Below are 113,483 nucleotides of genomic sequence, written 5' to 3' on the forward strand. Positions count from 1 at the left end.
CCGTCCAGTGGGTGCACACCTCGGAGATGGCGGACCCGTATCCGTACCTCCTGGGCGGCGAGCTGCTGTTGACGGCGGGCGTGCACATCAGCGACCCGGTGGGCGCGGGCGTGTACCTGGACGACTACGTGGCGCGGATCGTCGAGGCGGGCGGCGCGGCCCTCGGCTTCGGCGTCGCGCCCGTGCACGACACCGTGCCGCGCGCCCTGGTGACGGCCTGCGACCACTACGGCCTGCCGCTCCTCGAAGTGCCTCCGCGCACGACGTTCAGCGGGGTCGCCCGCGCGGTGTGGCAGCTGGTGGCGGAGGCCAGGCACGCCGAGCTGCGCCGCGTGACCGAGGCACAGCAGGGCCTCGCCACGGCCGCCGCGCGCCCTGATCCGGTGCCCGCGGTCCTCCGTCAGCTGGCGGCCCGTCTGAGCGGCTGGGCGGCGCTCTACGCCCCGGACGGCACGGTGCTCCACACGGCGGGAACGGCGCCGGGAGCAGGGGCGCGGCAGGCGGTGCGCGCGCTCTCCGAAGTCGTACGTCCCTCGGGGCGGCCCGGCCCCGCCCCCGCCTCCGCCACCGACTCCGTGGGCGGCGCCCACCTGGCCGCGTACGCGTTGGGCGGCGGGCAGGGGTTCGCGCTCGGGGTCGCCGCCGAGCAGCGCGAGCCGGGGGACCACACCATCACCGGGGTGGCCGTCGTGCTGCTCTCCCTCCTGACCGGGAAGCACCAGGGCGCCGCCGATTCCGTACGGTCGGCGGCTCTCGTACGGCTGCTGCTCGGCTCGGCGGTGGGCGATGTCGCGCCTCTCCTGGGGGCCGACGAGTGGACCGTGGTGCACGCGCGCGGGGAAGCCGGCGACGACCCGGTGGCGCACTCCGTGGCCGCCTCCGCGCTGGCCGCCGCGCTGGGCAGCGGCCTGGTGGACGCGGACGCGGGCCAGGGCCTCGTACGGCTGCTGCTCCCCGCCGACCGCGAGCTCACCGGGGAGCCGGGCTGGACCCTGGGTGCCTCCGCCCCCGCCGCCCCCGGGAACCTGCCCGCCGCCGACGCCCAGGCGTGCCGCGCACTGCGCCGCGCCGAGGCCAACCGCGCACCGCTCGTCCGGCACCGGGAAGCGGGCATCGCGGCGCTGGTGTCGCCCGCCGAGGCCGCGGCCCACGCGCGCGTGCTGCTCGCTCCGCTCGACGCCGGCGGGGCGCTCACCGAAACCTTGCGCACCTGGCTCTCCCTGCACGGCAGTTGGGACCGCACGGCCACGGCACTGGGGGTCCACCGCAACACGGTCCGCCAGCGCATCACGCGGTGCGGGGCGCTCCTGGAGGTAGATTTGGACGACCCCGATGTCCGCATGGAGCTGTGGTTCGCGCTGGGCAGAGGGCGCTAGGAGGCGCCCCGAAGGGGGCACGGGGAACTGCGCGACAAGCCACAGCGGGCCCGCAGGCAGCGAACGATCGCCCCCGCCAAAGAAAAGCGCTTAGCGTACATCACAGGTCCAGGCTTCGGGACAGCCCGCCACCGCGCGGTCACCGACGGCACAATGGGACCCATGCCCATACCCAGCCGTGCCGCGCTCGTCGATCACCTCGTACGCTCCCGCATCGCGGGCGATGTCGCCACGCCGCGCGAGAACAACCTCAGCCACTACAGGAAGCTCGCGAACGGCGACCGTCACTACTGGCTCGGTCTGGAGCTCGGTGACCGCTGGACCGACGAGCAGGACGTCCTCGCGGTGATGGCCGAGCGGTGCGGTGTGATCGACGACGCCGAGTACCGGCACGGGCAGGACACCATCGACCCCGAGCTGACGGTCGACGCCCTGGAGCGGATGGCGGCGCGCCTGCGCAAGGCGGCGGCCGGCAAGGAGAGGGTCCTTTTCGCCACCGGCCACCCCGGGGGCCTGCTCGACGTGCACCGCGCGACAGCGGCGGCCCTGCGCGCGGCCGGCTGCGAGGTCGTCGTCATCCCGGAGGGCCTCACCGCCGACGAGGGCATGGTCTTCCAGTTCGCGGACGTCGCGATGCTGGAGCGCGGCGCGACCCTCTGGCACACGCACTCCCCCGAGCCGATGAACGCGATCCTGGACGGCCTGGAGCGCGAGGGACGTCCGCTGCCCGACCTGGTCGTCGCCGACCACGGGTGGGCCGGACGTGCGGGCCAGCGCGGCGTCGACTCCGTCGGGTACGCGGACTGCAACGACCCGGCGCTGTTCATCGGCGAGGCCGAGGGCACCGTCCAGGTGACGGTCCCGCTGGACGACCACGTCACCAGCCCGCGTTTCTACGACCCCATGACGGCCTACCTGCTGGACGCCGCGGGTCTCACGCCGGCTCCTTGAGTCACGGCCACGGGTTGAGCCCTTCCGTGCGCCGCTGGGCGAACCCCGGCGTGGGGTCCAGGTAGACGCGTCGTACGCCAGGGAAGCGCTCCCGCAGCCGCCGTTCGGCCTGTTCGCAGGCCCATTCGATCTGTGCCGCCGTGGAGGCGTCCCGGAAGTCGACCTTGGCGGCGACCAGCGCCTCGCGCGGCCCCTGGAGCAGCGTCGTCAGCTCCAGGACGGCCTCGATGTGCTCGGAGGCGAGCAGCACCTCGCGGATCTCCTCGCGCATCGGCTTCGGCAGCGGCCGTCCGATGAGGAGCTGCGCGTTGCTGCGTCCGAGCACCCAGGCGACGTACAGGAGCAGCGCGCCGATGCACAGCGAGGCCACGCCGTCCCACACGCCGGAGCCGGTGAGCTGCCCGCCGAGCAGTCCACCCGCGGCGAGCACGAGCCCGGCCAGGGCGGCGGAGTCCTCCAGGACGACGGCCTTCACGGCGGTGTCGGGCGTGTGCCGCAGATAGCGCCCGAAGGACGCCCCGAAGCGCGCCGCCTCACCGCGGGCCTGCTTGACGCCGGTGCGCAGCGAGTAGCCCTCAAGGAGGAAGGCGATGGCGAGCACGATGTACGAGATGAGCGGGTCGCCGAGTTCCTCGCCCGCCACCAGGGTGTGGAGCCCGTCGTAGATCGAGAAGACGGCGCCGCCGACGAAGGTGGCGACGGCCGCGAGCATCGCCCAGATGTACCGCTCGGGGCCGTACCCCAGGGGGTGGTCCTCGTCGGCGGGCTTCTCGCTCCGCTTCAGGGCGGTGAGGAGCAGCACCTCGGTGACGGTGTCGGCCAGCGAGTGCGCTGCCTCGGAGAGCATCGCGCTCGACCCGCTGATGACACCGGCCACGGCCTTGGCGACGGCGATCCCGAGGTTGGCGACGGCGGCGACGATGACGGTGAAGGTGCTCTCGCCGTTCTCGCCGCCGTTCTCGCCCCCGCCCTCTGACGGTTGCTCACTCATGTATCGGACGGTATGTCCGATCAGCGAGGAACGCGAACGACGCCTTCCTGGATGACCGTCACCGCGAGCTGCCCGTCCTGGGTCCAGATCCGCGCCTGGCCGAGTCCGCGCCCGCCGGACGCCGAGGGCGACTCCTGGTCGTACAGGAGCCATTCGTCGGCCCTGAAGGGGCGGTGGAACCACATCGCGTGGTCGAGCGAGGCGCCGACGACGTCACCGACCGCCCAGCCGCCCCGGCCGTGCGCGAGCAGCACCGAGTCGAGGAGCGTCATGTCGGAGACGTAGGTGGCGAGGCAGACGTGCAGCAGGGACTGGTCGATGCCGTCGTCGAGCTTGCCGTTCGTGCGGAACCACACCTGGGAACGCGGTTCGCGCGGCTGCCCGACCGTGGCCCAGGGCGGCGCGTCCACGTAGCGCAGGTCGACGGCCGCGCGGGCCTCGATCAGGCGCTCGGCGACGTGTGAGGGGAGATGACGCGGCAACATCTCGGCGGCGGTCGGTAGCGTCTCCGGGTCGGGGGCCGACGGCATCCCCGTCTGGTGCTCCAGGCCCTCCTCGTACGTCTGGAACGACGCGGAGAGGTGGAATATGGGCTGCCCGTGCTGGACGGCGACGACCCGGCGCGTGGTGAAGGAGCGGCCGTCACGGATCCGGTCGACGGTGTAGACGATGGGCGCGCCCGGGTCCCCGGCGCGCAGGAAGTACGCGTGCAGGGAGTGGGCGGGCCGGTCGGCGGGGACGGTGCGTCCGGCCGCCACCAGCGCCTGGGCGGCCACCTGGCCGCCGAAGACGCGCGGGACGAGCGCCGAACGGCTCACGCCCCGGAATATGTCCTCCTCGATCTGCTCCAGGTCGAGCAGATCGAGGAGTGACTCAAGTGCCTTGTTCATGAATCCAGTTCTACAGGGCGGTCTTTACAGGCCCATGTTCTTGGCGATGATCATCTTCATGACCTCGCTGGTGCCGCCGTAGATGCGGTTGACGCGGTTGTCCGCGTACAGGCGGGCGATGGGGTACTCGTTCATGAAGCCGTAGCCGCCGTGCAGCTGGAGGCACTTGTCGATGACGCGGTGCGCGACCTCGGTGTTGAAGAGCTTCGCGGACGCGGCCTCGGCGGCGGTCAGCTCACCCGCGTCCAGGGCCTCCAGAGCGCGGTCGGCGACGGCCTCGGCGGCGTCCACCTCGGCCTGGCAGGCGGCCAGTTCGAACTTGGTGTTCTGGAAGGAGGCGACCGTCTTGCCGAAGACCGTGCGGTCCTTGACGTACTCCTTGGCGAACCGGACGGCGGCCTTGGCCTGCGCGTACGCGCCGTAGGCGATGCCCCAGCGCTCGGAGGGGAGGTTGCTGCCGAGGTAGTAGAAGCCCTTGTTCTCCTCGCCGAGGAGGTCCTCGACGGGGACCTTGACGTCGACGAACGCGAGCTCGGCGGTGTCAGAGGTCTTCAGGCCGAGCTTGTCGAGCTTGCGGCCGATGGAGTACCCCTCGGACTTGGTGTCCACGGCGAAGAGGGAGATGCCGTAACGGCGGTCCTCGGCGGTGGGCGCCGACGTACGGGCGCAGACGATCACGCGGTCGGCGTGCACGCCGCCGGTGATGAAGGTCTTGGAGCCGTTCAGGACGTAGTGCGTGCCGTCCTCGGAGAGCTTGGCCGTGCTCTTCATGCCGGCGAGGTCGGAGCCGGTGCCCGGCTCGGTCATCGCCAGGGCCCACATCTCCTCGGCGGAGACGAACTTCTCCAGGTAGCGCTTCTTCTGCTCGTCGGTGGCGAGCGCCTTGATGTACGGCAGGGCGAGCAGCACGTGGACGCCGGAGCCGCCGAAGGTGACGCCCGCGCGGGCGGTCTCCTCGTACTGGATGGCCTCGAACTTGTGGGTGTCCAGGCCCGCGCCGCCGAACTCCTCGGGGACGTTGATGCCGAACAGACCGAGCTCGGCCAGCTTGTAGTAGAACTCGCGCGGCACCTGACCCGCGGCGAACCACTCCTCGTGGACCGGGACGACCTCGGCCTCGATGAAGGCGCGCAGGGTCTCCCGGAACGCCTCGTGGTCCTCATTGAAAACGGTACGGCGCACGGAAAACTCCCTCTGCTACGACGGCCCCAGCGGCTCACTGTGGTCCAAGCACGGACTAAGCGCTTGCTCAGGGCAACGTTACCCGCCGGTCACCGGACCGTCCAGAGAGAAGCCCTGTCGCTCCCGTCACGCCACGGCCGACGCGAAGGCGCCGCGCGCGAGGCCGTGCAGCAGCTGGGCCATGGCGCCGCGGCTGGGCAGTGCGTCGCGGCGGCTCAGGTGCGGCGTGGAGTTGAGCAGCCCGAAGACCGCGTGCACGCAGACGCGGGCGGCGTTCTCCGCGAGGTCCGGATAGACCTTGCGCACGACGTCGACCCAGATCTCCACGTACTGCCGCTGGAGCTGGCGGACCAGCTTGCGGTCGGTGTCCCGCAGGCGATCGAGCTCGCGGTCGTGCAGGGTGATCAAGGAACGGTCGTCCAGGGCGAAGTCGATGTGCCCCTCGATGAGCGCGTCGAGCACCCGCTCCGGCGGTCCGTCCGTGTCGGCCACACACCGCTTGCCGCCGGTCAGGAGCTGCCCGCTGATGCCGACGAGCAGTTCGGCGAGCATCGCGTCCTTGCCCGCGAAGTGGCGGTAGAGACCGGGCCCGCTGATGCCGACGGCAGCCCCTATCTCGTCCACTCCGACTCCGTGGAAGCCGCGCTCGGCGAAGAGCCTGGCGGCTTCTCTGAGGATCTGCTCGCGACGGGTGGGGGCGTCGGTTCTGGTGGCCATGGAATCAATTCTAGACAGGGCGGTTAGCGCTCGTTAACCTGATGGAAACGCGTTAACGCTCATTAACCGAGCAAGGGGGCTCGACTGATGCTGCAGGCACCGGTGCTGACGAGCGCGGCTGATCCCGCGTCCGAGGCATGGCGGACGAACGAGGCGGGGCACACCGCTCTCGTCGACGACCTGCGGGCCAAGCTCGCGGCGGCACGGCTCGGCGGTGGCGAGCGGGCCCGCGCCCGCCATGTCGCGCGCGGCAAGCTGCTGCCCCGCGACCGCGTGGACGCCCTGCTCGACCCCGGCTCGCCCTTCCTGGAGCTGGCACCGCTCGCGGCCGACGGTCTGTACGGCGGGGACGCGCCGGCCGCCGGAGTCATCGCCGGCATCGGCCGGGTCTCCGGGCGCACCTGCGTGATCGTCGCCAACGACGCCACCGTCAAGGGCGGCACGTATTACCCCATGACGGTGAAGAAGCACCTGCGCGCCCAGGAGGTCGCGCTGGAGAACCGCCTCCCCTGCCTGTATCTGGTGGACTCCGGCGGCGCCTTCCTGCCGATGCAGGACGACGTCTTCCCGGACCGCGAGCACTTCGGGCGGATCTTCTACAACCAGGCGCGGATGTCCGGTGCGGGCGTCCCGCAGATCGCCGCCGTGCTCGGCTCGTGCACGGCCGGCGGGGCGTACGTCCCCGCGATGAGCGACGAGGCGGTGATCGTCCGCAATCAGGGGACGATCTTCCTGGGCGGGCCGCCCCTGGTGAAGGCCGCGACCGGCGAGGTCGTGACGGCCGAGGAGTTGGGCGGCGGCGAGGTCCACTCCCGGGTCTCCGGCGTGACGGACCACCTCGCGGAGGACGACGCGCACGCGCTGCGGATCGTGCGCACGATCGTCTCGACGCTCCCCGAGCGCGGCGAACTCCCCTGGTCGGTCCGGACGGTCGAAGAGCCCAAGGTCGACCCCCTCGGGCTGTACGGGGCGGTGCCGACGGACTCCCGCACCCCCTATGACGTCCGCGAGGTCATCGCGCGCGTGGTCGACGGCTCGCGCTTCGCCGAGTTCAAGGCGGAGTACGGCCAGACGCTCGTGACCGGCTTCGCCCACCTGCACGGCCACCCGGTCGGCATCATCGCGAACAACGGCATCCTGTTCTCCGAGTCCGCCCAGAAGGGCGCCCACTTCATCGAGCTGTGCGACCAGCGCGGCATCCCCCTCGTCTTCCTGCAGAACATCTCCGGCTTCATGGTCGGCCGGGACTATGAGGCGGGCGGCATCGCCAAGCACGGCGCCAAGATGGTGACGGCGGTGGCCTGCACGCGCGTGCCGAAGCTGACCGTCGTGATCGGCGGTTCGTACGGCGCGGGGAACTACTCGATGTGCGGCCGGGCGTACTCCCCCCGCTTCCTGTGGATGTGGCCGAACGCCAAGATCTCGGTGATGGGCGGCGAACAGGCCGCCTCCGTCCTCGCGACCGTCAAGCGCGACCAGTTGGAGGCGCGGGGCGAGGAGTGGTCGGCGCAGGACGAGGAGGCCTTCAAGGACCCGGTCCGCGCCCAGTACGAGGAGCAGGGCAACGCCTACTACGCCACGGCACGGCTGTGGGACGACGGCGTGATCGACCCGATGGAGACCCGGCAGGTCCTCGGTCTCGCCCTGACCGCCTGCGCCGAGGCCCCGCTGGGTGAACCCGGCTTCGGCGTCTTCCGGATGTGAGGGGCGGACGATGAGCGACTTCCGGCTGAGCGACTTCCAGCAAGGGACCACCCCGGGGAGAGGGACGATGTTCGACACGGTTCTGGTCGCGAACAGGGGCGAGATCGCGGTCCGCGTGATCCGTACACTGCGGGCGCTCGGCGTCCGCTCGGTCGCCGTGTTCAGCGACGCGGACGCCGACGCCCGGCATGTGCGGGAGGCGGACACGGCCGTGCGGCTCGGCCCGGCTTCGGCCGCCGAGAGCTATCTCTCGGCCGAGCGGCTCCTGGAGGCGGCGGCCCGCAGCGGCGCCCAGGCGGTCCACCCGGGGTATGGCTTCCTCGCCGAGAACGCGGAGTTCGCACGGGCCTGCACGGAGGCGGGCCTCGTCTTCATCGGGCCGCCCGCCTCGGCGATCGACCTGATGGGCGACAAGATCCGCGCCAAGGAGATGGTGAAGGCGGCCGGGGTCCCGGTGGTCCCCGGCTCATCGGGCAGCGGCCTGACCGACGCCCAACTGGCCGACGCCGCACGGGAGATCGGCATGCCGGTGTTGCTCAAGCCGTCGGCGGGCGGCGGCGGCAAGGGCATGCGGCTCGTGCGGGACGCCACGCTGCTCGCGGACGAGATCGCCGCCGCGCGGCGCGAGGCGCGGTCCTCCTTCGGTGACGACACGCTGCTCGTGGAGCGGTGGATCGACCGCCCCCGGCACATCGAGATCCAGGTGCTCGCGGACGGCCACGGGAACGTGATCCACCTCGGCGAGCGCGAGTGCTCGCTCCAGCGCCGCCACCAGAAGATCATCGAGGAGGCCCCAAGCGTCCTGCTCGACGAGGCCACGCGTGCGTCGATGGGCGAGGCGGCGGTCCAGGCGGCACGCTCCTGCGGCTACGCGGGCGCGGGCACGGTGGAGTTCATCGTCCCGGGCAAGGACCCGGCGTCGTACTACTTCATGGAGATGAACACCCGCCTCCAGGTGGAGCACCCGGTGACGGAGCTGATCACCGGCCTCGACCTGGTGGAGTGGCAGCTGCGGGTCGCTGCCGGCGAGGAACTCCCGTACGGGCAGGACGACATCACGCTGACGGGCCACGCGATCGAGGCCCGCGTCTGCGCCGAAGACCCTTCCCGCGGCTTCCTGCCGTCCGGCGGCACGGTCCTCGCGCTGCACGAGCCGCAGGGCGACGGCGTACGCACCGACTCCGGGCTGAGCGAGGGCACGGAGGTCGGGAGTCTGTACGACCCGATGCTGTCGAAGGTCATCGCGTACGGCCCCGACCGTCCGACCGCCCTGCGCAAGCTGCGGGCCGCGCTCGCGGAGACGGTCACCCTGGGCGTACCGACCAACGCCGGGTTCCTGCGCCGCCTCCTCGCCCACCCGGCGGTGGTGTCCGGGGAGCTGGACACCGGCCTCGTGGAGCGGGAGGCGGACGGCCTCGTCCCCGAAGGAGTGCCCGTCGAGGTGTACGAAGCGGCGGCAGCCGTCCGCACCGCCGCCCTCGAACCGACCGGCGACGGCTGGCGTGACCCCTTCTCGGCCCCGAGCAGCTGGCGCCTCGGCGGCACTCCCGCCCCGCTGACGCACAACCTGCGCGTGCCGGGACACGAGCCCGTCGCGCACATCGCGGGCACGGGCCCGCGCACCGTGCAGCCCGGCCGCGTCACGGTCCATGTGGACGGCGTCGCCCACACCTTCCACCGCGCCGCCGACTGGCTCGGCAGGGACGGCGACGCCTGGCACGTCCAGGACTTCGACCCCGTGGCGGCGAGCCTGACCGGCGCCGCCCACAGCGGGGCCGACGCCCTCACGGCCCCCATGCCCGGCACGGTCACGGTCGTCAAGGTGTCCACCGGCGACCACGTGACCCAGGGGCAGAGCCTCCTGGTGGTGGAGGCGATGAAGATGGAGCACGTCATCTCCGCCCCGCACGCGGGCACCGTCAGCGAACTCGACGTCACGCCGGGCTCGACCGTCGCCATGGACCAGATCCTGGCCGTGGTGATCCCCGACGAGACCGAGGGAGACACAAAATGACCACCGACGCACGGACGGGCGGCCTCCCCATGACCGTCCCCGCCCAGGCCCTCCCCTCCCGCGTCCGTATCTACGAGGTGGGCGCGCGGGACGGCCTGCAGAACGAGAAGGCGGTCGTTCCCACCGAGATCAAGGCGGAGTTCATCCGCCGCCTCGCCGCAGCGGGCCTCACGACTGTCGAGGCGACCAGCTTCGTGCACCCCAAGTGGGTGCCCCAACTGGCCGACTCTGAGCAGCTGTTCCCTCTGGTGGGCGACCTCGAACGGGACGGGGTGGCCAAGCTCCCCGTCCTGGTGCCGAACGACCGGGGCCTCGACCGCGCCCTGGCGCTCGGCGTCCGCGGCGTCGCCGTCTTCGTCAGCGCCACGGAGTCCTTCGCCAAGGCCAATCTGAACCGAACGATGGCCGAGGCGCTCGCCATGTCGGAGCCGGTCGTGGCCCGTGCCCGGGAGCAGGAGGTGCGGGTGCGGGGCTATCTCTCCATGTGCTTCGGCGACCCGTGGGAGGGCCCGGTGCCCATCGCCCAGGTCGTCCGCACCGCGAAGGCCCTCCTCGACATGGGCTGCGACGAGCTGAGCCTCGGCGACACCATCGGCGTGGCCACCCCCGGCCATGTGCTGGCCCTCCTCGCGCAGTTGAACGAAGCGGGTGTGCCGACGGACCGCATCGGCGTGCACTTCCACGACACGTACGGCCAGGCGCTCTCCAACACCCTCGCCGCCCTGCAGCACGGCGTGCGCACGGTCGACTCCTCGGCGGGCGGCCTCGGCGGCTGTCCGTACGCGAAGAGCGCCACGGGCAATCTCGCCACCGAAGACCTCGTGTGGATGCTCGACGGCCTCGGCATCGAGACCGGCGTCGATCTCGGCAAGCTCACCGCCACCAGCGCGTGGATGGCCGAACAACTGGGCCGACCCAGCCCGTCCCGCACCGTCCGTGCCCTGTCGGGCACCTCCCACCAGGAGCAGTGAAGAACGATGGACCACCGTCTGTCCCCCGAGCACGAGGAACTCCGCCGCACCGTCGAGGAGTTCGCGCACGAGGTGGTCGCCCCGAAGATCGGCGACCTGTACGAGCGGCACGAGTTTCCGTACGAGATCGTCCGCGAGATGGGCCGCATGGGCCTGTTCGGCCTGCCCTTCCCCGAGGAGTACGGCGGCATGGGCGGCGACTATCTCGCCCTCGGCATCGCGCTGGAAGAGCTGGCGCGGGTCGACTCCTCGGTGGCGATCACCCTGGAGGCGGGCGTCTCGCTCGGCGCCATGCCGATCCACCTCTTCGGCACGGAGGAGCAGAAGCGCGAGTGGCTGCCCCGGCTCTGTTCCGGTGAACTCCTGGGCGCCTTCGGCCTGACCGAGCCGGACGGCGGCTCGGACGCGGGCGGCACCCGCACGACCGCGGTGCTCGACGGCGACCAGTGGGTGATCAACGGCTCCAAGTGCTTCATCACCAACTCCGGCACGGACATCACGGGCCTGGTCACGGTCACCGCCGTCACCGGCCGCAAGCCGGACGGCCGTCCGCTCATCTCCTCGATCATCGTGCCGTCCGGGACGCCCGGGTTCACGGTCGCGGCTCCGTACTCGAAGGTCGGCTGGAACGCCTCGGACACCCGCGAGCTGTCCTTCGCTGACGTCCGGGTCCCCGCGGCGAACCTCCTCGGTGAACAGGGCCGCGGCTACGCCCAGTTCCTGCGGATCCTCGACGAGGGCCGGGTCGCGATCTCCGCGCTCGCGACGGGCCTCGCGCAGGGATGTGTCGACGAGTCCGTGAAGTACGCCAAGGAGCGGCACGCCTTCGGCAAGCCGATCGGGGCGAATCAGGCGATCCAGTTCAAGATCGCCGACATGGAGATGCGGGCGCACATGGCCCGGGTCGGCTGGCGGGACGCGGCGTCGCGACTCGTCGGCGGCGAGTCCTTCAAGAAGGAGGCGGCGATCGCGAAGCTCTACTCCTCCACGGTCGCCGTCGACAACGCACGCGAGGCCACGCAGATCCACGGCGGGTACGGCTTCATGAACGAGTATCCGGTGGCCCGCATGTGGCGGGACTCCAAGATCCTGGAGATCGGCGAGGGCACCAGCGAGGTGCAGCGGATGCTGATCGCCAGGGAGCTGGGATTCGCGGGATAACCACCCCCGCGTCGGGGAAGGCGCCCGCGGGGGCCACTGGACAGCACCTTAGGTTAGGTTAACCTAAGCGCTAGTTCCGGCCAGTGGCCCCACCGTGCCGCCGTCCTCACGAAAGCAGAGACCCTCATGCCCCACTCCCGCCTCCCCCAGCCCTCCCGCCGCGGCATTCTCGCCGCAGGCGGAGCCCTCGGCCTGACGGCCCTGCTGGCAGCCTGCGGAGACGAGAAGAAGGACAACTCGGGCGCTGCGGACTCCGGCGACTCGGGCCCCTGGAGCTTCAAGGACGACCGCGGCAAGACCGCCCAGGCCAAGGGCACCCCGAAGAACATCGTCGCCTTCACCGGCGTCGCCGCCGCCCTCTTCGACTACGGCATCGAGGTCAAGGGCGTCTTCGGCCCGACGAAGACCAAGGACGGCAAGGCCGACGTCCAGGCCGGCGACATGGACGTCAGCAAGGTGACGATCCTCGGCAACGAGTGGGGCAAGTTCAACATCGAGAAGTACGCGGGCCTCGCCCCCGACCTCCTCGTCTCCACGATGTTCGACACCGCGGGCACCCTCTGGTCCGTGCCCGAGGACAGCAAGGACAAGATCCTCAAGCTCGCCCCGAGCGTCGGCGTCAGTGTCTACGACCGCAAGATGACCGAGCCCCTCCAGCGCCTGCTCGCGCTCGCCGAGTCGCTCGGCGCGGACGTGAAGGCCGAGAAGGTCGTCAAGGCGAAGAAGCGCTTCGAGGCCGCGGCCGAGCGGCTGCGCAAGGTCGCCAAGGCGAACAAGGACATCAAGGTCCTCGTCGGCTCGGCGAGCCAGGACATCTTCTACGTCTCCGGGACGAACCTCTCCGCGGACCTGGAGTACTTCAAGTCCCTCGGCGTGAACTTCGTCGAGCCGTCCGAGGCCGCCAAGAAGGCGAGCGGCGGCTGGTTCGAGAACCTGAGCTGGGAGAACGTCAACAAGCACGACGCGGACATCATCATGATGGACAACCGCACCGCCACCATCCAGCCCGCCGACATCGAGAAGCCGACCTGGGCGAAGCTGCCCGCGGTCAAGGCCGGGCAGGTCATCCCCCGCGTCACCGAGCCCATTTACTCGTACGACAAGTGCGCCCCGATCCTCGAGGACCTCGCCGACGCGATCGAGAAGGCGAAGAAGGTCAGCTGACCCTTCCCGGGGCCGACTGACCGCTTCTCCGAACGCCACGCACCACAGCCCTTGCCGCACAGCCCTCTCCGCATTCCGGAGAGGGCTGTTCCGTTTTCCTGCCTCTTGGTGACCACAGGGACCCCCTGGGTTTATCCACAGGGTTAGTTAGGTTAGGCTTACCTCACTTCCCCCAAGTCCCCTCACCCAGAGGAAGTTCATGCGCTCGCACCTGCTCAACGACACCACCGCGGAGCGTTACCGCAGCTCCGTGACCGAGGGAGTCGAGCGGGTGGCGGCCAGAATCGCCACCACCTCACGCCCCTTCACCGGCGTCTCCGTCGACGACCTCGCGCCCCGCATCGAGGCCGTAGACCTGGATGAGCCCCTGCACGACACCATCGCCGCCCTGGACGAGCTCGACGAGCTCTACCTGCGCGACGCCGTGTACTTCCACCATCCCCGCTACCTCGCCCACCTCAACTGCCCGGTCGTCATCCCGGCCGTGCTCGGCGAGGCGGTGCTGTCCGCCGTCAACTCTTCCCTCGACACCTGGGATCAATCCGCGGGCGGCACACTGATCGAGCGCCGTCTCATCGACTGGACCGCCGAACGCATCGGGCTCGGCCCGGCCGCCGACGGCGTGTTCACCAGCGGCGGCTCGCAGTCCAACCTCCAGGCCATGCTGCTCGCCCGCGAGGAAGCCGCCAAGGCCGGAAAGCCCGCCGGCGAGCTGCGCATCTTCGCCTCCGAGGTCGGCCACTTCAGCATCCAGAAAGCCGCGACGCTGCTCGGTCTCGGCGAGGACGCCGTGATCGTCATCCCCACCGATCACAACAAGCGCATGCAGACCGTCGCGCTCGCCCGCGAGCTGGAGCGCTGCCGCGACAACGACCTCACCCCCATGGCGGTCGTCGCCACCGCCGGCACCACCGACTTCGGCTCCATCGACCCGCTCCCCGAGATCGCCGAGCTCTGCGAGCAGTACGGCACCTGGATGCACGTCGACGCCGCGTACGGCTGCGGCCTGCTCGCCTCGCGCAAGAACCGTCACCTCATCGACGGCATCGACCGCGCCGACTCGGTGACCGTCGACTACCACAAGTCCTTCTTCCAGCCGGTGAGTTCCTCCGCCGTCCTGGTGCGGGACCGGTCGACGCTGAGCCACGCGACGTACCACGCGGAGTACCTCAATCCGCGCCGCATGGTGCAGGAGCGCATCCCCAACCAGGTCGACAAGTCCCTGCAGACCACACGCCGCTTCGACGCCCTCAAGCTGTGGATGACCCTGCGCGTGATGGGCGCCGACGCCATCGGGGAGCTCTTCGACTCCGTCTGCGACATGGCGGACGAGGGCTGGCAGCTGCTCGCCGCCGACCCCCGCTACGACGTCGTCGTGGAGCCCCAGCTCTCCACGCTCGTCTTCCGCTACATCCCCGAGTCGATCTGCGACCCGTCCGCCATCGACCGCGCCAACCTGTACGCCCGCAAGGCGCTGTTCGCCTCCGGTGACGCCGTCGTCGCGGGCACCAAGGTCGGCGAACGCCAGTACCTCAAGTTCACCCTGCTCAATCCCGAGACCACGGTCGCCGACATCACGGCCGTCCTCGATCTGATCGCCGGCCACGCCGAGCAGTACCTGGGAGAGACCCTTGACCGCGCTTCCTGATCACCGACAGCCACGGGACCCGATGGAACCGCTGGACTTCATCGGCATCGGTCTTGGCCCCTTCAACCTCGGCCTCGCCTGCCTGACCGAACCCATCGACGAGCTGAACGGCCTCTTCCTGGAGTCCAAGCCGGACTTCGAGTGGCACTCGGGCATGTTCCTGGAGGGCGCTCACCTCCAGACCCCGTTCATGTCGGACCTCGTCACCCTCGCGGACCCGACGTCCCCCTACTCCTTCCTCAACTACCTGAAGGAATCGGGGCGGTTGTACTCCTTCTACATCCGCGAGAACTTCTATCCGCTGCGCACCGAGTACAACGACTACTGCCGCTGGGCCGCCGCGAAGCTCTCCTCCGTCCGCTTCAGCACGACGGTGACCGAGGTGACGTACGCGGACGATCTGTACGTCGTCCACACCAGCACCGGCGACACCCTGCGCGCCCGCCACCTCGTCCTCGGGACCGGCACCCCGCCGCACATCCCCGAGTCGTGCGCGGGCCTCGGCGGCGACTTCATCCACAACTCCCGCTACCTGCAGTCCAAGCAGGAGCTCCAGAAGAAGGAGTCGATCACGCTCGTCGGCAGCGGTCAGTCCGCCGCCGAGATCTACCACGACCTCCTGAGCGAGATCGACGTCCACGGCTACAAGCTCAACTGGGTCACGCGCTCCCCGCGCTTCTTCCCCCTGGAGTACACCAAGCTGACCCTGGAGATGACCTCTCCGGAGTACGTCGACTACTTCCACGCACTGCCGGAAGCGACCCGCTACCGCCTCCAGGAACAGCAGAAGACGCTCTTCAAGGGCATCGACGGCGACCTGATCAACGAGATATTCGACCTGCTCTACCAGAAGAACCTCGGCGGCCCGGTGCCGACGCGGCTGCTCACCAACTCCTCGCTGCAGAGCGCCCGGCACGAGAACGGCACCTACACGCTCGGCCTGCACCAGGACGAGCAGGGCAAGGACTTCGAGCTGGAGTCCGAGGGCCTGATCCTGGCCACCGGCTACCAGTACGTCACACCCGACTTCCTTGAGCCCGTGCGCGACAGGATCCGCTGGGACGGCCGCGGCCGCTTCCAGGTCGCCCGCAACTACTCCATCGACACCACGGGCCGCGGCATCTTCCTGCAGAACGGCGCCGTGCACACCCACTCGCTGACCAGCCCCGACCTGGGCATGGGCCCGTACCGCAACGCGTACATCATCGGTGAGCTGCTCGGCGCCGAGTACTACCCCGTCGAGAAGTCCATCGCGTTCCAGGAGTTCGCCGTATGACCAACACCGCAGACCTGACCCTGCGCCCCCTCGACCCCCTGGCCGACGCGGAACTCCTGCACGGCTGGGTCACCCACCCCAAGGCCTCGTTCTGGATGATGCAGGACGCGACGCTGCCGGACGTCGAGCGCGAGTACATGGCGATCGCCGCCCACGAGCACCACGACGCGTTCATCGGCCTGCACAAAGGCGTCCCCGCCTTCCTGATGGAGCGCTACGACCCGCGATACGTCGAGCTCGTCGGCCTCTACGAGCCGCAGCCCGGCGACGTGGGCATGCACTTCCTGACCGCGCCCTCCGACGTGCGCATCCCCGGCTTCACCCGGGACGTGATCACCAAGGTCATGGCGACGCTCTTCGAGGACCCGGCGACCGCGCGCGTCGTGGTCGAGCCGGACGTCGACAACAAGGCCGTGCACGCCCTCAACGAAGCCGTCGGGTTCCGGCCGGCCGAAGTCATCCAGAAGCCGGAGAAGAAAGCTCTCCTGAGCTTCTGCACCCGCGAGCAGTTCTTCGAAAGTCAGAGCGAACAAGCAGTACGCGAAAGGGAAACGGCGATATGACCCCGTCCGACGCAACGGCGCACCTCTCCCCCGAGCGCTGGGAGCAGGCCAACCGCCTCCTCATCCGCAAAGCCATCGCCGAGTTCTCCCATGAGCGACTCTTCACCCCGGAGCCGCTGGGCGAGGACAAATACGTCATCCGCAGCGACGACGCCCTGACCCGCTACCGCTTCACCGCCAAGCGGCTGCGGCTCGACCACTGGCAGGTCGACGCCGACTCGATCTCCCGGCACCGCGACGGCACCGAACTCCCCCTGAACGCCCTCGACTTCTTCATCGAGCTGCGTACGGCCCTCGGCCTGAGCGACGAGATCCTGCCGGTCTACCTGGAGGAGATCTCCTCCACCCTCTCCGGCACCTGCTACAAGCTCACCAAGCCCGCGATCCCGGCCGCCGAGCTCTCCCGCTCCGGCTTCCAGGAGATCGAGACGGGCATGACCGAGGGCCACCCCTGCTTCGTCGCCAACAACGGCCGGCTCGGCTTCGGCGTCCACGAGTACCTCTCGTACGCCCCCGAGACCGCGAGCCCCGTACGGCTCGTGTGGCTGGCCGCGCGCAAGGAGCGGGCCGCGTTCACGGCGGGCGCCGGCATCGACTACGAGTCGTTCCTGCGGGCCGAACTTGGCCAGGAGACCCTGGACCGCTTCGACCACAAACTGCGTGAGCAGGGCCTGGACCCGGACGACTACCTCCTCATCCCGGCGCACCCGTGGCAGTGGTGGAACAAGTTGTCGGTGACCTTCGCCGCCGAGGTCGCCCAGCGGCACCTGGTGTGCCTGGGCGAGGGTGACGACGAGTACCTCGCCCAGCAGTCGATCCGTACCTTCTTCAACAAGAGCGACCCGGCCAAGCACTACGTCAAAACGGCCCTCTCGGTCATCAACATGGGCTTCATGCGCGGGCTCTCGGCCGCGTACATGGAGGCGACCCCGGCGATCAACGACTGGCTCGCGCACCTCATCGACACCGACGAGACCCTGAAGTCGACCGGCCTGACGATCATCCGCGAGCGCGCGGCCGTCGGCTACCGGCACCTGGAGTACGAGGCCGCCACCGACCGTTACTCCCCGTACCGCAAAATGCTCGCGGCGCTGTGGCGCGAGAGCCCCGTCCCTTCGCTGGCGGAGGGCGAACAACTGGCCACCATGGCCTCGCTCCTGCACACCGACCTGGAGGGCGCGTCCTTCGCGGGCGCCCTCATCGAGCGCTCAGGCCTCACCCCTGCCGAGTGGCTGCGCGGCTACCTGCACGCCTACCTGACGCCGCTCCTGCACAGCTTCTACATGTACGACCTCGTCTACATGCCGCACGGCGAGAACGTCATCCTGGTCCTCAAGGACGGCGTCGTCCAGCGGGCGATCTTCAAGGACATCGCCGAGGAGATCGCGGTCATGGACCCGGACGCGGTGCTCCCGCCCGCGGTCGAGCGGCTGCGGGTCGAGGTCCCCGACGACCAGAAGCTCCTGTCGATCTTCACGGACGTCTTCGACTGCTTCCTGCGCTTCCTGTCCGCGAACCTCGTCACCGAGGGCCTGGTGGACGAGGAGACGTTCTGGGGCGCCGTCGCCGAGTGCGTGACGACGTACCAGGAGGACACGCCTCAACTGGCCGACAAGTTCAAGCAGTACGACATGTTCGCCCCGGAGTTCGCGCGCTCCTGCCTGAACCGGCTCCAGCTGCGGAACAACGAACAGATGGTGGACCTCGCCGACCCGGCGGGCGCGCTCCAGCTGGTCGGGACGCTGAAGAACCCGATCGCGTAGGACACACCCTCATGAGCCGAGTGGGCTCCCGGGACGCTGCATTGAACAGCGGCTCCGCCGCGGGCCGGGAGCCCACTCTCATGTCACCTACGTGGTTACTTGCCGGGCCAGGGCACCTCGGCGGCCTTGTAGTAGTCCATGCCCATCGCGTCCCAGCGCGGCCCCTGCTGCGCGAGCCGCACCTTGTACGTGTCCCAGTCGTGCGTCGATGCGGGCGACCAGCCGAGCTCGGCGATGCCGGGCAAGCGCGGGAACGCCATGAACTCGATGTGCTGCGAGGTCGAGAGCGTCTCCGACCACAGCGGCGCCTCGACACCCAGGATCGAGTCCGCGGGCGCGCCCTTCAGGTACGTTGCCGGGTCCCAGTCGTAGCTGCGCTGCACCGAGACCAGGCCCGCCCAGGAGAGGCCGAGCGGGGTGTCCTTGTTGTACTTCATGTCGAGGTAGGAGCGGTCGGCCGGCGAGAGGAGCAGCTTGGTGCCGTTCTTCGCGGCGTTCACGACCTGCTCGCGCTCGGCTGCGCCGGTGGCGTCATAGCCCCAGTACTGCGCGACAGCGCCCTTGGCGGGCGTGGCGCCGGTCAGCTGATGCCAGCCCATCACGGTCTTGCCGTACTTGGCGACCACGGGCTGCACCTTGTTCATGAACTCCACGTAGTCCTCGTGACTCGTGGAGTGCGCCTCGTCGCCGCCGATGTGGATGTACTTGCCGGGAGTCAGCTCGGCGATCTCGCGGATGACGTCGTCCACGAAGTCGTACGTGACGGCCTTCTTGGCGCACAGCGAGCTGAAGCCGACCTCGGTGCCGGTGTAGAGCGGGGGCGCGACGCCGTCGCAGTTCAGCTCGGCGTACGAGGCGAGGGCCGCGTTCGTGTGGCCCGGCATGTCGATCTCGGGGACCACTTCGAGCTGCCGCGATGCCGCGTACCGGACGATGTCCTTGTACTGGGCCTTCGTGTAGTAGCCGCCCTTGCCGCCGCCGACCTGCGTGGAGCCGCCGTACGTCGCGAGCCTGGGCCAGGAGTCGATGGCGATGCGCCAGCCCTGGTCGTCGCTCAGGTGCAGGTGCAGCTTGTTGACCTTGTAGAGCGACATCTGGTCGATGTAGCGCTTGACCTTGTCGACCGAGAAGAAGTGCCGCGACACGTCGAGCATGGCGCTGCGGTACTCGTAGCGGGGCGAGTCCTTGATGGTGCCGCCCGCGACCAGCCAGGGGCCCTTCTGCTTCGTCTTCTTCTCGGCGGCCGCGGGCAGTTGCTGCCGCAGCGTCTGCACGCCGTAGAAGAGCCCGGCGGGCTTGCGGGCCGTGATGGTGAGCGAGCCACTCTTGGACTCGAGGCGGTAGCCCTCGTTACCCAGGGACTTGTCCTTGGAACTCAGCCGGAGCCGGATGCCGTCGCGGCCCTCGTCGTCGGTGACCTTCAGGGGGTAGCCGGTGGAGGGGCGCAGGACGCCCGCCAGATAGCTGCCGATCCGGTGCGCGTCACGCGAGTCGTCGTCGACCCGGATGCGGGTCTTGGAGTTGATCTCGTACGGGGATCCGCCCGGGTCGGCGGACGCGGGCGCCGGGATCACCTGCCCGAGCGGGGTCGGCGTGGTGGCCGCGGCCGCCTCCCGCGTCGCGCCATCACCGACGGGCGCGGCGGCCACGGAGGAGAAGCCGGCCGCGGCGACGAGCAGCAACGAGCCGAACAGGCGGGTCGATCTTTGGTGCTGTCTCACGAGCGGGTCCCTTCGACGGGCCATCACTGTGGTGCATCGCAATCGAACGGTCACCATGGGTACCTTGCGCCCCGGGGTGGGTCAAGGGTGTAGACCACTTCGGCCGCCTGCCAATGGAAGAATCCTCCCCATGGCGGAAATCATCCAGCGCGACGGGACCTGGACCTTCGACGGAGAGACGCTGCGCCTGGTGCCGGGACGCGACAAGAACGTGTCTCTGCTGCGCAAGGCGCTGGGAGAACTGACCGTGCCGCTCGGCGCGTTGGCGGGCATCGCCTTCGAACAGGGCAAGAAGTCGGGTCGTCTGAGGCTGCGGCTGCGGGACGGCGCCGACCCGTTGCTGCAGGCCGCGGGGGGCAAGCTCGGGGACGCCGCCGATCCGTACCAGCTCGCGGTGGACGCGGACCGATACGGGGTCGCGGAGTACGTCGTGGACGAGGTCCGCAACGCGCTGCTGCTCGAGCAGGTGCCGACCGTGCCCTGCGACAGCTATCTGCTGGCAGGTCCCTCGGTGCCGCTGTCGGTCTCGGCGGGGGACGGCACGGCGAGCTTCGACGGCGAGACCATCCGTCTGGAGTGGAACTGGAAGACGGAGGAGGCGAAGTCGGCGTCCGGTACGCGCACGCTGTCCCTCTCCGAGGTCGCGGCGGTGGAGTGGCAGCCGGCGGTGGGCCTGGAGAACGGCTACCTCCGCTTCACCGTCCGGCACGCGCCGACCAAGGCCCCGCCGAAGTACGACCCGAACTCGGTCGAGCTGTGGGGCTTCAAGAAGGACCCGCTGATGGCGCTGGTCGCCGCCGCCGTGCAGGTGCGGTTGCCGCATCCGGCGGGAACGGGTGTCTCGAAGTCACCGGCGGCTCCGGCCGCTCTGCCGGCGGCTGCCGTGCCTGCCCCTGCCCCTGCGGAGGACAGCCATGACGCGTTGCTGCGACGGCTTCGCGAGCTGGGGGAGCTGCATCAGGCCGGGGTCCTCACGGAGGCGGAGTTCACCACGGCCAAACAAGCGGTCCTGAAGCGGCTCTGAGCCAAAAGCCTTCCCTCCCACCCACCCGATTGCCCGCAGTACCCCGATCGGGGCTGAATCACGACGCGATCCTGCCCGGAATCGGGCAGGATTGTTGCACCCGGAGGGCTCTTCCTTCAGGATCAACGAATGCACGACGACCTGGTGGACCACCTGACCCGCAGCACCCCGCTCCAGCGGGGCGAAGCGCTGCGGGTCGTCCAGGACGTGCTCGCCTACTTCGACGAGACGACCGAAGAATTCGTCCGTCGCCGCCACCGCGAACTGCAAGGTCAGGGCCTGCTGAACGCGGCGATCTTCGAACAGATCTCGGCGGATCTCCCATACCGCGCGGTCGCGCCGCCCGAACTCACCCTCCGGCAGCTGCGTCGCATCATCTACGGCTAGGACACCCTCTATGTGCGGAATCGTCGGTTATATCGGCAAGCGTGACGTGGCCCCCCTCCTCCTGGAGGGCCTCCAGCGCCTGGAGTACCGCGGCTACGACTCCGCGGGCGTCGTCATCACCAGCCCCAAGGCCACCGGTCTGAAGATGGTCAAGGCGAAGGGCCGCGTCCGCGACCTCGAGGCGAAGGTGCCCGCCCGCTTCAAGGGCACCACCGGCATCGCCCACACCCGCTGGGCCACCCACGGCGCCCCGTCCGACGAGAACGCCCACCCGCACATGTCGGGTGACAACAAGGTCGCCGTCGTCCACAACGGCATCATCGACAACGCCTCCGAGCTGCGCGCCAAGCTCAGCGCCGACGGCGTCGAGTTCCTCTCCGAGACGGACACCGAGGTCCTCACCCACCTCATCGCCCGCGCCCAGGCGGACAAGCTGGAGGACAAGGTCCGCGAGGCCCTGCGCCACGTCGAGGGCACGTACGGCATCGCCGTCCTGCACGCCGACTTCAACGACCGCATCGTCGTCGCCCGCAACGGCTCCCCCGTGGTCCTCGGCATCGGCGAGAAGGAGATGTTCGTCGCCTCGGACGTCGCCGCGCTCGTCTCGCACACCCGCCAGGTCGTCACCCTCGACGACGGCGAGATGGCCACCATCAAGGCCGACGACTACCGCACGTACACGACCGAGGGCTCCCGCACGACCGCATCGCCGACCACCGTGGAGTGGGAGGCCGAGTCGTACGACATGGGCGGCCACGACACGTACATGCACAAGGAGATCTTCGAGCAGCCCGACGCGGTGGACCGCGTCCTGCGCGGCCGCATCGACGACCGCTTCTCCACCGTGCACCTCGGCGGCCTGAACCTGGACGCGCACGACGCCCGCAAGGTGCGCCGCGTCAAGATCCTGGGCTGCGGCACCTCGTACCACGCGGGCATGATCGGCGCCCAGATGATCGAGGAGCTGGCCCGCATCCCCGCCGACGCGGAGCCCGCGTCCGAGTTCCGCTACCGCAACGCGGTCGTGGACCCCGACACCCTCTACATCGCGGTCTCCCAGTCCGGCGAGACGTACGACGTCCTTGCCGCCGTCCAGGAGCTGAAGCGCAAGGGCGCCCGCGTCCTCGGCGTCGTGAACGTCGTCGGTTCCGCGATCGCCCGTGAGGCCGACGCGGGGGTGTACGTCCACGCGGGCCCGGAGGTCTGCGTCGTCTCGACCAAGTGCTTCACGAACACCACGGTCGCCTTCGGCCTGCTCGCCCTGCACCTGGGCCGCATCCGTGACCTGTCGGTCTCCGACGGCAAGCGGATCATCGAGGGCCTGCGCAAGCTGCCCGGCCAGATCTCGGAGATCCTCAAGCAGGAGGACGAGATCAAGAAGATCGCCAAGCAGTACGCGGACGCCCGCTCCATGCTGTTCATCGGGCGCGTACGCGGCTACCCCGTCGCCCGCGAGGCCTCCCTCAAGCTCAAGGAGGTCTCGTACATCCACGCCGAGGCCTACCCCGCCTCCGAGCTCAAGCACGGCCCCCTCGCGCTCATCGAGCCCGCGCTCCCCACGGTCGCGATCGTCCCGGACGACGACCTTCTGGAGAAGAACCGCGCCGCCCTGGAGGAGATCAAGGCCCGCAGCGGCAAGATCCTCGCGGTCGCGCACCAGGAGCAGGAGAAGGCCGACCAGACCATCCTCGTCCCGAAGAACGAGGACGAGCTGGACCCGATCCTGATGGGCATCCCGCTCCAACTCCTCGCCTACCACACGGCGTTGGCCCTGGGCCGCGACATCGACAAGCCGCGCAACCTGGCCAAGTCCGTCACCGTCGAGTAGTCCTGCCGCGGAGACATCGCACACCCGCACATGAACGACCCCTCGCGCGTGCCACCAAGCGTGCGAGGGGTCGTTCTTCAGGGGCCAGGGGCGCCCATTCCCCCGACCCGCGCCTGCCTGAGCCGGTAGCCGTCACTCCCCGGTCGGCAGGTGGTCGTGCCCCTGTACGTACCCTTCACAAGGGCGCAAAGCACCTCTACGCGCGAGTAGATTTATCTACATACAAAGGAAGTTGACGCCTCGCCACCCTCATCCCACCTGGGACGCGAGGCCGTCAGGGAATGACCACGACGGGGCGTTGCGCGCGGCGCGCGAGCCGGCCCGCGACCGAGCCGAAGATGCGCCCCACGATCCCGTGCGTCGATCCGACGACGATGGCGTCCGCGGAGTACTCCCGGCCGACCTCTTCGAGTTCGTGGCAGATGTCGCCGCCGCGCTCGACCAGGATCCACGGCACCTCGGCCAGATAGTCCGCACAGGCCAGCTCCAGACCGAGCACTTCCGTGCGGTGATCCGGCACGTCGACGAAGACCGGCGGCTCACAGCCCGCCCACACCGTGGTGGGGAGCCGGTTGGCGACATGCACGATGATCAGGCCCGAGCCCGAGCGATGGGCCATCCCGATCGCGTACGAGAGAGCGCGTTCACTGGAGGTCGAGCCGTCGAATCCGACGACGACCCCGTGCCGGAAGGCCGGATCGCAGGAATGACGTGGTTGTTCCGCCGCCTGGGGGGTCGCCGTGGGATCGGCGACCTGCCGCTTGCGGTCCGCTGGTTCGGAGAATTCGTGACCGGCCATGGGTGTCTCGGCGAAGGAGTCCTCTGTGGGAGGGTCGGCTCTGTTCGGGTCGTACAACGCAGTGTGGAGCGGATCGGACAAGTGCGGACAAGATCGGGCAGGGTCGAGGAGGAGCGGCGACCACCGGAGCTGTGTCCGGGAATCATCTTCCCAACCCCATACCCCCAAGGGTACGGCGACACTCCTCTCCTGCCCAGAGCTCGCTGTCGGCCCTGCGGGAGCCTCACGGCGTTCACCGGAGCATGCATGAGCGGCGCCCGTATGGCAATGGTTGCTGCCTCGTACAGGCGGTTTGGGCACCCATGCGTGGGGCTGTCGTCGGCCACAAGGATCACGCCAGTGACCGGCCGCGCGACCACGCGTTGAACCTCGGTACGCCACCGCCACAGGGAGCCGCCGTGCCTGGACCGCCGCCAGTGTCCTCACGAGTCACGACGACCTCACGAGCCACGACGTCCTCACACGTCACGACGCAGGGCCACCGGCGCCCACCCGAGGGAGCGCGTGAGCGCCCGCGCGGGGGCGTTCCCGCCCCGCGCGCCGAGGAGGCACCCACTCCCCTGCAGGACTCCGCGAGCGATGTCGTGCGCTGGGCGGCATTCAGCTGCGTCCTGGTTCCCGTCGTCCTGGTGGGGTACGGGACCTCGCTGGCGGGAGCCGCCGGTTCGGCCCTCGGCCTTCTTGCCGTGACGGGGGTCTGCCGGCTGCTTCTGCGGCAGTCCGAGCGGGGGGCGGCGCGGCTGGTCGACGAGCGGCGCGACGAGCCGGCGGACGAGCGCCGCGGGCGGCACGGGCGGACGGCTCCGGGGGCACGCAGGGGCGGTCGGCATGCTGGTGGGTCAGCGCCCGTGGAGTGACCGATTCACGCGCACCTACCCATAACTTTTCAGCCAACTTCCTATGGCCATGCATTCCTTGGCCGAAGGGGTGCTCAACCCCGGTCCCACCAGGGCTGAAAGGCATGCGGAGGGCGCCTGAACCCTACGGGGACCGGCCACGGAGCTGAGGCGCACTTCCCAGCAACGCCCGTGAGTGCAACGCTTCGTGATCGACTGCTTCACGCCAAGTTGCCATGTCGACATAGTGCCGGGTCCTTAACTGGTCACCCCGGCAGCACGGGACGCAGTAGATTCGATCATGACTGTATTACGGCGGGGGACTGGTGGAGGACCGAGGGGAAACGTGCAGGAGCGACAGGTCCGACAGGAACGCCAAGAGCGCCGAGAACACAGGACACGCAGAGACAGAGCACGCCAAGAACAGGGAGCCGCGACGACCGAGGGGGGCTTAGCACCATGAGCCACGACTCCACTGCCGTGCAAGAAGCCGCGTCGCGGAAACTCGCCGGACGCCGCCGCAGGGAGATTGTCGCGGTGCTGCTGTTCAGCGGTGGCCCCATCTTCGAGAGTTCCATACCGCTCTCCGTGTTCGGGATCGACCGGCAGGACGCCGGGGTCCCCCGCTACCGGCTGCTGGTCTGCGCCGGTGAAGAGGGACCGCTGCGTACGACCGGGGGGCTCGAACTCACCGCGCCACATGGCCTGGAGGCGATAGGGCGGGCAGGCACCGTCGTGGTGCCGGCCTGGCGGTCGATCACCTCACCGCCGCCGCCGGAAGCGCTCGACGCGCTGCGTCGCGCGCACGAAGAGGGCGCCCGCATCGTGGGCCTGTGCACCGGGGCGTTCGTGCTCGCCGCGGCCGGTCTGCTCGACGGCCGTCCGGCGACCACGCACTGGATGTACGCGCCGACGCTGGCCAAGCGGTATCCGTCCGTCCACGTGGATCCGCGTGAGCTCTTCGTCGACGACGGGGACGTGCTCACCAGCGCGGGCACCGCGGCCGGAATTGATCTGTGCCTGCACATCGTGCGCACGGATCATGGCAACGAGGCGGCGGGCGCGCTCGCGCGCAGGCTCGTCGTGCCTCCGCGCCGGGCCGGCGGTCAGGAGCGCTATCTCGACCGGTCGCTGCCCGAGGAGATCGGCGCGGATCCGCTGGCCGAGGTCGTCGCCTGGGCGCTGGAGCATTTACACGAACAGTTCGACGTGGAGACGCTGGCCGCGCGCGCGTACATGAGCAGGCGCACCTTCGACCGCAGGTTCCGCTCGCTCACCGGGAGCGCTCCCCTGCAGTGGCTGATCACTCAGCGCGTGCTGCAGGCACAGCGGCTGCTCGAGACCTCCGACTACTCCGTCGACGAGGTCGCGGGCCGCTGCGGCTTCCGCTCGCCCGTGGCCCTGCGCGGCCACTTCCGGCGCCAGCTGGGTTCGTCGCCCGCCGCCTACCGGGCCGCTTACCGCGCCCGCAGGCCGCAGGGGGGTGAGCGGGCACTGCTGGAATCGGCGGCGCCCGTGCCCGCCACGGCGACGGTGAACGCGGAGGGCACGGGACCCGTGCCCTCGCAGACCCGGCGTACGGCGGCCGCGAGTGCCGTCGGCCCGTCGGCCTCGCTGACCGCGGAGCCGGGGAAGCCGAACTCGGATGTGTACGCGCCAGGACGTCCGCCACTGCCCGGCCAGAGGAGTGCGCCGTAGGGTAAGACGCATGAACGATCGCATGGTGTGGATCGACTGCGAGATGACCGGGCTCTCGCTGACGGATGACGCACTTATCGAGGTGGCCGCACTGGTCACCGACTCGGAACTGAACGTGCTCGGCGAAGGTGTGGACATCGTGATCCGCCCGCCGGACGCGGCGCTGGAGACCATGCCCGAGGTGGTGCGCAAAATGCACACCACCTCGGGGCTCCTCGACGAGCTGGCAGCGGGCACGACGCTGGCCGACGCCGAGGAGCAGGTCCTGGCGTACGTACGTGAGCACGTCAAGGAGCCACGGAAGGCGCCGCTCTGCGGCAACTCGGTCGGCACCGACCGCGGCTTCCTGCTGCGTGACATGCGGACCCTGGAGGAGTTCCTCCACTACCGCATCGTCGACGTGTCCTCCATCAAGGAACTGGCCCGGCGGTGGTACCCCCGGGCCTACTTCAACAGCCCGGACAAGAACGGCAACCACCGGGCACTGGCCGACATCCGCGAGTCCATCGCCGAGCTGCGTTATTACCGCGAGGCGGTCTTCGTGCCGCAGCCCGGACCGGATTCGGACACCGCGAAAGCGATCGCGGCGAAGTACGTTCTGCCTGCGGAGTAGCCTCGGCGGATCACCTCTGTACGGGGTCCGGGCTGCATCCTCCGGGGGGCGACCCCCGGGCCCCCAGCCCCGTAACCACCCCTCGTACGGGGTCCGGAAAAACGCGTGCGCGAGCACCCCTTCGGACCCTGTACACTTTTTCTCGGCCGGTCAGAAGAACGCAGGACGACCGGACATGGTGGGTGTAGCTCAGTTGGTAGAGCACCTGGTTGTGGTCCAGGTGGCCGCGGGTTCAAGTCCCGTCACTCACCCTGAATGATCAAGGCCCGGTCCGCGCAAGCGGACCGGGCCTTCTTCGTGTCTCACCCTCGGGCGCTCAGGACGACGCCCGCTGCACCAGTTCCGTGGGCAGGACCAGCTGGCGGTGTTCCAGGCGGCGGGCCGATGCCGGGCGGTCGTCGGCGATCTCGGCCAGCAGGAGGTCGATCATCGCGCGGCCCATCTCCTCGATCGGCTGGCGCACGCTCGTCAGGGGCGGGTCCATGTGGCGGGCGATCGCCGAGTCGTCGAAGCCGACCAGCGCCACGTCGTCGGGTATCCGGCGCCCGGCCTCGCGCAGGACCTGGCGGGCGCCGGCCGCCATCACGTCGGAGCCCGCGAAGACCGCGTCCACGTCCGGGAAGGCCGCGAGCAGCTCCGTCATCGCCCTGCGGCCGCCCTCCTCCGTGAAGTCGCCCGGCGCGATCAGCCGCTCGTCCACGGGCCGGCCCGCGTCCGACAGCGCCGCGCGGTAGCCGTCGAGGCGGCGCTGGGCGCCGTAGACGTCCAGGCGGCCCGTGATGGTGGCTATACGGGTGCGGCCACGTGACAGGAGGTGTTCGACCGCGGAGTGGGCCCCGGCGAAGTTGTCGGAGTCGACGGAGGGCAGCTGCTCGTCGGCCGAGCGGCGGCCGCTGATCACCGCGGGGATCTCCAGCTGGGCAAGGAGGTCCGGCAGCGGGTCGTCGGCGTGCACCGAGACGAGCAGGACGCCGTCCACGCGGTGGGCCGCGAGGTACTGGGCCAGGCGCTGCCGCCTGCGGTCGTTCCCGGCGAAGATCAACAGGAGCTGCATCTCCGTCTCGCTGAGCTCCGCGCCGACCCCGCGCAGGACGTCGGAGAAGTACGGCTCGGCGAAGAAGCGGGTCTCGGGCTCGGGCACGACCAGGGCGATGGCGTCGGTGCGGTTGGCGGCGAGGGCGCGGGCCGCTGTGTTCGGAACGTAACCGAGCTCGGCGACGGCGGCCTCGACGGCCGTCCGGGTGGCCTCGCTGACCCGCGGCGAGCCGTTGATCACCCGGGAGACCGTCCCGCGGCCCACTCCCGCCCTCGCGGCGACCTCCTCCAGGGTCGGTCGTCCGCCGCTGCGGCCGCGTGGTCCGTGAGCTGGCATTGTCCGCCTCCCGTCGCACTTCCCCCGGGCGAGGAATGTAGAGGAATGTAACAGCCCGATCTTCGCCGGTCGGATGGGCTGATCGCGTGGGCCTTCTCGTAACAGCCCGATAACTGAAGACATATCTCTATGTCCGGTCCCTTGACACCCCCGCTCCCAGCCACGACTCTTCAACTCATCACTTGTGGGAGCGCTCCCACAGTACCTGACACGTACACATCCCGCACGTTCCCCGCCCGAGCCGAAGAGTCAAGCAACGGGGCAAGAAGTGCAGTTGGCCGGGGGGTCGGCACGTCAGGCAACAGGAGGACGTAATGCGCACGAGTTCCCGCCGACCCGGTCGGCTGGTGGCCCTCGCGGCCGTGACCGCGCTGGCCGGCAGCCTGCTGGCCGGTTGTTCCAGCGATGACGACAGCAGCTCGGAGGGCGGCGACGGCAAGGTCACGCTCAATGTGGGCACGTTCGGTGTGCTTGGCCTCAAGCAGGCCGGTCTCTACGCCGAGTACGAGAAGTCGCACCCGAACATCAAGATCAAAGAGAACGTGATCGAGCGGAACGACGCCTACTACCCGAAGCTCCTCACCCAGCTCCAGTCCGGCGCGGGTGTCAATGACGTCGCCGCCATCGAAGTCAGCAACATCACCGAGGTCGTACAGACCCAGGGCGCCAAGTTCGAGGATTTGAGCAAGGCCGAGGGCGTGGACAAGTCCACGTACCTCGACTGGAAGTGGAAGCAGGCCACGACCGAGGACGGCAAGACGGTCGGCCTCGGCGTCGACATCGGCCCGACGGCGCTGTGTTACCGCAAGGACCTCTTCAAGAAGGCCGGTCTGCCCACCGACCGCGAGGAGCTCGCCAAGGAGTGGGCCGGCGACTGGGACAAGTACGTCGCGCTCGGCGACAAGTACATGAAGAAGGCCCCCGATGGCACCAAGTTCGTCGACTCCGCATCCAGCGTCTACAACGCTGTCTTCGCCGGTGCCACCGAGCGGTACTACGACAAGAGCGGCAAGGAGATCTACGAGAAGAGCCAGGGCCGCAAGGACGCCTGGGACGCGGCGATGAAGGTCGCGGACGGCGACATGTCGTCCAAGCTCAAGCAGTTCGACCCGACGTGGGACCAGGGCTTCGCCAACGCCAAGTTCGCCACCGTGGCCTGCCCCGCGTGGATGGCCGGCTACATCCAGGAGAAGACGGGCCCGGAGGGCAAGGGCCAGTGGGACATGGCCAAGGCGCCCACCGACGGCAACTGGGGCGGCACCTTCCTCGGTGTGCCGAGCGCGGGCAAGCACAAGAAGGAGGCGACCGAGCTCGCCGTCTGGCTGACGCAGCCCGAGCAGCTCGCCAAGGTCTTCGCCAAGCAGGCCAGCTTCCCGTCGACGCCGTCGGCGTACGACACGCTGAAGCCGTCCCCGGCGACCAAGGCGTACTTCAGTGACGCGCCCATCACCGAGATCTTCGCCGACATCGCGAAGAACACCCCCTCGGCCATCTACGGCCTGAAGGACGCCCAGATCGGCCAGTCCATCACGGACATCGGTGTGCTCCAGGTGGAGCAACAGGGCAAATCTCCGGCTGAGGGCTGGGAGGCCGCGCAGAAGGAGATCAAGGATGTTCTGGGACAGTGACGCGCATGTCCGAGACCGCTGAGTACGCCGAGACCGCGTCCCCCGAAGAGGGGGGCGCGGCCCCGGCCGCGTCCGGGAGGCGCACGTCCTCCCCCACGTCCTCGTGGCGCAGCCGCCTGTACCGCTGGGACATAAAGGCGTCGCCGTACGTCTTCGTCGCCCCCTTCTTCCTCTTCTTCGGTGCCTTCGGCCTCTTCCCGCTGCTCTACACCGGGTGGGCCTCGCTGCACCGCCTGTCGCTGACCGACCTCGACGGCAGCACCTGGATCGGCCTGGAGAACTACACCAACCTGCTGCAGAGCGACTACTTCTGGAACGCGCTCGGCAACACCTTCACCATCGGCGTCATCTCCACCGTCCCGCAGCTGGCCGTCGCGCTCGGCATCGCGCATCTGCTCAACTACAAGCTGCGCGGCTCCACCCTGTGGCGCGTGGCGATGCTCGCCCCGTACGCCACCTCGGTGGCGAGTGCCTCGCTGGTCTTCACGCTGCTCTTCGCGTGGGACGGCGGCATGGTCAACTGGCTGGCCGGGTCCATCGGCATCGACCCGATCAACTGGCGTGAATCCTCCTGGGGTTCGCAGTTCGCGGTGTCGTCGATCGTCATCTGGCGGTGGACCGGCTACAACGCGCTGATCTATCTGGCGGCGATGCAGGCCGTGCCGCACGACCTGTACGAGTCGGCGTCGCTCGACGGCGCCTCGCGCTGGCAGCAGTTCCGGCACGTGACGATCCCGATGCTGCGGCCGACGATCCTGTTCACGGTGGTCGTCTCGACGATCGGGGCGACCCAGCTCTTCGGTGAGCCGCTGCTGTTCGGCGGCACGGCGGGGTCCAAGGGCGGCGCGGACCACCAGTTCCAGACCCTTGGCCTCTATCTGTACGACCAGGGCTGGATCAACGGCCATCTGGGCCGGGCCTCGGCCGTCGCCTGGCTGATGCTCGTGATCCTGCTGCTCATCGCCGCGGTCAATCTGCTGATCGCCCGACGTCTGAGGAAGGCCCAATGAAGTCCCGCACCTCGGGCCCGACGACGGACCTCGCATCGGACCCGCCGACCGACGTGATCACGAGCCCGAAGGACGCTCCCGCGCCGCGCCCCAAGTCGGGGCGCCCGCTGGGGCTCAAGGCCGGGCGCACGATGCACGCGGGTCCCTGGACCTACATCGTGCTCACGCTGTTCACGGCCGTGTCGCTGGCCCCACTGATCTGGACGGCGATCGCGGCGTCCCGTACGAGCGGGCGGCTCGCCCAGACCCCGCCGCCCCTGTGGTTCGGCGGGAACCTCTTCAAGAACCTGGAGCGGGCCTGGGTGGAGGCGAGCCTGGGCGACGCGATGCTGAACACCACGATCGTGGCGGGCAGCATCACCATCGGCACCGTCCTGTTCTCCACGATCGCGGGATTCGCCTTCGCCAAGCTGAAGTTCAAGTTCAGCGGTCTGCTGCTCCTGCTTACGATCGGCACGATGATGGTGCCGCCGCAGCTGAGTGTCGTACCCCTCTATCTGTGGGTCGCCGACCTGCAGTGGACCAATCAGCTCCAGGCGGTGATCCTGCCGACGTTCGTGAGCGCCTTCGGGGTGTTCTTCATGCGGCAGTACCTGCTTCAGGCACTGCCGAGCGAGCTCATCGAGGCGGCGCGGATGGACGGGGCGAGCAGTCTGCGGATCATCTGGCACGTGGTGTTCCCCGCGGCTCGGCCCGCGATGGCGGTGCTCGGCCTGCTGACGTTCGTGATGGCCTGGAACGACTTCCTCTGGCCGATCATCGCGCTGAACCAGTCGAACCCCACCGTGCAGGTGGCGCTCAACTCCCTTGGTACGGGCTACATCCCGGACCGGGCGGTGATCATGGCGGGTGCCCTGCTCGGCACACTGCCGCTGCTCCTGGCGTTCATCCTCTTCGGCAAGCAGATCGTGAGCGGCATCATGCAGGGCGCCGTCAAGGGCTGAGGCCCGGCACCCCGTCGATTCCTCCCCGCCAGGGCCGAGCCGCCGCCATCTCGGCCCTGGCCGTCCGCCCCATCCGCCCAGCCCCTCTCCCCCCTTGTCCTTTTCCCCTTCCCATGGGAGCGCTTCCATGCCTGAATCCCTTGCCTTTCCGGCCGACTTCCTCTGGGGTGCCGCCACGTCCGCGTACCAGATCGAGGGCGCCGTACGTGAAGACGGCCGCACCCCTTCCATCTGGGACACCTTCAGCCACACGCCCGGCAGGACGGTCGGCGGCGACACCGGTGACGTGGCCGTCGAGCACTACCACCGTTACCGCGACGATGTGGCGCTCATGGCTGACCTCGGCCTGAACGCCTACCGGTTCTCCGTCTCCTGGTCGCGGGTGCAGCCCACCGGCCGCGGCCCCGCCGTCCAGCGCGGTCTCGACTTCTACCGGCGGCTCGTCGACGAGCTGCTCGCCAAGGGCATCAAGCCCGCCCTGACCCTCTACCACTGGGACCTGCCCCAGGAGTTGGAGGACGCGGGCGGCTGGCCCGTACGGGAGACCGCCCATCGCTTCGCCGAGTACGCGGGCTTCGTCGCCGAGGCGCTCGGTGACCGCGTCGAGTCGTGGATCACGCTCAACGAGCCGTGGTGCAGCGCCTTCCTCGGCTACGGCTCCGGAGTGCACGCGCCCGGCCGCACCGACCCGGCGGCCGCGCTGCAGGCCGCGCACCATCTCAACCTCGCGCACGGCCTGGGCACCCAGGCGTTGCGTGCCGCGCTGCCGGCCCGCGCCCGGGTCGCGGTGAGCCTCAACTCCTCGGTGGTCAGGGCGGTTTCGGACAGCCCGGAGGACCAGGATGCCCGCCGCCGCATCGACAACCTCGCCAACGGCGTCTTCCACGGCCCGATGCTGCACGGCGCCTACCCGGCGGACCTCCTCGCGGACACCGCCCGCATCACCGACTGGTCCTTCGTGCAGGACGGTGACCTGGCCGCCGCCCACCAGCCGCTGGACGCGCTCGGCCTGAACTACTACACGCCCGCGCTGGTCTCGGCGGCGCATAACGACCCGGCGAACGCACGCAACGACGGACACGGCGCCAGCGATCACTCGCCGTGGCCGGGATCCGACGACGTGGCCTTCCACCAGACGCCGGGCGACCGCACCGAGATGGGCTGGACCATCGACCCGACGGGCCTGCACGACCTGATCATGCGCTACACCCGGGAGGCGCCGGGCCTGCCGCTGTACGTCACCGAGAACGGCGCGGCCTACGACGACAAGCCCGATCCGGAGGGCCGCGTCCACGACCCCGAGCGCATCGCCTACCTGCACGGGCACTTGGCCGCCGTACGCCGGGCCATCACGGACGGCGCCGACGTCCGCGGCTACTACCTGTGGTCCCTGCTGGACAACTTCGAATGGTCCTACGGCTACAGCAAGCGCTTCGGCGCGGTGTACGTCGACTACGAGACGCAGGCCCGTACCCCCAAGTCCAGCGCGCACTGGTACGCGGGCGTCGCGTCCAGCGGTGAGCTGCCACGGGAGGTCGTCGCGGGCTGACCCGCGGGGTCGGCATCCCGAGGGGTCGAGTGGCACCGCGCCACTCGGCTCCTTAGGTTGCCGATATGCCATATATCGCAAGAGAACAGGCACGGTGAGCGCCGATGGGCGTACTCCGTGACCACCCCGAGCTGGCACTGTTCGTCTGCCTCGCCCTGGGCTACCTCGTGGGCAAGATACGCGTCGGCCCCATCACGCTCGGCGGCATCTGCGGCACCTTGATCGTCTCGCTCCTTCTCGGCGCCTGGGCCAAGGTCGTCGTCTCCGACGACGTCAAGACGATCTTCTTCGCGCTTTTCATCTTCGCCCTCGGCTATCTCGCGGGCCCCCAGTTCTTCTCCAACCTCAACCGCGAGAGCCTGCGCTTCTTCGCGCTCTGCGGGATCGAGCTCGTCTGCGTCCTGGGCATCGCGCTCGGCCTGGCCAAGGCCTTCGACCTGGATGTCGGCACCGCGTCGGGCATCCTGGCGGGCGCGGCCACCGAGTCGGCCGTCGTCGGCACGGCGACCGAGGCCATCGGCAAGCTCGACGGCCTCACCCCGGGCCAGATCACCCAGTACCAGGGGCACGTCGCCACCGCGTACACGGTCTGCTATCTCTTCGGCCTGATCACCATCGTGCTCTACACCAGCCAGATCATGCCGATGATGCTGCGCATCAACCTGCGGGACGCCTCGCGCGAGCTGTGGGAGAAGATGCGCGGCGCGGGCGGTGGTCTGGAGTCCGACGAGCGCCAGGCGCTGCCGGGCATGGTCGGCCGCACCTATCTGGTGACCACGGGCGACGGCAGGACCGTCGGCGACCTGGAGGCGGAGCTCGACGGTCGGGTCACCGTCGAGGCCGTCAAGCGCGGCAGCAAGGAGCTCACCCCCGCGCCCGGCCTGGCGCTCACCCTCTCCGACCTGGTCCTGGTGGTCGGCCGCCGCGCCAACGTCATCGAGTCCGGGCACCTCATCGGCCCCGAGACCCCCGGCATCCCGGGTGTCGACACCCCGCTGGCCACCGCCCAGGTCGCCGTCACCGAGAAGACGACGGACGGCATGAGCGTGGACGACCTCCAGCGCGCGCACCCCGAGTTCATCAAGGATGGCGTCTACGTCACCGACGTACTGCGCGGCGATCAGCATCTGCCCGCGGCCGGCGGCACCACCGTGCGCCGCGGTGACGTGCTCACCCTGGTGGGCGCGCGCTCGGGCCTGAACAAACTGGTCGGCCGGATCGGCGCGGTCGTCAAGAACGACGCCACCGACTTCATCTATCTGGGTCTGGGCATCGCGGCCGGTTCCCTGCTCGGGCAGGTCGTCGTGCACTTCGGCGACGTGCCCATGTCGCTCGGCACGGGCGGCGGCTGTCTGATCTCCGGGCTGCTCTTTGGCTGGTTCCGCTCCCGCAAGCAGACCTTCGGGGCCTTCCCGCCGCAGGCCGCGAACACCCTCAAGGACATGGGCCTGGCCATCTTCATCGCCTGTACGGGACTGGTCTCGGGGCCGCAGGCCTGGCCGCTGCTCAAGCAGTACGGAGTGTTGCTGCCGTTCGCCGGGATCGCGATGGTCCTGGTGCCCGCGACGATCTCGCTGATCGTGGGCCGCAAGCTCCTGAAGATCGAGAAACCGCTCCTGATCGGTGCCATCGCGGGCCAGCAGTGCTCGACCCCGGCGATCACCTCCGTCACCCAGGTGGCCCAGAGCTCGGTCCCGTTGCTCGGTTACACGATCACCTACGCCCTCTCGAACTTCCTGCTGCCTCTGACCGGGCCCATCCTCGTCGGCGTACTGGGGGCATAGACAATGATCGACTTCCTCAACCGGAACATCTTCCAGCCCCACCCCGAGCTGCTGGTCTTCATCACCGTGGCGCTCGGCTTCCTCTTCGGGAAGCTGCGCTACAAGGCCATCGGACTCGGCGCGGTCACCGGCTGTCTCATCGCGGGGCTGCTGCTCGGGGCGCAGTTCAAGGTCGAGATCGACGGGACGGTGAAGAACCTCTTCTTCACGATGTTCCTCTTCGCCCTCGGCTACAAGGTCGGCCCGCAGTTCTTCCGCGGCCTGAAGAAGGACGGCCTTCCGCAGGTCCTCAACGCGGTCGTCGTCTGCGTCACCGGCCTCCTCGTCTGCTGGGCCTTCGCCGCGATGCTCGGCTACGGCCCCGGCCTCTCGGCGGGGCTGCTCGGCGGGGCGCTCACGCAGTCCGCCGTCATCGGAGTCGCGGGCGACGCGATCTCCAACCTGCCGGGGCTCAGCTCCGCGCAGGCCAAGAGCGAGTCGAACCTGGTCGCCATCGGGTACGCCGTGACGTACCCCCTCGGCACGATCCTCTGCGCGATGCTTCTCGCCAACGTGCTGCCCAAGCTCTACCGGCGTGACCTCGCGGCCGAATCGGCGGCGCTGGCACGCGAGTTGGACGCGCCCGGCGACAACCCCGACCTGGCCGAGGGCTACTACGAGGTCGTCCTGCGCGCCTACACCATCCAGCGCCCCGACCTCGCGGGACGCACCATCGAGGACTTCGAGAACCAGCAGCGCGAGCTGGGCCGCCGGGTCTACATCACCCGCGTACGCAGGGAGGGGAACATCCTCGACCACGACCAGCGGACCAGCTTGCGCGCGGGTGACGTCGTCGCGCTGAGCGCGCTGCGCGGCTCCCTCGTCGAGTTCGACCCCCGTACGCACATCGGCGCCGAGACCGATGACGTCGAACTCCTCGGCTACCAGACCGAGTCACTGCACGTGGTGGCCTCCGAGAAGGGCCAACTGGGCAAGAGCATCGCGGACTTGCGACGCGAGCCGTTCATGGTCGGGGTCTACGTGGACAAGCTGTACCGCTCCGGCGCCGAGTTCCCCTACCGCCTCTCCACGAAGCTGGAGCGCGGCGACACCCTGATCCTCACCGGCCCCAAACGCCTCGTGGACCCGGCGGGCAAGGAGATCGGCAAGCCCGTGCCGACGTCCTTCGCCACCGACATGATCTGGGTGGGCCTCGGCATCTTCCTCGGCGGCTGCATCGGCATCCCGGCGCTCACCGCGGGCGGTGTGCCGATCTCGCTCTCCACCTCCGGCGGCGCGCTCATCATGGGCCTGGTCTTCGGGTGGATCCGCGGCAAGTACCCGACGTACGGGAACGTCCCGCCCGGTGCCCAGTGGTTCATGGACACCCTCGGGCTCTGCCTCTTCGTCGCCGTCGTCGGCATCAACGCCGGGCCCAGCTTCACCTCCGGCCTTTCGACGGCGGGCTGGGGGCTGCTCCTGTTCGGGGCCATCGCCACGGTGATTCCGCTGATCGTCGGCTTCCTCTTCGGTCACTACGTCCAGAAGATCCGCTTCCCGATCCTGATGGGCGTCCTCGCGGGCGGCCAGACGACCACCGCGGCGATCGGCGCGATCAACGAATCGTCGCGGTCCCAGATCCCCACGCTCGGCTACACCATCCCGTACGCCGTCGGAAACGTGCTCCTGACCATCTGGGGCGCCGTCATCGTCCTGCTCCACCACTGACCCCCCGCTCCCCCACGTGAGGAACGAGCCGTGCCCAAGACCACCTTCACCCGCGCGGAAATCCAGTCGTTCGCCCAGCTCAGCCCGTTCGAGCTGAAGGACAAGTTCATCCAGATCGCCCAGGCGGTGCAGGCCGACAAGCCGGGGCAGAAGGAGACCTCCAGCGTTCAGATGCTCAACGCCGGACGCGGCAACCCCAACTGGATCGCCACGGGCCCCCGCGAGGCCTTCTACGCGCTCGGCTATTTCGCCCTCTCCGAGTCCCGCCGCGTCTGGACCGCCGACGACCTCGGCGGCATGCCGGAGAAGGCGGGCTCCGGCGCCCGCTTCGACACCTTCGTGCACCGGCACCCGGACCTGCCCGGCATCGACCTGCTCCAGAAGTGCGTGGAGCACGCCGTCGAGCGGTTCGGTTTCGACAGGGACGAGTTCGTGCACGAGCTGACGGACAGCTCGGTCGGCGACAACTACCCCGTGCCGGACCGGATGCTGAAGCACGCGGAGCAGATCGTGCGCGGCTATCTGGCCGACGAGATGTTCGACAAGAAGCCGCCCGCCGACCATCTCTCGCTCTTCGCCACCGAGGGCGGCACGGCAGCGATGTGCTACATCTTCGACTCGCTCATGAAGAACGGCATCCTGCACAAGGGCGACAAGATCGCCCTGATGGTGCCGGTGTTCACGCCGTACGTCGAGATTCCCGAGCTCGACACGTACGAGTTCGAGGTGACGTACGTCCAGGCCAGCATGTTCGCCGAGGAGGGCGTGCGGGAGTGGCGCTATCCGGAGGAGGAGGTCGCGAAGCTCGCCGACCCCGACATCAAGATGGTCTGCCTGGTCAATCCCTCCAACCCGCCCTCGCTCGCGCTGAGTCAGCGGGTCGCGGACCAGATCAAGCAGATCGTCGCCACGTCGAACCCGAACCTGCTGATCGTGACGGACGACGTGTACGGGACGTTCGTCGAGGGCTTCCGCTCCATCGCCGCCGACCTGCCGCGCAACACGCTGCTCGTCTACTCGTACTCCAAGCACTACGGCGCCACCGGCTGGCGGCTCGGCGTCATCGGTCTGCACGACGACAACGTCATCGACGAGCTGATCGCGGCGCTGCCGCAGGCCGAGAAGGACCGGCTCGCCAAGCGGTACGGGACGCTGACGCTCGACCCGGAGAAGATCAGGTTCATCGACCGCCTGGTCGCGGACTCCCGGCAGGTGGCCCTGAACCACACCTCGGGGCTCTCGCTCCCGCAGCAGATGATGATGGTCCTGTTCTCCCTCTTCGACATGCTGGAGGAGGGACAGGCATACAAGCTGCGCATCCGCGCGATCGTCCAGCAGCGGCTCGAACTCCTCCTTGAGGGGGCCGAGATGAAGATCTCGGACGATCCGCACCGGGCCGGTTACTACATCGAACTCGATCTGCTCGCCGAGGCCGAACGCGTCCACGGCAAGGACTTCGCCGACTTCCTGGAGAAGAACTACGAGCCGGTCGACCCGCTGTTCCGGCTCGCCGAACAGACCCATGTGGTGCTGCTGAACGGGGGCGGCTTCGAGGGCCCCGAGTGGTCGGTGCGGGTGTCGCTCGCCAACCTGGACGACCTCGACTACCTGAAGATCGGCCACCACCTGCGGGCGATCTTCCACGACTACGCGGCGGAGTGGCAGGCGAGCAAGGCCTGAGCGTGAGGGGAGCATGAGGGGCGCCCCGACCGGGTGGGGGGATGCCGGTCGAGGCGCCTGGGGGGGTGGCGGCTACTGGGGTTTGTACTGGATTCCTGCGGGCCTACTTGTAGGCGCCGAACGCCTTCGTGAAGGCCAGCGGCTCCTGCTCGATCGACGAACAGGTCGGCTGGGCACCGTTGTTGGCGCCGCCCTCACAGGCCTTGTCGCGGGTCGATGACCACATGGCGAGCCAGCCGAGACCCTTCTCCTCGGCGAACTTCACCAGCTGCGTGGCGTCATCGACCTTGAAGATCTCGGTGGTGACGTCGTTCACGCCGATCATCGGGGTGACCGCGACGGTCTTCCACGCCGCCTCGTCGGACAGGTCGAGTGCGCCCTTGATCTGCTTCTGCGTGGCGGTCGCCGCGTCGATGGCGTACTGGCCCATGTCGCCGCTGTAGGACGGCCCGTAGTCCATCGCCATGATGTTGACGGCGGAGACCTGTACCCCGTTCTTCTTGGCGTCGGCGACGAGGTCGACGCCCGGCTGGGTCAGACCCTCGGGCATGACGGGCAGCGTGAACGATACGTCCAGGCCCTCGTGGTCCTTCTGCAGCTGCGCGATGGCCTGGGCGCGGTGGGTGTTGGCGGCGGTCTCCGGAAGGGCCGCGCCCTCGATGTCGAAGTCGACCTTCGTCAGCTTGTACTTGTCGATGACCTTGCCGTACGCCTTGGCGAGCTCGTCGGCACTGGAGCACTTGAGGCCCAGCTCGGAGCCCGCCGCGCCACCGAAGGACACGCGTACGTCGCCGCCCTTGGCCCGCAGGGCTTCGATCTGCGAGGCGACCTTGTCGTCGTCGAGCCCGGTGGTGCCGCCCCAGAGGGGTTCGCAGCTGCCGCCGGAGGTGATGAAGGCGAGGGTGAACTCCTTGACGCCGGTCTTCTCCGCGGTGTCGACGAGGTCGTACGCGGGAGCGAGCGACGTGTCCACGAAGGGGGCGAACTTGGCCTGGGCGGCCGCCTTGGCGGGGGCCTTCTCCGCGGGGGCCTTGGTCGCGAGGGCCGTCCCGGAGAAGAGGAAGGCGCCGCCGCCGACGAGGCCGGCGGCCACGAGCCCGCCTATGACCTTGGACCTGGTGCTCACCGTGCGCCGATGCGTGCTGCTCATCGCGTGCCTGCCTTAGCTGTGCGGGGGGTGGGGGTGCGTGCAGCAACTTAGCCCCGCGAGGGCGCGACATAGCGGGCAATCGGGGCTCTGCACTGGATCTTAGGGCGGGCTTAAGGAAGCGATCGGGGGCGTTTAATGGTGGGCTCCGGGGTGCTCCCGGGTGGGCTTCGGGGTGACCCCGGGTGCGAGCCGCGGATACCTTTCCGCGCTTCGCGCGGATCTTTTCCCGCCCACCCACCCGATTACCCCGCATCCGACCGTGAACGGAGCCAGGTAGTTTCCGTCCAGGGGCCGGCTCGGGGTATCGGGCCTAGCCGACGCTCGGGGTGCGCTTTCGGCGGCGTACGGCGGCACCCCGATGCCCCCGCCCCCCGGCGACCGGCCGCCGCCCGTCCAGCTGAATCCAGATCCGGACCTCGGTCCCACCGAGCACGGACCGCCCGATGCGGACATCACCACCGGTGGACTCCGCAAGCTGCCGCACGATGTCGAGCCCCAGGCCAGTGGACCCATCGGCCCCCGACCCCGCGCCCCGCGCCAACGCGGCCTCGGGGTCGGCGATCCCGGCCCCCGCGTCCGACACCAGGACGATCACCGCGTCCTCGCCGCTGTGCACGTCCACCGCGAACGCCGATCCCTCCCGCGTGTGCCGGAAGACGTTGCCGAGCAACGCGTCCAGGGAGGCGACCAGTTCGGGGCGCGCCACCGGGATCCACACCGGCCGCTCCACCCCCGCGACCCGCACCTCGCGCCCCTCGTCCTCCGCGAGCGCCGACCAGAAGGCCATGCGGTCCTGGATCACCTCGGAGGCGTCACAGCCCGCGCCGGGTCCGACCGCGGCGGTCTGCGGCTTGGCGTCGCGTGCGGTGCGGATGATCGTGTCGACCTCGCGCTCCAGCTTCTCCACCGCGATCCGGGTCTGCTCGGCCGCGGGGCCGTCGCCGAGGGAGGCAGCGTTGAGCCGCAGGACCGTCAGCGGGGTACGCAGGCGGTGCGACAGGTCCGCCGCCAGTTCCCGCTCGTTCGCCAGGAGTTGGACCACCTGGTCGGCCATCGAGTTGAACGCCACGGCGGCCAGGCGCAGTTCCTTCGGCCCCTCCTCCGGGACCCTCGCCCCCAGCTTCCCCTCGCCGAGGGACTGCGTGGCGCCCACGAGCCGCTTGGCGGGCTGCACCATGCGTACGCCGAGCCGGTCCGCCACCGCCACGGACCCGATGATCAGCGCGACGCCGACGCCCGCGAGCACCAGCCAGGCCGTGGTCACGCCGTTGCTGACCGCGCCCTCGGGCACGAAGATCTCGACGACGGCGATCTGGCCGGAGCTCAGCGCCGTCGGCTGGAGCAGCGCGAAACCGCCGTCGACTGTGGTCGTCCGCGCCCGGCCTTCCTTGCGCGTGGTCTCCACCGCGTCGGCGTCCGCACGCCCGTCGCCGATGTCGAGGGCGGGCGCCTTGTCGATGGCCGGCACGTACACGGCCATGCGGCCCTCGCCGCCCGCCTCGGACGTGGCGACGGCCCGCGTCAGCTGGTCGCGGTCGGTGGTGATGGAGAGCGTGGGGCCCATGCCGGCCGCGTGCCGCTCCGCGTTCGAGAAGGCCCTGTCCCGCGCCATCTCCTGGATGACGAGGCCGAGCGGCACCGCGAAGGCGACCACGACCATCGTCGTGACGGCCAGGCACACCTTGACGAGCGCCCACCTCACAGCGGTGGCTCCAGCTTGACGCCGACACCCCGCAGCGTGTGCAGATAACGCGGCCGCGCGGCCGTCTCGCCCAGCTTCCTGCGCAGCCACGACAGATGTACGTCGATGGTCTGGTCGTCTCCGTAGCTCTGCTGCCACACCTCGGCGAGCAGCTCCTTGCGCGGTACGACGACACCGGGCCGCCCCGCGAGGAAGGCGAGCAGATCGAACTCGCGCCGGGTCAGGTCCAGGCGCGCCCCGTCCAGCTCGGCCTGGCGGCGCAGCGGGTCGATGGCGAGCCCGCCGACCCGTATCTCCCGGCTCGGCGGGGCCTCCCCCGCCGTGACGCGCGAACGGCGCAGGACGGCGGCCATGCGGGCCGATAGGTGCTCGACGGAGAACGGCTTGGTCAGGTAGTCGTCGGCGCCGTCGTTCAGGAGCCGGACGATCTCGGTCTCGTCGTCACGCGCGGTGGCGATGATCACGGGGACGTCGGTGATCCCGCGCAGCATCTTCAATGCCTCGGAACCGTCCAGGTCGGGCAGACCGAGGTCCAGGATCACCACGTCGAACCGGAAATGGGCCACCTCGCGCAGCGCCTCAAGGGCGGTGCCGACGCTGCGCACGGTGTGCGTTGCCTCGGTCAGATGCCGGATGAGAGCGGAGCGTACGAACTGGTCATCCTCGACGACGAGCACACTTGCCATGGGCGGCACCGTACGCCATATGAGTGAGCCCGGTCCTCCTGGGACGCCGAGGGGCCCTGTGGTGCAGTATGGCTCGCGATGCGCAGAGGACTCATACACGCAATGGCTTGGTCGCTCGCCACGGGCGCGGCGGTCACGCTCTCCTGGTGGGGTGTCCACACGGTCATGGCGGGCACCGCCTACGACCCGCCGCGCGCCGTGCCGCTGGCCGCCGACGGCGACCGTGCCGAGCCGCTCTCCTCCTCCACGCACCGCCCGGACCCGGCGCCGACCCCATCGCCCTCGAAGTCGAAGAAGCCCCCGAAGTCGTCGAAGTCGTCGAAGCCCCCCGAGAGCGAGCCGTCTAAGACGAGGACGAGCAAGCCGGGCACCCCCTCCACCCCCGCCCCCGCGCCGGGCAACGTGAAGAGCTACTCCTCCGAGGGCGGCCGGGTCGTCTTCGACCTCGGCAAGGACTCCGCGACGCTGGTGTCGGCGACCCCGGCGGCGGGCTGGTCGGTTCAGGTGTGGAAGCAGGACACCTGGATCCGGGTGGAATTCACGTCGGGCGCCGACAAGGTCTCGGTGTTCTGCACGTGGCACGACCACGCCCCGGCCGTGGAGATCAACGAGTACTGACCGGTCGGTTCGGCGGAACGACCAGACTTCGGAAAATCCGGCGGAACGGCCTCAGCGGACCGTCCTCAGCGGGCCGTCCTCAGCGGAACACCGAGGGCGGCGGCGCCGGCGACGCCACCGCGCTCGCGTCCGTGACCGCCGCCGCTCCCCCGCTGAAGTCGATGAGCGCCCTGCCGTGCTCGACCCGGGCCGGATGCGAGTCCCCCGCGCTGCGCCGGGTCAGCTCGGCGATCGGCAGCGGCAGGTCGGAGGCGACGAGCACCGCGTTGCCGAAGCGCTTGCCGCGCAGCACCGCGGGGTCGGCGATGAGCGCGAGCTCCGGGAAGAGCGTGGCGGCGGTGGCGAGCTGGCCGCGCAGATGCGCGAGGGGCGGCCCGTCGGCGAGGTTCGCGGCGTAGCACCCGCCGGGCTTCAGGACCCTGCGTACGTCACCGAGGAACTCGGCGCTGGTGAGGTGGGCGGGGGTGCGGGCGCCGCTGAAGACGTCGGCGATGACGAGGTCCGCCCAGCCGTCCGCGATCTTGGCGAGCCCTTCGCGGGCGTCGGCGCCGCGCACCCTGACCCTGGCCTGAGGGTCCAACGGCAGTTCGCGGCGCACGAGTTGGATGAGCGCCGTGTCGCGCTCGATGACCTGCTGGGTGGAGCGGGGCCGGGTCGCGGCTATGTAGCGGGCGAGAGTGAAGGCGCCGCCGCCGAGGTGCAGGGCCTGTATGGGCTTGCCGGGCGGAGCGACCAGGTCGGCGACATGGCCGAGCCTGCGCTGGTACTCGAAGTCGAGATACGCCGGGTCGTCGAGGTCGACATGGGACTGCGGGGCACCGTCCACGAGCAGCGTCCACGCGCGCGGCCTGTCCCGGTCGGGCATCAGCTCGGCGAGCCCCCCGTGCACCTCCTCGACGACGGCTTGCGCCTCTTCCCGGGACCGCCTGTTCCTTGCCACCAGACCATTATCGGCGTACGCGGAGTGCGCGGCCCGATGACCTTGGAGAACCGCTTCTCCCGGGGCTCAGCGGCAGTTGTCGGCGGCTTCGATCGTGCGGGCCGCCTGGCCGAGCGCCGCGCGCAGGACGGTGGGGTCGGTGACCGGGTCGGTCTCGTCGGGGGGCAGCAGCCAGCCGGTGCCCGCGACCGGGGGCGGCGGGGGGACGGGCGCCGGCACGGCGTGCGCGCGGATGCCGCGGCCGAAGGTCTGCGTGCACGCGCTGCCGGGCAGGTCCCAGCACTCCGCCGTGCCGGGCGGCACCAGGAAGCCGAGGGTGTCGCAGCTCCCGTCGTGCAGGACGGGGCCGACCGCGTCGTCGCCCGCCGCGCGGCGCAGGATGTCGACCGCTTCGAGACCCTGGCGGGCCGGGACGGTGACGAGGTCGCAGAAGTCGGTGGGCTCGGCGGGCCGGACGCCCTGCTGTGGTGGTGCGCTGCGCTCCTGGGAGGGCAGATGCTGTGCCGTGGTCAGCGACGCCCGCGATTCGCCGTTCTGCACGCCGATCTCCAACAAGGGGACCCCTCCTCGCAAGGGCGGAAGCCGCGTCGCTCCCTCTCCGCATGGTTCAACGCGGGAGGGCGTCAACAGCTACGGCGCAATGCCGCCGCAAAGGATGGCACTTGATGGCGGATCGTGGGTGAGATATCCGGTTTGTAGCCAAACTCTGCGTGCCGGGCCCATGACAGCGGGTACGTTCGTGCTCCGCCGGAAACAGGGGCAGTATCGCCGAATCCGCAGGATCAGGCACAATCCGGCACGATCCGTACGAGAGGGTCAGGCCATGGCGTCGTCACCGATGGCATCGTCAACTCCGTCCCCACGACCGAATCTTCGCTTCAGGCAGCTGCGCGGACAGCGCTCTCCGGGCGAGTTCGCCGCCTCGATCCGGCGGGCCGCTCGCGAGATCGGTGAGCGAGTCAGCTGCGACGCCCGTTACATCGGACGCGTCGAGGCGGGCGAGATCCGCTGTCCCAACTACGCCTACGAGCGAGTGTTCCTGCACATGTTCCCCGGCCGGACACTGACGGATCTGGGGTTCGCGCCCCGCTCCACAGTGCGCGGGCGGGGGGCGCGCGCGAAGTCCGGGGCGCCCGCACCACACACCACGATCCAGCTGTATGAGTCTCCCCCGTCCGGGCCGTCGGGCCCCGAACTGCACGAGTGCGACCCGTACGAGATCCAGAGTCACGAGGAGATCGACGTGCGGCGTCGCGCATTCATGAGCGGTACGGCCACGGTGGCCGCCGCCTCTCTGGGCCCCTTCGGGCTCACGGAACCGAGTCCGGCCCTGGCCACCGCGCAGCGCGGCGGCCGGCCGGGCGAGGCCGAGGCGACCGCGGTCGAGGAGGCCGTGCGCAGGATCCGGCTGCTCGACGACCGGCACGGCGCCGACGGCCTCTACAGACGCGCGGCCGCCCCGCTGCGGACCGCGTACGCCCTCCTCGACGCGGGCACGACCCGCCAGGCGATGTCGGACCGGCTCTACACGGGCGCGGGTGAACTGTCCATCTCCGTAGGGTGGTTGGCGCACGACTCGGGCCGCTTCGACGACGCCCGCTCGCATTACGCGGAGGCGCTCGCGACGGCCCGCATGGCCGGCGACCCGGCCCTGGAGGCGCACGCCTTCTGCAACACGGCCTTCCTCGCGCGCGATGCCGGGCGGCCCCGGGAGGCGGTGCGGGCGGCCCAGGCGGCCACGCGGGCCGCCCGGCAGCTCGCGTCGCCGCGGCTGCTCTCGCTCCTCGCGCTGCGGGAGGGCGGCGGCTGGGCGGGGCTCGGGGACCGGGCCGGCTGCGAGCGGTCGCTGGTCCGCGCCCACGCCCTGTTCGACCGGGGCCCCTCGGACTCCGACCCGGAGTGGATGAGCTTCTACGGACCCGCCGAGCTGGAGGTCCTGGAGGCCCAGTGCTGGTCGGCGCTCGGCGACTGGGAGCGGGCGGCCCGGCACGCACGGCGCGCGGCGGGCATCGCGTCGGCGCAGACCCCGCAGTTCACCCGCAACATCGCCCTCTACACCGCCCAGCTCGCCGACGACCTGGCCCGCGCGGGCCGTCCGGACGAGGCGGCGACAGCGGGCATGCGGGTGCTCGGGCTGCTTGACGAAGTGCAGTCGTCGCGCATCCAGGCGATGCTCGCCACGACGGCCCGGGTGCTGCTCCCGCACCGGCGGGCCTCGGGGGTGTGCGGCTTCCTGGAGCGGCACGCTTCGCTGCCGCGGGCCGTGTAAAACGGCCCTATGCCAGGTGTCCGGTGTCGTTCCACGACTCGATGGCCGGTTCGCCGTAGGCCCAGCCCAGGGTGGAGATCGAGGTCGGGTTGAGGCGGATGCGGGCGGCGAAGTCGACGCCGAGGCCGAGCCAGCGCGCGCCGATGGAGCGCAGGATGTGCCCGTGCGCGAAGACCAGGACGTCACGGTCCGCGCCGCGCGCCCAGGCCACCACCTCGTCCGCGCGGGCGGTGATCTGCTCCAGGGTCTCGCCCCGGGGGACTCCGTCGCGCCAGATGAACCAGCCGGGGCGCACGGCCTGGATGTCGGCCGGGGTCATCCCCTCGTAGGAGCCGTAGTCCCACTCCATGAGCGTGTCCCAGGTGGTGGCGCGGTCCCCGAAGCCGGCGATCTCGCACGTCTCGCGCGCCCGCGCCAGGGGGCTGGTGCGCACCTCGACGTCCTTGAGGCCGTCGAAGGGGGCGCGGTGCAGGCGCTCGCCCAGGAGCTTCGCGCCGTTGCGGCCCTCTTCCAGGAGCGGGACGTCCGTCCTGCCGGTGTGCTTCCCGGAGAGGGACCACTCCGTCTGTCCGTGGCGGGCCAGCAGGATGCGCGGTGCCATGTCGAGCCTTTCCGAGCCGACAGCCATCGGTGGAGACCATCAGCTGTCATAGAGCGAATTCTGTGGACAGACAGCTGTCCGTACCCTCCATCATCACTCACCCGCCATGTCGCGATCACTCCTGCCCGCGAGGAGCAACCCGCTCGTCGATCTCTGCGTCTAAGACGACCGGGGACCACCGCAGCGTCCTGTCGCGTACGCCGTAAGGTGAGGCGCCGTTGAACACCGCAGGACCAAAGACAGATGGGGGACCTACCGGATGCCGCAGACTGACGCTCCGGGCACCGGGGGCATCAGCGGGCTTCGGCTCCGCTGGTGGACGGAGCTGCCACTGATCGTTCTGGTGTACGCCGCGTACTCGGCGGGACGCCTGCTGGCCCGCGGCGATGTGGCGGGCGCGGTCGACAACGGCCTGAGCATCCTGCGCGTCGAGCAGTTCCTGCATCTCAACGCCGAGCACCCGCTGAACCGTCTCTTCACCGACCATTCCTGGATAGGTGTCCCCGCCGACTTCTGGTACGCGTCCCTGCACTACCTGGTCACGCCCTTGGTCCTCGTCTGGCTCTTCCGCAGCCGCGCGGTCCACTACCGCGCGGCGCGCGCGTGGCTGATGACCTCCACCATGATCGGCCTGGTCGGTTTCACGCTCCTGCCGACCTGCCCGCCCCGCCTGCTGAGCGAGGGGTACGGCTTCGTCGACACCATGGCGCAGTACAGCGACTTCGGCTGGTGGGGCGGTGAGGCGAGTGCGCCGCGCGGGCTCGGCGGCATGACCAACCAGTACGCGGCGATGCCCAGCCTGCATGTGGGGTGGGCGCTGTGGTGCGGGGTCGTGCTGTGGCGGCAGGGCCGTTCGCCGCTGGTCAAGACCGCGGCGGTGGCCTACCCCCTGATCACCACGATCGTCGTGATGGGCACCGCCAACCACTACTTCCTCGACGCGGTCGCGGGCGCCGCGGTGATGGGTCTCGGACTGCTTCTCGCGCAGCCGGTGCTGCGGCTCGCGGATCGCGTGAAGGCCAGGGTCAAACTGCCGTTCGATGTCGCGCGGCCTTCTCCGGGGGTCGCGGGCGGGGCCGGTCCGGCGTCCCGCGCGGGCTCGTCGACCGTCTCGTCCGCCCCAGAGTCCTCAATTGTCAGTGGGGGGTGCCAGACTTCCGTGGGTGAGCGAATTCCCCGGCCGCGCAAGCGGCCTGCCGAGCCAGGCGCCGAGCCCCGTGCCCGCCCCGCCGAAGCGGGGGACAGCACTCCGACAGCGGCTCGCTGAGCTGCGCGGACCGGACGTCCCCGCCTCGCCGCTCGACGCCCGCGCGCTCGCGGCCCTCGCCGCGAATCCGGGCTGCCGACGGCGGGCGCTGCTCGACGGCGCGGGTGTGAACAAGGCCACGCTGGCGCAGTCCCTCGGCTCCCCCGCACCCTTCGGTCAGTCGCAGTTCGCGTTCATGCGGGGCAACGCCTTCGAGGCGAAGGTCAAGGCCGACGGCGGCGCGGAGTTGCTGCGTCTGGTGCACGGCAGGCTCGGGGGCGGCCCGGAGCCGGTGCCTGGTGAGTCGTCCGTCCCGGACCTCGCCGCGGTGGGCCCCGAGGGCCGCGCGGCCCGCACCTCTCTCGCGCTGCGCGAGGCCACGGCGACGGAGGGCTGGACCCTCCTGGACCACCCCATGCTGGCGCTCGACGTCGCGGGGACGCCCGCCTTCCTCGAACCGGACGCGGTGGTGGTCCATCCGGACGGCAGCTGGACGGTCGTCGAGATCAAGTCCTTCCCGATGATCGACGGCTCGGCGGACGCCGCGAAGGTGGGCGCGGCGGCCCGCCAGTCCGCGGTGTACGCGCTCGCTCTGGAACGGGTGGCGGCCCGCATGGACCCCGCGCCCCGCATCCGGCACCACGTGCTCCTGGTCTGCCCCAAGGACTTCTCGAACCTCCCCACGGCGTCGGCGATCGACGTGCGCAAGCAGATCTCCGTGACCAGGCGCCAGTTGGCGCGCCTGACCCGCGTCGAGGACATCGCGGACGCGCTCCCCGAAGGCACCACCTTCGACGTGAACCGTCCCGCGGCCGACCTGACGGCAGCGGTGGAGTCGGTCCCGGCGACGTACGCCCCCGAGTGCCTGGCCGCCTGCGAACTGGCCTTCCACTGCCGCGAGCGCTCCCGCGAGGAGGGCGCGGTGACGGCCCTGGGCCGCTCGCTGCGGGGGGAGCTGGGCGGGCTGACGACGATCGGCGACGTCCTGTCCGCGGCCGACGGAACCTCGGGCGACCCGGACGACCCGGCGGTGGCGGCGCTGCGGAGAGCGGCGACGCTTCGGGCGGAGGCGTTGTCCTCGAGCACTTCGGTGCGGGACCGGCGCCGGGTGAACGGGTGGGAGGGCGGGGAAGATCCGTCGCGAAGCGGCGGGACGACCGACGGCCCGCAGCTGCCGACGGACAGTCGACCGCCCAAGCCCCGCGCAGCGGACCCGCAGGGGAGGGCGGATCGGTGTCGCTGATCGATAACCTCGCCCGCCTGGAGGCGGTAGCAACAGGCACCGCCCAGCCGAGAGCAACGGCAAGGCACCGCCATCTCTCCCAGCGCCCCCTCGTCCTCGTCCCCCTCATCACCGCCGGTGAGGCCGGCGCCCCGCTCGGCGCGCTCGTCGGCACGGAGCGCACCTCGCCCCGCGTCCTCGTCGTACCCCAGCCCCGCGACCGCGACCTGCGCTTCACCTTCCTGGCCCAACTCGCGGACACCGTCCTGGAGTACGTCGACTCGTTCACGGACGACGTCGAGGCGGCGGAACGCAGCGAGACGGACCCCGAGACCGGCAAGCGCGTCAAGGTGGAGGTCGAACTCTGCTCGGACGCACCGCAGTTGATCGTCCCCAGCCGCGCGGGCATCGACTTCGTACGGCTCATCGGCCGCTCCACCCGCTTCCGCCGCACCGCCGAGCAGGACCCGGAGACCCCGTATCCCGCCCCGCCCCGCGTCCCCCTCCTGGGCCGCTGGCTGACCCACTTCGGGGAGCGCGCCCGCGTCCCGGGCTCCTCCCTCCTCGTCGCCATGACCGACCTGCTCTCCCGGCACTGGGCCACCGGCCAGTCCAGCCTGGAGGACCAGCATCTGGGTGCCCTGCTCGCCTGGATCGAGGCCCCGGAAGGCACCTCGGGCGCCGACGCCGCGCTCCGCGCCGAGCTGGCCCGGGACAAGGACGGCCAGTTGCTCTGCCCGCCCGCGGGCCCCGCCACGGACCCGGCGTTCGACAACCGTCTGCTCGCCCCGGCCATCGAGCGTTACGACCGCGCGCGCGGCGTCCTCGCCACCGCGGAAGACGGCATCCAGGCGGACACCCGCCTCGCCGAACTGACCGCGGCCGAGCGGGAGATCCGCTCCCTGATCGAGAGCAGGACCCGCCCCACCTGGGACGCGGTGTGGCGCGGCCTCGACGCGCTCTGCACGCTGCCCGAGGCCACGCACGCCGCCGACCGCTGGACCCGCGACCGCTGGTCGTTCACCGGTCACCGGGACCGCGTGACGGCGGGCGAACCCCCGCAGCCTCGCGTGGACGACGCGGTGACGGCGGCGAACAAGCTCGCCACGCGCGAACGCGAGCAGGCCAGGCTCGAAGCACAGGAAGCCCTGGACGACCCCCTGGTGATGGCGGGCCGCCGGCTCGCGGGCGAGGCGTTCGCAGGTGAAGTCACCGAGGTGGTCATGGCGTACAGCGAGGGCAAGAGTCCGCGGCCCCGCCCCCTGGTCACCGTCCGCACGGACGACCGCCCGCACCTGGCCGAGCGCGCCAAGGTGTACCGCTCGCTCCAAGGCAAGCCGCAGTCGGCCGAGTTCGTGACGTACGAGGCCGAGGGCGGCGCCGCTTCCGTCGTGCTGCGCATCACCGACAAGATGGGCCGCGGCAAGGAGCCCGAGCCCGGATCCTTGCCGGAGAAGGGCGACCGGATCTGCTGGACGCTCTTCGAGCACGAGCAGCGCGGCGGCCCCAAGCTGCCCGACCCCGAGGCCACTCCCTGGACCCACGGCGGCCCGCCGGGCGACGCCGCCGAGCGCCCTGACCCCGTGACGCCGGAGGACACCCTGTGAGTCCGACCGCCCCCTTCGACCGCGCCTCCTTCGACCCCGGCGCGGCGGCCGGCCGCGCCACGGACGCGATCCTGCACGACACGCTGCACGGCGCGCACCGCGGCGTGGTCGTCGACTCGCCGCCCGGCGCGGGCAAGTCGACCCTGGTCGTGCGCGCGGCCCGCGAACTGGCCGCGGCGGGACGCCCGCTGATGGTGATCGCGCAGACGAACGCGCAGGTCGACGACCTGGTCCTGCGCCTCGCCGAGAAGGACCCGGAGCTGCCGGTCGGCCGGCTGCACAGCAGCGACCCGGACGCGTACGACAAGGCGCTGGACGACCTGCCCTTCGTCCGTACGTCCACGAAGGCCGCCGACCTCGCGGGGCTCGACGTCGTGGTGTCGACCGCCGCGAAGTGGGCGCACGTCAAGGACGTGGAGCCCTGGCGGCACGCGATCGTGGACGAGGCGTACCAGATGCGGTCGGACGCGCTGCTCGCCGTGGCCGGGCTCTTCGAGCGGGCCCTGTTCGTGGGCGACCCGGGCCAGCTGGACCCGTTCTCCATCGTGGGCGCCGAGCAGTGGGCGGGCCTCGCGTACGACCCTTCGGCGAGCGCCGTGACGACGCTCCTCGCGCACAATCCCGAACTGCCCCAGCACCGCCTGCCGGTGTCCTGGCGGCTCCCGGCGTCGGCGGCCCCGCTGGTCTCCGCGGCGTTCTACCCCTACACGCCCTTCCGCAGCGGGACCGACCACGGCGACAGGGCGCTCACCTTCGGTGTGCCGTCGGACGGTTCGAGCCCGGACCGGGTGATCGACGAGGCCGCCGAGTCGGGCTGGGGCCTGCTCGAACTGCCCGCGCGCAACACACCGCGCACTGACCCCGAGGCCGTGCGTGCGGTGGCACAGGTCGTCCGGCGCCTCCTGGACCGCGGCGGCGCGGCCACGTCGGAGCGCGGCCCCGACCCCACTCCCCTGACAGCCGACCGGATCGCCGTCGGCACCGCCCACCGCGACCAGGCGGCGGCGGTGCGCGCGGCCCTCGCGGAGCTGGGCGTCGCGGACGTCACGGTGGACACAGCCAACCGGCTGCAGGGCCGTGAGTACGACGTGACGGTGGTCCTGCACCCGCTCTCCGGCCGCCCCGACGCCACCGCGTTCCACCTGGAGACGGGCCGCCTCTGCGTCCTCGCCTCCCGCCACCGCCACGCCTGCATCGTGATCTGCCGCGCGGGCGTCAGCGAACTGCTGGACGACCACCCATCCACGGAACCGGTCCAACTGGGCGTCACGGTGAAGTTCCCTGACGGCTGGGAGGCGAACCACGCGGTGCTGGCCCGCCTCGCAGAACACCGCGTGCCATGGCAGCCATGAAAACGCGCCAGGCAACACCACGTGCCATGGCGGCAGACGTAACCCCAGGCCCCTGGGCCCCCTTGCGCGGCAAGGGAGAATGGAAGATGGCCCCACGGCCGGAAACCGTACGAGGAGGAGAACCATGGCGGAGCCCGAGCGGCCCCGGACCGAGCAGCGTCTACGACCCGCGCCCCTGCTCTTCGAGCCCGCGGAAGCCACCGCCGACCCGGAGCACTTCTTCGACCTGGAGTCGATGGAGGACCCCCGGGAGCTGCTTGCCCGCGCCACCGAGCTGACGCACGCCTTCCGTGCCGCGACGGACCGCTCGGTCGAATTCCAGGCCATCGCCGCGGCCCAGCTCGCCGACCCCCGGCGCTTCGACCGGCTGACGCCCGCCGCGATCGCCGAGCGCGCCCAGTGGACCGAGGACTACGCGAAGAAGATGGTCGAGTTCGGCCGGGATCTGCTGCGCGCGGCCGGTGCCGCCGGTGCGGGAGGCGGCGGCCCGGAGGCCTGAGGGAGGCGCCCGAAAGATCACGGGCATATGCCAAGGAGGGCAAGGTACTCCTCCGCACCCGCCGCTGTCCCCATTTCTGACAACTCTCAGAAAGGGAACGCTCACCACCGGTAGATGTAGTTGCCATGAGCAGCACACGTCTCCACCCGGGCCCCGACCCCGCCCGCGTCCAGGACATCTCCGACGTCACGGCCGAGGGAGCCGCCTGGCTCGCCTCAGCGGAAACGTATCCGCGCAGCACGCTCGCCCACTGGCGCAGCCGCCCCACCGCCCCCGCCGTCCTCCCCTGCGGCGCCGTCTTCGACGTGGTGAGCGTCCCCGCGGTCTTCGGCCGGCGCATGCTCGACCGTTTATGGGAAGACGGCCCCGGCTCGGGCCCCGTCGCCGCGCACCGCGGCCGCATGCTGCTCTTCGCCGCTCCGGGGACCGCCCAGCGGCTGCCCTCGCTCCTGGAGTGGGAGGAGTGGGGCCGAGCCGTGCCCGGCATCCTCTGCCACGGCATGGGGGATGCCGTGACGGTGCCGCCGGTGACCCCGGAAACCCGGGGCGCCGCGCCCTCCGGCCGCCTGGACGGGCACCTCGAATCGCGCTGGCTGGTGGCCCCCGATGCCCGCCACCCCTGGCTTCCCGGCCCAGAGGTCATGCTCTGGGCGTGCGTCCGCGCGGCCCGTGCGGCAGCCGGCTCGGCGGTCCGTATATCGATTTTTCCTGGCGGCGATCAGGGTGCTAAGGTCTACGACGTCAGCAGGCGCCGCTAGCTCAGTTGGTTAGAGCAGCTGACTCTTAATCAGCGGGTCCGGGGTTCGAGTCCCTGGCGGCGCACAGACAGAAAGAAGCCCCTCGCGCAAGCGGGGGGCTTCTTTCATGCCCAGGCACAGCACACGGCACCCAGCACCCGCAGGGCCCCCTCAGCCCACCGACACGTTCACGTTCCACGCCCCCGACGCCGTACGCCCCTCCACCTCGACCCGCACGTTCTCGTCCGGCACCGTGAAGCTCTCGCCCGTCGCCACCGGCGCGTCCGCGAGCGGCGGATACACCGAGTCGGTCCAGCACGCCTCCGAGTCCGGGTGGGCGTCGATCACCTCGACCGGGCCGCCGCCGGACGGCGCCTCGTTGCGTACGCGGTAGACCAGCACCCCCTCGCTGCACGTGGCCCGGTCGTTGCCCGCCGCGGCCCGCGCCTCGAAGACGATCGCGCTGCCACGGCCCGTGCGGACGACCGCCAGCTTCGTGCCGCCGATGCCCCCGCGCGTGGGCCGCGTCGACAGCGGATCCAGGGTCAGCCGCCGCCCCTCGCCCTCCACACACGCCACCTGCCGCCGGTCCAGCCAGCCGAGCTTCCACTTGTGCCAGCCGAAGAGGTCCGGGGAGAGCCCGAACTGGCTGCCCATGACGTCCCAGTCGCCGACGTGCGTGTCCCAGTCGCCGTCGCCGTCCGTCGGCCGGTGGTAGAGGTCGGGCAGGTCGAAGACGTGCCCTGTCTCGTGGGCCAGGACGTTGCGGTCCGGCGGATGGCGCTCGAAGACCGTGACGATGCGCTTGATGTCGGCGCCGTCCGCCCGCATGGGTTGGTCGAAGTTGACGACCTTCGTGGCGTCCGAGTCGACGCCGGGGGCGTCCGGGTCGGCGACGAAGTAGACGACGTCGTACTGCGAGAAGTCGACGTGCGGATCGGCGGCGGCCACCGCGTCCCGCAGATAGGCGCTGCGCCGGGAGGCGTTCCAGTCGCGCTGTATGGCGTACGAGGTGGAGGCGTCCGGCATCTGCACCCACTCGCGCCGTGGATGCGGCCGCAGGGCGAACTTGCCGTAGGAGGCGCGTTCGAAGAACTGGCTGGTGGCGGGGAAGTAGTCGGCCGTCAGAGCCTCGGTGGCGAGCTGAGGCGGGGAGTCGGGGAAGGAGAGGAAGACCATCACGGCGTCGAGGGCCCGGTCGGGGCGCGTATAGGCGCCGTTCCAGGTGTCCAGGCCCTCCGAGTGATGCGCCCCTGTGCGCTGCAGCGCACAGGGGACGGCCGAGGTCTGCGCGCTCGCGGGGCCCGCGACGAGCCCCGTGGCGGCAAGGGCGGTCAGGGACGTAAGGACGGCGGCCGTGCTGCGCAACCGGGGTCTCTCCCCTCCACGGGTGAGTCCCCAGGGGGGTAGCTGACGCGGCACGTCCACCTCCGGATGCGGATTACGGGGCATCCCACCCACCCTGTGCATCTTTTTTCTGTTATGCCCTGTTTGTCTGGGCCAGCCGGGTGACGCGCCACTCCCGGAGTGCTCACGGAACGTCACAAGTTGTCGTCGGGCTGATGGAGGCGTAAAGGAAGCAGTACACGGGCGAGCAGAAACGATCTGTCGCCGGGCAGGTGCCACATCCGCGCCGGGCATGCGCCTGTCCTATGCCCTGCGCGGCCGCCACGCGGCACCGCTCCATGGCTGGATGCGCCCTCGGGCCAGCCCCTATGATCGGCACACTTTCCTGCGCGGGCCCGGCCTCGCCGAACAACTGCACTGCGGGAGCAAGTGGTGAACGGAACGTCTGAAGGCCAAGCGCCCACAGCGGTCACAGCATCCGACCTCGCCAGGGCGCCCCTCACGGAGCGTCGCCATCGGGGGCAGCGGCCCGACCACCGAGCCGCTTTCGCCGCCGCCCCGCTCGCCCTCGGCGTCGTGGACGGCGACGGCCTCGTCATCGACGCCAACGACGCGCTCGCCGAGCTGCTCGGTGTGACCCCGGGCGAGCTCGCGGGACGTCTGGCCGCCGATCTGGTGGACCTGGCGTCGGACGCGCGCACCTGGCACGCGTACCGCGAGGTGCTCCGGGGCCGCCAGGCGAAGCTGCGCTGCACCCGGCGCCTGAAACACCCCGACGGGCACTCGCTGTGGGTCCAGGTCACGGTCTCGCCGATGCCCGGCGGGCGTACGGTGCTGCTCGCCGCCACCGACATCAGCGCGCGCCGCGAGCTCCAGGCCCGGCTGCGGCACCTGCAGATGCACGACCCGGTGACCCGGCTGCCCAACCGCAGCCTGTTCTTCGAGCGGCTCGCCGCCGCGCTCGAAGCGGGTGCGTACGACGACACCGGCACCGGCCGTATCGGCCTCTGCTACCTGGACCTCGACGGGTTCAAGGCGGTCAACGACACCCTCGGCCACCGGGTCGGCGACCGGCTGCTCGCGGCCGTCGCGGAGCGGCTCACGCGGTGCGCCGACGAGGCGGGGCAGGGCAGAACGGCGACGCCGCTGGTGGCGCGGCTCGGGGGTGACGAGTTCGCCCTGCTCGTGGAGGACTCCACGGGCACGGACCAGCTGGCCGACCTCGCCGAGACGGCACTCAAGGCGCTGCAGGAACCGTTCGACCTGGCGGGCCAGCGGCTCTCCGTCTCGGCGTCGATCGGTGTCGTGGAGCGGCGGGCCGCGGGGACCACGACGACCTGCCTGATGCAGGCGGCCGACACGACGCTCTACTGGGCGAAGTCGGACGGCAAAGCACGCTGGACGCTCTTCGACCCCGAGCGCAACGCCCACCGCATGACCCGCCAGACGCTGTCGAGTTCACTGCGTCCGGCCGTCGAGCGCGGTGAATTCCTGCTCGACTACCAGCCGTTGGTGCGCCTGGAGGACGGCGGAGTGCGGGGGGTCGAGGCACTGGTGCGGTGGCAGCATCCGCGCTTCGGCCTGCTGACGCCGAATCGGTTCATCGGACTGGCCGAGGAGGACGGTTCGATCGTGCAGCTGGGCCGTTGGGTGCTGCGGACGGCGTGCCGCCAGGCCCGGCAGTGGCAGCTGGAGCACCCGGAGCGGCCGCCGGTCTTCGTGAGCGTCAATGTCGCGGTGCGCCAGGTGTGGGACTCGGATCTGGTGGCCGACGTCGCGGAGATCCTCGCCGAGACCGGACTCACCCCCGAACTGCTCCAGTTGGAACTCACCGAGTCGGCGGTGATGGGCTCGACGGGCCGGCCGCTGCAGGCTCTCCAGTCGCTCAGCGACATGGGGGTGCGGATCGCCATCGACGACTTCGGCACGGGGTACTCGAACCTGGCGTATCTGAGCCGGCTCCCGGTGTCCGTCCTCAAACTGGACGGCTCCTTCGTACGCGGCTTCCAGTACGACGCCGAGGCGGGCGAGGCGCACATCAACCCCGCGGACGAGGTCATCGTCGAGGCCTTGGTGCAACTCGCGCACCGGCTGGGCCTGACCGTCACCGCGGAGTGCGTGGAGACCACGTCACAGGCGGCGCGGCTGCGGCGGATCGGGTGCGACACCGGGCAGGGGTGGCTGTACTCCCGCCCGGTGGCGCCGGATCGTATCTCCGCCTTGCTGGCTGCGGGTTGAGGCCTGCTTCGCCGGTCAGGCCGAAGGCAGTCCGTAGGCGTCCGCGATCAACTCGTAGGACCGCAGACGCACTTCGCCGCTGTGCGCGTTGGCGGTGATCATCAACTCGTCGGCGCCGGTGCGCTTGGCGAGGTCGTCGAGGCCGGTGCGGACCTGATCGGCGGCGCCGTGAATGACGTTGGAGTTCCAGCTGTTGATGAAGTCCCGCTCCATCTCGCTGAATTCGTACGCCTCGGCCTCCTCGGGAGTCGGGACGAGCCCCGGCTTCCCGGTCCGAAGCCGGACCATGTTCAGGGCGGCGGCGAGGACCTGCCGCCGAGCTTCGTTCTCGTCATCGGTGGCCAACGCGGAGACGCCGATCAGGGCGTACGGGGCGTCGAGCACCGCGGACGGCTTGAACGACTCCCGGTAGAGGTCGAGCGCCGGGATGGTGTTCTGCGCGGAGAAGTGGTGCGCGAAGGCGAACGGCAGGCCGAGGACCCCGGCAAGGCGGGCGCTGAACCCGGAGGAGCCGAGCAGCCACAGGGGCGGGCGGTGCGGGGACTGGACGCCGCCGGGCGAGGTGGCCTGGACGGGGCCGGGGACGGCGTGGATACGGCTGTACGGGTGGCCGTCGGGGAAGTCGTCGTCCAGGAAGCGGGTGAGTTCGGCGAGCTGCTGCGGGAAGTCGTCGGCGCCTTCATTGAGCCGGTCGGTCCTGCGCAGCGCGGCGGCGGTCGCGCCGTCCGTGCCCGGGGCGCGGCCGAGGCCCAGGTCGATCCGGCCCGGGGCCATGGCCTCCAGGGTGCCGAACTGCTCCGCGATGACGAGGGGGGCGTGGTTGGGCAGCATGACGCCGCCCGAGCCCAGGCGGATGCGCTCGGTGCGGGCGGCGAGGTGGGCGAGGATGACCGCCGGGGACGAGGAGGCCACGCCCGGCATGGAGTGGTGCTCGGCCACCCAGTAGCGGTGGTATCCGCGCCCCTCCGCCAGCTCGGCGATCTCCACGCTCTTCTTCAGGGCGTCGGTGGCGGTCCGTCCCGCCCCCACGGTCACCAGGTCGAGCACGGAGAGCGGGACCGGCGCGCTGCCGTGCCGCTCGCCGCGGATGTCGTCGCTCGGGTCCACTGTCACGGGGTCCTGCCTCCTGCTGCGCGTGCGTGTGCGGTGCGTACTGCTTCGCAGACCTAACAGGAGGTGGACTCCGCTTTATTCCCGTGGGGTGCCCTTGACCGTTCGAACCCTTCCCACCCACCCGCCCGATTGCCCCGCGGCAGCCCCTGGGCGAACAGGCATTTCCCGCCCACCCGCCCGATTGCCCCGCAGCAGTCCCTGGGCGATCAGGCGTTATCCGCCCGCCCGATCGCCCCGCAGTCGGCCAGGACCGACATGCCGGCGGGGGCTACCCCTTCACCTGCACCACCGGCTCCTTCGTGAACAGTGCGCCCAGGCTCGGGGCGTTCACCCTGCGGGTGGCCAGGCGCAGGGCCTCCCAGACGGTCACCTGGTTCGCTGTCAGGACCGGTTTGCCGAGGTCCTGCTCCAGGTCGTGGATGTACGCCGCCGTGTGCAGCGCCGTGTCGGGCAGGAGGAGCGCCTCCGCGTCGGGGTGGTCGCCCGCGCGGGCCATGGCCAGCACCTCGTCCCAGCCCCACGTGCCGACCTCCGCCGCCGTGATGATGCCGTTCCCCTGCGTGGAGACGACCTCCACGCCGGACGCCTTCAGGAACGAGGCGAAGAGTCCCGCCACGTCCTCGGGATACGTCGCCGCGACTGCGACCCGCCCCGCCCCCACCTCACGTACGGCGTGGGCGAACGCGAAGGACGTGCTGGACGCCGGGAGACCCGCCGACCGGGCCAGGGCGCGGACCTGGTCGTGCGCGCCCTCCCAGCCGAAGACGAAGCTCGCGCTGGTGCAGGCCCACACCACCGCCTCCGCCCCGGCGAGGCGCAACTCCTCGACCCCGGCGGCGAGCCGTTTCGGCGACCCCATCTCCAGGAGGGCGTCGACCCGGTGCGCGTCCTCGCCGATGTCGGTGTGGACGACCTGGAGCCGGACATCACTCCCCAGCATCTGCTCCATGCGGGGGTAGTCGTCCTCAGCCGAGTGACCCGGATAGAGGAAACCAAGTGCGGTCACTTCCAGCCTCCTTCAAGGCAGCGTTGGTGGTCCTTCAGGCAGACCCTGACCCGGATCGAGCGGCAGTACACCTGGCAGTTCGCCCGGTGCCGGTACCGGACCCGCGCCCGGCCTCGCGCTCGGATTGATCAGCGCCTGGTAGGGCCCTACCGCATGCGTACCCAGCCGGCGCAGGGCGGACCACATCGTCACCTGGTTCGCGGAGATCACCGGCATCCGCAGCTCGGCCTCCAGCTGTGGGATGACGTCGTACGTCGCCAGGTTCGTGCAGCTGATGAACAGCGCGTCGGCACCGCCGAGCACCGCCCGCCGCGCCATGTCCGCCACGTCCTTGTACGGCACCTTCCAGATGTGCCTGGTCAGGCCCAGGTAGGCGCGACCGGTGACAGACACACCGGATTCGGCCAGATAGTGCTCCAGGGACTGCGTCACCGACCAGGTGTAGGGCGTGACGAGCGCGATGCGCCGCGCGCCCAGGTCGGTCAGCGCTTCGAGCAACGCGCCCGAGGTCGTGACGGAGGAGACCGCGCCCTCGCGGGTCATGGCCTCGCACATCGCCCGCTCGCCGGCGATGCCGCCGACGAAGCTGCCCGACGTGCAGGCGTACGCGAGGACTTCGGGTTCGGCGGCGCTCAGCGCCCGCACCGCCTCGCCGAGTGTTTCGTGCTCGCTGACGAGTCGTGCCAGGTCAAGGCTTACCTCGACGGGAACGTACGGAGTGCGGGTCAGATGGAGGGAGACCTCGTCCGGCACCCAGCGCCAGAGTTCCCGGTCGAGGGCGAAGTCGAAAGGGGCGACGACACCTACACCGCGTTGAGGGTGTGGTCCGCCGAGGAAGGAGACGTCCATGAGCAGGCCCCAAGTTCGTGCGTGCGTGCAATGGAGGGACCGGCCGGGGGCCGGGAGATGCGGAACCGGCGACGCGCCGGGACGTCGGGATGGGGCAGAAGGCGCGAAGAAAGCGCTACAGAGTGTGCTACGGCCTCATACGGAGCGTACTCAGCCACGGGGTGCTTGTGATAGAGCACCTCTGTTGACGAAGGTAGTTTCAGGTGCGAGCGTGGTCAATCCGCGCATCTCAGACGGCTCTGGCCGACACAACTCAGGGAAGCGGACTCTCATTGCGAAACGGTTTCTCCCCGATGTCCGAATCAACGTCCGACTCAGCGTCTGATCCGATGTCCGAAACAACCGTTCTGGTCCTTGACGCCCCGTCCCCCGCCCCGCCGCCCCGCCTCGGCAGCCTCACCGGCCGCGCCCGCATCGTGCACGCGGACGCCGACACCCTGGCGGAGCAACTCCCCCACGCCGACGTGCTGCTGGTGTGGGACTTCCTCTCGGATGCCGTACGGCTCGCGTGGCCGGGCGCGGGCCCGCGGCCGCGCTGGGTGCACACTGCGAGCGCCGGCGTGGACCGCCTCATGTGCCCGGAGCTCGCCGAGTCCGACACGCTGGTCACCAACGCCCGCGGCGTCTTCGACCAGCCCATCGCCGAGTACGTGGCGGCCCTCGTCCTGGCCATGGCCAAGGACCTGCCGCGCACCCTCCAGCTCCAGGACGAACGCACCTGGCAGCACCGCGAGACCCAGCGTGTCGCGCGTACGCGCGCGTGCGTCGTGGGTTCGGGGCCGATCGGGCACGCCATCGTCCGGATGCTCAAGGGCCTGGGGATCATCACCGCCCTGGTGGGGCGCAGCGCGCGGAACGGCGTACACGGGCCCGACGAGCTCGACCGGCTGATGGCGCGCGCCGACTGGGTGGTGTGCGCGGCGCCCCTCACGGACGACACGCGCGGCATGTTCGACGCGCGGCGCTTCGGGATGATGCAGCCGTCGGCACGCTTCATCAACATCGGGCGCGGCGCGCTCGTCGTCGAGGACGATCTCGCGGCCGCCCTGTCGAAGCGGTGGATCGCGGGCGCGGCGCTGGACGTCTTCGAGCACGAGCCGCTGCCCGCTGACAGCCCGCTGTGGACGGCGCCGGGGCTCATCGTGTCCCCGCACATGAGCGGCGACACGGTGGGCTGGCGCGATGAACTGGGCGCGCAGTTCGTGGAGTTGTACGAGGAGTGGGCGGCCGGGCGGCCTCTTTCCAATGTGGTCGACAAGAAGCGTGGGTATGTACCCGGGAATTGATCACTCCCGAGCCACTCCCCACCCCCTGAGGCGAGCCACTTCCCTCCCCCTTGAGGAGCGTGCATGACCGAGCTCACGGATCTCACCGCGGTACAACTCGTCGAGGCCTACCGCAAGGGCGAATGCAGTCCGGTCGACGCGACACGTGCGGTGCTGCGCAGGGCCGAGGAAGTGCAGCCCGCGGTGAACGCCTTCGTGCGCGTGGACGGCGAACAAGCCCTGGCGCAGGCCGAGGAGAGCGCCGGGCGGTGGCGGCGCGGTGAACCGCAGGGCCTCCTCGACGGGGTGCCGGTCACCGTCAAGGACATCCTGTTGCAGCGCGGCGGACCGACGCTGCGGGGCTCGAAGACCATCCGTGAGGACGGGACTTGGGACGAGGACGCGCCCTCGGTCGCGCGGCTGCGTGAGCACGGCGCGGTGTTCATCGGCAAGACGACGACACCCGAGTTCGGCTGGAAGGGCGTCACGGACAGCCCGCAGAGCGGGATCACGCGCAACCCGTACGACACCTCACGTACCGCGGGCGGTTCGAGCGGCGGCAGCGCGGCGGCCGTGGCGCTCGGTGCGGCGCCGGTGTCGCTGGGCACGGACGGCGGTGGCTCGGTTCGCATCCCTGGCGCCTTCTGCGGCATCTTCGCGCTGAAGCCGACGTACGGCCGGGTGCCGCTGTACCCCGCGTCCGCGTTCGGCACGCTCGCGCACGTCGGCCCCATGACGCGGGACGCGGCGGACGCGGCGCTCGTGATGGACGTCATCAGCGGCCCCGACCCCCGTGACTGGTCGCAGCTCGGTCCGGTGGCGGACAGTTTCAGCGCGGGTATCGAAGGCGGCGTACGCGGCCTGCGCATCGCGTACTCGCCCTCGCTCGGCGGTCAGGTCGCGGTGCGGCCCGCGGTCGCCGCCGCGGTGCGGCAGGCGGTGGAGTCCCTCGCCGCGCAGGGTGCGTACGTCGAGGAGACGGACCCCGACTTCACGGACCCGGTGGAGGCTTTCCACACGCTGTGGTTCAGCGGCGCCGCGCGGGTGACCCAGCATCTGCCGCCGGACCGGCGCGAGTTGCTCGACCCGGGGCTGCGCGACATCTGTGCGCAGGGCGCCCAATACAGCGCGCTCGACTACCTTGCGGCAGTCGACGTACGCATGGAGCTCGGCCGTCGCATGGGCCGCTTCCACCAGACGTATGACCTCCTGGTCACTCCGACGTTGCCGATCACCGCGTTCGAGGCGGGGGCGGAGGTACCGAAAGGTTCCGGCCATCGTCGATGGACCGGATGGACCCCTTTCACGTACCCCTTCAACTTGACGCAGCAGCCCGCCGCGACCGTCCCGTGCGGGGTGGACAGGGAGGGGCTGCCCGTCGGCGTCCAGATCGTGGGGGCGCGGCACGCGGACGCGCTCGTCCTGCGGGCCGCGCACGCGTTGTACGAAGCGGGCAGCGCGGGGATCGCGCCGCCCGCCCTTGACTGAACCTGCGGGCCCGCGGCCTACGCTCTGCGGAAGTTCAGCGTCTCGCCCTGCGCGCCGGCGCGCCACAGGTCGTTGCAGGCCTCGGCCATCCGGTCGAGGCCGTCGACCACCTGCCCCCAGACGATGCCGGGGACCCAGCCGACGTCACCGTTGAGCAGCAGGTTGTTGCGTTCATAGAAGAGGGCGAGGTCCACGACCGTGGCGCCCGCCTTGACGTCCGCGGCCGGTTCGTACCCATAGGACTGTGTGCCCAACTGCGTCCCGTTGAACGAGAAATAGCAGAGGTCGCCGGGAATGGGGGTGACTGTCGGGTTCTCCAGGGGCGGCTCGCGGTCCGCGAAAGCCGGAAAGAGGGCGTAGATCTCATTGCGGGCGTACTTCGCGTGATAGACGTCCTCGCTGAGCGGAAGCGCCTCCCACACCGCCTCGCAGGTCAACGGGGCCCGGTCGTCGAGCAGCTTTGCCGTGCACTGAACTCCCCGCTTGGCGAGGGAGACTTCGATGAATCGGTCTGCCATGTGTCCCATGCTCCTCCCTGGGTCAAGACCACAACGATTGCATCAGGGGCTGAAATTGGCCCGCATATTCCGCGTCGAGTCGGGTAGCCGCGCGCCCATGGCTCCACCACTTTGGAACAACCCAGAGAGCAATGAGACAGAGAGCTCCCGCGCCGACGGCCCGGGACCGAGTGCGGTGCCCAGAAACACGGGCATTCGCCGACGATCACTCCTGTTCGGTGCGGCAGCGGTAGGTGCGATGGGCGCGCTCGGCGCTGCGGGCTGCAGCAAGGTGCCCACAGGGGACACACTGGCGCGCCTGAAGTCACAGGGGACGGTACGGCTGGGGATCGCGGGAGAGGCGCCGTACGGGTACATCGACGAGGACGGGGGGTTCACCGGTGAGGCGGTGGAGCTCGCGAAAGAGATCTTCGGGCGCCTGGGCGTCAAGAAGGTGCAGCCCGTCGCGACCGAGTTCGGTTCGCTCATCCCTGGCCTGAACACGCAGCAGTTCGATGTGGTCTCGGCCGGGATGTACATCAACAAGGACCGCTGTCAGCAGGTCATCTTCTCGGACCCCGAGTATCAGATGCTGGACTCCTTCATCGTCCCCAAGGGCAACCCGAAGAAGCTCTTGAACTACCAGGACGCCTTCAAGGCCAAGGCGAAGATGGGCACGGGTCCCGCCTACGCGGAGATCGACTACGGCATCGCCGCGGGCTACAAGCGGGAGGACATCTCGATCTTCCCGGACCCGGTCGCGGGCATGAACGCCGTCGAGGCGGGCCGCATCGACTTCTTCGCCGGCACCGCCCTGACCGGCCGCGGAGTGGTCCGCAAGAGCACGAAGGCGGAGGCGACCGAGGCCTTCGCGCCCATCGTCGACGGCGAGAAGCAGATCGACGGCGGCGGCTTCACCTTCCGGCCGACCGACACGGAGCTGCGCGATGCCTTCAACGTGGAGATCCACAAGATGAAGAAGAGCGGTGAGCTCTTCCGGATCCTGAAGCCGTTCGGCTTCACCAAGGACGAGATGACCACGCTGACCGCAGAGGAGCTGTGCAAATGACAGCGGGACTGTGGGAACACTGGGTTCTGCCCGGTATCTGGATCACCATCCAGCTGACGATCTACAGCGCGGCCCTGGCGACCGTCGTCGCCTTCGGCATCGGCATGGCCCGCACCCACCGGCTGCGCACCGTGCGCTTCCTGGCCGGTTTCTACACCGAGGTCTTCCGCGGCACCTCATCGCTGGTGCTGATGTTCTGGATCTTCTTCGTCCTGCCGCAGCTGGTCGGCTGGGCGCTGGTCCCGATGTGGGCGGCCGTGCTCGCCCTCGGGCTCTCCTACGGTGCGTACGGCGCCGAGATCGTGCGCGGATCGCTCAACTCCGTGACACCGGCACAGCGCGAGGCGGGGGTCGCGTTGAGCTTCAGCCCTGCGCAACGGATGCGGTTGATCCTGCTGCCGCAAGCCATCCCGGAGATGATCCCGCCGTTCTCGAACCTGCTTGTCGAGCTGCTCAAGGGCACCGCCCTGGTCTCGCTGCTCGGCATCGGCGACGTGTCCTTCGCCGCGAACCTGGTGCGCCTGGCGACCACGGAGAGCGCCGAGATCTACACGATCACCCTGGTCATCTACTTCGTGATCGCGTTCCTGCTCACCCGCGGGATGCGCTCCCTGGAACGTAAGACCAAGGCCGGGATCGGACAGAAGACCGAGTCCCGGGGCCTGATGTCCAGGCTCAACTGGCGTCAGGAGATCGAAGTTGCACAGATTCCGAAGAGCGGGGGCACCGGCGCATGATCATCGCTGCTGACAAGTGGGACTGGGGCGCCGTCTCCGACTTCATGCCGCACTTCTGGGACGGTGTCCTCACCACCCTGCAGATCCTCGCCCTGGGCTCGCTGATCTCGTTCTCGCTCGGCCTGGTGTGGGCGCTCCTGTTCCGCGCACCCAGCCGTTTCGTGCGGTGGCCGGTCGGCATCATCACCGAGTTCATCCGCAACACCCCGCTGCTCGTGCAGCTGTTCTTCTTCTTCTTCGTGCTGCCGGAGTGGGACATCCAGTTCTCCGCGCTGACGACCGGCACCATCGCGATCGGCCTGCACTACTCGACGTACACCGCGCAGGTCTACCGCGCCGGCATCGAGGCCGTGCCCGTCGGCCAGTGGGAGGCGGCCACGGCCCTGAGCCTGCCCTACCGCCACACGTGGACCGCGGTGATCCTGCCGCAGGCCATCCGCCGCGTGATCCCGGCGCTCGGCAACTACGTCATCGCGATGCTGAAGGACACCCCGCTGCTCGCCAGCATCGGCGTCCTGGAGCTGCTGCAGCGCTCGCGGCTCCAGGCGGCGGAGACCTTCCAGTACACCGAGGCCCTGACCGTCGTCGGCGTCGCCTTCATCGTCATCGCCTACCCGTCCTCCCTCCTCCTCCGAGCCCTGGAGCGTCGTCTTGTCGTCTGAAACCACCCCCAAGGAAACGGTCAACCCGGCGGTCGACGGCAGTGAGCTGATCCGCTTCGACAAGGTCACCAAGAGGTTCGGCTCGAACACCGTCCTGGACGAGCTCGACTTCTCCGTGGACTCGGGCAAGCACGTCACGCTGATCGGTCCGTCGGGCTCCGGCAAGACCACGATCCTGCGGCTGCTCATGACCCTGATGAAGCCCGAGGAGGGCACCATCAAGGTCGGCGGGCGCTACCTCACGCACGAGGAGAAGAACGGCAAGCTCGTGCCCGCGGGCGAGAAGTACATCCGCGAGGTCCGCAAGAACATCGGGATGGTGTTCCAGCAGTTCAACCTCTTCCCGAACATGAAGGTCCTGCGCAACATCACCGAGGCGCCGGTCCAGGTGCTCGGCCTGTCCAAGGACGAGGCGGAGGAGCGGGCCCGCGGCCTGCTGGAGCTGGTCGGGCTCACCGAGCACATCGACAAGTACCCGAACCAGCTCTCCGGCGGACAGCAGCAGCGCGTCGCCATCGCGCGCGCCCTGGCGATGCGCCCGCAGGTGCTGCTCCTGGACGAGGTCACGTCCGCGCTCGACCCCGAGCTGGTGGCGGGCGTCCTCGACGTCCTCCGGGACATCGCGCACACCACGGACATCACGATGCTCTGCGTGACCCACGAGATGAACTTCGCCCGGGACATCTCGGACCAGGTCCTGATGTTCGACTCGGGCCGGGTCATCGAGTCCGGGACGCCGGAGAAGATCTTCACCGAGCCCGAACATGAGCGGACCCGGGAGTTCCTCAGCGCGGTCCTGTGACCGCGCACGACAATTACGCAGGCTATGGCCTTGGGTGATGACGCTGGCATATGCCAGGGTGGCGCGTTCCTGCTGACAGCGCCGGAACGCGCCACCAATGTCCCCAACAGCCGCTCCATATACCCCTCTTGGCCGCTATCGTGGACGGAGCCCAGCTGTCCGGAACCGTTGCATGCAGGGGGAAGCCGTGGCGCTGAAGCACGAGCCGACCACGCCGCAGCACTCGGTGCAGAGCGCGCTGCGCGTGCTCGAGATCGTCGCCCGGCACAACGCCGGCGTCACCGACGCCGAGCTCGCCCGCCAGACCAAACTCCCCGCACCCCAGCTCGCCGCCCTGCTGCGGATGCTGCGCCGCGAGGCGTACGTCGAGCAGGTCGCCGACGGTGCGTATGTCACCGGCGCGTCCCTCGCCCGCCTCGGTTCGGCCCACCGCCGCGAGCAGGCCCTGCGGGACAAGCTCAAGGACACCCTCGACGAACTGCGCGACTCGATCGGCGCGGCCGTCTACATCAGCCGGTACGAGGACGGCGAAATCAAGATCACCGACTTCGCGGACGGCCCCCGCACCCCCAAGGTGAACGAGTGGGTGGACTTCCGCTCCTCCGCGCACGCCAGCGCGGTCGGCAAGAGCCTGCTGACCCAGCTCGACCTGAACGGCCGCAGGGACCACCTCTCCCGGCACAAGATGGCCCGCCTCACCTCGCGGACGATCACGAACGAGCGGGTCCTGTTGAACCGCCTCGCCGCCCAGCCCGCCACGGTCCCGGTCCTCGACCTCCAGGAGTACGCGGTCGGCACGGTCTGCGCCGCCGTCCCCATCACCGCGGGCTCCGCGGTCGGCTGCCTGGCGCTCTCCCTCCCGGTGGAGCACGCCCACCGGCTCCGGGAGGCGGCCCAAACACTCAATCGCAGGGCGGCGCCTGTGCTGCTCTCGCTGGCGATCTAGGGGCCGGCGCCCGGTCGGTCGCGGGCGGTCCTGAGCACCCTCCAGGACCAGGTATTATTTTTGAGTCAGCAGGCGCCGCTAGCTCAGTTGGTTAGAGCAGCTGACTCTTAATCAGCGGGTCCGGGGTTCGAGTCCCTGGCGGCGCACAGACAGAAAGAAGCCCCTCGCGGAAGCGAGGGGCTTCTTTCGTTCTGCGGAAGTCCTGGGCGGGCGCTCCCGTGCGGACAGCGCCCTCAGGGGCCCGCGCCGCGGACCCCGCACCGGTCGTGCCGGTTCAGGCGAGCACCACCCAGTCCATGACCAGGGCGCCCACCAGGCCGACGGCGAGGAGATAGCTGCCGAGCCGCGTCCTGCCCCGCCTGCTGAGTTCGATCACCAGGCCGCAGAGCACGAGCAGCAGGCCGTACACCCCCACGACCAGCACGGACGACCGGCTCGCCAGGCGCACGGCGAGCACCACGGCCGCCGCGGCCATCAGCACGGAGGCCGCGGCGATTCGTAGGCGCCGGGCCTGGCGCGGCGTGAGGCCGGCCCGTATCTGGTCTGACGTGCTCATGGTTCGGAATCGTAATCGACCTGACCGGTGGCCTGTGCACGCTTTCCCGGCTCAGGCCCGGAGATACGCCAGGACCGCGAGCACCCTGCGGTGGGTTCCATCCCCAGGGGGCAGGTCCAGTTTGCCGAGGATGTTGCCGATGTGTTTGCCCACCGCGGCCTCGCTGACGACGAGTTCGGCCGCGATCGACGCGTTCGACCTGCCCTCGGCGACCAGGCCGAGCACCTCGCGCTCGCGCGGCGTGAGCTGTTCGAGGGGGTCGCGGCGGCGCCTGATCAGCTGCCGTACGACCTCCGGGTCCACCACCGTGCCGCCGTCCGCGACCCGCGCCACCGCGTCGGCGAACTGTTCGACCTGGCCCACCCGGTCCTTGAGCAGATAGCCGACGCCGGTGCCGTCCCCGGTGTCCAGGAGCTCAGCGGCGTACGAGCGTTGCACGTACTGGCTGAGCACGAGCACGGGCAGCTTCGGCCGCCGCGCCCGCAACGCGAGGGCGGCACGCAGCCCCTCGTCCTTGAAGCCGGGCGGCATGCGTACGTCGGTGAGGACGAGGTCCGGTTCGTGCGCGTCGACGGCGGCGCTCAGCCCTTCGGCGTCACCGAGCGCGGCAGGCACCTCGTGGCCGAAGCGGGCGAGCAGGCCGACGAGTCCCTCGCGCAGCAGCACGCTGTCCTCGGCGACGACGATTCTCAGCGCTGGGCGCTGGTCGGGTGCTGGGCTCGGCACGGGATCTCCACGGACAGTACGGTCGGACCGCCCGGCGGGCTGGTGACCGTCAGTGTGCCATCGAGCACCGCGAGCCGGTCCGCCAGGCCGGTCAGACCGGTGCCTCGGGCGGGGTCCGCGCCACCGTCGCCCTGGTCGCGCACGTCGATGCGCAGCACCTCTCGCTCGTGACGGGCCCGGATGTGCGCGCGGGGTGCGTTGCTGTGGCGGGCGATGTTGGTGAGGGCCTCGCGGACGGCGAAGTACCCGGCCGATTCGACGGGTTCGGGAAGGCGGGGCAAGTCCAGGTCGGTGTCCGCGGGGACCGGGGAGCGGTCGGCGGCGTCCTCTATGGCGGCGGCGAGACCGTAGTCGGCGAGGACTTGGGGGTGGATGCCGCGGATGAGCTCACGCAGTTCGGTGAGGACCTTGCCCGCCTCGTCGTGGGCCGTGGCGAGCTGGGCCGCGAGGGCACTGCCGGGGGCGGCGTCGAGCCTCGCCAGACCCAGGGTCATGGTCAGCGCGACGAGCCGCTGCTGGGCTCCGTCGTGCAAGTCCCGCTCAATGCGCCGCCGTTCGGCCTCGAAGGCGTCGACGAGGCGTGCCCTGGAACGGGTCACTTGCTCCAGCTGGGTGGCCAACTCGGCCTCGCGGGGCGCGAGGAGGAGGCGGGCAAGGGAGGCTCGGGCGGTGGCGTAGGCGCCGAGAGGATAGAGCAGCGGGGCGAGGAGGACGAGCCCGAGCAGCGCTATGGCGAAGGCATGCGGGTAGTCGCCGACCAGCCACAGCTTGGCGGCGCGGATCTCGCCGCCGTCGAGGGCGAGTTGGACGGGGGCGGCGATGAGGACCGCGGGGGCGCCGACGGTGCAGGCGAGCACCAGCAGGTCCAGCGGCCACAGCACGAGGGCGAGCAGGGCGGCGTACGCGAGCTCACGCCAGGTGGCCTGCTCCTTGAGACGCAGCTTGAACCAGGCGGGGATGCCGGGGGCTTCGGGGGTGCGGTGGGGGGTGGGAGCCGGGGGTGCGGGGTCGACGAGGCGTGCGCGGCGGCGTTCGAGCGCGGCGACGGGGATGCCGGCGAGGGCGAGGAGGGGGAGGAGGGGGATGCCCACGAGAACGAGGGTGAGGGCAAGGCCGAGGGTGAGGCCCAGGATGCCACCGACCAGGACCAAGACCCCGAGCACCACACCCCCCAGCAGGTACGCCAGGCTCCTCCAGGGCTCACTGCTCCTCAGATACGCCCGCCCCCGCATCCCCACCCACACGCGCTCTCCTGCCATGGGGTCACGGTATTGGCTCCGGGTATCGGGTGGGTGGGCGGGAAGGCCTGTTCGTCCAGGGGCAGGCCTGCGGGGTGAACGGGCGGGTGGGTGGGAGAGGCCCGTACGCGAGGGAAAACTCACCCCGGCAGCAGCCCCTCGCGCCCCTGAGCCCGGTACTGGTCAAGCAGTTCAGCCAGGGCCGACGGCACGAGGCGCTGGTAGGCCCCCGCCCCGGGATCGGGCCGCCACCACACAGGATCCCCGCAGCGAAACCCCTCCCCCCGCAAGGCGGCCCGCGCCACCTTGTTGGTCGCGGTGACCGGCATCCGCCCCACCACCCGTACGAAACGGGGCGCCATCTTCGTCCCCAGGTCCCCCTGCGCCAGCAGGAACTCCGCGAAGGCCAGCGGATCGAAGTCCACCCCCGGCCGCGGAGTGACCGCCGCCATCACCTGATCCCCGGAAACCGGGTCAGGCACCGCGTACACGGCGACCGCCGCAGCCGCCTCCCACCGCGCGAGGATGTTCTCGATCATCGCCGCCGCCAGGTTCTCGCTGTCCACGCGGAGCCTGTCGTCCGTGCGCCCCGCGAAATAGAGGAACCCCTCCGCGTCGCGGTAGAAAAGATCCCCCGTCCAGTACCAGCCGTCCCGGAGCCGCGCCGCGTCCGCCTCCGCGTTGCGCCAGTACCCCTCGAAGGGCGACCGCCCCTTGTTGACCAGCTCCCCTATCGCCGCGTCGCCGTTCAGCAGCCGCCCGTCCGCGGCGAAGACGGCGGGCGGGCACTCCGCACGCGTACCGGCATCCACCACCGCGAGCTCGTCCCCCGGCGCCGCCCGCCCGATCGCCCCGGCCGGAGTCCCCGGCACCCGCTGGATGGCCGCGCCGCCCTCCGAAGAGCCGTAGCCCTCCACGAGCCGCACGCCGAACCGCTTCTCGAAGCGCCCCGCGTCCACCGCCCCGGCCTCCGTGCCGAACCCCATCAGGAGGGGGTTCTCCGTGTCGTCGGTGCGCTCGGGCGTCGCCAGGAGGTACTGCACCGCCCGGCCCACGTACGTGAAGTACGTCGCCCCGTACGCCCGTACGTCGTCCAGGAACGCCGAGGCCGAGAAGCGCCGCCGCAGCGCCACGCCGGCCCCGGCCGCAAGGGCGGGCGCCCAGTCCGCGATCACCGCGTTGCCGTGGAACATGGGCATGCAGATGTAGTGGACCCCGTCCGCTCCGAGGCGGAAGTGGCCGGCCAGGGACTGGCCCGCGGCCGCCAGACGCCCTTGGGTGCAGATCGCGGCCTTGGGCGCCCCGGTCGAGCCCGAAGTGAAGTAGAGCAGCATCCGGCTCGACGGGGTCGCCGCCCGCGACACCTCCGGGCACGCTTCCGCATAAGGGGCCAGCAGTTCCCCGTACGCCTCCGTGTCGGTCACCAGGACGCGCACGCCCGGGAGTTGAAGTCCGTCGAGGAGGGGGAGGTGCGTCCGTTGTGTGATCAGGACCCGGCAGTCGGTGTGCACGATGTCGCGGGCCAGTTCCGCGCCCCTGCGCGTGGGGTTGATGCCCGCCACCGCCGCTCCCGCGAGCGACGCCGCACTGAGCCACAGGGGGTATTCGGGGGTGTTGTCGAGCAGGACGCCGACGTGCGGCTCGGCCCCTTTGGGCAGCAGGTCGGCGAGGAGCGCCGCTCTCGCCGCCGCGCCCGCCGCGACCTGATGGTGAGTGAGCTCCTGGTGCTCGAAGCGCAGCCCGGGACGGTGGTCGCCCCAGCGCGCCTGCACGAGTTCCGCGACGGTACTCCCGGTGGACTCCATGGCCGCGCACCATAATTGATGCACCGTCAGATAGGGAGAGGGCCATGCGGGACAGGGGCGGGACTAGGGCAGGTCGTCCGTCCCGAACAAGCCGTTCGCGGTCACCATGAAGTAGACACAGAAGGCGAGCACGACCCCGAGGAAACAGAGCAGACCTACCGTGCTCGCCACGTTCTGCACGGGGCTCGGCGCGTGGGCCGTCGCCTTCTCGGGCCGATCGGCCGCGTAGTGCACGGTGACGAAGTCGCCCTCGATGGTCGTCGCGGGCCCGTTCTCCTCCTCGAAGCGGACGGGACGCCCCCCGGACGGCGTGAACTCGTAGACGTGGTGGAACGTCGTGGAGATGCGGTTGCTGTCACCGTGGCGGCTCGTGGTGGTGTACGTGCGCAGGCAGCGTGCCTCGGCCGTGAGGCCGCTCGCCCACGCCTGCCGCAGTTGCAGGGAGCGCCTGATCACTTTGACGGCCATCGTGATCACCACCCCGCCGATGATGACGGGCACCGCGAAAAACATGAACTCCATGGTTGTCCCCCGACAGTTGCTGAGGTTGGGTGCCTCTGTCCTGCGCACACCGTCCCGGTCATGGACGGTGTGCGCAGAACCTACCCGTGGGGAGTGCCGTGGAGCCTCAAGCCCTGCTCAGAACTTGACGTCGGAGCAGGCGTAGAACGCGTTCGCCGTGTCGTGGACCGTCCACACCGCGACGATCACGTGGTGTCCGCTCCTGCCGCCGGGGATCGTCCCGGAGTGCGAGAGCGTGGCGGGCGGCTGCTGACCGTTGTAGGGGACGTTGAGGAACGGGGTCGTCTCGAGGGCGGCCCGCGTGACGGGCTTGCTCTCGTCCCAGCCCTGCTTGGTTATGTAGTACTTGAAGTCGGTGGTGCGGTGACGTGCCGTGAACTGCCAGCGGAAGCTGTAGTTCTGTCCTGCGCTGACACTGGTCGTCGGCCAGGCCCCGCCGCCCGGCGCCTTCGGCTGGTTGAGCGAGTCGAAGCCGCCGATGCCCGCCGAGCAGATCTTGCCGTCGGCGGGACCGGACGCCGGGAAGCCCTTGGGGCCCTCGACGCTCTGGGGTTCGTACTGGATGGAACCGCAGCCGCTCACCGTGCCGTTGGCACAGTTGATCTGGCGGCTGGCCGGCAGGTCGGTGTAGCCGTGACCGCTCGCGCCACCGGACGAGAGCGCGAGGGCCCCGAACGTGGTGGCACCGAGCATGGCCGCGTACATCTTCTTGTTTCGCATGCTGCCGCTCCAGGGGAAACGTGGGGGTTCCGTGAGCCGTGCGCGCGCTGCGGCACTGCGGGTGCAGTGGGATGCAGTGAGTACTGCGGTCTAGACCAAGCCCAGATTATGGGCGGTAGTTGAACATGTCCATACCAATCGTGGAGACGATCCGATCGCAGCGATGGCGCGACTTCTCGACGAGATCACCGTTCGGGCCGTCGTTCGTCGCCACCCACGCCGCCGCTCCGTCGGCCGTCCGTCCGCCCGTCAACTGCCTTTCGATCAGGCGCTGTTGACGTACCTCCGCAGGTGCCGCCACGTACCAGCACTCCCCCATCAGCTCCCGCGCCTCGCGCCACCCGGGCAGATCGCAGGCCAGATAGTTCCCCTCGGTGACCACGATCCGGGCGGTCGGCGGGACGCGGTGCCGGGCGGCCACCGGTTCGTGAAGGGTGCGGTCGTAATCGGGTACGTAGATGTCGTGGCCGGTGTCGTCGAGGACCCGGGTGAGGAGCGCGACGTATCCACGGACGTCGAAGCTGGGCTCCGAGCCCTTGCGCGAGGTGAGGGAGAGACGCTCAAGCTGGTCGTTCGAGAGGTGGAACCCGTCGAGCGGGAGATACGCGGCCCCCTCGCCGATCTCCTCCACCAGCGCCCGCGCGAACGTCGACTTGCCCGCGCCGGGCGGCCCCGCGATCCCGAGGAGGGTGCGGGGCCGGTCGGTGGTCAGCAGCCAGGCCATCTCGGCCAGGGACGGGAGTGTGAGGCCGGGCGTGGGAGTGGGGGCGGGAGTGGGGGTGGGGTCAGCGTTCTCCATGCCCCGTATAGAACGCCACCGTGAGGTCCTTGACCAAGGCCTTGCGCTCGTAGTCGTCGAGCTCGACCAGGCCGCGGGTGGTCAGCCGGGTGACCGTGTCCTCGACGGAGTCCACCACCGAGGTGAGCACGCTGTCCCGGTGCCGTGCGTCCAGGGCGGCGACCCGGCGAAGGCGCATGGTGTCGGCGATCTCGGGGGCGTACTCGATGCGGGTCGGCTGGGCCGAGAAGATCTCGATGCCGACCGGCTCGGACTCCGCCACGAGCATCCGGGTCAGCGAGTCGCCCACCGCGTCCGCGTCGCGCAAGGTCGCGGTGTCGTCGTGGAAGGCGTCGGCGGGCAGCCGCGACAGGACACGGGCGGTCGCCGCCTCGACGCACTCGCGCAGATACTCCTGATGGTCGGCGACGCCGAGCGTGGCCCGCGCCGCGTCCTTGACCCGCCACACCACGAGGACGACGACCCGCAGCGCGACCCCGCCCCGGTCCACCGCGGGCATCGGCTCGCTGCGCCAGTGCCGCAGGCGTACGTCGACGCGGCGGCGCAGGAGGAGCGGGTTGACCCACATCAGACCGGTGCGGCGGACGCTGCCGCGGTACCGCCCGAAGAGGGTGAGCACCCACGCCGTGCCGACCCGGCCGCGGGCAAGGCCCCCGAAGCCGAACAGCGCGAGGGCGCCCGATCCGGCGAGCGAGGCCCACTGCGCGAGGCCGAGCCCGGCGTACGCGCCGTGGCCGCCGGCCCCCTCCACCCCGAACAGTCCGGCCGCCTGCGCCACCGGCTCGGGCAGCACCCCCGCCCACCAGAGCGCGGCCACGCATCCGGTGACTCCCGCGGTGCCGCCGAGCACACCGACCGCACCGGGCAGCACGCGCGCGGACCGCTCGCCGAGGTCGGGGTCGACCACGGGCAGGGGCCGTACCGCGGCCGGGGCCGGGGCCGGGGGCCGCCGGTTGGCGCGCGGCTGCTCCCCCGTTCCCTGGCGGCGCCGCACCACGGCGGGCGCCAGGGGCACCCCGGGGTCGGCGGGGTCGTCGCGGAAGAGCAGATGGATGGGGATCTCGGTGGTGGCCTCGCTGTGGATCAGGCGCGGGGAGCGGGCGGCCGTGTCCGGGGCGCCGGCGGTCTGCGGTTCCTCGGGCTGGGGGGTCTGTGACCGTGATGCCGCTGTCGCACTCATCCTTGCCTCCGGCTCATACGTGCCTCGATCTCATACGTGCCTGAATGTCATCCGCGCCCCGGTCACATCTGAGCCCCGCCCCGACTCGTGCCCCGGCCTCATACGTGACCCGGTCACGTTCCTGCCTGTATCTCGGGCGGATCGGGCGGACCGGGCCCGCAGCCGCCCTCATGGGACTCGTGTCGCTCATGCGAACAGCCGCCGCCAGGTCTCGGGGCCCGGGTAGCCGTCCGCTGCCGCGCCCCGCCAGCCCTGGGCCCGCTGGAACGCCTCGACATTGCGGCGGTCGCTCTCGCTCCACCGCGGGCCCGGTCCCCGCGCGTAGTGCCGGCCGAAGCCCTTCCTCACCAGTTGCCTGCCGAGCTGCTCGACCGACGGGCTGGACTGGCCGGGGCGGAACACGCCCCTGCCGGGGTACGCCGGAGCACCGCCCTGCGGACCGCCCGACGCGGCGCGCGGGATGTCACGGCCCTTGCCCGTCATGAGGTACGACCAGGTCCCGGGGCCAGGCAGGCCGTCCGCGTCAGAGCCGGTCCAGCCCTGCGCCCGCTGGAACGCCTGCGTGGCCCGTCGGTCCGCGTCGCTCCAGAGCGGGCCCGGCCCCGCCTTGTAGAAGCGGGCACCGCCCCGGGCGACCAGCGCCTTGCCCAGCTGGGTGACGTACTGGTTGTTCGCGCCCGGACCGAAGGACCCCGCCCCGGGGTAGCGCGTCACCGTGCCGGGGCCTGCGCCGCCGGGAGTGGTGCCGTCCGTGACCCCTTTGTAGCGATACGCCAGATAGCGGCTCCCGTTGCTCCAATAGGCATAGGGAGTCGTCTGCTTGCGGGTGTGCGGGCGGGTCTGTTCGTACGCGACGTATTGCGTGTGCGCCGCGTTCGCCCAGCCGCCGAAAATGGTCACGTGCGAACCCTTCTCCGGGTTCTTGGGATTATGGAAGAGAAGGATGTCGCCGGGCTGAAGCTGAGTCTTCGTAATACGCACCGAGTACCGGGCGAGGCTGCCCGTCCATTCGTTGCGGCCGAGATTCCAGGCCATGGAGACATAGCCCGAGCAGTCCTGCCGGTAGCCGTCGGACCAGTACTTGCCCATGTTGTACGGCACCTTCGCCGCGACCCACTTCTGGGCGCGGGCGAGGATCTGGGCCCGTGTCGTGTTCCGCACCGCCGACGCCGCGGGGCCCGGCGAACCCGGCCTGCCCGGCACCCCGTGCAGCGCGCCCGTGTCGCCCTGCGGGCTGCCGGGGCCCGGCTCGGCACCCGGGTCCTCGTCCGGCGGAACCGTCGGAACCGTGCCCGGTGGTCCCACCGGGTGATGGCCCGCTCCGGGTGCCGCCACCGCCGGAAGGACCTGGCCACCGCCGAGCACGGTGCCGGCCGCCGCGGCGACGACCAGGGCGCGGCGCGCGCCGTGCGCCGCCGGGTGGCCGCCCTGCCGTACGGGGAGTGCGTGGGTCATGGCTCGTCGCCGGTGAATACATCCGGGGCAATCGCAGTCGCTCTCGGGCTCGAATTCCTCGAATACCGGAGCTCCCTCCATGCGATTCCCCTCACACTCCAGGAAAGAATGCCTGCGTCGCATCTGCACAGTCGTCAGCTTCTCAACTGTCCGGTGATATCGCATGTTGACGGTCCGAATGATGGAGTCGCCCCGCATTCGCCTCCCCGCCCGCCCCGCATTCACGTCCCCGCGCACCCCCGGGCCCGCCCCCGCGGGGTCCCGGGCGGTCCGGAGCACCCCTCGGCATCCGGTAGAGTTCTCCAGGTCAGCAGGCGCCGCTAGCTCAGTTGGTTAGAGCAGCTGACTCTTAATCAGCGGGTCCGGGGTTCGAGTCCCTGGCGGCGCACAGACAGCGAAAGCCCCCCGTTCACGCGGGGGGCTTTCGTGGTTCGTACCGCTACCGTTGCGCCATGGCGCGCGACATTCAGGAGCGGATCAAGAAGCTCATCATCGACCAGCGGCTGCCCTCGGGCGCCTCTCTGCCCACCGAGCCCGAACTGATGGAACGCCTCGGCGTCAGTCGGAACTCCGTGCGAGAAGCCCTCAAGGCGCTGCAGGCGATGGGCATCGTGGAAATCCGGCACGGTTTCGGCACCTATGTCGGACCCATGTCGATGGCTCCGATGATCGAGGGCCTCACCTTCCGCACGGTGGCCGGCCACTACCGCGGCGAGGACAGCCTGCTCCAGCTCCTCGAGCTGCGGGAGGCCGTGGAGACCGGGCTCATCGCACGCCTCGCGGGCCGCATTCCGGACGCGGATCTGGCCGAACTCGACGCACTCGCGGACCGGATGGACACCGAGGCGGCGGAGAGCGACGGCCGGGACGGCCAGCCGGGCGTGGTGCACACCGAAACCGACCGCGCATTTCACGCCACTCTCTACCGCTGCCTGCGCAATCCGCTGCTCGGCGAGGTCCTGGAGGCGTTCTGGGACGCCTTCCACAAGGTTCGCACCGATCTGGTCGACGTTCCGCACGATCCCAAGGTCACCAGCCGCCAGCACCGGGAGATCCTCGACGCGGTCCGGTCCGGCGATGTGCTCCGGGCCGAGCGGGCGATACGGGAACACTTCGGTAATATTCGAACGCGATTGAGCACTCCTGTCCCAACAGGTAACTCGAATCGCTCGTATGACCGGTAAACCCCTTGTTTCGCCCTTGCGATCATGGCAATGGGCGTAGAACCTTGTGCTGGAGCCATTGGCTCACATGAGGCAGGCGGTGCGGGGCAGTTGGGGGCCCGCCCGAAGCCCGAACGGGGATGGGGGCCGGGGGGTCCCGTTAACGATTGGATGCCGAGGGGGGCATCATGCAACCGGAAGGTAGCTGTTCCATGTCTAAGGGGACGGTGGCCTGCCACTGATGCGTCCGTGAAGGTCGGGGGACCGATTCGGACGGAAGGACCAACGAACACGCGGACGACCGCGTGCGGGGGGATGACTCATGACGTCGACGCCGACGGGCGCCCGTCCGAACGACCCGTCAGAGACGACTCAGCTGCGGGTGCCATCGCACCGGACAGGCGGGTTCCGGCGTATCAAGAAAGCCTTGCCGAGGTACGACTACGAGCACTACAGCCGTCTCGCGGGGCCGCTGACGCAGCCCGATCCCAGCAAGCCGTACAAGGTGCAGTACCGCTCCCTGCTCTCGCAGGAGCCGCACCGGATCAGAGCCGCGCTGATGCTGGGGGCCGCGCCGCTGCTCTCCCTCGTGCTGCTGGCCTGGCTGCTGCAGCCGACGCACTGGACGAAGCGCGACTACGTCGCGAACGACTGGCTGCCGACGCTCGACGTCATCATGCTCATATCCATCGGCCTGATCGAGTTCTTCCGCTGCATGAACGTGCTGTCGAACGCGCACGCCACGCTCGTCGCCCGTGACCCGATACCCGTGGTGCCCGAGACCGGCACCCGCGTCGCCTTCCTCACCTCCTTCGTGCCCGGCAAGGAACCCCTTGAGATGGTGACGAAGACGCTGGAGGCGGCGGTCAAGATCCGCCACCGCGGTCTGATGCACGTCTGGCTCCTCGACGAGGGCGACGACCCCGCCGTCAAGGAGGTCTGCCAGCGGCTCGGCGTGCACCACTTCTCCCGCAAGGGCATCGCGAAGTGGAACATGAGCAAGGGCCCGCACCGCGCCAAGACCAAGCACGGCAACTACAACGCCTGGCTCGACGCGCACGGCAGCGACTACGACTACTTCGCATCGGTCGACACCGACCACGTCCCGATGCCCAACTACCTCGAGCGGATGCTCGGCTTCTTCCGCGACGAGAACGTCGGCTTCGTCATCGGCCCGCAGGTCTACGGCAACTACGACAACTTCATCACCAAGGCCGCCGAGTCCCAGCAGTTCCTCTTCCACGCGCTGATCCAGCGCGCGGGCAACGCGTACGGCTCCCCCATGTTCGTCGGCACGAGCAACGCCGTACGCATCAGCGCCCTGAAGCAGATCGGTGGTCTGTACGACTCGATCACCGAGGACATGGCGACCGGCTTCGAGATCCACCGGGCCACGAACCCGAAGACCGGCCAGAAGTGGAAGTCGGTCTACACCCCGGACGTGCTCGCGGTCGGTGAGGGCCCCAACGCCTGGACGGACTTCTTCACGCAGCAGCTGCGCTGGTCGCGAGGAACGTACGAGACCATCCTCAAGCAGTTCTGGAAGGCGCCGTTCTCGCTGCCGCCCGGCCGTCTCTTCAACTACACGATGATGGTCATCTTCTACCCGATGTCCGCCATGAACTGGATCCTGGCCGCGCTCTCCTGCGCGCTGTTCCTGGGCATGGGCGCGTCGGGCGTGAACATCGACCCGACGATCTGGCTGATGCTGTACGGCAACGCGTCGGCACTCCAGATCGGCCTCTACATCTGGAACCGCCGCCACAACGTCTCGCCGCACGAGCCCGAGGGCTCCGGCGGTATCGCGGGCATGGTGATGTCGGCGCTCTCCGCGCCGGTCTACGCACGTTCCCTCCTTGACGCCGTGCTGCGCCGCAAGAGCAAGTTCGTGGTGACTCCCAAGGGCGATTCGGCGAGCCCGGACACCCTGTTCGGCACGTTCCGCATCCACCTGTTCTTCATCCTGGTCTTCGCCGGCTCGATGGCCGCCGCGTTCGTGTTCGGCCACGTCCACCCGGCGATGATCATCTGGGCCACGTTCGCCCTGCTGATCACGGCCGCGCCGATCTTCGCCTGGCGCTGGGGGATGCGGCAGGACAAGAAGAAGCGCAAGTCCCGGCAGGGACCCGGAGCTTCGGGGCCGCCCTCGGGCGGCGGGGACCCGATGATGCCGCAGCAGCGTGACGCCACGGCGGAGCTGCCCCAGGCACACCAGCCTCCGCAGGCGCCGCACGCGCCGCAGCAGAAGCCCAGCTGGGCAGCGAACGACCAGACCATGCAGATCGCCCTTGGGGGACGTAAGAAATGAAGGACCGCTCCAGCCGCCGCCGCGCCCGCCGCATCGCGATAGGCGCGGCGGTGGTCATAGCGCTGGCCGGGATGAACGGCCCGTGGCTGTGGCGCGTGGGCTCGGAGAAGTACCACGACTACAAGATCAACAAGCCGGAGTACAAGGCCGACAACGGCCACTGGCAGGTCGTGAACTTCCCCGAGGAGTACCGCCAGAACACGATCCACGCGGCGCTCCTGCACACCGGCAAGATCCTTCTGGTCGCCGGTTCCGGCAACAACCAGAAGAACTTCGACGCCAAGAAGTTCGACACCCGCCTGTGGGACCCGGTCAAGAACACGATCAAGAAGATCAAGACGCCCGTCGACCTCTTCTGCACCGGCCACACCCAGCTCGCCAACGGCAATCTGCTCATCGCCGGCGGCACCCAGCGCTACGAGAAGCTCAAGGGCGACATCACCAAGGCCGGCGGCCTGATGGTGGTGCACAACGAAGACCCGGACAAGCCGATCACGCTGCCCGCGGGCACGAAGTTCACCGGCAAGAAGAACGGCAAGACGTTCGTCTCCAAGGACCCCGTCGTCGTCGAGCGCGCCAAGAAGGTCTTCGACAAGCAGACCGGCGCCTTCGTACGCAACGAACCGGGCCTGGGCCGGGTGTACGTCGAGGCGCAGCAGAGCGGCACGAGGCACGAGACCGGCACGCAGGACAACTACCGCGTGCAGGGCCTCAAGGGCGCCGCCACCCGCAACACGTACGGCATCGCGCAGAAGCTCGCCCTGGACAAGAAGGACTTCCAGGGGATCAAGGACGCCTTCGAGTTCGACCCGGTCGCCGAGAAGTACATCAAGGTCGACCCGATGAACGAGGCCCGCTGGTACCCCACGCTGACCACGCTCTCGGACGGCAAGGTGCTCAGCCTCTCCGGCCTCGACGAGATCGGCCAGCTGGTCCCGGGCAAGAACGAGATCTACGACCCCAAGACCAAGAAGTGGACCTACACCAAGCAGGTCCGCCAGTTCCCGACCTACCCCGCCGTGTTCCAGCTGGAGAGCGGCAGGCTCTTCTACTCGGGCTCGAACGCGGGCTACGGCCCCGATGACGTCGGCCGCAAGCCCGGCACCTGGGACCTGGAGAAGAAGGGCAGCTGGAAGGGGATCCCGGGGATGAGCGACCCCAATCTCCTCGAGACGTCCAACACGGTCGAACTGCCGCCCGCGCAGGACCAGAAGTACATGGTCATCGGCGGCGGCGGTGTCGGCGAGTCCAAGAAGTCCAGCAAGAAGACCCGCATCGTCGACCTCCTGGAAGACGACCCGAAGTTCGAGGACGGCCCCGAGCTGGAGAAGGGCACGCGTTACCCGCAGGCCTCGACCCTGCCCGACGACACGGTGCTGATATCCGGCGGCTCCGAGGACTACCGCGGCCGCGGCGACTCGAACATCAAGCAGGCGCGGATCTACGACGCGAAGACCGGCAACATGCGGCGGGTCGCTGACCCGGAGGTCGGCCGCAACTACCACTCGGGCTCGATCCTGCTGCCCGACGGCCGCGTGATGTTCTTCGGTTCCGACTCGCTCTACTCCGACAAGGCCAACACCAAGCCCGGCGAGTTCGAGCAGCGCATCGAGATCTACACCCCGCCGTACTTGTACCAGGGCTCGCAGCCCACGCTCACCGGCGGCCCGAAGGAGATCAAACGGGGCGGGTCGGGCACCTACAAGACCCAGCACGCCTCGTCCATCAAGACGGCCCGCCTGATCAGGCCGAGCGCGTCGACGCACGTCACGGACATCGACCAGACGTCCGTCGCACTCAACCTGAAGAAGTCCGCGGGCGGCGTCACGGTGACGATCCCGAAGGAGAAGAGCCTGGTCGAGTCGGGCTGGTACATGCTCTTCGTGACGGATGACCAGGGGACACCGAGCAAGGCTCAGTGGGTCCACGTGCCTTAGCAGTACGCGCAAAAGAGCCGCAGTCGCGTCGACTGCGGCTCTTTTGTGGTTGCTCGCGCGGTTCCCCGCGCCCCTTACGGGGCGCTACTTAGCCGCTTCGGCCAGCTTCAGCGCGTACTCAGGCCACCACTCCCCCGCCTTGGGGCCGCCCCTGCACGTGCCGTCCGACTCTCCGGGTCGCTTGACCCAGAGATACGCGTCCACCAAGGGGTCACCCGTCTTGGTGGTCGGCGCCTCGCCCAACGCACGGCCGGGCGGGTTGCACCAGGTGTCCTTGCCCTTGGTGTACGGGCCGTTGCCGTTGCGCGCGGTGTCGATGACGAACGGCTTGTTCCCGATCTTCGCCGAGAGCTTCTTGCCGAACTCCGTGCTGGCCTCGGTGGTCTGGAAGTTCGAGACGTTGACCGAGAATCCGTCGGCCTGCTCGACGCCCGACCACTTCAGGGGCTCCCAGAGCGAGTCCGGGTTCTTCCAGCCCGCGTTGCCCGCGTCCAGGTACACCTTCGTGTTCTTGAGGGACTTGAGCTTCTCGATGGCGCCCTTCAGGAGGTCGTAACGCTCCTCGTGGAACTCCTCCGGCGTGCAGTTGTCGACCATGTGGAGCACGGCGTCCGGCTCCAGGATGACCGTGGTCTTGCGGTCGCCGATGCCCTTGGCGACCTGGTCGATGAACGTGCGGTATGCGTTGCCGTCGGCCGCGCCGCCGCCCGAGTACTGACCGCAGTCGCGGTGCGGGATGTTGTAGAGGACCAACAGGGCGTCCCTGTCGGCCTTCTCGGCGGCCTCGGTGAAGCCGCGCGCCTGGTCCTCCGCGTTCTCCGGGATGATCCATTCGGCGACCGGCTGCTCGGCGATCTTCCGGATGAGCCCGGCGTCGTCCTTCTTGCCGTCCTTCTCGTACGAGGCGACCTGCTTGGCCGCGTTCCCCTCCGGGTTGACCCAGTACGGGTCGGAGCCCTTGGGCTGCTGTTTGACCGGCTGCCCCGACGACTCCTCGTTGCCCGAGCCGTCATCGGAGGAGCACCCCGACAGCAGCAGCGCAGCCCCCGCAAACGCCGCCGCAGCCTTCACCCCCCGGCTCGCGATCCGATGACCGCGGCCGGTGCCTTTGTGGTACATCCACTCCCCCTTGGGTGCACTGTCCGATTCTCAATCCTGACATACGCACTCCCGGCTCACGAGGCCCGCCCGCCCGCTGCGGAGACCTGTTGGAGACCTGTTACAGCTCGGCGCGCGGGGGTAGGCGCAATGGGCGGGGCCGAGCTTCCGGGGAGGAGATCATGCGGGATCGCACCTCTGAACTACGGCTGGCCCAGGTTCTGGTGGAGACCATGAACACGCTGGACGACGACTTCGACCCGGAGCGCTATCTGAGCCGGGTCGCGGGTCACTGCGTGGAGCTGCTCGACGCGTCCGCCGTCGGTGTCATCTTCGACGGCGGGGGCTCACCCTCGATCGCCGCCGGCGGGCATCCGCGGGACCTCGCGCTTGACCTGCTCGGGGCCCAGCAGAGCGGCGGGCCCTGCGTGGAGAGCCTCGGTACGGGGCGTCCCGTGCCGCCGGTGCGCCTCACGGAGGACGAACCCGCCGAGCGCTGGCCGGAGTTCACCGCGCTGGCGCGACACCATGACATCGGGGCGACGTACGCGGTTCCGCTGCGGCAGCGCGACACCTTGCTCGGGGCGCTCAACGTCTTCGGGCCCGAGGCGGCCTCCTGGAGCACGTGCGCCGCCGGTGAGCCGCGGCTTGCGCAGGCGATCGCCGACGCCGCCGCCGTCGGCCTGCACAACCACCGCGCCTACACGGAGTATCAAACGCTCGCCACACAACTCCAGGGCGCTCTGACCAGCCGTATCCGCATCGAACAAGCCAAAGGCATCCTTGCCGAGCGCTGGCAGACCGGGATGGACGAGGCCTTCGACGCACTGCGGCGGTACGCGCGCAGAGAACGGCTGGTCATGGACTTGGTCGCCACCGAGGTGATCAAGGGATCGCTCGATGACGCGACGCTGCGCGGCGGTTGGTCCGAAACTTCGTGAAGGTCATCGCGGGGGCCACCACCACCTGCGGGGATCACGGAGAGAAAACGGATCACGACTTGGCGTCATTCCACCCCTAGGCTCCAGGGCTCATCCGTTCTAGAGTCGTCAGTACGGCCCAAGCCCCCGGCCTGATCGTCCATCCCGCATTGCGGGGTTGGCCACCGAACCTCCCGCGCCGGCGCCGGGTTACTCCCGCAGCTCGTGCGCGCGCGGTCGAGGACCAGCCCGGTCGACGGCTCCGGGGGGAGCGGGCCGCCGACCGGGCCGGGTTGTCCAGACACCGAAGCCGGCCCACGCGCCACCAGGCGCGAGCGCGGCGGGAGTGCGCTCGCGCCTCGCCACCACCTCTACGGCCTCACGCCGGTGAGGTAGGCGGACACCACCACGTTCGCCGAGTACGTCCTCGTGGCCCGGTCGAACGTGCCGCCGCACGTGATCAGGCGGAGCTCGGCGCGACCCTCCTCGTGGGGGCCGTACGCCTTCTTCGCGTCGAAGCGCTCCCGGCTGATGACCCGGACGTCGTCCACGGTGAACTCGGCGACCGAGCCGTCGTCCCGGGACACCAGGATCTTCTCGCCCGGTCGCACCGCGCTGAGGTCGTAGAAGACCGCGGGGCGCGTCTCGGTGTCGACGTGGCCCACGAACAGGGACGTGCCCGCCGCTCCGGGGTGCGTCCCGCCGCCGTACCAGCCGACGGAGTCCGCCTGCTCGAAGGGCGGCGGATCGATGCCACCGGACTGGTCGAGCCCCCGGGTGAGCACGGGTGCGCGTACCCGCAGCGAGGGAACATCGACGCGCAGTGGCCTCGCCGCGTCCAACGGCTCGTGCGCGTCCGGGAGTTCGACGGCGAACGGCCGGCCGACCGCCGCCACGTCACCGTTCGTGGGCTCGGAGACACCGCCCCGTACGTCGGTGATCTCGCTGCCCCACAGCCAGAGCCCTACGAGCGCCAGCGCCCAGGCGATCCCGGTGAGGAAGCGCCCGTGCCCCGTCGGCCCCTCATGGTCCGCATCGTGACCTGCCATGTCGCTCGTCGCCCGTCACTCGGAGCGGCGCCGGCGCACGCTGCGCACGGCCACGGCCACGGCCGCCACCCCTGCGAGGATCAGGCCGATCACCGCGTGCCGGGTGCCGGGCCCGGCCTCCTGGGCGTGCGCGGCCAGCTCCGCGGAGCCGCCGCCGCCGGCGCGGACCGGCGAGCGGGGTTCGGCGTTCTGCTGGTTGGGGGGTTCGGCGTTCTGCTGGATGACGCGCAAGGTGCCCACACCCTGGTGCGGGTGGCCGTCACAGACGACGGTGACGTCGTGCGCGCCCTCGACACCGTCCCTGATGGTGGCCGAGCCGTTCAGGGTGTACTTGTCGCCGTCCCTGCCGGTGAGCTTCGCGTCCCCGGTGAACGCCCCGGACCCAGCGGATCCGGTCGTCCCCTCGCAGCCCGTGACGCTGATCTCCACCTTGGCTCCGGGCGCGGCGCTGGCCGGTGTGACCGTGGCGCGCACCTTGGCCTCTTCGTGGGCGTGGGCGGGGGCCGTGGCGGTCAGGGGGAGCGCGGCGAGGACAGCGGCCCCGGCTATACCACGCAGGGTGAGTGAGCCTCTACGCATCGTGAACCTCCTGTATCGAGGTTCACGCGCGTTCTCGGCTCACGCCTCCCGTGTGCGGCAAACGGGTGACCTCAGACGCGTTCGACCAGGTCAGCGATGGAGTCCACGACATTGGACGGCCGGAAGGGGTGCTGGTCGATGTCCTTGCGGGAGGTGAGACCGGTGAGGACCAGGAAGGTCTCCATCCCGGCCTCGAGACCGGCCAGGATGTCCGTGTCCATGCGGTCGCCGATCATGGCGCTGGTCTCGGAGTGCGCCCCGATGGCGTTGAGACCGGTCCGCATCATCAGCGGGTTCGGCTTGCCGGCGAAGTAGGGGTTGCGGCCCGTGGCCTTGGTGATCAGCGCGGCGACGGCGCCGGTCGCGGGCAGGGGGCCTTCGATGGAGGGCCCGGTCTCGTCCGGGTTCGTGCAGATGAAGCGGGCTCCGCCGTTGATCAGCCGCACAGCCTTGGTCATGGCCTCGAAGGAGTACGTACGGGTCTCGCCGAGCACCACGTAGTCCGGGGCGTGGTCGGTCAGGACGTACCCGATGTCGTGCAGGGCGGTGGTGAGCCCCGCCTCGCCGATGACGTACGCCGTGCCGCCGGGGCGCTGGTCGTCCAGGAACTTCGCGGTGGCGAGCGCCGAGGTCCAGATGTTCTCGACGGGCACTTCGAGGCCCATGCGGTTCAGCCGGGCCTGGAGGTCGCGCGCGGTGTAGATGGAGTTGTTCGTCAGGACCAGGAAGGGCTTGCCGGACTCCCGGAGCCTCTTGATGAAGGCGTCGGCTCCGGGGATCGGAACGCCCTCGTGGATGAGCACGCCGTCCATGTCGGTGAGCCACGATTCGATGGGCTTGCGCTCTGCCATGGGGTGCACTCCTGCGGTGTACGGGTTGGCTGGGGCGCCGGGACAGCGCTGTGCCGACGCCCCCACCCTAATCAGGAAGCGGTGATCTTGACCCCGTCGATCACCCAGTACCAGTTGTTGCCGCCGGTGTACCGGAAGCGGACCTGGGCCTTGGTGGCGCCTGCCGGGACCTGGAGCTCGATGCTCTCGACGACGGACGGGGTGTCCGCGGTGTACGTCTTCACCACGGCCGGGGTCCCTCCGTCGTACGAGACGAGTACCTCGCCCTTCTGCGGGGCTTCCTGGCGGTAGTACGTCGTGTAGGTGAGGGTGGCCCGCGCGCCGCCCCGCACCTCGTACGGGGGGCTGACCAGCGTCGAGTCGAAGGTCCCCGAGAAGGACTTGTCGGTCCACTCGTCGCCGTCCGCGACCGCGAAGACGTTCCGGGCGCGGATGTTGAGTTCGCGCCGCTGGTCGCGCTGGGCCTTCGTCCAGAACTCGTCCGTGGTGAAGGACCAGCCGCGCCATTCGGTGATGCCGCCCGTGCCCATCCGGGAGTTGTCGACGCTCCAGCCGCTCGGCGGTGTGTGCGTGAACCCGATGACTCCGGCGCCGATGCCGGTCTCGTCGACGGGTCCGGTGAGCTTGGCGCGCAGGGCGTCGAACGCGTCCGGCGTGGGCTGCTGCACCGGGCGGCCGTCCAGACCCCAGGCCGGGTCGATCGCGACGCCGAGGTGGGCGAGGGCGCTGGCGGCGATGTCGGGCATGCGGACGTCGTGGCGGACCGAACCCGCCGTCACCCCGCCACCCGTGGCGATCATGAAGGTCTGGCGCTCGGGCCAGCTGGAACCGCCGTGGCCGCCGGGGTCGGTGTGCCCGTGGTCGGCGGTGATCATGATGAGCCAGTCCTCCTCGCCGTACGTGGCACGGGACTTGACCGCGGCGACGATCTGGCCGACCTGGGCGTCCGCGCCCTTGATCGCGTCGAGATAGGCCTGGCTCGCGGCGCCGCTGTCGTGGCCCGCGTGGTCGATGTTGTCGAGCTGGACGAAGACCGCGTCGGGGTTGCCGCCCTTGACCTCGGCGACGGCGCGGGCGGTGGTCCCGGCGTCGTACTCGGCGCTGGGCGTGGAGACCCGGGCGTCGACCTTCGCGGAGAAGATGACGTCGGTGATCGGGGCCCAGGACGAGACCGCGTAGGTCCGCAGGTTCGGCTTCGCGGCCTCGACCCGGGTCATGAAGTCCGGGTAGGCGGCGAGGTTGTGGCCGGTGAACTCGTTGTTCACGACCTTGTGCTTGTCGGGCCAGACGCCCGTGATGAGCGTCGACCAGCCGGGGCCCGACGAGGTGGGCGCGAGCGGGTTGGCGTAGATGCTGCTCGGCGCGGTCAGACCCGCGCTCATCAGGCCCTTGAGTGCGGGCGCCTGGGCCTCCTTGATTCTGCCGAGCAGGGCGCCGTCCAGGCCGATGACCAGGACCTTGGAGGTCTTGGCCGCGGCCCTCGCGACGGCGGCGAGAGGTCCCGCGGCCACCGCGACGGCGGCGGTGGAGACGAGGAGCGAGCGGCGGGATATGCCGTGCGACGACACGTGTTCCTCCGAAGTTCGTAGGGGTTCGCAGAGGGCTTGCGCGCGCCAACGCCCCCGGATGCCGGGGGCGTTGGGTCCATACCCGTTATCTTTTCGCTACCGGGCACCCTGGGCCAAGGGTGTGCCGGTGAACTCTCAGCTACCGGTCGCCGACTTCCAGTCCTCCACGTACGTCTGGAGGTTCTCGGAGATGTCGTCCCAGTCCGGCTCGAAGACCTCGACCCCGTCGACGATCTTGTCGAGGGCGACCGCGTCGGCGTCCGTGGCCTTGATGTCCGCGCGTGCCGCGAAGCCGCCGCCGATCTCACTGACCTGCTGCTGGGCCTTCTGGGTCAGCAGGTAGTCCAGGAACTTCTTCGCGTTGGCGGAGTGCGGGGCCTTGTTGACCAGGCCGGCCGCGTAGGGCAGCGCGAAGGTGGTGGGCTTTCCGCCCTCCTTCGCCGGGAACCAGATGCCGAGATTCGGCATGTCCTTGGACTGGGCGTAGTTCATCTGGACATCGCCGTTCGCGGCCAGGAGTTCGCCCTTGTCGACCTTGGGCGCGAGCTTGCCGGTGGAGGCGGAGGGACCGACGTTGTTGGTCTGCAGCTTCTTCAGGTAGTCCATGGCGGGCTTCTTGCCGCCGAAGTCGTGCATCGCCTTGATGAGCACGGCGGTGCCGTCGCCCGCGACTCCGGGCGTGGAGTACTGGACCTTGTCCTTGTACGAGGACTTGGTGAGGTCCTCCCACGTCTTGGGCGCCTTGCCGCCGCCGAGCTCCTTCTTGTTGTAGATGAAGCCGAAGTAGTTGTTCACCACGGAGGTCCACTTGCCGTCGGTGGCCTTGAGCGCGCCGTCGACCTGGTCGGACCCCTTGGGCTTGTAGGCCTGGAGCAGCCCCTTCTCGTCCGCCTGCTGGATGAACGGCGGCAGGGTGATGATCACGTCCGCCTGGGTGTTGGACTTCTCGCGGACGGCGCGCTGCACCATCTCGCCGGAGCCGCCCTCCACGTAGTTCACCTTGATGCCGGTCTTCTTCTCGAAGTCCTTGAAGACCTGGTCGTACCAGCCGTCGCCGTTCTCGCCCTTGAGGCCGTCGGCGCTGTAGACGGTGACCTCCTTGGCGTCGGACGCGGAGGATTCGCCGCCGCAGGCGGTGAGCGATCCGGCGAGGACGAGACTGCCGGAGACGGCGGCGAGCGTGCGGACGTGTCGGACTCGGGTAAGGCGTGACATGACGTTTCGTGCTCCTTGAGAGCGTGCGGGCCTCAGCGGTAGGAGGCGCGGGTGCGTATGCGGGAGAGGGCGAAGAGGACGAGCAGCGTGGCCGCCATCAGGACCACCGCGACGGCGGCACCGGTGAAGAGGGAGCCGCGGTCGGTGGCCGCGTAGATCTGCACGGGCAGCGGCATCCAGTCCGGCGGATAAAGCATCATCGTGGCGCTCAACTCGCCCATGGAGAGGGCGAAGCAGAGGCCCGCGGCCGCATTGAGCGACGGCAGCAGAAGCGGCAGCCGCACCTTCCACAGCACGTACGAGGGCCGGGCACCGAGCGATGCCGCGGCCTGTTCGTACGCCGGGTCGAGTCGGACGATGGCAGCCGAAACCGACTGGTAGGCGAACGCCGTGACAAGAATGGCGTGCGCGAGGATCACGATCCAGCGCGTGCCGTTGAGGATCATCGGAGGCTTGCTGAACGCCACGAGGATCGCGAGCCCGACGACGACGGAGGGCACGGCGACAGGCAGCATGAAGAGCGTGTCGAGAACACGCTTGCCGCCCCTCTTCAGCGAGGCGGCGGCGAGCGCGGCCCAGGACCCGACGGTCAGCGCGAGCAGGCTGGCGCCGACGGCGGTGACCAGGCTGGTGGTGAGCGCCTTGAGCGATTCACCGCGGGTGGCGGACTCGTAGTGCCCCGTGGTGAACCCGGACGGAAAGGCGCCGGACCAGTGCGAGGAGAAGGACGCGGCCAGGATCACGAGCAGAGGCAGCGCGAAAAGGGGCAGGAAGAAGACGAGGAACAGGACCCAGGTGGCCCATTTCCCCTTGCGGCTATGCACCAACACGACGGCTCACCACCCGGTAGAGACTGTAAAGGCCCACGGAGATCGCGATGTTGACCACGGCGACGACACAGGCCGCCGGATAGTCGGATTCGAGAATCGCCTTGCTGTAGACGAGCATCGGAAGGGTCGTGACCCCCTTCGCCCCGGTGAAGAGAACAATCCCGAATTCGTTCAGACACATGACGAGTACGAGGCTGCCGCCCGCGGCGAGGGCGGGCAGCGCCTCGGGCAGGATGACCCGCCGGACGATGCGGCCGGGCTTCGCCCCGAGGCTCGACGCCACTTCCAGCTGCGCGGTGTCGATCTGAGAGAACGCGGCGAGCAGCGGGCGCATCACGAAGGGCGTGAAATACGTGATTTCCGCGAGGAGAACGCCCCAGGGGGTGGTGAGGAACTGGAAAGGACCTTCGGCGGCCCCGGTCGCGTCCGTCCACATCCCATTGGCCATCCCCTTGGTGCCGTAAATGAACAGCAGGGCGAGGGTGATGAGGAAGGACGGAAAGGAGAGAAAGACGTCGATGAACCTGGCGACGGCTTTCGCTCCCGGGAACGGCACGAAGGCGATGATCAGCGCGAGCGCGAACCCGAGCACGAGACACCCGACGGTGGACCCGACGGCCAGCCACACGGTGGTCCCGAGCGCCTCCCGGAACGCTTCGGAGGCGAAGACGTCGGAGTAGGGCTGAAGGGAGGTCCCACCGGTGTCGGGCTGGAGGGACTGCTGGACGACGAGGGCGAGGGGGTAGAGGAAGAAGAGGGCGAGGAGAGCGATGGGGGGCAGGGCCCATACGAAGCGGGGCACCTTTCGCCGCTCTGGCCGCTCCGGCCGCCCCTGCTGTGGGCATTCGTTCCGCAGGGCGATGGGGGTCCCCCCGCTCGAACGGAGTTGAGAGTGGGGGAGGGTGGGCACAGCCCCCGATGCCGGGTCACCATCAACAAGGCGTCCACCAGAGCTAGCCATCGGTCACCCCCGCACCAAGGAGCACCGCATCTTCCGGCGCGAAGTGCAGCGTGACCTCGTCACCAATACCGGGCGGAGTCCGCAGCTCCCGAAGGTCCGCCTTCACCCCCTGCCCGGCGACATCGACGTACAACCGGTGGGTGGCACCACGCCATTGGACCTCGGTCACATGACCGGAAAGGGGATTGGGCCCCTCCCCCAAGCCCACCAGATGCGGCCGCACGCACAGCGTGGCCGTGGCACCCGGCGCCGCATCCGCCGTGTCGACCTTCAGGTCGGCGCCCCCGAACGAGACGGTGCCAGAACCCACCCGCACCGAGAAGAGGTTCGCGTTACCCACAAAAGCGGCCGTGAACTCCGTACTCGGAGTCCGATAAAGCTCCTGCGGAGTCCCGCAGTCCCGCAACCGCGCCCGGTCCATGACGGCGATGCGATCCGCCAGGGTCAGCGCCTCCACCTGGTCATGGGTGACGTACAAAATGGAGACGTCAGGCAACTCCCGGTGCAGACGCGCAAGTTCCCCCAACATCCCCGACCGCAACTGCGCGTCCAACGCGGAAAGCGGCTCGTCGAGCAGAAGCACCCCCGGCCGGATGGCCAACGCCCGTGCGATGGCAACCCGTTGCTGCTGCCCACCGGAAAGCTCCCGGGGAAACCGCTTGGCGTACGCGGCCATCCCCGTCATCTCCAGCGCCTCGGCCACCCGCCCCGGAATCTCGGACTTGGCGACCTTCCGCGCCTTCATGCCGAAGGCGACGTTGTCCGCGACCCGCATGTGCGGGAAGAGCGCGTACTGCTGGACGACCATCCCGATCCCCCGCTGATGCGGCGGCAGGCCGGTGACATCGCGGTCCCCGATGAACACCCGCCCGGAGGCGGGCCGCACGAACCCGGCGACGGCCCGCAGCGCGGTCGTCTTGCCCGAGCCCGAAGGGCCGAGCAGGGCCATGACCTCGCCGGGCTCGACGGTCAGGTCGAGCGAGTCGAGCACGGTGTTCTTGCCGTAGGCGACCGACACGCCGTCGAAGCGGATGCCGCTGCTCATCCGCCGACACCGCCGACGCCCCTGAGCACTGCGGGCAGTTCGGCGACGGAACCCAGGACGTGTGTCGCCCCCGCGGCCCGCAGCGTCGCGTCGTCGTGCGCCCCCGTCAGCACCCCGGCGACGACCGAGGCGCCGGAGCGTACGCCGCTGAGCATGTCGTACGCCGTGTCGCCCACGACGGCGATCTGCCGGACGCCCTGCACCGCCCCGGTCCGCAGGAAGGCGCTGAGCACCATGTCCGGGTAGGGCCGCCCGCGGCCGCCCGCGTCGGCGGGGCACAGCGTCAGCTCGACCAGGTCGCGCCAGCCGAGCGCGTCCAGGATGGCGTCCTGCGTGACGCGGGCGAAGCCGGTCGTCAACACCACGGTCAGGCCAGCCGACTTGAGCTCCTCGACGGCTTCCCGCGCGCCGGGGACCGGCGCGATGCGACCGCCGTCGACGAGTTCCCCGTACGCCTTCTCGAAGGCCACGTTGCCCTGCTGGGCGAGGGCTTCGTCGCCGAACAGATGCCGGAAGACGCAGATCTTGGACTCGCCCATGGTGGCGCGTACGTAGTCCAGCTTCTCGGCGTGGTCGGCGGAGCCCGGCTCGACGCCGAGTTCCAGCGCGGCGGCGGCGAAGGCCTCCTCGACGAGCCCGCCGTCGGCGACTGTCGTACCGGCCATGTCCAGAACCACGAGGCCAATGCTGCTGTGGGCGCCGCTGCGTGCGCCGCTGTCTGTGGTCAACTCCCTCACCATCCCAACTCGTTCGCGGTCTTCTCGGCGATCGCGGGCGAACACGTCATGCCGCGCCCGCCGGGCCCGGTGACCAGCCACACGCCGTCACGGACCTGCTGGCGGTGCACCACACGGGCCGTGTCGACGCACTGCGCGTACACCCCGGCCCAGCGGCGCCTGATCTTCGGCAACGAGCGCCCCAGGAAGCCCTCGACGACCTCGGTGAGGTGGTCATAGGGGTCTTCGAGGGTGTCGAAGGCGAAGGGGTGCTCGTACTCGTGGGTGTCGCCGATGGTCAGGCCGCCGTCCTTGCGCTGCACCATCAAGAGCTGCATCTTGTGCTCGGCGGCGGTCGGCGTCTGCACCTGCCCGGCGTTGAGCGCGTCCAGGGCGTCCGACTTGTAGGCGGGGTAGTAGCGGAAGCTGTCGGCGTCCGCGACGGAGGTCGTGAGCGCCTCACCGAGGGGCTCTGTCTGCATCATCTGCAGCCGCACGCGCCGCACGGGCAGGTCGGGCCCGGCCAGCTCCCGCACAAGACCGCCGAGCCAGGCGCCGGTGGCGAGCACGACGACGTCACCGGTGTGTACGTCACCGTGGTCGTCCCGCACCGCGTTCTCGCCGACGACCTCACGGACCTCACGGCCGGGCAGGAAGGTGTAGCGGGGCGAGGCGCGAAGGGCCTCCCGCAGCCGGAGTTGAGCGGTCCGCGGCTCCACCGCCGCGTCCCTTTCGCACCACAGTCCGGCGATGAAGTCGCCCCGCAGCGCCGGGTTGAGGGCACGGGCCTCATCGGTGTCGAGCAGCTTGTAGCCGCGGGCCGCCGCGTCGGGGCGGGCGATGGCGGCCTCGGCGACCGCGCGCTCACGTTCGTTGCGCACGAGGGTGAGGGAGCCGTTGGCCCGGAAGCCGATGCCCTCCACCCGTGCGCCTATCTCCTCCCACAGCTCGCGGGCCCGCAGGGCGGTGTCCAGCTCCTCGCCCCCGGCGCGGCCGCTCACCCATATCTGCCCGAAGTTGCGCAGCGACGCCCCTCGGGCCTCGCTCTCGCGCTCGATCTGTACGACCTCGTGGCCGCGTTCCACTGCGTGCCAGGCGTGCATGGTTCCCACCACGCCGGCTCCTACGACGATGACTCTCACGGCGGCAACGCTCCTGGGGACGAGTGACCCGCCGAGGGCCGGGCGGCAACGGGACGGTGAACGGCCACCCAAAGTTGGCCTAGACCCGTTACGTTCCCGTTACCACTTGCAGCGGATCTCCGTACGCGCACGGGGAGTTCAGGAGCCGCCGCTGGTCCCCAGATGCGTGGTGAAGGAGAACCGGTCGCCGCGGTAGAGGGTGCGGACCCGCTCCAGGGGGCGGCCGGCGGTGTCACGCGAGACACGGTGGATCAGCAGCATGGGCAGGGCGGGAGGGGTGCCGATGAGGAGGGCCTCGCGGGGGGTGGCGAGGACGGTCTCGATGCGTTCGTCGGCGTCGCCGAAGGAGATGCCGAGCTGGTCGCGGAGGTAGGCGTAGAAGGAGGAGTCGGGCTCGAACTCCCGGTCGAGCGCGGGGGCTCGGTCCACGGAGACGTACGTGCTCTCGAGGCCCACCCGCTCGTCGTCGGCGAGCAGCACGCGTTCCATGTGCCAGACGGGCTCGCCCTGCTCGACCCCGATCTCGGCGGCGAGTGCCCCCGGGGCGGGAAAGCGATCGAGGGAGATGAGATTTCGCCCGGGGGTACGCCCCTGTCGCCGTACGCCTTCCGTGTAGCTTGCGAGGGACAGCGGCTGCTCCAGCTTGGGGCCCGCGACGACGGTGCCGCGGCCCTGCCTGCGCAGCCGTCCCTCCAGCAACAGCTCGCGCAGCGCCTGCCGCACGGTTTCCCGCGCGACTTCGTACCGGACGGCGAGATCCCGCTCGGTCGGCAGCGGCTGCCCGTCCCCCAACTCCTCTGTGAGGTGGGCGATCTTGGCCTTGACCGCGTAGTACTTCGGGATGCGCCCGTGCTCGGGGATGCCGGAGCGGATGGGGGCGCCGGGGGCCTGGTCAAGGAGGTGCGCGGGAGGGTGCGGAGGGTTCGGGTTGTTCACCCGGGGATGTTCGCAGACGTACGTGAACCGGAAGGTGAACGGAGGGCGAGGCGGAGGTGCGGCGCGGGCTCCGGGGGCGGGGCTCAGTGATTCAGGGATTCAGCGCCTGCGGGTGGCCCGCAGGCGCCGGGCCCCCACGACGAGTGCCCAGCCCCCGGCGAACAGCGCACCGGCGACGGCACTGACGCCGAGCAGGGCGCGGGGTCCGGTGGCCGCGAGTTCATGGGCGCCGTCGGAGTACAAGGACCCTCCGGCGTCGGAACGCTCACGTCCGCCGCCGCCGCTGCCGCCGTCGGCATCGCCCGTGCCGGTTTCGCCGCTGTCCGTACCGGTGCTGTCTCCGCCCCCCTCGTCGCCCTCGTCGATGCCGAACGCGTAGTCCTCGGACTCGCCCACCCAGTCGCCGTCGTCGACACGGCGCTGGACGACCGCGGCGGAGATGACGGCGTGCTCGGAGCGGGCCTCGGAGGTGAAGGAGAGCCGCACCTTGACGGTGAGGGTGCGCCCCGCCTTGACCGTGAACCCGGGGAATCCGTCGTCGAAGACGCCGATGTTCTCGTCCCGGTCGGTCCGCTCGAACCCGACGGGCCGCCAGCGTGTGCCGTCGTGGAACTCCAACTGGACCTGCCGGGGCCGCAGCTCGCGCTCCTTGTCGACGATGACGACGACCGGGTGGATGTTCCCGCAGACACCGCGGGTGGTGTTGTCCAACTCGACGGACCAGCGCCGATAGCCGCCTCCTGCTTCGTAGGACGCGGGCCCACCTCGAATCCGCGTCCCGATGGGAAACCCCTCACCGTTGGGGTCGGAGCAGGTGGGGGGCTGAGCTGCGCCGGGGCGCTGTACGGAAACTGCTGCCGCAGGGCCCTGTCCGGAGACGGCGGCTCCGGGCTGCCGCACGGCGGCGACCGCCCCTGGAAGCTGCACCGCGGGCGCATGAAGCGCCGACGCCCGCTGCCCCGCGACGACCGCCGTCTCCGTACGCGCCGGCACCTCCCCGGCGGCAGCCCCTGGAACCGCTCCGGGCGCGAGGGCGGCGAAGGCGACGGCGGCGATGCCGGTGGCGAGCGGGCGGCGGAGTCGCATGCGGGGCCTTTGCTGAGCGCGGGGTGGGCGGGTGCGGGAGCGGGGCCGTAAGACAGGGATCATGGCCCGCGAGATTGCCACGCCTCCTCCTCTCCCCCGGCCACGCCACAGCCCCGTACGGCCGACTGGACCCCGTAAGTACGCCCTATCAGCCGATATTCGGGTAATGGGGTTTCCGAGGAGGGCGCCGGGGAGGCGGGCAGTGGCGAGAAGCGGGCACCCCACGTGGCGCAGTCGCGCATGCGCCGCGGGCCGATGAAGCGTCGAGGACCCGGGAGAGGGCCACAAGCCCAGCCCCTCCCCACGCGAAGAACCAAGACCTGGGCAAAGCCCCACGCAAGCGTGGGGACACGGCCACGCGACGCGGCGCAACCGCGGATGTGCCGTCGCCCGAGACGTGTCGTCGCCGCAGCCGGGTACAGGCGGGCGTGCGGATCGCCCCTGCCCCAGCCTTCGTTGCCGAGGCCCTGCCCCCCCCCTGCCCCCTGGGCTCCGCCCCGCTACCCCCGCCCCACCGGAAACGCCACGTTCGCCCTGCCGAAGAGTGGTGCGAGGACCAGTTGGGCCGCGCCCTCCGCGACGGCCCGCTCGCCCCCGGAAGCCACCGCGACCGGCACCTCCGTGCCGCCGCCCCTCCTCGCGCGCTCGGTGACGACCGCGCCGACCCCCCGGACGAAGCGTTCCTCGTCGGCCAGGACCGCGCGGCCGCCCAGCAGCACGAGGTCGATGTCGAGCAGGCTGACCAGGTTGCCCGCCCCCACCCCCAGGACCCGCGCCGCCTCGTCCAGATCGCCCCGCGCCACCGCCGCCAGGCACAACGCCTCGACGCAGCCGCGGTCGCCGCACCCGCACCGCGGGCCGTCCAGCTGAATCACCTGGTGGCCGAACTCGCCCGCTCCCGTCCGCGCCCCGCGGTAGAGACCGCCGCCCAGCACGAGGCCCGCGCCGAGGCCCGTACCGAGGTGCAGATACGCGAAGGACTCCGCCTCCCCGCCCAGCGCGAGACCAAGGGCGGCGGCGTTGGTGTCCTTGTCCACGACCACCGGCAGCCCGAGGCGCCCGGCGAACGCGTCCCGCAGCGGGAAGCCGTCCCATGCGGGGAACCCGGTCACGCGGTGCAGCACCCCGGCCGAGTGATCGAGCGGGCCGGGCAGCGCGATGCCGACGCCGAGGAGGCCGACGCCGAGCAGGTCGGTGCCGAGCAGGTCGGTGCCGAGCAGCCCGGTACCGGACTGGGCGACCTCACCGGCTGCGGGCCCCGGGGCCAGATCCCGCACCACTTCCCCCACCACCCCCACCGCCACGTCCACCACCGCCTCCGCACCGGCGGCGAAGTCCAGCGGCGCCCGGCGTTCCGCGACCACGTGCCCCGTCAGGTCGGCGAGGACCGCCGTCAGCTCGTCGCGGTCCAGGTGCAGGCCGATCGCGTGGCCCGCGTCCGGGACGAGCCGCAGCAGCGTGCGCGGCTTGCCGCCCGTGGAGGCGCGACGGCCCGCCTCCACCACGAGGCCCTCCGCACGCAGCCGCGCGGTGATCTTGCTGACGGCCTGCGGCGTGAGGCCCGTACGCTCGGCCAGTTCGAGGCGGCTGATGCCGGCGTCGCCCGCCGTGCGCAGCAGGTCGAGGACCAGGGCGGCGTTGTGCCCGCGCAGCGCGGGCAGGTTCACTCCGGCGCCCGCCCTGCGCCCGTTACCGGTGTTCTCGGCCCTCGCATCAGTGCTGTTCACACCCCCATTGTCGTACGCGCTTGCGCTTTGGCAACACCGTTGCTTAAGTGGAAACCATGACTGGTACAGGCACAGGCTCCCCGCTACGCGTCGCCCTCATCGGATACGGCCTCGCGGGCTCCGTCTTCCACGCCCCGCTGATCGCCGCCACCGAGGGCCTCGTCCTCGACACGGTCGTCACGTCGAACCCCGAGCGGCAGGCGCAGGCCCGCGCCGAGTTCGGTGACGCGCTGAACTTCGCCGCCTCGGCCGACGACCTCTGGGCCCGCGCGGACGAGCTCGACCTGGTGGTGATCGCGTCCCCGAACAAGACGCACGTCGCGCTCGCGACCGCCGCCCTCAAGGCGGGCCTCCCGGTCGTCGTGGACAAGCCGATCGCGGGGACCGCCGCCGAGGCCCGCGAGCTCGCGGCACTCGCCGACGACCGCGGCCTGCTCCTCTCCGTCTTCCAGAACCGCCGCTGGGACAATGACTTCCGCACGCTCCAGAAGCTCGTTGCCGACGGCGAGCTCGGCGACATCTACCGCTTCGAGTCCCGCTTCGAGCGGTGGCGCCCGCAGCCCAAGGGCGGCTGGCGCGAGTCCGGAAACCCCGAAGAGATCGGAGGTCTGCTCTATGACCTCGGGTCCCACGTCGTCGATCAGGCGCTGGTGCTCTTCGGCCCCGCCAAGTCCGTGTACGCCGAGTCCGACGTCCGCCGCCCCGGCGCCGAGGCGGACGACGACACGTTCATCGCGATCACGCACGAGAGCGGCGTCCGCTCGCACCTGTACGTGAGCGCCACCACCGCCCAGCTCGGCCCGCGCTTCCGTGCCCTCGGCTCGGCGGCGGGCTATGTGAAGTACGGCCTCGACCCGCAGGAAGCCGCACTGCGCGACGGCAAGCGCCCGTCGAGCGAAGGCAGTTGGGGCGAGGAGCTCGAATGCATGTGGGGCCGTGTCGGCTCCGGCGAGTCCCCGCTGACCGGCGGCGGCACCCCGGTCAAGACGCTGCCGGGTGACTACCCCGCGTACTACGCGGCCGTCACGGCGGCCCTCCGCGGCACGGGCAAGAACCCGGTCTCCGCACACGAGGCCGCCTCGGCTCTCGATGTCCTGGAGGCGGCACGCGTCTCGGCCCGCGACGGTGTGACGGTGGTCGTATGACGACGCCCAGCAGCACAACGCCCGCCGCACCGACCGTGGATGAGCTGGAGGCACAGGAACTGCGCCTGGTCCTCCCCCAGTTCACGTACGAGGACGCGTGGGCGCTCGGCAGCCTCCTGGTCGAGCTGGCCCGGGAGCGCCAGGCCCCGGTGGCCATCGACATCACCCGCGGTGGCCAGCAGCTCTTCCATGCGGCACTGCCCGGGTCCACCCCGGACAACGACGCCTGGATCGCGCGCAAGCGCCGGGTCGTCGAGCGCTACGGCTGCTCGTCGTTCCTGGTCGGCACGCGTTTCCGCGCCAAGGGGACGACGTTCGAGGAGTCCTCGCGCCTGGACCCGGACGTGTACGCGGCACACGGCGGCGCGTTCCCGATCGCGGTGCGGGGCGCGGGCGTGATCGGCACGGTGGTGGTCTCCGGCCTTCCGCAGGCGGCGGACCACGCATTGGTGGTGGAGGCGCTGGAGCGGTTCGCGCCGTAGGGGCGCGGGGAACTGCGCGACCAGCCACAACGCACCCGCAGGTGGAGTCGGCGAGGGCCACGCTGACTCCACCCGGGGGCAGCAAGATTCCGCCGCGCCCCCGCCCCGAAGGGTTACGCCTGCTTCAGTTCCTGCCGCTGCCTGCCCAGACCCTCGATCTCCAGCTCCACCACATCACCGGCCCGCAGGTACGGCTTCGGCTCCGGCTGACCCATGGCCACGCCCGCCGGCGTACCGGTGTTGATGACATCACCCGGGTACAGGGTCATGAACTGGCTCACGTAGCGCACCACTTCGGCCACCGGGAAGATCTGCTGGGCAGTGGTCCCGTCCTGCTTCAGCTCACCGTTGACCCAGAGCTTCAGGGACAGCGCCTGCGGGTCGGGCACCTCGTCCTTCGTCACGAGCCACGGGCCCAGCGGGTTGAACGTCTCGCAGTTCTTGCCCTTGTCCCACGTGCCGCCGCGCTCGATCTGGAACTCGCGCTCCGACACGTCGTGCGACACCGCGTACCCGGCGACGTGCGCGAGCGCCTCCTCGTCGGACTCCAGGTAGCGCGCGGTGTGTCCGATGACGATCGCGAGCTCCACCTCCCAGTCGGTCTTGACCGACTTGCGCGGCACGAGCACGGTGTCGTCCGGTCCGACCACCGTGTCCGCGGCCTTGAAGAAGATGACGGGTTCGGTGGGCGGTGTGGCCCCGGTCTCGGCCGCATGGTCGTGGTAGTTGAGCCCGATGCACACGACCTTGCCGATCCGCCCCACCGGCGGCCCGACCCGCAGCCCCTGCGCGTCGAGCACGGGCAGCTCGCCCGACTCGGCGGCGGACCGGACCCGGTCGAGGGCGGCCGTGTCGGCGAGCAGCGCCCCGTCGATGTCCGTGACGGTCCCCGACAGGTCCCGCAGCGCGCCTTCGGCGTCGAGCAGCGCCGGGCGCTCGGCCCCCGCCGTTCCGACTCGCAGCAGCTTCATGGTCAATCTCCCTTTGGTCGAGCGCGCCCACTCACATCGGAGGATTGGAAGATCCTCCAAGGTCACTGTCCATCCCGCAAGACCCTGTTCACGGACCGGACCGTTACCCGGCGGTAGCCAGCGCTCCGGCGCCGTACGGCATGTCCCGGTAGAGCACGGCACGCTCGACCGCGCTCCAGGTCGTGCTGGTGACCACGTAAAGCGCGGCGGCGAGCGGCACGAAGGCGACGGTGAACAGGGTCATGAACGACATGAACGGCATGACCTTGGTCATCGCGGTCATCGCGCCCATGCCGGGCATCTGCTGCCCCGCGTCCCCCGCACCACTCTCCGCGGATGCGGCCATCTGCACCTTCGTACGCCGGAAGTTGAAGGTCGCGACGGCGGCCACGATCGCGAAGAGGCCGAGATAGACGAGCCCCTGCGCCCCGAAGACCCCGCCGTCGGCGAGCGCGTCGGTCCACCGCCCGCCGAGGGGTGCCTCGAAGAGCTTGTGCTGGAGCAGCGCGTTGGCTTCCCCGCCGATGCTCGAACTGGAGAACAGGTGGTAGAGCAGGAAGAACGCCGGAAGCTGGAACAGGCTGGGCAGGCACCCGGAGAGCGGCGAGACCTTCTCCGCCGCGTGCAGCTCGAGCACCGCCTTCTGCAGCTTCTCGGGGTTCTTGGCGTGCTTCTTGCGCAGCGCGGCGATCTGCGGCGAGAGCTTGGCGCGCGCCTTCTGACCGCGGGCCGAGGCCCGCGACAGGGGGTGGACGAGGAGTCGTACGCACGCGGTGAAGAGCACGATGGCGGCGGCCGTCGCGGAGGCGTGGAAGAGCGGGTCGAGAAGGTCGGCGAGGGAGCCGACCAGGTCAGCGAACAGGGACATGAAGCCGGACAGGAAACCGGACATGGAGAAGCCCTCCGAGGGTCTCGTCGTGCCGAGGAAAGAGAGATGAGCTGGTGAGCTGGTGCTCTTTCGGCGTGACGACCCGCGAAGGGGCTACAGGCGGAGGCGGGATGATCCCGGTGCTTTGCGGTGTCCCCTACGCGGCCGTCATGACGAGACGGCCCGGTGCTCGGGGCCGCCTGCGCCCGGAGGCGTCGGGATCGCGCTGCGGCAGGAACGCCGTGCGCTTCTCGCGGTCGCGGATGGCGGTACGCACCCGGGTGCGGGGCACAGGGAGCGCGCAACGCGCGGCGATCAGCGAGCAGAGGGCGAGCGCGGAGCCCGCGGCGGCGGTCGCGGCGAGCGCGACGGCCGCGGTGAGGCTGCTCGCGTCGAGGAGGACGACCTCGACGAGGAGGAAGAGGAGAAGCCCGGTGGGCCGAAGGGCGGCTTTCCAGCTACGGATGTTGTCTCGCATGAGTCTGCTCGCCCTCCTCTCCGTTACGACGTATCGCGTACTGCCCGTTATACAGGATGTGTCTCGGCAGAGGTAAGGCGTTCGGGGTTGCCTAGCGGGGCCGCATGGACTGCAGCTTCCCCCACACGATGAGCCGGTACTTGGAGGTGTACTCGGGGGTGCAGGTGGTGAGGGTGATGTAGTACCCGGGAGCGCTGTACCCGTGCCCGGCCTTGACGTCGCTGCGCGGGACCGGGCGGATGACGCCACTGTCCCGGGCGGAGGTCTGCCCGAGCGTCTTGTCGACGGCGTACGTGTAGACGGCCCGCTCGGTCTCGACGACGAGCTCGTCCCCGTCGCGAAGCCGATTGATGTGCCGGAAGGGCTCACCGTGGGTATTACGGTGCCCGGCGAGCGCGAAGTTCCCGCCCTGACCGGGCTGGGCGGTGCGCGGGTAGTGCCCGACGTACCCCTTGTTGAGTACGCCGCCCTTGCTGATCCCCTCCGCGACGGGCACCCGTATCCCGATGCGGGGAATGCGGAGGACGGCGTAGGCCTGGTCCCAGTCGGGGGTGGGGGCGGGTTGCTGCCGCCGGGCCTGCCCGGAGGCTTCACCGGCGGAGTGGGGGCCGGGCTCCTCGGCAGCGGCCTTCGGCGGGTCAGAGGTATCGGAGGTGTCAGAGGACTCAGAGGACTCAGAGGACTCAGCAGTGTCAGAGGCGGAGGGGCTGCTCCCCCACTGCCGCTCAAGCGCCTGCACCTTGCGCTCGGCGCCTTCGCGGGCTTGCCGATTGGTCCACCAGAGCTGATGGGCGACGAGAAGCAGCAACACAAGCCCGCAGGTGACGGCAGCTTCGGCGGCACCCCACACGAGCCGAGCCGCACGCCCGCGCCGCCCCCGCCACCCCCGGCCACGACTCCCCTGCACGACAACAGGAACCGTCCGCACCCGCTCCGGCACGCCGGCACCTCCTCCCAAGACGGCGGCAGGCTAAGCCCAAGCCCGCCAACAAGCCATGCCGACGAGGCGACGGCCCCACAAAAGCGCGGCAGCCTCGCTCGCCCCTCTCCGCCCTGATCTGCACGGCAACCCTCCTGCAACGCCCCCACTCGGCAGTACGGTGTCCCGTATGCGCCCCGACACGCCTGCCGACCACATCGCCGAAGCCGAGCGCCTGGAGCGGACCGCCGGCTTGTACCCCGAGGACACCGAGCACCTGCTGCTCCAGGCCGCGGCCCACCTGGAACTGGCGGGCGAACGCGACCGCGCGACCACGCTCTACGACCGCCTGCTGACCCCGGACGCCCAGCACCCCGCGTCGGCCCCGACCCTCATCCGCGCCCTGAAGGCCTCGAACCTCTGGGAGTACGGCCACGAGGCGGAGGCACGGGCGATCATCGACGGAGTCCGGGCGGCGACGCCCCGCGACCCGGCCCCCTGGGTGATCGTGGCGGAGTCACTGGAGGCCCACGACGAACTGACGCAGGCGCAGGAGACCTTCACCCAGGCTCTGGAACTCCTGCTCGGCACCGCGTCGACCCCGTCCTACGACCAACGCCCGCTGCTGTTCGGCCGCCACAGGGTGCGCCGCCTGCTGGGCGCGGAGCACGACGCATGGGACGCGCTGGCGGACGAAATCTCATCATCCCCCGTCCCCCTGGACGAACTGCACGACCCGAAGCGAATCTGGTCCCTGGGCTCGGACAACCCGGCGGAACTCCGAGCGGAGATCTCCCGAATCCAGGCGGAACTGGGCTCATACAGGGAGGCCCTGTCGCGCCCGTTCCCGGTAGCGGTCCTGCACTGGCCGACAACGGAACTAACGGAACTCCTGACGGCGTACCCGGCCCTGGAATCGGAATACCCCTCACACGAGGCCCACTTGGCAACGATAGAGGAATCACTCCGAGAGCTCTCAGCCTCCGGCACCCCCAACCTGGGCATCGTGACGGGCACGGTCCCGTCCTACGAGGCCTTCGCAGCCTCAGAGGGCACGGACCCCACGGACGTGTCCCTGCTACCGCAGTACGCGACAACGCTGGCGGCGCGGGGGCGGGCAGTGGGGTGGCCGCCGGAGGCGAGGGCGGGGTGTTGGTGCGGGTCGGGGCGGGTTTATGGGGAGTGTCACGGCACTTCGGTCTAGGGATCAGGAAACCCGCGAGTGGCTGGGCGCCTCCTGTCGAGAACCCTCGCCATCAGCGGCGCGATTGATAGAAGATCCCAATGACCGTGTGTTTAACCCCGGGGGGGCTGGCCCATGCCACAGTTCTCGAGCGACTCACCGGCTCCAGCTGCCGGACTGTACGAGGAACTCATCACCCTGCGCTTTGAGCAGCAGCTCAAGGACCTCACCGACCTCGGATGGCAGCCAGTCAGCGGCCCGGTGGGTGATGAATCCGTTCCCCACGTGTTGTCGAGGCATGTTGCCGCCACCGTGCAACGCGTACTCCATGGCATCCCGCCGGAAGAGCGAGTTCACGCCGCAAACCACATACTCAACTCCATTAGCACCCTGGATGGTGCGCGGGAGTGGGTGGAGCTGGTAGCCGAGGGACCTCGTCAACTTCTAGCGCTAGCTCAGCAGCAGGCTCCTGGCGTCTTCGCCATTCGACCCGCCACACCGCTCTCCGACGCTGGACTCATCACAAACTCACCTGACGACCCGAGCCTCGGTTTCGAGCTGCGCGCCGAACTTGCCACCGCCGACCGTGTAGACCTGCTCTGCGCCTTCGTGAAATGGCACGGCCTGCGAGTCATTGAGAAATCCTTGGAAGCAGCCCGCGATCGCCAGGTGCCCATTCGTGTGCTCACGACCACCTACATCGGTGCCACCGACCGCTTAGCGCTCGATCGCTTGGTGAACGAGTTCAATGCCCAGGTGAAGGTCAACTACGAGACTAGATCGACACGTCTGCATGCAAAGGCCTGGCTGTTTCACCGAGAGAGCGGCTACGACACCGCGTACGTCGGCAGCTCCAACCTCTCCAAGGCCGCTCTACTTGACGGGTTGGAGTGGAACGTAAGACTCTCGACCGTCGCCACACCTGACGTGATGCGAAAGTTCGACGCGACCTTTGACGCCTACTGGAGCGACCTATCCTTTGAGTTGTACGACCCCAAGGTCGATGGTGAGCGGTTGCGCGACGCGCTCACCATCGCGAGTGGCGGATCGTCGAGGTCGGACTCCGATCGCAGAATCACACTCTCTGGGCTCGAAGTGCGGCCATACGCCCACCAGCGCGACATGCTGGAACGCCTTGAGGTCGAGCGAGGCGTGCATGATAGGCACAACAATCTGCTGGTAGCCGCCACCGGGACAGGTAAGACGGTTATGGCCGCACTCGACTACAAACAACTCCGCAAGAAGCACGGGCGGGACTTGCGGCTACTGTTCGTCGCGCACCGCAAAGAGATCCTAGAGCAATCTATGCGGACGTACCAGGATGTACTGGTCGATGCCAACTTCGGAGAGCCACTACACAGTGGTGAGATTCCCGAACGCTGGACACATGTATTTGCCAGCGTCCAATCGCTTAACGCCCGCGCCCTAGAGCGTTTGAACCCTGACCACTTTGACGTAATCGTCATCGACGAATTCCACCACGGCACTGCACCCACATATCGAAAAATTATCGATCATTTCTCCCCGATGGAACTCCTTGGATTGACTGCCACGCCAGAGCGGGCGGACGGATATAATATCCAGACTGAATTCTTCGATGGGCGCATTGCAGCCGAGATGAGGCTGTGGGAAGCTCTGGAGAACGACCTCCTGAGCCCCTTCCACTACTTCGGAATCAGTGACAACACTGACCTAACATCCGTGCTGTGGAAACGAGGCGGCTATGACGACGCGGCCTTGAGTAACGTCTTGACGGGCAATGTTCCGCGCGCACGCCTCATCGTGAAGAAAGTGGAAGAAAAGGTCGCAGATCCTGGCTCCATGCGTGCGTTAGGATTCTGCGTATCCGTCGCGCACGCTCGGTTCATGGCCGACTTCTTCCGCGCTGCTGGCCTCAACGCCATTGCACTCTCCGGCGACACATCAGCTGAAGTACGTAAGCGGGCTCTGGACGACCTCAAGACCGGAGACCTGCAAGCCATCTTCTCCGTCGACCTCTTCAACGAAGGGCTCGATATCCCTGATGTGGACACACTTCTCCTGCTGCGCCCCACGGAGAGCGCGACGGTGTACCTTCAGCAGCTCGGCCGCGGGCTGCGCCGCAGCGAAAACAAAGCCGTTCTCACCGTCCTCGACTTCATTGGCCAACACCGAAAGGAGTTCCGCTTCGAAAACCAGTTCCGAGCTCTGACCAACCTCACGCGCAAGCGCCTTCTCGACAATATCGAATGGGACTTTCCACGTCTCCCCTCAGGCTGCCAGATCCTCCTTGAGGAGAAGGCGAAGCACACCATCATCGACAACATCAAGGCCCAGATCGGCGTCAACGTTACCGCGCTCACCCGCGAGGTCGCCGACTATGCAGAGATGGAACTGCACCGCTATCTCGAAGAGAGCGGGCGGGAGTTGAAGGACATTTACCGCGGCAGCGGCAACTCCTGGACCGGTTTGCTGCGCCGCGCAGGCCTGCTCAAGGGCGAGCCGCCGACAGGCGAGTCAGCGCTCCTCAAACGCATGCCCTCCTTCCTGCATGTCGACGATCCTCTGCGCGTCGCCGCGTACACGCGTCTCGTTGAAGACGACGCCCCTGCCTACGACGACCTTGACGAGCAAGGGCAGGCCTATGCCCGGATGCTCTTCTTTCAGATCTGGCCGCTCGGCGGTGTGACACGCAAAGGCTTCGCCTCCTACGACGCTGGTTTCGCTGTCTTGCGTGAGCACTTCGCATTCCGCAGCGAGCTGCGTCAGGTCCTCGCGTACAACCTGGCGCACACCGAGCACGTGCCGGTCCCGCTACTCGGCGCCCATGCCGGTATCCCGCTCACCGTGCACGCCTCGTACAGCCGTGAAGAGATTCTCCCCGCGCTCGGCCAGTCGTACATCGGTGGCTTCATGCCAGGGGACTTCCGGGAGGGCGTCAAGTGGTGCGAGTCCATCAAGACGGACGCGCTGCTGGTTACACGGGAGAAAGACGAGAAGGACTTCTCACCCCAGACGCGATACCACGACTACGCATTGACGACGAGGAACTTCCACTGGGAGTCCCAGAACCAGACGTCAGACACCTCCCCCACCGGGCAGCGCTACCAACATCACGCGGCTGAGGGCTCTCACGTATTGCTCTTCATTCGCCGCTACAAGAACACCGATATTGGCGGTGCCCAGCCTTGGATGCTGCTCGGCCCGGCACACTACGTGGAGCACAAAGGCAGCAAGCCCATGGCGGTCACGTGGAGACTCAAGCACGAGATCCCGGCGGAGGTATGGACGTACTCAGCGATTAACACGGCTTAGTGACCGAGGTACTTGGTCCCGCAGACCAAAGATCTTGGCCTCCCCCTCTTGTGCCATGTCCCCCTCAGTGACTGCGTCCTAGGCCTCGGTCGCCATAGAAGCCGAGCACCGCCTCAGCCCTTGCTCCTGTTGACCCGCCATCGTGTTCATCGGGGGCAGCGAGGTCGGTTGCCAGCTCGCACCAGGTGGTCTTGCGATCGGCATCGAGTAGGACACCCCATCGGTCGGCAACGGCGTCTACCAGCGCCATACCCCGACCCGTCTCCATCTCCATTTCCGCATCGAGAAGTGTCGGGAGAGCTCGAGGATCCGGGTCGTGAACCTCCATACGCACCCGGGTATCGTTCATGGACACGACGAGACTTGTCGGGGTCCCCGATCCGACATGTGTAATGACGTTGGCAACCAACTCAGACACACAGAGTTGGGCTACATCAACGACCTTGTGGAGCCCCCACAGCCCTAGATGGTCACGCACGATCCGTCGCAGCGCTGCCACTTCTGATGGCTCAGCCAGGAAGTCCAGGTACAAGGGTTCGCGTGCCATGCACTTCTTCTGGATCACATCCAGCCCCTCTCGTCGTCCGATGGCCACCCGAAACCGGCACAACTTCCGGTGCCTGAACAGGCGTTGCCGGCCCCTTTGAGCTCTTGCCTCCCCACCGGAAGGATGCCGCTGACGTATCCCCTCATGCAATTTGCACGGTGAGATTCCCACGTTTGAGTGATTGGCAAGCGGCACCGTTGGCACGCAGACTGACCATCGCTAACGGAAGAGGAGTCGAGATGGCTGGTTCACCGACGGCACGCCGACGCCGTCTCTCGATCGAGCTCAAGAAGCTTCGCGGGAAGAGCGGTCTCACCTGCGCCCAAGTCGGAGAGGCGTTGGATTGGAGTGGCTCCAAGGTGAACCGGCTGGAGACTGGGAACGGCCGGGTCCAACCATCCGATATGGACGCACTGTGCCGCTTTTACGGGACCAGCGACGAACTACGCGAGTTCCTAAGGTCGCTCGCCCGGGAGGCGAAGACCCGTGGGTGGTGGCAAGTTCACGGGTCGGGGGTGCCGGAGTGGTTCAACATCTACATCGGCCTAGAGCAGGAGGCGTCGACGTTCCGCCAATATCAGAGCGAGATGGTCCCCGGGCTCATGCAGACACCCGCATACGCCACCGAACTGCACACTGCCGGGGCCCACATGAAGCCGGAGGACATCGACCGGGCCGTACGCGTGCGCATGGAGCGCCAGACCATGCTCACGCGGGCAGGCGGCCCTGAGGCCTGGTTTATCGTCAGCGAGGCTACGCTGCGAAACACCATCGGCGACCAGGAGATCATGCGCGACCAGCTCGAACACCTCCTAGATTCCATGACGTTGCCGTCAGTGACGCTCCAGGTGCTCCCCTTCGACTCCGGCACGTACCCGATCACTGGCCCCTTCACTGTGCTCGGGTTCCCGGACCAGGAAGATCCGGACGTCATCTATCGGGACGGCATCACCGATGCGACCTACCTGGAGGGGGAGCATCATGTTCGGGAGTACACACGAGCCTTCGACGGGCTGAGGGCAGCGGCTCTAAGCCCTCAGCGGTCCGCCAGACTTATCAAGTCCGTTCTAAAGGAATGCGCGCGATGACGATTGCTAACAGCACCCCCTTGCCCTGGTTCACCTCCTCCTACAGCAACGGCGCAGGGGGCGAATGCGTGGAGTGCGCACCGCTTCTCGGCACCATGCTGATCCGTGATTCCAAGCGGAGGCAGGGCCCTGTAGTCGCCATACCGTCGGACGCCTGGCAAGCGTTCATAGCCGGATTCACCACGCGCTGCGCCAAGTAGCCGGTCCGGCGCGGCTCTCAGGCAACGGACTGGTCGGGATCGCGAAGTACCTCACCAGCCCGGTCAAGGAACTGCGTACGCATCTCAGTGACGTGCTGGCTCTTCTCTAACCAATCTCGCCACCTCGCCTCGGTCTCAGCGACCCCCTGAACCGCCCCCGGCTCCGCCAGCTTCAGGGCCTGCGCTGCATCGGCCGTGGCGGCCCTGAGTACTTGAGCCACGATGACTACATCTTCTGGCCCCCAGAGGGCGAGTTGGCTCGTACGCGACTGCATGGCAGCGACCTGCCCCCTGAATTCGTCGCGTTCAGTGGCGGGGAAGACCTCGCCGCGACGTATGGCTACTGCCGCCCTCTTTAGAGTGTCCTCAGCTGTCGAGTGAGCATCGAGCAATGCGGCGCAAGCTTGCTGCCTTTGTTCCTTGACCCACTGGAGATGCCCCGTCGCGGCCTGCCGATCTACTTGCGCAAGCGCCGCTTCGACCCCCTTCTCTCCGCCAATGCGCGCACCGCGCACACTGGCGAACGCACCGACAGCGGCACCGCCCACTGCGCCGGCCACCCCGACGATTGCAGCAACCATCGTCGCTATCCCACCATCCATGCCGCCATCATCTCCCGAGGGCCCTCCTCCTCGCGTGGGACCGCCAAAGAACAGTGCATGCTGACGAGTTGGCCTGCCGCGTGCCAGCTGTGCCCACTAGCCTGTGAGCATGTCAACTGTTGTGCCCTCCTTTCAACCTGGCGACATCCTCACGCGAACGGACATTCGGAGGGAACTAGGAGGAAGCCCCCAGGGCGGCATCTGCCCCTCCGTGGAAAAGAGGACAGTGGTTCTCTATTCCGACATCAAGTCGGGGGAGCAGTATGGCTACCGCGACGGGTGGCTTCGAGAAGAGGATCGCTTAGGCCCCATTTTCGAGTACACGGGAGCTGGAACGCAGGGGGATCAAAAATTTGTCGGGACCACTGGTAGTGGCAATGCGGCGATCCTCCAGCATGCCGTTGACTCCCGTACTCTCCATCTATTCATTGGGCACGGCAAAGTTCCCGGAAGCGACACAAGGACCCACCGCTACATCGGTGCATTCACTGTGGATAGCGAGCGCCCATATTTCCGAAGGCAAGCCCGCGACAAGCTTCAAAATGATCGCGATGTCATCGTCTTTAGACTGCGCCCGATCGGCATCTACGATCTTTCTAGCGATGACGTGATCCCGCCCGCCGCAGAAACTAGGGTCAGGTTCGTTCCTTCCAGATCCAGACGCCGGCCCGAGGTGCCAGAACGCCTCCAGCGAGCATGGGAACGGGATCGTTCGGCGGCAAGTTCGACGTACCGGCGCGAGCAAATAGCATCCGATTTCGGCGACATACTCAGCACCCGCCAACACCGTGTCGGCCGGCTGGAAGTCCATGTCAGAGGTGTAGAAGAGGCCATGGAAGCGGCTCTCTTCGACCAGAGTGATCGTACCGCCTACGAGCCAGCAGACAGCAGCTCGCGGAAAGCGCTCCGAGATGCCCTGATGACGCTCATGGACATCCGTATGCATTTGAACGCGATGGAGGGCGGCATGCCGCTGCGCTGCATGGTCCTTGCGCCGGGATTACCCAGCGAAGATACGCGTCAACTATTGGCACAGTATGGCGTTGGAATCGTCTACCGTAACGAGAACGGTGACTTCACCGAACTGCAAGGCGACGGAGTTCAGCCGCCGACGGCCGGCATTTCTAGCACCTCTCTATGCTTCAACTGCCCTACGCGTGCGATCTAGCCTTCCGATAGTTGCAAGGAAATCCCAACGCCGCACCGCCTGAGAGACCGGCTCCCGGGATCTTTCTACAGTCCGCCTTCTCGACGGCTCCACCTGCCACAACTCCCTCACCCTCTTACCCCGATCAATCCCATGCTTGACGACCAAGCCTCCATGCCGCATCAAGCTCCACGCCGAAGGGGGCCCGCTCCCGGCGGGCCCCCTTGATGTGTGGCGCGAGTTGCCGACCCGGTCAGTCCTCGTCGTGGTTGCCCTCGAAGTGACCCGCTGCGTCGGTGATGCCGGCCGGGCCGCCCAGGTTTCCGTAGGCGAAGCCGCCCCGCATGCCGCCGTCGTGGTGGTCGCTGTCGAAGTGGCCGGCGGCCTCGGTGATGCCGGCCGGGCCGCCCAGGTTCTCGTAGGCGAAGCCGGCCCGCATGCCCTCGTGGTCGTCGTCGGCGAGGGCGGTGCCGCTGGCGCCCAACACGGCGGCGGCGGTGAGGGCGGTGACGGCCAGGGCGGTACGGATACGCATGGGGTCCCTTTCGGTACGCGATCACGGGGTGTGTTCACTGGGGGCACTGGGCTCACTGGGCTCACTGGGCTCACTGGGGTTTTGCGTGTTCAGTGGGTTCAGCGTGCTCAGTGGGTTCAGTGTGTTCAGGTTTGCCCTATTTACTGATCGCGCAGACCTGGTCCGCCTCGATTCACTCGCACAGCGGCGGGCCGCTAGGCCTGCCCGCCTAACCCACCCGCTCGTCCCAGTCGATCCGGTGCTCGAACTGCCACGCCCCCCACACCGCTCCCCCGCCCCCGCCTACCTTCGTCGCCACCGGCAGGACCGCGTCCCGCAGGGCTCGGCTCAAAGGTCCCGCCGGCTTCGGGGTGGCCGTGCGGGCTGCTGCCGATGTGGCCGTCGATGTAGCCGTCGTGTGCTTGAGGATGCGGTCCACCCTTGGGCGGCGCAGTGACTCGTAGGCCTTGAAGGCAGCCCTGGGGGGCAAGTCCCGTAGGCAGCGGGCCAGTTCGACCGCGCTCTCCGTGGCCAGCGATACTCCCTGGCCCGATGTCGCCGGTGTCGCGTGAGCCGCGTCGCCGATCAGGATCATTCGGCCCCTGCTCCACGAAGTCACCGGAGGCATCGTTTCTGTGGGGCCCGTGATCAGCAGGTCCTCGGGGGCCGTGTCCCGGACCAGGTCCGGTGCCGGAGTGCGGTCGTCCGCGAACGCCTCGCCCAGGCGCTTCAGCCACTCCCCCGCGCCCACCGCCTGCGCCTCCGCCGACGTCATCGGCTCACGGTGCGGCAGGTTCACGAACCACGCCGCCGAACCGTCGTCGAAGATCTGATAGCCGAAGTAGGCCTTCTTGCCGTAGCACATGTACAACACCCCATCCGTGGAGGGGAGTTGGGTGGCACTTACGCGTGCTGTGAACGTCAGCACTCCCGCGTAGTGCGGCTTCGGCGTCGTCGGGTCGATGAGCGCGCGCACCGTCGAGCGCAAGCCGTCCGCGCCGATCAGGATGTCCGCCTTCGCCAGTGAGCCGTCCGAGAAACGCGCCGTCACCCCCGCGCCCGTGTCGGTCGCGTCCAGCAGGCGCTTGCCCCGGTGGAGAGGGATGCCTCGGCGCGACGCCTCCGCCCACAACTCCTCGGCAAGTTCCGTGCGCCAGACGAAGCGCGTCGTCGGGAGGTCGGCGGGCGGGGTCAGCTGGGCCAGGTGCCTGCCCGTCCAGCTGCGCAGGCCGAGCGACGTCACGGGGATGCCGATCGCGCTCACCGTCTCCGCCGCGTCGATCGCCTCCAGCGCCTGCATGCCGTTCGGGGCGATCGTCATGCCGCCACCACGGCCGCGGCCACGGTCGCCGTCGCTACCGCGGACACGGGCACTCGGCTTGGCGTCATACGTGGTGCGCGCCTCGCCCGCAGTCGTCTTGTACGTCTCGCCCGCGGTCGCCTCGCCCGCCCTCGCCTCGTACACCGTCGCCTCGATGCCCGCCTTGCGCAGCGCCATCGCCACCACCGGGCCCGCGACACCACCCCCGATGACCAGGGCTGTTCGAGTGCGGCGGTCAGTGGTGGTGGGTGTGGTTCGCGCGGTCATCTTTACTATCGGTCCCTCGTCAGCTGCGCCTTCGAGCACGCGGCGGAGGCGCAGCGCACACCCTCACCAACCTACGTGGCCCAGGCCCCCTCGCCGCAAGGCTTTCCCGGCGCGTTAGCCTCGGGAGCCTCGGGCCGAGAGCCCATAGAGGACGTTTCGGCCGGAAGCATTCACTGCAGGCCGTGGAAGCGAGGCAAGCATGGCGAAGGTACCGGCAGCAGCAGTGGCCGCGAGCGGGCTCGTCGGTGGGTACGCCGTCGCCCGGTGGACCAAGAAGCGGCCCCTCGGCGGCCTCGTCCTCGCTGCCGCGGGCGCAGCCGCCGCTCAGCAGTGGCGTGCCGCGGCCGGGGGCAGGACCGCTGCCGCGCTCAGTGCCACGTACGTCGCCGCCTTCGCCGGGTCGCATCCGCTCGCCAAGAAGGTCGGGGCCTGGCCCGCCGTCTTCAGTGTCGCGGGCGGGGTCGGGCTCGCGTCGTGGGTGCTTGCCGATCGACGCAGGTAACCAATCCCCGACCGGCCCGCACGCGATGGCTCAGACCTCGCTGTCCCTGAACAGCCGCGCGAAGCCCGCCACCGCGAGCACCCCCGCCCCCATCACCAGCACGAAGAACCCCCACGCCAGCGGCCACACCGCCGCGTCCGGCTCCGGGTGGCTGTCGAAGGAGACGTACATCAGCGTCGCCGGCGGGCCCGCCACGAGGAGCAGCGCCCACGCGAGACGGTCCC

Annotated in this window: 102 protein-coding genes and 4 tRNA genes (2 of these 106 cut by a window edge); 56 read left to right on the forward strand and 50 right to left on the reverse strand. The window is 69.6% G+C overall.

The features are described from left to right. Window positions 1-1,376, forward strand: the 3' portion of a protein-coding gene (locus ACZ5U5_RS09795; RefSeq protein ID WP_469018683.1) for a PucR family transcriptional regulator ligand-binding domain-containing protein. 145 nt of this gene lie to the left of the window's left edge; the window shows 1,376 of its 1,521 coding nt (coding positions 146-1,521); its start codon lies off the left edge, out of view; the stop codon is at window positions 1,374-1,376. 153 nt (window positions 1,377-1,529) lie between these two features. After that, window positions 1,530-2,327 carry a phosphatase gene (locus ACZ5U5_RS09800; protein ID WP_469018686.1) on the forward strand — a complete coding sequence of 266 codons (798 nt, stop codon included), beginning with the start codon at window positions 1,530-1,532 and terminating at the stop codon, window positions 2,325-2,327. Between the two features lies 1 nt (window position 2,328). Here ACZ5U5_RS09800 and ACZ5U5_RS09805 read toward each other — a convergent pair whose 3' ends face one another. From ACZ5U5_RS09805 to ACZ5U5_RS09820, 4 genes are all read right to left on the reverse strand, one after another. Continuing rightward, complete coding sequence (locus tag ACZ5U5_RS09805; RefSeq protein WP_469018689.1) at window positions 2,329-3,318, reverse strand: cation diffusion facilitator family transporter; 990 nt, start codon at window positions 3,316-3,318, stop codon at window positions 2,329-2,331. Between the two features lie 20 nt (window positions 3,319-3,338). Next, entirely contained in the window at window positions 3,339-4,208 is an 870-nt protein-coding gene (locus ACZ5U5_RS09810; protein WP_469018692.1) for an acyl-CoA thioesterase, read from the reverse strand. Window positions 4,209-4,232: 24 nt separating this feature from the next. After that, window positions 4,233-5,390 carry an acyl-CoA dehydrogenase family protein gene (locus tag ACZ5U5_RS09815; protein WP_365816767.1) on the reverse strand — a complete coding sequence of 386 codons (1,158 nt, stop codon included), beginning with the start codon at window positions 5,388-5,390 and terminating at the stop codon, window positions 4,233-4,235. Window positions 5,391-5,516: 126 nt separating this feature from the next. Then, a complete protein-coding gene (locus ACZ5U5_RS09820) occupies window positions 5,517-6,107 on the reverse strand; it encodes an SACE_7040 family transcriptional regulator (protein WP_469018697.1) in 591 nt (196 codons plus the stop codon). Window positions 6,108-6,194: 87 nt separating this feature from the next. Here ACZ5U5_RS09820 and ACZ5U5_RS09825 point away from each other — a divergent pair, with 87 nt between their 5' ends. The 9 genes from ACZ5U5_RS09825 (at window position 6,195) to ACZ5U5_RS09865 (ending at window position 18,371) form a co-directional block, all read left to right on the forward strand. Further along, complete coding sequence (locus ACZ5U5_RS09825; RefSeq protein WP_469018700.1) at window positions 6,195-7,811, forward strand: carboxyl transferase domain-containing protein; 1,617 nt, start codon at window positions 6,195-6,197, stop codon at window positions 7,809-7,811. Between the two features lie 67 nt (window positions 7,812-7,878). Then, entirely contained in the window at window positions 7,879-9,825 is a 1,947-nt protein-coding gene (locus ACZ5U5_RS09830; RefSeq protein ID WP_469019393.1) for an acetyl/propionyl/methylcrotonyl-CoA carboxylase subunit alpha, read from the forward strand. Continuing rightward, the gene (locus ACZ5U5_RS09835; protein ID WP_469018702.1) at window positions 9,822-10,796 is read left to right on the forward strand and encodes a hydroxymethylglutaryl-CoA lyase; all 975 of its coding nucleotides are present in this window, start codon (window positions 9,822-9,824) and stop codon (window positions 10,794-10,796) included. The genes ACZ5U5_RS09830 and ACZ5U5_RS09835 overlap by 4 nt, the downstream gene beginning before the upstream one ends. Window positions 10,797-10,802: 6 nt before the next feature. Continuing rightward, window positions 10,803-11,957 carry an acyl-CoA dehydrogenase family protein gene (locus ACZ5U5_RS09840; protein ID WP_469018705.1) on the forward strand — a complete coding sequence of 385 codons (1,155 nt, stop codon included), beginning with the start codon at window positions 10,803-10,805 and terminating at the stop codon, window positions 11,955-11,957. A gap of 126 nt (window positions 11,958-12,083) precedes the next feature. Further along, window positions 12,084-13,121, forward strand: a complete 1,038-nt coding sequence (locus ACZ5U5_RS09845) for an ABC transporter substrate-binding protein (RefSeq protein WP_469018708.1) — start codon at window positions 12,084-12,086, stop codon at window positions 13,119-13,121. A gap of 199 nt (window positions 13,122-13,320) precedes the next feature. Beyond that, a complete protein-coding gene (locus tag ACZ5U5_RS09850; RefSeq protein WP_469018711.1) occupies window positions 13,321-14,769 on the forward strand; it encodes a pyridoxal phosphate-dependent decarboxylase family protein in 1,449 nt (482 codons plus the stop codon). Between the two features lie 22 nt (window positions 14,770-14,791). Next, complete coding sequence (locus ACZ5U5_RS09855; RefSeq protein ID WP_469019396.1) at window positions 14,792-16,045, forward strand: lysine N(6)-hydroxylase/L-ornithine N(5)-oxygenase family protein; 1,254 nt, start codon at window positions 14,792-14,794, stop codon at window positions 16,043-16,045. Then, entirely contained in the window at window positions 16,042-16,608 is a 567-nt protein-coding gene (locus tag ACZ5U5_RS09860; protein WP_469018714.1) for a GNAT family N-acetyltransferase, read from the forward strand. The genes ACZ5U5_RS09855 and ACZ5U5_RS09860 overlap by 4 nt, the downstream gene beginning before the upstream one ends. Continuing rightward, on the forward strand, window positions 16,605-18,371 hold the full coding sequence (locus tag ACZ5U5_RS09865; RefSeq protein WP_469018717.1) for an IucA/IucC family protein: 1,767 nt from the start codon (window positions 16,605-16,607) through the stop codon (window positions 18,369-18,371). The genes ACZ5U5_RS09860 and ACZ5U5_RS09865 overlap by 4 nt, the downstream gene beginning before the upstream one ends. A 95-nt stretch (window positions 18,372-18,466) precedes the next feature. On the opposite strand, the gene ACZ5U5_RS09870 is transcribed toward ACZ5U5_RS09865, so the two are convergent. Beyond that, the gene (locus ACZ5U5_RS09870; RefSeq protein WP_469018720.1) at window positions 18,467-20,092 is read right to left on the reverse strand and encodes a beta-N-acetylhexosaminidase; all 1,626 of its coding nucleotides are present in this window, start codon (window positions 20,090-20,092) and stop codon (window positions 18,467-18,469) included. A 130-nt stretch (window positions 20,093-20,222) separates the two neighbouring features. Between ACZ5U5_RS09870 and ACZ5U5_RS09875 the strand changes: the two genes are divergently transcribed. The 3 genes from ACZ5U5_RS09875 to glmS all read left to right on the forward strand — a co-directional run bounded on the left by ACZ5U5_RS09875 (window position 20,223) and on the right by glmS (window position 23,331). Further along, on the forward strand, window positions 20,223-21,116 hold the full coding sequence (locus ACZ5U5_RS09875; RefSeq protein ID WP_469018722.1) for a DUF4429 domain-containing protein: 894 nt from the start codon (window positions 20,223-20,225) through the stop codon (window positions 21,114-21,116). A 129-nt stretch (window positions 21,117-21,245) separates the two neighbouring features. After that, the gene (locus ACZ5U5_RS09880; RefSeq protein WP_469018725.1) at window positions 21,246-21,503 is read left to right on the forward strand and encodes a hypothetical protein; all 258 of its coding nucleotides are present in this window, start codon (window positions 21,246-21,248) and stop codon (window positions 21,501-21,503) included. 10 nt (window positions 21,504-21,513) lie between these two features. Beyond that, window positions 21,514-23,331: a glutamine--fructose-6-phosphate transaminase (isomerizing) gene (gene glmS / locus ACZ5U5_RS09885; RefSeq protein WP_453684447.1), complete on the forward strand. Its 1,818-nt coding sequence runs from the start codon at window positions 21,514-21,516 to the stop codon at window positions 23,329-23,331. A gap of 274 nt (window positions 23,332-23,605) precedes the next feature. Here glmS and ACZ5U5_RS09890 read toward each other — a convergent pair whose 3' ends face one another. Beyond that, complete coding sequence (locus ACZ5U5_RS09890; RefSeq protein ID WP_361836208.1) at window positions 23,606-24,130, reverse strand: universal stress protein; 525 nt, start codon at window positions 24,128-24,130, stop codon at window positions 23,606-23,608. Between the two features lie 560 nt (window positions 24,131-24,690). On the opposite strand from ACZ5U5_RS09890, the gene ACZ5U5_RS09895 reads away from it, so the two are divergent. The 4 genes from ACZ5U5_RS09895 to ACZ5U5_RS09910 all read left to right on the forward strand — a co-directional run bounded on the left by ACZ5U5_RS09895 (window position 24,691) and on the right by ACZ5U5_RS09910 (window position 27,528). After that, entirely contained in the window at window positions 24,691-24,987 is a 297-nt protein-coding gene (locus ACZ5U5_RS09895; protein ID WP_469019399.1) for a hypothetical protein, read from the forward strand. Window positions 24,988-25,425: 438 nt separating this feature from the next. Next, a complete protein-coding gene (locus ACZ5U5_RS09900; protein WP_469018728.1) occupies window positions 25,426-26,664 on the forward strand; it encodes a GlxA family transcriptional regulator in 1,239 nt (412 codons plus the stop codon). A gap of 10 nt (window positions 26,665-26,674) precedes the next feature. Beyond that, entirely contained in the window at window positions 26,675-27,277 is a 603-nt protein-coding gene (gene orn / locus ACZ5U5_RS09905) for an oligoribonuclease (RefSeq protein WP_469018731.1), read from the forward strand. Between the two features lie 178 nt (window positions 27,278-27,455). Then, a tRNA-His gene (locus ACZ5U5_RS09910) sits at window positions 27,456-27,528 on the forward strand. Between the two features lie 65 nt (window positions 27,529-27,593). Here the strand turns inward: ACZ5U5_RS09910 and ACZ5U5_RS09915 are convergent. Continuing rightward, entirely contained in the window at window positions 27,594-28,649 is a 1,056-nt protein-coding gene (locus tag ACZ5U5_RS09915; RefSeq protein ID WP_363211339.1) for a LacI family DNA-binding transcriptional regulator, read from the reverse strand. Window positions 28,650-28,963: 314 nt separating this feature from the next. Here ACZ5U5_RS09915 and ACZ5U5_RS09920 point away from each other — a divergent pair, with 314 nt between their 5' ends. The 7 genes from ACZ5U5_RS09920 to ACZ5U5_RS09950 all read left to right on the forward strand — a co-directional run bounded on the left by ACZ5U5_RS09920 (window position 28,964) and on the right by ACZ5U5_RS09950 (window position 38,951). Continuing rightward, window positions 28,964-30,277: an ABC transporter substrate-binding protein gene (locus ACZ5U5_RS09920; RefSeq protein WP_469018734.1), complete on the forward strand. Its 1,314-nt coding sequence runs from the start codon at window positions 28,964-28,966 to the stop codon at window positions 30,275-30,277. Window positions 30,278-30,282: 5 nt separating this feature from the next. Continuing rightward, window positions 30,283-31,287 carry a carbohydrate ABC transporter permease gene (locus ACZ5U5_RS09925; protein WP_469018737.1) on the forward strand — a complete coding sequence of 335 codons (1,005 nt, stop codon included), beginning with the start codon at window positions 30,283-30,285 and terminating at the stop codon, window positions 31,285-31,287. Between the two features lie 131 nt (window positions 31,288-31,418). After that, complete coding sequence (locus ACZ5U5_RS09930; protein WP_469019401.1) at window positions 31,419-32,231, forward strand: carbohydrate ABC transporter permease; 813 nt, start codon at window positions 31,419-31,421, stop codon at window positions 32,229-32,231. A gap of 127 nt (window positions 32,232-32,358) precedes the next feature. After that, window positions 32,359-33,780, forward strand: a complete 1,422-nt coding sequence (locus ACZ5U5_RS09935; RefSeq protein ID WP_469018740.1) for a GH1 family beta-glucosidase — start codon at window positions 32,359-32,361, stop codon at window positions 33,778-33,780. A gap of 104 nt (window positions 33,781-33,884) precedes the next feature. Beyond that, a complete protein-coding gene (gene aspT / locus ACZ5U5_RS09940) occupies window positions 33,885-35,564 on the forward strand; it encodes an aspartate-alanine antiporter (protein WP_469018743.1) in 1,680 nt (559 codons plus the stop codon). 3 nt (window positions 35,565-35,567) lie between these two features. Then, window positions 35,568-37,271 (forward strand): aspartate-alanine antiporter, encoded by a 1,704-nt coding sequence (aspT, locus tag ACZ5U5_RS09945; RefSeq protein WP_469018745.1) that lies wholly within the window; start codon window positions 35,568-35,570, stop codon window positions 37,269-37,271. 30 nt (window positions 37,272-37,301) lie between these two features. Next, window positions 37,302-38,951 carry a bifunctional aspartate transaminase/aspartate 4-decarboxylase gene (locus ACZ5U5_RS09950; RefSeq protein WP_469018748.1) on the forward strand — a complete coding sequence of 550 codons (1,650 nt, stop codon included), beginning with the start codon at window positions 37,302-37,304 and terminating at the stop codon, window positions 38,949-38,951. A gap of 103 nt (window positions 38,952-39,054) precedes the next feature. Here the strand turns inward: ACZ5U5_RS09950 and ACZ5U5_RS09955 are convergent, their stop codons facing one another. The 3 genes from ACZ5U5_RS09955 to ACZ5U5_RS09965 form a co-directional block, all read right to left on the reverse strand. Continuing rightward, entirely contained in the window at window positions 39,055-40,101 is a 1,047-nt protein-coding gene (locus ACZ5U5_RS09955) for a chitinase (protein WP_469018750.1), read from the reverse strand. Between the two features lie 310 nt (window positions 40,102-40,411). Next, window positions 40,412-41,803 (reverse strand): sensor histidine kinase, encoded by a 1,392-nt coding sequence (locus tag ACZ5U5_RS09960; RefSeq protein ID WP_469018752.1) that lies wholly within the window; start codon window positions 41,801-41,803, stop codon window positions 40,412-40,414. Next, window positions 41,800-42,489, reverse strand: coding sequence for a response regulator transcription factor (locus ACZ5U5_RS09965; RefSeq protein ID WP_469018755.1), 690 nt, complete (start codon window positions 42,487-42,489; stop codon window positions 41,800-41,802). The genes ACZ5U5_RS09960 and ACZ5U5_RS09965 overlap by 4 nt, the downstream gene beginning before the upstream one ends. A gap of 78 nt (window positions 42,490-42,567) precedes the next feature. On the opposite strand from ACZ5U5_RS09965, the gene ACZ5U5_RS09970 reads away from it, so the two are divergent. After that, on the forward strand, window positions 42,568-43,107 hold the full coding sequence (locus ACZ5U5_RS09970) for a hypothetical protein (protein ID WP_469018758.1): 540 nt from the start codon (window positions 42,568-42,570) through the stop codon (window positions 43,105-43,107). A gap of 79 nt (window positions 43,108-43,186) precedes the next feature. Here ACZ5U5_RS09970 and ACZ5U5_RS09975 read toward each other — a convergent pair whose 3' ends face one another. Continuing rightward, a complete protein-coding gene (locus ACZ5U5_RS09975; protein WP_469018761.1) occupies window positions 43,187-44,047 on the reverse strand; it encodes a spermidine synthase in 861 nt (286 codons plus the stop codon). Between the two features lie 66 nt (window positions 44,048-44,113). Then, window positions 44,114-44,602 (reverse strand): hypothetical protein, encoded by a 489-nt coding sequence (locus ACZ5U5_RS09980; RefSeq protein WP_469018764.1) that lies wholly within the window; start codon window positions 44,600-44,602, stop codon window positions 44,114-44,116. Between the two features lie 268 nt (window positions 44,603-44,870). Here ACZ5U5_RS09980 and ACZ5U5_RS09985 point away from each other — a divergent pair, with 268 nt between their 5' ends. Then, window positions 44,871-46,316 carry a tetratricopeptide repeat protein gene (locus ACZ5U5_RS09985; RefSeq protein WP_469018767.1) on the forward strand — a complete coding sequence of 482 codons (1,446 nt, stop codon included), beginning with the start codon at window positions 44,871-44,873 and terminating at the stop codon, window positions 46,314-46,316. Window positions 46,317-46,323: 7 nt separating this feature from the next. Here the strand turns inward: ACZ5U5_RS09985 and ACZ5U5_RS09990 are convergent, their stop codons facing one another. After that, window positions 46,324-46,917: a histidine phosphatase family protein gene (locus tag ACZ5U5_RS09990; RefSeq protein ID WP_469018769.1), complete on the reverse strand. Its 594-nt coding sequence runs from the start codon at window positions 46,915-46,917 to the stop codon at window positions 46,324-46,326. A gap of 259 nt (window positions 46,918-47,176) precedes the next feature. Here ACZ5U5_RS09990 and ACZ5U5_RS09995 point away from each other — a divergent pair, with 259 nt between their 5' ends. The 7 genes from ACZ5U5_RS09995 to ACZ5U5_RS10025 all read left to right on the forward strand — a co-directional run bounded on the left by ACZ5U5_RS09995 (window position 47,177) and on the right by ACZ5U5_RS10025 (window position 53,665). Next, window positions 47,177-48,184 carry a phosphatase PAP2 family protein gene (locus ACZ5U5_RS09995; protein WP_469018772.1) on the forward strand — a complete coding sequence of 336 codons (1,008 nt, stop codon included), beginning with the start codon at window positions 47,177-47,179 and terminating at the stop codon, window positions 48,182-48,184. After that, entirely contained in the window at window positions 48,135-49,406 is a 1,272-nt protein-coding gene (locus ACZ5U5_RS10000; protein ID WP_469019403.1) for a hypothetical protein, read from the forward strand. The genes ACZ5U5_RS09995 and ACZ5U5_RS10000 overlap by 50 nt, the downstream gene beginning before the upstream one ends. Continuing rightward, window positions 49,397-50,992: a hypothetical protein gene (locus ACZ5U5_RS10005; protein WP_469018774.1), complete on the forward strand. Its 1,596-nt coding sequence runs from the start codon at window positions 49,397-49,399 to the stop codon at window positions 50,990-50,992. Before ACZ5U5_RS10000 ends, ACZ5U5_RS10005 begins: the two co-directional genes overlap by 10 nt. Then, entirely contained in the window at window positions 50,989-52,344 is a 1,356-nt protein-coding gene (locus ACZ5U5_RS10010) for an AAA domain-containing protein (RefSeq protein WP_469018777.1), read from the forward strand. The genes ACZ5U5_RS10005 and ACZ5U5_RS10010 overlap by 4 nt, the downstream gene beginning before the upstream one ends. A gap of 124 nt (window positions 52,345-52,468) precedes the next feature. Next, window positions 52,469-52,843 (forward strand): hypothetical protein, encoded by a 375-nt coding sequence (locus ACZ5U5_RS10015; protein ID WP_469018779.1) that lies wholly within the window; start codon window positions 52,469-52,471, stop codon window positions 52,841-52,843. A 125-nt stretch (window positions 52,844-52,968) separates the two neighbouring features. After that, entirely contained in the window at window positions 52,969-53,601 is a 633-nt protein-coding gene (locus tag ACZ5U5_RS10020) for a bifunctional DNA primase/polymerase (protein WP_469018782.1), read from the forward strand. Then, window positions 53,592-53,665: transfer RNA gene (locus ACZ5U5_RS10025), tRNA-Lys, on the forward strand. The genes ACZ5U5_RS10020 and ACZ5U5_RS10025 overlap by 10 nt, the downstream gene beginning before the upstream one ends. 86 nt (window positions 53,666-53,751) lie before the next feature. Here ACZ5U5_RS10025 and ACZ5U5_RS10030 read toward each other — a convergent pair. Continuing rightward, window positions 53,752-55,032, reverse strand: a complete 1,281-nt coding sequence (locus ACZ5U5_RS10030) for a M6 family metalloprotease domain-containing protein (protein ID WP_469018785.1) — start codon at window positions 55,030-55,032, stop codon at window positions 53,752-53,754. A gap of 327 nt (window positions 55,033-55,359) precedes the next feature. Between ACZ5U5_RS10030 and ACZ5U5_RS10035 the strand changes: the two genes are divergently transcribed. Beyond that, window positions 55,360-57,165: a putative bifunctional diguanylate cyclase/phosphodiesterase gene (locus ACZ5U5_RS10035; protein WP_469018788.1), complete on the forward strand. Its 1,806-nt coding sequence runs from the start codon at window positions 55,360-55,362 to the stop codon at window positions 57,163-57,165. A 15-nt stretch (window positions 57,166-57,180) separates the two neighbouring features. Here the strand turns inward: ACZ5U5_RS10035 and ACZ5U5_RS10040 are convergent, their stop codons facing one another. From ACZ5U5_RS10040 to ACZ5U5_RS10050, 3 genes are all read right to left on the reverse strand, one after another. Beyond that, window positions 57,181-58,278, reverse strand: a complete 1,098-nt coding sequence (locus ACZ5U5_RS10040; protein ID WP_469018791.1) for an LLM class flavin-dependent oxidoreductase — start codon at window positions 58,276-58,278, stop codon at window positions 57,181-57,183. 268 nt (window positions 58,279-58,546) lie between these two features. Continuing rightward, window positions 58,547-59,284, reverse strand: coding sequence for a maleate cis-trans isomerase family protein (locus ACZ5U5_RS10045; RefSeq protein WP_469018794.1), 738 nt, complete (start codon window positions 59,282-59,284; stop codon window positions 58,547-58,549). Between the two features lie 12 nt (window positions 59,285-59,296). Continuing rightward, a complete protein-coding gene (locus ACZ5U5_RS10050) occupies window positions 59,297-60,133 on the reverse strand; it encodes a maleate cis-trans isomerase family protein (protein ID WP_469018796.1) in 837 nt (278 codons plus the stop codon). Window positions 60,134-60,462: 329 nt separating this feature from the next. On the opposite strand from ACZ5U5_RS10050, the gene ACZ5U5_RS10055 reads away from it, so the two are divergent. Both ACZ5U5_RS10055 and ACZ5U5_RS10060 read left to right on the forward strand, forming a co-directional pair. Continuing rightward, window positions 60,463-61,419, forward strand: coding sequence for a D-2-hydroxyacid dehydrogenase (locus ACZ5U5_RS10055; protein WP_469018798.1), 957 nt, complete (start codon window positions 60,463-60,465; stop codon window positions 61,417-61,419). Window positions 61,420-61,482: 63 nt separating this feature from the next. Then, window positions 61,483-62,886: an amidase gene (locus ACZ5U5_RS10060; RefSeq protein ID WP_469018801.1), complete on the forward strand. Its 1,404-nt coding sequence runs from the start codon at window positions 61,483-61,485 to the stop codon at window positions 62,884-62,886. 17 nt (window positions 62,887-62,903) lie between these two features. Here the strand turns inward: ACZ5U5_RS10060 and ACZ5U5_RS10065 are convergent, their stop codons facing one another. Next, window positions 62,904-63,404, reverse strand: coding sequence for a DUF3830 family protein (locus ACZ5U5_RS10065; protein ID WP_365816690.1), 501 nt, complete (start codon window positions 63,402-63,404; stop codon window positions 62,904-62,906). Between the two features lie 238 nt (window positions 63,405-63,642). On the opposite strand from ACZ5U5_RS10065, the gene ehuB reads away from it, so the two are divergent. The 6 genes from ehuB to ACZ5U5_RS10095 all read left to right on the forward strand — a co-directional run bounded on the left by ehuB (window position 63,643) and on the right by ACZ5U5_RS10095 (window position 67,745). Beyond that, on the forward strand, window positions 63,643-64,452 hold the full coding sequence (ehuB, locus tag ACZ5U5_RS10070; RefSeq protein WP_469018804.1) for an ectoine/hydroxyectoine ABC transporter substrate-binding protein EhuB: 810 nt from the start codon (window positions 63,643-63,645) through the stop codon (window positions 64,450-64,452). After that, window positions 64,449-65,189 carry an ectoine/hydroxyectoine ABC transporter permease subunit EhuC gene (gene ehuC, locus ACZ5U5_RS10075; protein ID WP_469018806.1) on the forward strand — a complete coding sequence of 247 codons (741 nt, stop codon included), beginning with the start codon at window positions 64,449-64,451 and terminating at the stop codon, window positions 65,187-65,189. The genes ehuB and ehuC overlap by 4 nt, the downstream gene beginning before the upstream one ends. After that, complete coding sequence (gene ehuD / locus ACZ5U5_RS10080; RefSeq protein ID WP_451203953.1) at window positions 65,186-65,851, forward strand: ectoine/hydroxyectoine ABC transporter permease subunit EhuD; 666 nt, start codon at window positions 65,186-65,188, stop codon at window positions 65,849-65,851. Before ehuC ends, ehuD begins: the two co-directional genes overlap by 4 nt. Beyond that, window positions 65,841-66,653 carry an ectoine/hydroxyectoine ABC transporter ATP-binding protein EhuA gene (ehuA, locus tag ACZ5U5_RS10085; protein ID WP_365816686.1) on the forward strand — a complete coding sequence of 271 codons (813 nt, stop codon included), beginning with the start codon at window positions 65,841-65,843 and terminating at the stop codon, window positions 66,651-66,653. Before ehuD ends, ehuA begins: the two co-directional genes overlap by 11 nt. A 187-nt stretch (window positions 66,654-66,840) precedes the next feature. After that, window positions 66,841-67,599 carry an IclR family transcriptional regulator gene (locus ACZ5U5_RS10090; protein WP_469018810.1) on the forward strand — a complete coding sequence of 253 codons (759 nt, stop codon included), beginning with the start codon at window positions 66,841-66,843 and terminating at the stop codon, window positions 67,597-67,599. A 72-nt stretch (window positions 67,600-67,671) separates the two neighbouring features. Next, window positions 67,672-67,745, forward strand: a tRNA-Lys gene (locus ACZ5U5_RS10095). A 128-nt stretch (window positions 67,746-67,873) separates the two neighbouring features. Here the strand turns inward: ACZ5U5_RS10095 and ACZ5U5_RS10100 are convergent. The 9 genes from ACZ5U5_RS10100 to ACZ5U5_RS10140 form a co-directional block, all read right to left on the reverse strand. Further along, complete coding sequence (locus ACZ5U5_RS10100) at window positions 67,874-68,155, reverse strand: hypothetical protein (protein WP_469018813.1); 282 nt, start codon at window positions 68,153-68,155, stop codon at window positions 67,874-67,876. Window positions 68,156-68,206: 51 nt separating this feature from the next. Then, window positions 68,207-68,881, reverse strand: coding sequence for a LuxR C-terminal-related transcriptional regulator (locus ACZ5U5_RS10105; protein WP_453691230.1), 675 nt, complete (start codon window positions 68,879-68,881; stop codon window positions 68,207-68,209). Then, window positions 68,845-70,140 carry a sensor histidine kinase gene (locus ACZ5U5_RS10110; protein WP_469018816.1) on the reverse strand — a complete coding sequence of 432 codons (1,296 nt, stop codon included), beginning with the start codon at window positions 70,138-70,140 and terminating at the stop codon, window positions 68,845-68,847. The genes ACZ5U5_RS10105 and ACZ5U5_RS10110 overlap by 37 nt, the downstream gene beginning before the upstream one ends. Before the next feature lie 119 nt (window positions 70,141-70,259). Next, window positions 70,260-71,924, reverse strand: coding sequence for an AMP-binding protein (locus tag ACZ5U5_RS10115; RefSeq protein ID WP_469018819.1), 1,665 nt, complete (start codon window positions 71,922-71,924; stop codon window positions 70,260-70,262). Window positions 71,925-71,987: 63 nt separating this feature from the next. Next, window positions 71,988-72,446 carry a DUF3592 domain-containing protein gene (locus ACZ5U5_RS10120; protein WP_469018821.1) on the reverse strand — a complete coding sequence of 153 codons (459 nt, stop codon included), beginning with the start codon at window positions 72,444-72,446 and terminating at the stop codon, window positions 71,988-71,990. 117 nt (window positions 72,447-72,563) lie between these two features. Further along, window positions 72,564-73,166 carry a lytic polysaccharide monooxygenase auxiliary activity family 9 protein gene (locus tag ACZ5U5_RS10125; protein WP_469018824.1) on the reverse strand — a complete coding sequence of 201 codons (603 nt, stop codon included), beginning with the start codon at window positions 73,164-73,166 and terminating at the stop codon, window positions 72,564-72,566. Window positions 73,167-73,272: 106 nt separating this feature from the next. After that, complete coding sequence (locus ACZ5U5_RS10130; RefSeq protein ID WP_469018826.1) at window positions 73,273-73,965, reverse strand: nucleoside/nucleotide kinase family protein; 693 nt, start codon at window positions 73,963-73,965, stop codon at window positions 73,273-73,275. Beyond that, window positions 73,952-75,145 (reverse strand): SPFH domain-containing protein, encoded by a 1,194-nt coding sequence (locus tag ACZ5U5_RS10135; protein WP_469018829.1) that lies wholly within the window; start codon window positions 75,143-75,145, stop codon window positions 73,952-73,954. Before ACZ5U5_RS10135 ends, ACZ5U5_RS10130 begins: the two co-directional genes overlap by 14 nt. 186 nt (window positions 75,146-75,331) lie before the next feature. Next, window positions 75,332-76,681, reverse strand: a complete 1,350-nt coding sequence (locus ACZ5U5_RS10140; RefSeq protein WP_469018831.1) for a peptidoglycan-binding protein — start codon at window positions 76,679-76,681, stop codon at window positions 75,332-75,334. A 233-nt stretch (window positions 76,682-76,914) separates the two neighbouring features. Between ACZ5U5_RS10140 and ACZ5U5_RS10145 the strand changes: the two genes are divergently transcribed. The 4 genes from ACZ5U5_RS10145 (at window position 76,915) to glxA (ending at window position 82,008) form a co-directional block, all read left to right on the forward strand. Continuing rightward, a tRNA-Lys gene (locus tag ACZ5U5_RS10145) sits at window positions 76,915-76,988 on the forward strand. Between the two features lie 64 nt (window positions 76,989-77,052). Further along, window positions 77,053-77,784: a FadR/GntR family transcriptional regulator gene (locus ACZ5U5_RS10150; protein WP_469018833.1), complete on the forward strand. Its 732-nt coding sequence runs from the start codon at window positions 77,053-77,055 to the stop codon at window positions 77,782-77,784. A gap of 301 nt (window positions 77,785-78,085) precedes the next feature. Further along, window positions 78,086-80,071, forward strand: coding sequence for a glycosyltransferase family 2 protein (locus ACZ5U5_RS10155; protein WP_469018836.1), 1,986 nt, complete (start codon window positions 78,086-78,088; stop codon window positions 80,069-80,071). Beyond that, complete coding sequence (glxA, locus tag ACZ5U5_RS10160; protein ID WP_469018839.1) at window positions 80,068-82,008, forward strand: radical copper oxidase GlxA; 1,941 nt, start codon at window positions 80,068-80,070, stop codon at window positions 82,006-82,008. The genes ACZ5U5_RS10155 and glxA overlap by 4 nt, the downstream gene beginning before the upstream one ends. 84 nt (window positions 82,009-82,092) lie before the next feature. Here glxA and ACZ5U5_RS10165 read toward each other — a convergent pair whose 3' ends face one another. Next, on the reverse strand, window positions 82,093-83,127 hold the full coding sequence (locus tag ACZ5U5_RS10165) for a glycoside hydrolase family 6 protein (protein WP_469018842.1): 1,035 nt from the start codon (window positions 83,125-83,127) through the stop codon (window positions 82,093-82,095). Between the two features lie 161 nt (window positions 83,128-83,288). Here ACZ5U5_RS10165 and ACZ5U5_RS10170 point away from each other — a divergent pair, with 161 nt between their 5' ends. Then, a complete protein-coding gene (locus tag ACZ5U5_RS10170) occupies window positions 83,289-84,047 on the forward strand; it encodes an ANTAR domain-containing protein (RefSeq protein ID WP_469018844.1) in 759 nt (252 codons plus the stop codon). Between the two features lie 350 nt (window positions 84,048-84,397). Here ACZ5U5_RS10170 and ACZ5U5_RS10175 read toward each other — a convergent pair whose 3' ends face one another. From ACZ5U5_RS10175 to ACZ5U5_RS10235, 13 genes are all read right to left on the reverse strand, one after another. Further along, window positions 84,398-85,075 (reverse strand): class F sortase, encoded by a 678-nt coding sequence (locus ACZ5U5_RS10175; protein ID WP_469018847.1) that lies wholly within the window; start codon window positions 85,073-85,075, stop codon window positions 84,398-84,400. A gap of 15 nt (window positions 85,076-85,090) precedes the next feature. Next, window positions 85,091-85,654, reverse strand: a complete 564-nt coding sequence (locus tag ACZ5U5_RS10180) for a hypothetical protein (RefSeq protein ID WP_469018850.1) — start codon at window positions 85,652-85,654, stop codon at window positions 85,091-85,093. A 71-nt stretch (window positions 85,655-85,725) separates the two neighbouring features. Next, window positions 85,726-86,505: an HAD-IIA family hydrolase gene (locus tag ACZ5U5_RS10185; RefSeq protein WP_469018853.1), complete on the reverse strand. Its 780-nt coding sequence runs from the start codon at window positions 86,503-86,505 to the stop codon at window positions 85,726-85,728. A 71-nt stretch (window positions 86,506-86,576) separates the two neighbouring features. After that, window positions 86,577-88,073 (reverse strand): alkaline phosphatase family protein, encoded by a 1,497-nt coding sequence (locus tag ACZ5U5_RS10190; protein WP_469018855.1) that lies wholly within the window; start codon window positions 88,071-88,073, stop codon window positions 86,577-86,579. Window positions 88,074-88,208: 135 nt separating this feature from the next. Continuing rightward, the gene (locus tag ACZ5U5_RS10195; RefSeq protein WP_469018858.1) at window positions 88,209-89,288 is read right to left on the reverse strand and encodes a 2-aminoethylphosphonate ABC transporter substrate-binding protein; all 1,080 of its coding nucleotides are present in this window, start codon (window positions 89,286-89,288) and stop codon (window positions 88,209-88,211) included. A gap of 32 nt (window positions 89,289-89,320) precedes the next feature. After that, a complete protein-coding gene (locus ACZ5U5_RS10200) occupies window positions 89,321-90,118 on the reverse strand; it encodes an ABC transporter permease (RefSeq protein ID WP_469018860.1) in 798 nt (265 codons plus the stop codon). Further along, a complete protein-coding gene (locus ACZ5U5_RS10205) occupies window positions 90,105-91,079 on the reverse strand; it encodes a 2-aminoethylphosphonate ABC transporter permease subunit (RefSeq protein ID WP_469018863.1) in 975 nt (324 codons plus the stop codon). The genes ACZ5U5_RS10200 and ACZ5U5_RS10205 overlap by 14 nt, the downstream gene beginning before the upstream one ends. Then, the gene (locus ACZ5U5_RS10210) at window positions 91,072-92,124 is read right to left on the reverse strand and encodes an ABC transporter ATP-binding protein (protein WP_469018866.1); all 1,053 of its coding nucleotides are present in this window, start codon (window positions 92,122-92,124) and stop codon (window positions 91,072-91,074) included. The genes ACZ5U5_RS10205 and ACZ5U5_RS10210 overlap by 8 nt, the downstream gene beginning before the upstream one ends. Further along, entirely contained in the window at window positions 92,121-92,864 is a 744-nt protein-coding gene (locus tag ACZ5U5_RS10215) for a phosphonatase-like hydrolase (RefSeq protein ID WP_469018868.1), read from the reverse strand. The genes ACZ5U5_RS10210 and ACZ5U5_RS10215 overlap by 4 nt, the downstream gene beginning before the upstream one ends. Then, window positions 92,858-93,982 (reverse strand): TIGR03364 family FAD-dependent oxidoreductase, encoded by a 1,125-nt coding sequence (locus ACZ5U5_RS10220; protein WP_469018871.1) that lies wholly within the window; start codon window positions 93,980-93,982, stop codon window positions 92,858-92,860. Before ACZ5U5_RS10220 ends, ACZ5U5_RS10215 begins: the two co-directional genes overlap by 7 nt. 138 nt (window positions 93,983-94,120) lie before the next feature. After that, entirely contained in the window at window positions 94,121-94,918 is a 798-nt protein-coding gene (locus ACZ5U5_RS10225) for a GntR family transcriptional regulator (RefSeq protein WP_469018873.1), read from the reverse strand. Between the two features lie 99 nt (window positions 94,919-95,017). Beyond that, window positions 95,018-96,004 carry a cell wall protein gene (locus ACZ5U5_RS10230; protein ID WP_469018876.1) on the reverse strand — a complete coding sequence of 329 codons (987 nt, stop codon included), beginning with the start codon at window positions 96,002-96,004 and terminating at the stop codon, window positions 95,018-95,020. A 500-nt stretch (window positions 96,005-96,504) separates the two neighbouring features. Beyond that, the gene (locus ACZ5U5_RS10235) at window positions 96,505-97,731 is read right to left on the reverse strand and encodes an ROK family transcriptional regulator (protein ID WP_469018879.1); all 1,227 of its coding nucleotides are present in this window, start codon (window positions 97,729-97,731) and stop codon (window positions 96,505-96,507) included. Window positions 97,732-97,787: 56 nt separating this feature from the next. Between ACZ5U5_RS10235 and ACZ5U5_RS10240 the strand changes: the two genes are divergently transcribed. Continuing rightward, the gene (locus tag ACZ5U5_RS10240) at window positions 97,788-98,876 is read left to right on the forward strand and encodes a Gfo/Idh/MocA family protein (RefSeq protein ID WP_469018882.1); all 1,089 of its coding nucleotides are present in this window, start codon (window positions 97,788-97,790) and stop codon (window positions 98,874-98,876) included. Beyond that, window positions 98,873-99,358 (forward strand): heme-degrading domain-containing protein, encoded by a 486-nt coding sequence (locus ACZ5U5_RS10245; RefSeq protein WP_469018884.1) that lies wholly within the window; start codon window positions 98,873-98,875, stop codon window positions 99,356-99,358. Before ACZ5U5_RS10240 ends, ACZ5U5_RS10245 begins: the two co-directional genes overlap by 4 nt. Window positions 99,359-99,471: 113 nt before the next feature. On the opposite strand, the gene ACZ5U5_RS10250 is transcribed toward ACZ5U5_RS10245, so the two are convergent. The 4 genes from ACZ5U5_RS10250 to ACZ5U5_RS10265 form a co-directional block, all read right to left on the reverse strand. Then, window positions 99,472-100,329, reverse strand: coding sequence for a fumarylacetoacetate hydrolase family protein (locus ACZ5U5_RS10250; RefSeq protein WP_469018886.1), 858 nt, complete (start codon window positions 100,327-100,329; stop codon window positions 99,472-99,474). A gap of 103 nt (window positions 100,330-100,432) precedes the next feature. After that, window positions 100,433-101,209 carry a YidC/Oxa1 family membrane protein insertase gene (locus ACZ5U5_RS10255; RefSeq protein ID WP_469019406.1) on the reverse strand — a complete coding sequence of 259 codons (777 nt, stop codon included), beginning with the start codon at window positions 101,207-101,209 and terminating at the stop codon, window positions 100,433-100,435. A gap of 145 nt (window positions 101,210-101,354) precedes the next feature. Beyond that, window positions 101,355-101,675: a DUF6412 domain-containing protein gene (locus ACZ5U5_RS10260; protein ID WP_469018889.1), complete on the reverse strand. Its 321-nt coding sequence runs from the start codon at window positions 101,673-101,675 to the stop codon at window positions 101,355-101,357. Between the two features lie 91 nt (window positions 101,676-101,766). Next, window positions 101,767-102,615, reverse strand: coding sequence for a class E sortase (locus ACZ5U5_RS10265; protein ID WP_469018891.1), 849 nt, complete (start codon window positions 102,613-102,615; stop codon window positions 101,767-101,769). A gap of 169 nt (window positions 102,616-102,784) precedes the next feature. Here ACZ5U5_RS10265 and ACZ5U5_RS10270 point away from each other — a divergent pair, with 169 nt between their 5' ends. Next, entirely contained in the window at window positions 102,785-103,798 is a 1,014-nt protein-coding gene (locus ACZ5U5_RS10270; RefSeq protein ID WP_469018894.1) for an SEC-C metal-binding domain-containing protein, read from the forward strand. Between the two features lie 114 nt (window positions 103,799-103,912). Continuing rightward, complete coding sequence (locus ACZ5U5_RS10275) at window positions 103,913-107,071, forward strand: DEAD/DEAH box helicase (RefSeq protein WP_469018896.1); 3,159 nt, start codon at window positions 103,913-103,915, stop codon at window positions 107,069-107,071. 64 nt (window positions 107,072-107,135) lie between these two features. Here the strand turns inward: ACZ5U5_RS10275 and ACZ5U5_RS10280 are convergent, their stop codons facing one another. Then, window positions 107,136-107,636, reverse strand: a complete 501-nt coding sequence (locus tag ACZ5U5_RS10280; protein WP_469018899.1) for an ATP-binding protein — start codon at window positions 107,634-107,636, stop codon at window positions 107,136-107,138. Between the two features lie 221 nt (window positions 107,637-107,857). On the opposite strand from ACZ5U5_RS10280, the gene ACZ5U5_RS10285 reads away from it, so the two are divergent. Then, on the forward strand, window positions 107,858-108,706 hold the full coding sequence (locus tag ACZ5U5_RS10285; protein WP_469018901.1) for a helix-turn-helix domain-containing protein: 849 nt from the start codon (window positions 107,858-107,860) through the stop codon (window positions 108,704-108,706). Further along, a complete protein-coding gene (locus tag ACZ5U5_RS10290; protein ID WP_469018903.1) occupies window positions 108,703-108,906 on the forward strand; it encodes a DUF397 domain-containing protein in 204 nt (67 codons plus the stop codon). The genes ACZ5U5_RS10285 and ACZ5U5_RS10290 overlap by 4 nt, the downstream gene beginning before the upstream one ends. Window positions 108,907-108,923: 17 nt before the next feature. Here the strand turns inward: ACZ5U5_RS10290 and ACZ5U5_RS10295 are convergent, their stop codons facing one another. Further along, on the reverse strand, window positions 108,924-109,508 hold the full coding sequence (locus ACZ5U5_RS10295) for a hypothetical protein (RefSeq protein ID WP_469018906.1): 585 nt from the start codon (window positions 109,506-109,508) through the stop codon (window positions 108,924-108,926). Window positions 109,509-109,617: 109 nt separating this feature from the next. Here ACZ5U5_RS10295 and ACZ5U5_RS10300 point away from each other — a divergent pair, with 109 nt between their 5' ends. Next, the gene (locus tag ACZ5U5_RS10300) at window positions 109,618-110,676 is read left to right on the forward strand and encodes an SRA domain-containing endonuclease (protein ID WP_469018908.1); all 1,059 of its coding nucleotides are present in this window, start codon (window positions 109,618-109,620) and stop codon (window positions 110,674-110,676) included. 232 nt (window positions 110,677-110,908) lie between these two features. Here the strand turns inward: ACZ5U5_RS10300 and ACZ5U5_RS10305 are convergent, their stop codons facing one another. Together ACZ5U5_RS10305 and ACZ5U5_RS10310 are read right to left on the reverse strand one after the other, a co-directional pair. Beyond that, a complete protein-coding gene (locus ACZ5U5_RS10305) occupies window positions 110,909-111,190 on the reverse strand; it encodes a hypothetical protein (protein WP_469018910.1) in 282 nt (93 codons plus the stop codon). A 208-nt stretch (window positions 111,191-111,398) separates the two neighbouring features. Beyond that, on the reverse strand, window positions 111,399-112,757 hold the full coding sequence (locus ACZ5U5_RS10310) for an FAD-dependent oxidoreductase (protein ID WP_469018913.1): 1,359 nt from the start codon (window positions 112,755-112,757) through the stop codon (window positions 111,399-111,401). Between the two features lie 199 nt (window positions 112,758-112,956). On the opposite strand from ACZ5U5_RS10310, the gene ACZ5U5_RS10315 reads away from it, so the two are divergent. Then, on the forward strand, window positions 112,957-113,259 hold the full coding sequence (locus ACZ5U5_RS10315) for a hypothetical protein (RefSeq protein ID WP_469018916.1): 303 nt from the start codon (window positions 112,957-112,959) through the stop codon (window positions 113,257-113,259). 30 nt (window positions 113,260-113,289) lie between these two features. Here the strand turns inward: ACZ5U5_RS10315 and ACZ5U5_RS10320 are convergent, their stop codons facing one another. Next, window positions 113,290-113,483: the end of a hypothetical protein gene (locus ACZ5U5_RS10320; RefSeq protein WP_469018919.1), read on the reverse strand. Its footprint extends 343 nt past the window's final position; only the last 194 of its 537 coding nucleotides appear in the window; its start codon lies off the right edge, out of view — the gene reads right to left on this strand; its stop codon occupies window positions 113,290-113,292.

It is taken from the genome of Streptomyces sp. NPDC033177 (genome assembly GCF_055577715.1).

Coding starts and splice junctions, on each gene's coding strand:
- ACZ5U5_RS09800 (WP_469018686.1), top strand. CDS start 1,530: ATGGGACCCATGCCCATACCCAGCCGTGCCGCGCTCGTCGATCACCTC.
- ACZ5U5_RS09805 (WP_469018689.1), bottom strand. CDS start 3,318: ATGAGTGAGCAACCGTCAGAGGGCGGGGGCGAGAACGGCGGCGAGAAC.
- ACZ5U5_RS09810 (WP_469018692.1), bottom strand. CDS start 4,208: ATGAACAAGGCACTTGAGTCACTCCTCGATCTGCTCGACCTGGAGCAG.
- ACZ5U5_RS09820 (WP_469018697.1), bottom strand. CDS start 6,107: ATGGCCACCAGAACCGACGCCCCCACCCGTCGCGAGCAGATCCTCAGA.
- ACZ5U5_RS09825 (WP_469018700.1), top strand. CDS start 6,195: ATGCTGCAGGCACCGGTGCTGACGAGCGCGGCTGATCCCGCGTCCGAG.
- ACZ5U5_RS09830 (WP_469019393.1), top strand. CDS start 7,879: ATGTTCGACACGGTTCTGGTCGCGAACAGGGGCGAGATCGCGGTCCGC.
- ACZ5U5_RS09835 (WP_469018702.1), top strand. CDS start 9,822: ATGACCACCGACGCACGGACGGGCGGCCTCCCCATGACCGTCCCCGCC.
- ACZ5U5_RS09840 (WP_469018705.1), top strand. CDS start 10,803: ATGGACCACCGTCTGTCCCCCGAGCACGAGGAACTCCGCCGCACCGTC.
- ACZ5U5_RS09845 (WP_469018708.1), top strand. CDS start 12,084: ATGCCCCACTCCCGCCTCCCCCAGCCCTCCCGCCGCGGCATTCTCGCC.
- ACZ5U5_RS09850 (WP_469018711.1), top strand. CDS start 13,321: ATGCGCTCGCACCTGCTCAACGACACCACCGCGGAGCGTTACCGCAGC.
- ACZ5U5_RS09855 (WP_469019396.1), top strand. CDS start 14,792: ATGGAACCGCTGGACTTCATCGGCATCGGTCTTGGCCCCTTCAACCTC.
- ACZ5U5_RS09860 (WP_469018714.1), top strand. CDS start 16,042: ATGACCAACACCGCAGACCTGACCCTGCGCCCCCTCGACCCCCTGGCC.
- ACZ5U5_RS09865 (WP_469018717.1), top strand. CDS start 16,605: ATGACCCCGTCCGACGCAACGGCGCACCTCTCCCCCGAGCGCTGGGAG.
- ACZ5U5_RS09875 (WP_469018722.1), top strand. CDS start 20,223: ATGGCGGAAATCATCCAGCGCGACGGGACCTGGACCTTCGACGGAGAG.
- ACZ5U5_RS09880 (WP_469018725.1), top strand. CDS start 21,246: ATGCACGACGACCTGGTGGACCACCTGACCCGCAGCACCCCGCTCCAG.
- glmS (WP_453684447.1), top strand. CDS start 21,514: ATGTGCGGAATCGTCGGTTATATCGGCAAGCGTGACGTGGCCCCCCTC.
- ACZ5U5_RS09890 (WP_361836208.1), bottom strand. CDS start 24,130: ATGGCCGGTCACGAATTCTCCGAACCAGCGGACCGCAAGCGGCAGGTC.
- ACZ5U5_RS09900 (WP_469018728.1), top strand. CDS start 25,426: ATGAGCCACGACTCCACTGCCGTGCAAGAAGCCGCGTCGCGGAAACTC.
- orn (WP_469018731.1), top strand. CDS start 26,675: ATGAACGATCGCATGGTGTGGATCGACTGCGAGATGACCGGGCTCTCG.
- ACZ5U5_RS09915 (WP_363211339.1), bottom strand. CDS start 28,649: ATGCCAGCTCACGGACCACGCGGCCGCAGCGGCGGACGACCGACCCTG.
- ACZ5U5_RS09920 (WP_469018734.1), top strand. CDS start 28,964: ATGCGCACGAGTTCCCGCCGACCCGGTCGGCTGGTGGCCCTCGCGGCC.
- ACZ5U5_RS09925 (WP_469018737.1), top strand. CDS start 30,283: ATGTCCGAGACCGCTGAGTACGCCGAGACCGCGTCCCCCGAAGAGGGG.
- ACZ5U5_RS09930 (WP_469019401.1), top strand. CDS start 31,419: ATGCACGCGGGTCCCTGGACCTACATCGTGCTCACGCTGTTCACGGCC.
- ACZ5U5_RS09935 (WP_469018740.1), top strand. CDS start 32,359: ATGCCTGAATCCCTTGCCTTTCCGGCCGACTTCCTCTGGGGTGCCGCC.
- aspT (WP_469018743.1), top strand. CDS start 33,885: ATGGGCGTACTCCGTGACCACCCCGAGCTGGCACTGTTCGTCTGCCTC.
- aspT (WP_469018745.1), top strand. CDS start 35,568: ATGATCGACTTCCTCAACCGGAACATCTTCCAGCCCCACCCCGAGCTG.
- ACZ5U5_RS09955 (WP_469018750.1), bottom strand. CDS start 40,101: ATGAGCAGCACGCATCGGCGCACGGTGAGCACCAGGTCCAAGGTCATA.
- ACZ5U5_RS09965 (WP_469018755.1), bottom strand. CDS start 42,489: ATGGCAAGTGTGCTCGTCGTCGAGGATGACCAGTTCGTACGCTCCGCT.
- ACZ5U5_RS09970 (WP_469018758.1), top strand. CDS start 42,568: ATGCGCAGAGGACTCATACACGCAATGGCTTGGTCGCTCGCCACGGGC.
- ACZ5U5_RS09985 (WP_469018767.1), top strand. CDS start 44,871: ATGGCGTCGTCACCGATGGCATCGTCAACTCCGTCCCCACGACCGAAT.
- ACZ5U5_RS09990 (WP_469018769.1), bottom strand. CDS start 46,917: ATGGCACCGCGCATCCTGCTGGCCCGCCACGGACAGACGGAGTGGTCC.
- ACZ5U5_RS09995 (WP_469018772.1), top strand. CDS start 47,177: ATGCCGCAGACTGACGCTCCGGGCACCGGGGGCATCAGCGGGCTTCGG.
- ACZ5U5_RS10015 (WP_469018779.1), top strand. CDS start 52,469: ATGGCGGAGCCCGAGCGGCCCCGGACCGAGCAGCGTCTACGACCCGCG.
- ACZ5U5_RS10020 (WP_469018782.1), top strand. CDS start 52,969: ATGAGCAGCACACGTCTCCACCCGGGCCCCGACCCCGCCCGCGTCCAG.
- ACZ5U5_RS10030 (WP_469018785.1), bottom strand. CDS start 55,032: ATGCCCCGTAATCCGCATCCGGAGGTGGACGTGCCGCGTCAGCTACCC.
- ACZ5U5_RS10050 (WP_469018796.1), bottom strand. CDS start 60,133: ATGGACGTCTCCTTCCTCGGCGGACCACACCCTCAACGCGGTGTAGGT.
- ACZ5U5_RS10055 (WP_469018798.1), top strand. CDS start 60,463: ATGTCCGAAACAACCGTTCTGGTCCTTGACGCCCCGTCCCCCGCCCCG.
- ACZ5U5_RS10060 (WP_469018801.1), top strand. CDS start 61,483: ATGACCGAGCTCACGGATCTCACCGCGGTACAACTCGTCGAGGCCTAC.
- ACZ5U5_RS10065 (WP_365816690.1), bottom strand. CDS start 63,404: ATGGCAGACCGATTCATCGAAGTCTCCCTCGCCAAGCGGGGAGTTCAG.
- ehuB (WP_469018804.1), top strand. CDS start 63,643: ATGGGCGCGCTCGGCGCTGCGGGCTGCAGCAAGGTGCCCACAGGGGAC.
- ehuC (WP_469018806.1), top strand. CDS start 64,449: ATGACAGCGGGACTGTGGGAACACTGGGTTCTGCCCGGTATCTGGATC.
- ehuD (WP_451203953.1), top strand. CDS start 65,186: ATGATCATCGCTGCTGACAAGTGGGACTGGGGCGCCGTCTCCGACTTC.
- ACZ5U5_RS10100 (WP_469018813.1), bottom strand. CDS start 68,155: ATGAGCACGTCAGACCAGATACGGGCCGGCCTCACGCCGCGCCAGGCC.
- ACZ5U5_RS10110 (WP_469018816.1), bottom strand. CDS start 70,140: ATGGCAGGAGAGCGCGTGTGGGTGGGGATGCGGGGGCGGGCGTATCTG.
- ACZ5U5_RS10115 (WP_469018819.1), bottom strand. CDS start 71,924: ATGGAGTCCACCGGGAGTACCGTCGCGGAACTCGTGCAGGCGCGCTGG.
- ACZ5U5_RS10120 (WP_469018821.1), bottom strand. CDS start 72,446: ATGGAGTTCATGTTTTTCGCGGTGCCCGTCATCATCGGCGGGGTGGTG.
- ACZ5U5_RS10125 (WP_469018824.1), bottom strand. CDS start 73,166: ATGCGAAACAAGAAGATGTACGCGGCCATGCTCGGTGCCACCACGTTC.
- ACZ5U5_RS10130 (WP_469018826.1), bottom strand. CDS start 73,965: ATGGAGAACGCTGACCCCACCCCCACTCCCGCCCCCACTCCCACGCCC.
- ACZ5U5_RS10135 (WP_469018829.1), bottom strand. CDS start 75,145: ATGAGTGCGACAGCGGCATCACGGTCACAGACCCCCCAGCCCGAGGAA.
- ACZ5U5_RS10140 (WP_469018831.1), bottom strand. CDS start 76,681: ATGGAGGGAGCTCCGGTATTCGAGGAATTCGAGCCCGAGAGCGACTGC.
- ACZ5U5_RS10150 (WP_469018833.1), top strand. CDS start 77,053: ATGGCGCGCGACATTCAGGAGCGGATCAAGAAGCTCATCATCGACCAG.
- ACZ5U5_RS10155 (WP_469018836.1), top strand. CDS start 78,086: ATGACGTCGACGCCGACGGGCGCCCGTCCGAACGACCCGTCAGAGACG.
- glxA (WP_469018839.1), top strand. CDS start 80,068: ATGAAGGACCGCTCCAGCCGCCGCCGCGCCCGCCGCATCGCGATAGGC.
- ACZ5U5_RS10165 (WP_469018842.1), bottom strand. CDS start 83,127: ATGTACCACAAAGGCACCGGCCGCGGTCATCGGATCGCGAGCCGGGGG.
- ACZ5U5_RS10170 (WP_469018844.1), top strand. CDS start 83,289: ATGCGGGATCGCACCTCTGAACTACGGCTGGCCCAGGTTCTGGTGGAG.
- ACZ5U5_RS10175 (WP_469018847.1), bottom strand. CDS start 85,075: ATGGCAGGTCACGATGCGGACCATGAGGGGCCGACGGGGCACGGGCGC.
- ACZ5U5_RS10180 (WP_469018850.1), bottom strand. CDS start 85,654: ATGCGTAGAGGCTCACTCACCCTGCGTGGTATAGCCGGGGCCGCTGTC.
- ACZ5U5_RS10185 (WP_469018853.1), bottom strand. CDS start 86,505: ATGGCAGAGCGCAAGCCCATCGAATCGTGGCTCACCGACATGGACGGC.
- ACZ5U5_RS10195 (WP_469018858.1), bottom strand. CDS start 89,288: ATGTCACGCCTTACCCGAGTCCGACACGTCCGCACGCTCGCCGCCGTC.
- ACZ5U5_RS10205 (WP_469018863.1), bottom strand. CDS start 91,079: ATGGCTAGCTCTGGTGGACGCCTTGTTGATGGTGACCCGGCATCGGGG.
- ACZ5U5_RS10210 (WP_469018866.1), bottom strand. CDS start 92,124: ATGAGCAGCGGCATCCGCTTCGACGGCGTGTCGGTCGCCTACGGCAAG.
- ACZ5U5_RS10215 (WP_469018868.1), bottom strand. CDS start 92,864: ATGGTGAGGGAGTTGACCACAGACAGCGGCGCACGCAGCGGCGCCCAC.
- ACZ5U5_RS10230 (WP_469018876.1), bottom strand. CDS start 96,004: ATGCGACTCCGCCGCCCGCTCGCCACCGGCATCGCCGCCGTCGCCTTC.
- ACZ5U5_RS10240 (WP_469018882.1), top strand. CDS start 97,788: ATGACTGGTACAGGCACAGGCTCCCCGCTACGCGTCGCCCTCATCGGA.
- ACZ5U5_RS10245 (WP_469018884.1), top strand. CDS start 98,873: ATGACGACGCCCAGCAGCACAACGCCCGCCGCACCGACCGTGGATGAG.
- ACZ5U5_RS10250 (WP_469018886.1), bottom strand. CDS start 100,329: ATGAAGCTGCTGCGAGTCGGAACGGCGGGGGCCGAGCGCCCGGCGCTG.
- ACZ5U5_RS10260 (WP_469018889.1), bottom strand. CDS start 101,675: ATGCGAGACAACATCCGTAGCTGGAAAGCCGCCCTTCGGCCCACCGGG.
- ACZ5U5_RS10270 (WP_469018894.1), top strand. CDS start 102,785: ATGCGCCCCGACACGCCTGCCGACCACATCGCCGAAGCCGAGCGCCTG.
- ACZ5U5_RS10275 (WP_469018896.1), top strand. CDS start 103,913: ATGCCACAGTTCTCGAGCGACTCACCGGCTCCAGCTGCCGGACTGTAC.
- ACZ5U5_RS10285 (WP_469018901.1), top strand. CDS start 107,858: ATGGCTGGTTCACCGACGGCACGCCGACGCCGTCTCTCGATCGAGCTC.
- ACZ5U5_RS10290 (WP_469018903.1), top strand. CDS start 108,703: ATGACGATTGCTAACAGCACCCCCTTGCCCTGGTTCACCTCCTCCTAC.
- ACZ5U5_RS10295 (WP_469018906.1), bottom strand. CDS start 109,508: ATGGATGGTGGGATAGCGACGATGGTTGCTGCAATCGTCGGGGTGGCC.
- ACZ5U5_RS10300 (WP_469018908.1), top strand. CDS start 109,618: ATGTCAACTGTTGTGCCCTCCTTTCAACCTGGCGACATCCTCACGCGA.
- ACZ5U5_RS10305 (WP_469018910.1), bottom strand. CDS start 111,190: ATGCGTATCCGTACCGCCCTGGCCGTCACCGCCCTCACCGCCGCCGCC.
- ACZ5U5_RS10310 (WP_469018913.1), bottom strand. CDS start 112,757: ATGACCGCGCGAACCACACCCACCACCACTGACCGCCGCACTCGAACA.
- ACZ5U5_RS10315 (WP_469018916.1), top strand. CDS start 112,957: ATGGCGAAGGTACCGGCAGCAGCAGTGGCCGCGAGCGGGCTCGTCGGT.